The sequence below is a fragment of the Ferrimonas pelagia genome (genome assembly GCF_039543565.1).
Taxonomy (GTDB): domain Bacteria; phylum Pseudomonadota; class Gammaproteobacteria; order Enterobacterales; family Shewanellaceae; genus Ferrimonas; species Ferrimonas pelagia.
In genome coordinates, this window is record NZ_BAABJZ010000103.1 from 1 (window position 1) to 108,282 (window position 108,282).

Genomic DNA, 108,282 nt, shown 5'->3' on the forward strand with positions numbered 1-108,282 from the left:
ATCGATGCAAGCACATGTGGCAACTGATCCGGCGGGTGAAGTACTTCATGAACAACGCCTCACCATTCCCGGGTGGTGGTCATGGATTGCAGATAGTGGAGCACAATTAGGATCAGTTATTTAGTACCGTTTCAATATTTTGTGGTGAATATTGTCTAATCATTTTTCTCTCATATACATGCTGGGACTTAAACCAGAGCTCGAGATAATGACGATTTATCGATGATTATGATTGTATTTTTACGACAAGCTTTGCCAATTTTGTGTCGAGCAGAGAACCGTGGCTTTACTGCATCATCGGCAATAACCGTGGTAAATAATGGCTCGCCACAACACCGAGACAGTTCGCCCCTCAGTGACTAATCCAGTTAATTCAATGCGCTAAATGTATTGCCGCGCTGCTCTCTGGGCGAAGCTGAGAGCCTCTCTGGCGATCGTATACCTCGGCCGGCTCAGGCCGATTGTTCCGCCGCGGCGGTCATTGGGTTAGTCGCCGTCGTCTGATGGCGCATGACTCGGACTCGGGCTTTGATGGAACCATGGCGGCTGAATGTCAGGCTTTGTCTTGGGACAGTTCTGCTCTGAAGGCTTAGAGCCGATGCTGCCAAGCAGTCCCGTATCAGACCGTATGACGCTTCCATACGCCCAGCTCCGGCTGGCATCGCGCCTCACACTCTGCTTAGCTAGAGAGACAACCCTGTAAACAAGGCACCACCATGCTCCGTCTGCCCCACTGTTTTTCGATGCTTCTGCTGCTGAGCCTGTTCGGTTGCGCCAGTGCGCCGGGCAACATCGACTACGACACCGACGTCGACTTCAGCGCCATTGCACAATACCAACTAGCCGCGCCCAGCGAAGAGCAGGATCCCTTGATGGCCAAACGGATCCAAGACACCCTCCAAGCCGAGCTGTCTGCCCGCGGCTGGCAGCAAACCCCAGATGGCGTGCTCCTGCGCTACCGCAGCCAAACCCTGATCAAGCCCAAGAGCTCCAACTTCAGTATCGGGATCGGTGGTGGCAGTTATGGCAGTCGCGGCGGGATCAGCGGCGGCGTATCCATGCCGGTGGGCAGTGATGAGGAGCAAGTGATCCACCTTCGCTTGGATATGGTGCAACAGGGCAGGGTGATCTGGCGCGCCGAAGATGAGATCAAATGGCCGGAGCGCGAAGCGCCAGAAAAGCGCAATGCCCGTCTAAGCGATGCTGTGAGCCAACTGCTGGCCCAGTTCCCGCCCTCAGTGCAATAAAAACAACAAAGGCGGCCGCAGCCGCCTTTTGCTCAGCCGAAAGCCTACAGACTCCAAAGACTGGACAGCTTGTCCACCAGATCGGCGCCGCCCTGCCCCTGCAGATATTCCAAGATCACCGGCGCGAATTGGCTGATACTACTGGCATCGAGCCCCAAGCCACTGAATGCCTGCGCGACCTGCAGCATCGAGCTGCCGCCTTCTCCGCCCAGCATGCCGGCCAGATCGCCCAAGCCACCGCCGTCCCCGGCTAACGCGGAGAGATCCACCCCACTGGCGAGTCCCGCAGCCTCAGGTAACAGCTCGGTCAATTGCCCCCAGTCGCTGCCACCCAGCGAGGATTGCGCCAGGCTCAACAGCGCGCCCGCGCCGCCACTGGCCTGATCTTCGCTCACCCCCAATTGCGATACCAAGGTGCCCACCAAGCCATCACTGACAGGCGCAGTGCTCTCGCTAACCACCTCGGTCACCGCGTCTTTTTCGGGCTCATCGCCACCAAACAGATCCGTTAACCAATTGTCGGCCACAGCATTACCACACAACATCATCCCCGCGATCAGCGCGAGTCCTTGTTTTCTTTGCATCATTACATTCCCCCAATAGGCGTTATTCACGCCCTTGAGTGTAGACAGAGAATGGGGCAACTGACGGCGAGGCGACTCAGCGGATCTCGATCACCCGGCTGGCCTTGCGATATTGAATACGCCAACCGCGCCAACTGGGCAGCTCCCAGCGCTTGGGGCCGCCCTTGCGCGTGCCGCTGTGATACACCAAAGTCACCTGCTTTCGCCCCGGCTGGTATTCCACATCCAGCTTCAGCTCCGCCAGGATCAAATGGTGCGGATAGATCTCATCAAATTGCGCCCGCTCCCACTCGGGGATCCCTTCAAAACGCAGATCCTCCGGCTCGATCAGCGCCAGATCCTCCGCCGTTTCCACCCCGAGGCTGGCCAACTGCTGGCCGAGCCAATCGCTTGCCAACGGTGCCTCGCCCTCGCCCCGACCCAGCGCCAGATACAGCGCCCAAGCCTGTAGATCCGCCTGCAATTGCGGCCCAGCCGGCGCCAGCAGACGCCCCGCCAGGATCTTCTCGATCAGCAGCGTCATCGCCATCGCCCCTTCGGGCTGCGCCTCTCGTCGACCGATAAGGCGCCCGGCGTAGTGCCGCTCCATCACCACAAACCCCAAATGGGCATCTTCGGCCTTTCGCTCAGCCACCGACTCCTCACCCAGCTCCGCCGCCACCAATTGCTTGAGCGTCAGCGGGATCATACAAGTGGCCAGGTTCAAGGTTTGCCGACTGCCCCGCCCCGGCAGGCTGTACTGATCCAGCACCAGCGCCGCCTCGGCGTCCTCAGCGAAGCGGCTTTCCCGCCCGGGCACCACCTCCATCAGACCGTTGCCCAACGCCTCGCGGCGTTTTTGTCGGCGCACGAAGGCCAGATCCGGGATCGCCACGATCATCGCCGCGATCCACTCCGCATAAGGCAGATGGGAGCTGGCACTCAGCTGTGGCAGATCGAGGCCAGAGCGGATCTGGCTGGCCATCTGACGCGCCTCCCGCCGCAAGCTCGGATCGATCCCCAAGGCTTCCGGCGGCGTGCTGCGCACGATCGACACCAAGGTCAAGGCATCGCATGGCTGCGCCACCCAGGCATTGAGCGCTTTTAGCCCTTCCTCAGAGCTAGGCAGCTTCCACAACCGGCCACCGACCGAGAGCGCCGCGGCCAGATCCACCATCGCCTCCCTCGTCGGCTTGCAGGGCATCGCCGTGATCAGATGGGCAAACTGAGTGTCGATCGGCAATGGAAACAGACGCTGACCGTGCTCGGTGATCCGCCCGTGGGGATCGATCGCCCGCATGCTCTCCAGTTTCTGCTGCGCCAGCGCCATCGACTTGGCCGGCAGAGGATCGACGAATTCCAGCTGGGCCAGTCGGTCGCCGCCACACGCCGCCGCCAACATGGGTTCGACCAGCTCCTCTCGCTGCAGCTCCGGCGGGGTCAAGGCCTCCAGCGGGGCAAACTCGCCCCACAGGCGCAGGCACTGGCCCGGCGCCACCCGTCCGGCCCGACCAAGACGCTGGGCCGCCGAGGCTTGTGAGATCCGCGCCAGACCCAACACGGTACGGCCATTGCGTTGGTGGGTGCGTCGCTCCAGTCCGGTGTCGATCACCAAGGTCACGCCCGGAATGGTCAAGGAGGTTTCCGCCACATTGGTCGCTAGGATCACCCGTTGTTTCGGCCCGGTTTGCAACGCCTGACGTTGGGTCGCCTTGGGGACGGAGGCGTGCAGCGGGATCACCACCGCCGCGTCACCCAGTGCCGCCACTAGGGTTTGCTCCGCCTGACTGATCTCCTTGCGCCCCGGCAAAAACACCAGCACATCGCCCTGCGTCTGCGTCAGCGCCGCCGGCACAATGGCCTTGAGCCGTGCCGCCAGATCCCGATCCGACGGCAACGCCCGCCCCTCCGTCGCCACATAGCGTAGCGACACCGGATAGCGACGCCCTTCGGCGTGTAGCCGCTCGCCGCCTAAGTATTCCGCCAGACGCGCGCCATCCACCGTGGCCGAGGTCAGCACCAAGCGATGCGCATCGTGCCGCTTGAGCTGCGCCAGCAGCAGATCCGTGTCCCAGCGCCGCTCATGGAACTCATCGATGATCACCGTATCGAAGCCCGCCAGCTTGTCTTCGCTGAACCAGCGCAGCGCGATCCCCGGCGTGACGAAGGCCACCTGAGTTTGCTCGGTCACGGTGGACTCAAAACGGATGGCGTAGCCGATCCCGTCGTGCTGCTGGGCCAGATAATCCGCCAGCGCGGTACAGGCGATCCGCCGAGGCTCGATCACCAGCACCCGCCCCCGCTCCGCCGCCCACAGCGGCAAGCGGGTCGATTTGCCCGAGCCGGTTTCCGCTTCCACCACCATGTGTGTCGCTTGCAGGCGAGCGAGAAATTCGGTTTTTAATGGATCAATTGGCAGAGATTGCGGCATAACGGGCTCAAGGGCAGGACAGATGGAGCGATCTTAAAGGATCGATAAAAAACGGCAACAATCGGACTAAAGCCCTCCCAAATCAAGCCGATAGCCTGAAACATAAGCATCTTGTTGTCAGGAAGTCCGATGATCGCCAGCCTTGCCCATAACGCCGCCCACCTTGTCGTCCCAGAGGCCCTGTGCCCGCTGGATCATAACGACAAGATGCCGGATCAGGCCAAGCAGATCCTCAAAGCAGCCAGCCCGGTCAAAACCGCTGCCGCCTTTGCTGGCGCCGCTGCCGAGTCCGCCGTCAACCTCTATCTGGGCCGACGCCTGCTGGCCATCGCCTGATCCCTGCCCCATCGCCAGACGCCCCTGACGCCATAGCAGCGCAGCCCGCGGACGAAACGGCCATAAAGCATTGTTACAATTGCTGACGCTCGCTGACGGCAAGGCGTGATAAGATGACCCACACACCTTGATTACGCTGAGCATTCTCTTGTTCATCATCGATTTTTTACTCTGGGCCGCTGACGCCCTGGCCTTTACTGCGGATCTGCTGTGGACCTTATACGCCTCCTGCTGAATATTTTATGGCTACTGACCGGTGGCTTAGTGATGGCGTTGGGCTGGGCTCTGGTGGGGCTCGTTATGGCCATCACCATCATCGGCCTGCCCTTCGCCCGCAGTTGCTTCGTCATCGCTCAACTGAGCCTGATGCCCTTTGGCAAAGACATCGCCAGTCGACGCGTGGTGCATCGCTCGGACGATATGGGCACCGGCGTCATGGGCACGCTGGGCAATGTGATCTGGTTTCTGCTCGCTGGGATCTGGCTGGCACTCGGCCACCTGTTCTGCGCCATTGGCCTGATCGTCACCATCATCGGCATTCCGTTTGCCATCCAGCACGTCAAACTGGCGATGCTGACGGTTGCGCCGATCGGCCAGACCGTGGTGGACGGCTAAGTTTGTTGCGAGGGGCGAGCGCTCGGCCTGCTACCGCCTCTCAATGTCCGGCCAGCTCACGACTAACGCAGCCGCGCCAGCAGGAGAACATCCGTTAACCTTCCCGCCCGAAACACCGATTGCCGGGCAATGCCTTCCTGCTCGAAGCCAAACTTGCGATACAAAGCCAGCGCCGCTTGGTTATCCGGATAAACCTCCAATTCCAAACGCGTCAGATTGAGCCAGTTATCGACCAATTCAATGGCTGCCGCCATCAACGCAGTTCCCACCCCTTTACCCTGCCAATCCTCATGGACGAACATGCCAAGCTGGCCCACATGACGACGACGCGGACTTTGCAGCGCCTCCATGCCGATGTTGCCCACCACCATCCCTTCAGGGCTCTCCGTCATCAACATATGCAGGTGCGCAGGCCAGTTTTCACAGTTTTTCTGCCACCGGTCGACGCTGGGCCACGGCAACTGCAAGGTATTGCTGTAAGCACTCTCGCCTTGGGCGATCTGCTGCATCGCCTTCGCATCAGAGGGTTCGCCGCGACGGATGGTATAAGGTTGAGACAAGGTCGGTTCCTTCGACAACTTAGCGATCATTCGCAGAAAACAAGATATAACAGATTGAAGGGCAATAGAAAATTCATGCATCCACAACCCTTGCCCGCCACTCGGCCCCGTCTAGGCTTAGCGTCTTAAACGCTGCCAAGCGCGCACGAGCTTGTCTTCAAACCGGCCATCCAGATGAGCCAGAACGCCCTGTTTATATCCCTGCCAAAGCACAGCGGCCAAACTGAGCAAGCAGCCCCCCGAAACCAATGCCAGGGCAAGAACATACTGCTGCTCGCTTAGCTTATGCTGACTGGCCCAGATCCCGGCCAACCCAATAAATTGGCTGACCAAAAGCAGTCCAATTTTGAATCGAAAAGCGACTGTGTGCGCTTCAAGATCCGTCTTATCTGGCTTCACCTCCGCCCGGATAAAGCTCGCCTTTTCAAGCTCAAGGACAGCACTTAAGGCGGCGACGGTTTCCGCGGATGCAATCCCTTCTTTTTCAACCCGCTGAATCGTTCTTAAACTGACGTCACATAGGTCCGCCAACTGCTGCTGTGTCCATGCTCGTTGGGTTCGATGATGCTTCAGTACTTCCGTGTCGACCTTCATTTTCATTTCCATGTCGTGCTCCAATTCGATTGATGAGTTCTCAATCTATCTTGGAGGCTTCACGTTTCTTACGAGATCTCTGTGCTGTCGTATGACAGCGATACGCCACCCATATGACAAAGGTTTTTATCACTAGTTTATTCAATCATTTATTAAAACAAGATGCGATACGAAAAAACGCCCCGCTCTACAAGAGCCGGGGCGAACGTTAAGACTTCATGCCGTGGACTTCATTGCTGAATCGGTGGAAATAGACTCAGCTTTTGAGGTATGCCAGCTGGGCTTCAGCAGATAAAGCCCCCGGACGCGCCGTGCGGATCGCCTCCAGCGTTTTGTCCCAGTCAGCACCTGCGGACAGCACTAGCTTGGCCGCCACCAGACCGGTACGGCCGGTGCCGCCACGACAGTGCACGGAGACACGCTCACCGGCCTTCAGCAGGGCGTGAAGCTGCAGCTGCGCCTGCGGCCAGCGGGCATCAAACGCCTCGGCCGGCAGGGACTTGTCCTGTACCGGCAGGTGGAACCATGTCAGCCCCAACGCTTTCACGGTCTCTCCCAGCGCAGCAACACCGAATTCGGCCATCTCTGGCTCGGTCAGGGTGGTCACCACGGCAGTCACTCCCGCCGCTTTGAGGGTTTGGATATCGGCTGCCAGCTCGCCTTCCAGCCCCGGGGCCGGATGCAAAGCCAGTTTGAAGCTGCCAACCTCAGTCAGTACCGGTGAAAAACTCATAATGTCATTCCTAAAAAGTGTTAAACATCGGCTGTGGCCGCGCCATCACGGGGCAGCCACAGCGAGATCAGGGTTGTAAGCGCCAGAAAGGCAACGGAGATCCACAAACACGCCGCCAAGCCCGCCAACTGGAACACCAGACCGGACAGGACGGTGCCGATCAGCCGGCCCATGGCGTTGGCCATGTAGTAGAAGCCGACATCCAGTGACACCCCGTCCTCACCGGCGTAATGCACAATCAAAAACGAGTGCAGGCTGGAGTTCACTGCGAATACGGCACCGAACACCATCAAGCCAAAGACGATGGTGAATTGCGGCTGCCACTGCAGCTGGATACCGACGGCCACGGCCGCGGTCACCAAAGCCAACAGTCCGGCCCACAACAGCGCCGAGCGACCGTCCGGCACCTTATCGGATCGCTTATTCGGCCCGGTAATGCGGGGGGCAATGCCCTGCACAAAGCCGTAGGCGATCACCCAAGCGGCCATAAAGCTGCCAACCGCCGCATGGCTCCAGCCAAAGGTCACCCCGAGGTAGATAGGCACAGCGATCACAAACCAAACGTCGCGAGCACCAAATAGGAACATCCGCGCGGCAGAAAGGAGGTTAATACTGGGGCTTTTCGAGAAGATCTCCGAAAACTTAGGTTTATTCTTGGCCTTACCTAAGTCACTGCCCAGCTTCATCAGGCTCAGCAGTAATACCCAAGCAAGAACCGATGCCATCACCACCATAGCCCCCTGGAAACCCAGGGTGACCAAGAGCACACCACCAAGGAAGAACCCGACCCCTTTCAATGCATTCTTAGAGCCGGTGAGGATGGCAACCCACTTATAAAGGGTGCCGGTCTGTCCCGCAGGCACCAGCATCTTAATAGAGCTCTTAGCGCTCATCTTGTTGAGATCTTTGGCGATGCCCGATAGAGCCTGTGCAGCCATGACATAAGGCACTGAAAGCCAAGCGGACGGTACCGCCAGCATCAACAGGGCAAACACCTGCATCCCCAAACCGACATTCATAGTGCGATTGAGCCCTAAGCGAGCGCCGAGATAGCCGCCGATCAGGTTGGTGATCACGCCGAAGATCTCGTAGAACAAGAACAGGGAGGCGATCGCCAGCGGACTGTAACCGAGCTGATGGAAATGCAGCACGACTAACATGCGCAATGCGCCATCGGTCAGGGTGAAATTCCAATAATTAAAGGTGACCAACAGATACTGTTGCATCTGTTTATCCAACCCTTTGAATTTGGCGAACATGATTCTCTCTCAGATCAACAAACGGGGACCTATGGCCCCCGTAAGATGTTAGCTTACAGCCCTTGGTCGACCACGTATTTGGCCAGCTCGACGGTACGATTCACATAGCCCCACTCGTTGTCGTACCACAGGTACATCTTCAGCTGCGTATCGTTCACCACCATAGTCGACAAGGCATCGACGATGGAGCTGCGCGGATCGGTGCGATAGTCGATGGACACCAGTGGGCGCTCCTCATAGCCCAGCACGCCTTTCAGCTCGCCTTCGGCCGCTTCCTTCATCAGCGCGTTAACCTCCTCAATGGTGGTCGGACGCTCCAACTCAAACACACAGTCGGTCAACGACGCGTTGCACAGCGGCACCCGCACGGCATGACCATTGAGACGCCCTTTCAGCTCAGGGAAGATATGGGTGATCGCCGTGGCCGAACCTGTGGTGGTCGGGATCAAGCTTTCGCCACAAGCGCGAGAGCGGCGCAGATCCTTGTGGGGCGCATCGAGAATGGTCTGGGTGTTGGTGATGCTGTGGATGGTGGTCATCGAGCCGTGCTTAATGCCCAGCTTCTGCTGGATCACCTTCACCGCCGGTGCCAAACAGTTGGTGGTGCAGGACGCAGCGGTAACGATGTCGTGCTCATCCTTGTTGTACCAAGTGTGGTTAACGCCGTAGACCGCATCCAACACGCCTTCCTGTTTCACCGGCGCGGTGACGATCACCTTCTTCACGCCCTGATCCAGATAGGCCTGCAGCTTCTCTTTCTTCTTAAACTTGCCGGACGCTTCAATCACCATCTGACAGCCGGACCAATCGGTGTCTTCCAGCGCCTTGTTGCTGGTGACCAGGATGCGTTGTTCGCCAATCACAATGTGGTCGCCATCGACCGCAACCGCGTGATGCCAGCGGCCGTGCACAGAGTCAAATTCCAGCAAGTGGGCCAACGTCGCGGCATCACCGGCCGGATCGTTGATCAGCACAAAATCAAACTCATTCTTGTCCCAGGCGGCGCGCAGCGCCAACCGGCCCATACGGCCAAAACCATTAATGCCAACAGTTACTTTCATCATCGATCTCTCGTACGTGTCGTATTAAGTTAAATATCGAAGCACTAGGCGGCTTCGCGTTGGGAAAACCAGTGCTGGGTTCGATTGGCAAACGCCACCAGCGAAAGCATAACCGGTACCTCCACCAGAACGCCCACCACTGTCGCCAGTGCCGCTCCGGAATGCAGGCCAAACAGCGCAATGGCCACTGCCACTGCCAATTCAAAGAAGTTCGAGGTGCCGATCATCGCCGCCGGTGCGGCAACGTTGTAGGGCAACTTCACCACCTTGGCTAAACCATAGGTCAAGGCGAAGATCCCATAGGTCTGGAGCAGCAGTGGGACGGCGATCAGCAAGATCAAGCCCGGCCGGGCCAACAGGGTTGGGGCCTGGATCGCAAACAGGATCAGAACCGTGGCGATCAGCCCCAGCATCGACGCGGGCTTTAACCGACGCAGCACGCCATTCAGCGCGGCCTGTCCCCGACGCAACAACCACAATCGCAGCAGCACCCCGGCGACCAGCGGCAGCACCACATACAACACCGTGGCCAACAACAGGGTCTGCCAAGGCACAAACACCTCGGTGACCCCCAACAGCAAGGCGGCGAGGGGCGCAAAAGCAAACACCATGATCAGATCGTTTACCGACACCTGGACCAAGGTGTACGCGGGGTTGCCGCGGGTCAGTTGGCTCCAGACAAACACCATGGCGGTGCACGGAGCGACGCCCAGCAAGATCATGCCCGCGATGATCTCCGACGCACTTTGCGGATCGACCCAATCGGCAAATACAACGCGGAAGAACAACCAGCCGATGGCAGCCATGGAGAAGGGCTTGATCAACCAGTTCACGGCCAAGGTCAGCAGCAAGCCCTTCGGCTGTCGGCCCACCTGTTTGACCGATTGGAAGTCGATCTGCGCCATCATCGGCAAGATCATCACCCAGATCAGCACCGCGATCACGCCGTTGATCCCCGCCACTTCCCAGCCCGCGAGAACGGCAAAGGCGTCCGGCGCCAGTGAGCCCAATCCCACGCCCGCCAGAATGGCTAGGCCGACCCAGAGACTTAACCAACGCTCAAATTGGCCCATGCCAGCCTCCTTAGTTGCAGCAACGCTGCTGACGCACTGGGCGATCGCCCATACTGCTAAGGCGCTGGGCGATCGCCGTCGTAAAGTCAGCGTGCTCCTGCGCTATCCCGTCCAATGCCACCACAAACCAGGCTGGCAACACCGCCAGCGAGTAGTACACCCATTGGCCGGCGCGACGATCCTGCAAGATCCCATCCTGACGCAACCGCGCCAGATGGCGGGAGATCTTGGGCTGACTCTCCGCTAATGCACAGGTCAACTCACACACGCAGCACTCCTGCTCAGCGCGGATCAGCAGCAAGATCTTCAATCGGGTCTCGTCCGCTAGGCTTTTGGTCAAGATCACTGGGCTCATCGCGCTCTCCTCAATGGCTCACACTTCAATATGCGAATAATCATATATGCACATTTTCATATATTCAATGGCAGTTTGATGATCTAGGCTATCCGGTCGATACGCGCGCCCCGGTTATCGCGTCATTATTGTTCGACATAGGCTTGCAGTTCGCCATTGTGCGGCGCACAATAAGCTCATAAAAATCGTCAACCGTTTGTCACTTCCGCCCGCTAAAGTGCGGTCAATACGCTCATGTTTTGTACAGGACGTCATCATGAACACTGAATTATTCACGCAATGGACCCAGCAACTCACTGCCCTGTCTGCGCCCTATCAAGCCTACCAACAGACCCTGATCAGCAGCACCGAACGCCTATTGAAGCTGCAACAGGACACGGCCAACTACTACGGCACGCTGGCAGTTGAGCAGTTGCACAATGTCAGTGCGATAAAGCACTGGGACGATCTGGCCACATTCGGCGAACAATCCGCGGCCGCCGGCAACGCCGTGCTCAATCGGTTTGAAGCGGACTGTGGTCAGTTCACTGAACTGGCGCAAGAATGTCACACTGCCTGGCAGGCCTTAGTCGAGCAGCACAACCCACTGGCCAAGTAACCCACCATTTCAGCGGGAGGAAGGGAATCATTATGAGTACAGGATCCTATCAACAGCTGCTGGACAGCTTGATACACTGCAATGAGCAGCTAATGGAGCTGGCCAAAAAACAGGGCCAACAAACCAGTCAGGCGCTGATGCAAAACAGCGTCGAAGATCTCAGCAAAGCCGTCAACGAGGGTTTGAAAAATCCCACCGGCCTGATCGAGCATCAGGTAAATTGGTGGCAATCCCAGCTGCAGCTGTTTCAGAACACCATGCTCAAACAAGCCGGGCAACAAGTGGCCCCGGTGATCGAGCCCGCCCGAGGCGATCGCCGCTTCCGCGATCCCCAGTGGCAGGAAAATCCCTGGTACGACTACATCAAGCAGTCCTACCTGCTGACGGCCCAGAACCTGCTGGAGAGCATCGATCAGCTCGAAGAGCTGGACGACGACAGCAAAGAGCGGCTGCGGTTCTTTACCCGCCAAGCCGTCAACGCCCTGGCACCCAGCAACTTCATCGGCTCCAACCCTGAGCTGTTGCAACTGACGCTGGAGAGTGGCGGCGATAACCTGGTGCGCGGCATGAAGCAGTTGTTTGCCGATCTGCAGCGCAGCGCCGGCACGCTCAATGTCAGCATGACCGACGAAAGCGTATTCCAACTGGGCAAGGATCTGGCCTCAACCCCTGGCAAGGTGGTGCACACCGCGCCGCTGTTCCAACTGCTGCAATACAGCCCCAGCACCGAGAACGTGCAGAAGCGCCCGATCATGATCGTGCCGCCGTTCGTCAACAAGTACTACATCATGGATCTGCGGCCGGAAAACTCCCTGGTCAAATACTTGGTGGATCAGGGCCACACCGTATTTATGGTGTCTTGGGTCAATCCGGATCTGAGCCACGCCGAGATCGACTTTGAGGACTATGTGGTGGACGGCGTGGTGGCCGCGCTAGACGCGATCGAGGTGGCGACCGGCGAAAAAGAGGTCAACGCCATTGGTTACTGCATCGGTGGCACCGTGCTGACCACGACCCTGGCCTACATGGCGGCGCGTCGGATGAAACAGCGGATCAAGACCGCAACCCTGTTTACCACCATCCTCGACTTTAGCCAGCCAGGCGAGCTGGGCGTCTTTATCAATGACGGTGTGGTCTCCGCCATGGAGCAACAAAACAGCGAAAATGGCGTGATGGATGGCCGCCAACTGGCCGTGGCCTTCTCCTTGTTACGGGAGAACAACCTGTATTGGAACTACTACGTCGATGGCTACCTCAAGGGGAAAACCCCGGTGGCGTTCGATCTGCTGCACTGGAACTGCGATAACACCAACGTCGCAGGCAAAACCCACTCCACCATGTTGCGCCGCTTCTACCTCGACAATGAACTGATCGAGCCCGGCAGCTTCACCGTGCGCGGCACCAAGATCGATCTGGGCAAGATCAGCATCCCGACCTACTTTGTCTCCACCGTCGAGGATCACATCGCGCTGTGGCAAGGCAACTACCAAGGCATGCTCAAACTGGGCGGCGACAAGACCTTTGTGCTGGGCGAATCCGGTCATATCGCCGGGATCATCAACCCACCCGGCGGCAAATACGGCCACTATATCGGCCCCAGTGCCGACTGCAGCCCGGAAGAATGGCTGGAGCAGGCAGAGCACAACGAAGGCTCGTGGTGGCCGACCTGGCAAAGCTGGTTAGTGGAGCAGAACAAAGCCAAACCGGTCGCGGCACGCCAACCGGCCCCAGAGCTGGCGGACGCCCCCGGCGATTACGTCCAGAAACGCTTAAACAGCACCGTAGCCAAAGGCGAGGAGGTGGCATGAGTCTTATCGAAGGTCAAAGTGCGGAGATCAGTAAGATCTTTGGGCCCGCCGAGGTGGCCGCATTCGCCGAGCTGTCGGAGGATCGCAACCCCATCCATCTGGATCCCGAGTTTGCGGCCGAAACGCCGTTTAAAAAGCCCATCGTTCACGGCATATTGCTCTCCAGCCTGCTGTCCGGCTTGCTGGGTCAGAAGTTACCCGGAGATGGCACCATCTACCTGGGGCAAACCTTGAAGTTTGTCCGGCCGATCTTCGTCGGCGACGAGGTCACAGCGCGGGTCACCGTCGCCGAGGTACGCAGTGACAAGCCGATCGTGACGCTGCGCACCGAAGTGCTCAATCACAAAGGCGAGCCCTGCGTGCAAGGCGAAGCCGTCGTGAAGATCTGATCCTACCCCGGCATGCTCTGATGCATGCCAACCCAACCGCTCAAAAGCCAAGTGCGCCTCGTGCGCCTTGGCAAGCCGTGTCCGACGGTTCAGCCCCAAAACGCCCGACCTGTGCTAACGTTTAATCAACCTCGATAAACAAAGGATTGGTTATGAGGTCGATCATTTGTGTACTTCTCTATCTTTTCAGCTCTGCCGTCCAGGCGGAGACGGTTCGGCTCTATAACTGGGCCGACTATCTCGCCCCCTCGGTCATCGAGGCTTTCGAGCAAGAAACCGGTCACCGGGTTGAACAGACCTTCTTCGACGACGAAGAGGTGCGCGATCAAATGCTCTATAGTGGCAAACTGAGTTATTTTGACTTAGTGATGATCGACAACGTCGGAGCGCAGCAAATGGTCCAGGAGGGCTTATTACAACCTTTGACCCTGCCACCATCACTGCAACAACACCTCGCTCCCGCCCGTATTAAGGCCTGTGGCAATCACACGATCCCCTATGCCTGGGGCACGGTTGGCGTGGCCTATCGTGCCCAGCAAGGCAAGCCCAAAACCTGGCGGGAATTTTTTGATCCCTCCTCCCCCCATATCCAGCGCGTCATGCACCTGTCTCCGGATGAAACACTCGGCGTCGCCCTGCTGGCGCTCGGCGCTCCGGCCTACAGTGACGATCCCGAGGCAATTGACCAAGCCGCTGGACTGATCCGCTCTCAACCTGCCCAAACCGGATTTGCCCTCACCCTTGCGGAAGAGCAGGGCGCGCAATTTGACGCCCACTGGGCCTTGGTGTTCAGTAGCGATCTTGGCCCCTTGAGGGAGAGTACCGGTCAACAGGATTGGCAATACACCATCCCAGATGAAGGCAGCCTGATCTGGATCGATTGCCTCGCCGCGCCCGCAGGCCACCCCATCCGTCCGGCGACCCAAGCCTTTATCGAGTTTATCAATCGACCCACCATCGCTGCACAAAACGCCGAGCTGATGGCCTTTGCAACCAGTAACTTGGCAGCACTCCAGCACGCCACCCAACGCTATATCGAGAACACCACGCTGTTTACCCCACCCGAGCTGCTCGAGAGGAGCCACGATTTTGAAGCCATCAGTGATGAGATGCTGGAGTACCGCAACCAGTGGATATTTAATCTCACCCAGACGATGGCCACCGCCCAATGACACTCAAACACCGACTCTACCTACTGTGGGCCCCGGCAATGTTCATTGTGTTTGCGGTCTCGTTGAGTTTGGGCTTGAGGCAGATCCAGCAAGAGCGCCAGATGCAGCAACGCTCGCTTTATCTCGCCCAACTGTCGTTCGCCCAGCAACACCTGAACGACACGGTAGAGCGTGCGCATCGCGCCCTGCGCAACACACTGGAGAGCGCGGCTTTCATTCAGTTTGCCAATAGCATGGATCGCACCGCAAACCGCAAATCGCTGCTCAGGCAGCAGTTCCTCCGCACCTTTCAGCGACAATGGGATCCGGCACTGCCGCTGCGATCACTCCAGATCCTCGATGGCGCTCAGCACCCGCTCATCCAGATCCAAGCCGAGCCGAATGGCAGCTTGAGCTTACCCTTCAATGCCAGCCCGGAGCCGATGGCCAATATCGATGGTCGCGCCCATCGCAGACTGAATGCCGAGCCTCTGATCAAGTTCGACAGCCAATCCGACTCGCTCTTGCTGCAACTTTCATTGGCGTTCCATCCGGCCCTCGATAGCGGCGACAGCAACATTCTCAAGAGCCATTTCTCTCTGCTCCAAGCGGAGATAGCCTTGCCCCTGTCGACACTGGAGCAGATGCTGCCAACCCCGCAGCAGCGAATCATAATGACCCTGCCTGAGTTGACCCCGTTACCTATGCCCGCAGGCACGGTCGATGTCCATTATGACGCCGCGCAGTTACAACTGGTCATGGAAGGCTCGGGGTATCTGCTTCAGTTCGATGCCAAGGCCATGCATACGATCGATCCCTGGCTCCTCAGTTGGGCTCCCTGGGCACTCATTACCATCCTGCTGTCGATCATCGTTATGGCATGGCTGACCCAGCGCTGGCTGGTGGCGCCCATCATTCAACTCACCCATCGTGTCGAGCACGCAGATAAGTCGCCGCAGGCCCTGCAGGCCTTCAGCAGCAACGATGAGATCGGCACCCTGAATCAGGCCTACCTGACGCTGCTCGAAAAACAACACGAACTTACAATGCACGACCCCATCACCGGTTTGTTGAACCGCTTTGGCTTTCAGCAACAGTTGTTCACGAACAGCCAACGCTCTTTGGATTCGGGTGTGCCATACCTGCTCATGCAGATCGTTCTGGGAAAATTCAGCTTTCAAAACGATGCTCACGGCAGCGCCCTGGCCGACGCACTGCTGGGCGACATTGGTAAGCAGCTCACCCGCCTGTGTGAACACCATCAGGTGGCGGAGCCTGGGTTGGCGCGAACAGGTGGAACCGAGTTTGGTTTGGTCTTGTCTGGGGCCCAATGTCAGCAGCTCGCCGAGCCCCTCTGCCGCGAGATCATCGCCTTGTTTGAGTCCGGCTATCGCTTCAAACAGCGTCAATATAACTTGCTCTGCGCCATCGGCATGGCCGAGTTTCCGACCAACGCCACCACGCCCGCCACCCTCAATCAATGCGCTAATATCGCAACGACCCAAGCGCTGGCGCTCGGCTACAGTCATGCTCAGAAGTTCAATAACCAACATGTAAAATCGCGTGAAGAGCACAAGCAGATCGAGTCGGCATTACTGGAAGCGTTGGATTCAGAGCAGTTCGAACTGTATTACATGCCCTATGTTGAGACGCAGCAGAACGGTATTGCCGGTGTTGAGATCTTATTGCGATCAGAGCACCCCGTACTTAAGCAAGCCGGTCCCGGTGTCTTTATCCCCATTGCCGAGCAAACCGGATTGGCCCGTAGGATCGACTTTTGGGTACTGGAGCGCGCCATGACTCAAGTCGCAGCGCTGCAGCGGCTGCATACATCCCAGCTCGTGATCTCCATCAATGTCTCAGCCAGCGTCATGTTGGAAAACGGCTTTAGTCTCCATTGCAGCGCCCTAATGCAACACCACCAAGTCGCCCCAGAGCTCATTGAATTGGAGCTCACCGAAACACAATTAGCGCCGGACAGTGACGTTGCGGCGGCGCGTTTACAAGAGCTACGTGCACTTGGACTGGCGATCGCGCTGGATGATTTTGGCACCGGCTACACCTCGCTTGCCCAGCTCGGCGCATTACCGATCAGCAAACTCAAGGTGGACCAACTCTTTGTCGAGCGCATGGAACATTCTTCGCTGGATGCGGAGTTGATCCGGATGTTGGTAAGGCTGGGGAAAAACTACGGTTACCGCAGCACGCTGGAAGGGGTTGAAACCGTCAGCCAAAGCCGGGTAGCCAAACACCTCGGTTTCGATTACGAGCAGGGCTACCTGCATGCCAAACCAATGAACTGGGAGCAGTTGGTGCAGTTCTTCAGCCACGAACAAAAGGTGGAAGCTTAACCCCACCGATCTTGTTCAACTGCGAGACGGTGCGGTAACCCGCACGCCCGAGACTGAAGCCCCCTTGCCGTTAACGCGCCGTCTTTGCGCCGGCACGAGAGCCTTTGCCTCGCCCTGAAGCGCCATTGCCTTTACCGCCCGCTTGGTCCTTGTTTGGGCCGCCGCGACCGCTCCCCGGCTTACCCGCCGGCTTAGAGTTGCCATGACGGCTGCCCTTGCCCGCGCTCTCGGCGCCCTCGCCTTTGCCTTTAAAGCCCCCTTTCGCGGCTTTTCGAGTCTTTTCGAACTGGCCCAGCCCGGTATGACGCGACAACGCCGGCTTACCCGATCCTTTCTGACCGCCCGGTCGTTGACCGCGCCCTTCGCCGCGACCGGCTGGCGGCACCAGACAGTTGGCGCTGGTGCCGATCAAACGGGTCAGGCCCATATTGGTCAATGCTTCGCGAATGAGCGGCCAGTTTTCCTGATCGTGATAACGCAGCAGCGCCTTGTGCAGACGACGCTGACGTCCGCCCTTGGCCACCGGCACGGTATCGGATTTATGGCTGACTTTACGCAGGGAGTTCTTCTCGGTATGCCACACCGCCGTGGCATTGGCCAGCGGCGATGGGTAGAAGTTTTGCACCTGATCCAGCTTAAAGTCGTTCTGCTTGAGCCACTGGGCCAGATGCACCATATCTTCATCCGTCGTGCCCGGGTGGGCCGAGATGAAGTACGGGATCAAATATTGTTTCTTGCCCGCCTCTTTCGAGTACTTATCAAACAGCGCTTTGAAGCGATCGTAGCTGCCCATGCCCGGCTTCATCATCACCGACAATGGCCCCTCTTCGGTGTGCTCCGGGGCGATCTTCAGATAGCCACCGACATGGTGGGACGCCAGCTCTTTGACGTAGCGCGGATCCTCCACCGCCAAGTCGTAACGTACCCCGGAGGCGATCAGGATCTTCTTGATCCCCGGGATCTTGCGCGCCGCGCGGTACAGATCGATGGTCGGGGTATGATCGGTGTCCATATGGCCACAGATATCCGGATAGATGCAGGACAAGCGGCGACAGGTGGCCTCCGCTTTCGGGCTCTTACAGCGCAGGTGATACATGTTGGCGGTCGGGCCGCCCAAGTCGGAGATCACCCCAGTAAAGCCCGGCACCTTCTGTTTGATCTCCTCGATCTCATTGAGGATCGAGTCCTGGCTGCGGCTCTGAATGATGCGGCCTTCATGCTCGGTGATGGAGCAGAACGAACAGCCGCCGAAGCAGCCGCGCATGATGTTGATCGAGGTTTTGATCATGTCATACGCCGGGATCTTCTTGCCGGTGTACTTCGGGTGCGGCACCCGGGCGTAGGGCAGCGCAAACACCCCGTCCATCTCTTCCGTGTCCAGCGGAATGGCCGGCGGATTGAGCCAGATATGGCGATCGCCATGGCGCTGCATCAGCGCACGGGCGCAGCCAGGATTGGTTTCCAGATGGAAGATCCGCGAAGTGTGGGCATACAGCACCTTATCCACCCGCACCTGATCGTACGCCGGCAGCAGGATGTACTGCTTCTCCCACGGCTTGGGCTTCTTACCTGCATTTGCAGGCTGAATGGTGATGGGCTTGGCGCTCTGATTGACCGGCGCATCATCAAACTTGCTGCCCTTGTCGCAGCCCATGTCGTCCGCGCCATAGGGATTGGGAATAGGGTCGATTTTACCCGGTGTATCCAGGGTGGTGGAATCCAGGCCGCTCCACTCGGGCAGCGCGTCCTTGGTCAGAAAACCGGTGCCTCGCACGTCGGTGATCGACTTAATGTCGTCCCCCGCCGCCAGACGATGGGCCACTTCGATCAGCGGACGCTCGGCGTTGCCGTAAATGAGCATATCCGCCTTGGCATCAAACAGCACAGAGCGACGCACTTTATCTGACCAGTAATCATAGTGGGCGATACGGCGCAGGCTGGCCTCGATGCCACCAATAATGACCGGCACCTCCTTGAAGGCTTCCTTACAACGCTGGGTGTACGCCAGGGTGGCGCGATCCGGCCGCTTACCGTGCACATTGTCCGGCGTGTAGGCATCGTCATGACGCAAACGGCGCTCGGCGGTGTAGTGGTTGATCATCGAGTCCATGTTGCCGGCGGTGACACCGAAAAACAGGTTGGGCTGCCCCAGCGCCATAAAGGCGTCTTTGCTGTGCCAGTCGGGCTGATCGATGATCCCCACTCGAAAGCCCTGTGCCTCGAGCATGCGGCCGATGATCGCCATGCCAAAGCTGGGATGATCGACATAGGCATCCCCGGTCACCAACACGATGTCGCAACTGTCCCAACCCAACTTGGCCATCTCTTTACGAGTGGTGGGCAAAAACGGCGCGGCGCCGAAGCACTCCGCCCAGAATTTGGGATAGTCGAACAGTTTGGTTTCAGGGGTCTGGATCATCACTCTTCCTCACTAGGCGGCTTTTTTAAGGGGCAAAGGCCGCTCGGGCGCGGATTGTAGCAGTTTAGCGGGTTGGACGCGATGATGGTTTTTTGTGCACTTGGGTTCACACTCCACGATCCCGCCTCTTGCCTGAGTGACGCTCAGGCAAAACACTGCTGCAAAAAGGGCGCACAGGGATAAAGCGTGTTCATGAAGCAGCATTTTTCAATCGGGTTCAGTCTAGTCGTCACAGTGGCCGGGTTTCTTGCTATCGCGTTTTTTGTCATGCCACAGGGCCATGCGCTGGGACTCTCCCAGATAGCAACCCAGTCGTTAGCGTTCATCCTACTCGGCGCTCTCATCACACTGTGCTACTGGCTGCGCTTCGGCGCGCAAACCCGCCAGCAAATGGCGTGTGTTCGCCCAAAGGGCGACCGGCGTTTTTATCGCCAGCTATTCTTGCTCACGCTCGCTTTCTGGCTGCTAAAAGATCTCCTGCTGCCATTCCCTGAGTCGGATTTCGCCTGGATCCGCCCCTGGCTCAAGGGCAACCATTTAGGCCTGGTCGTGCTGTATATCGTGGTGGTTGCGCCGATCATCGAAGAATTGATCTTCCGTCAGTTTTTGTTTCAGTCGCTGCAGCGACTGTGGCGCTCCCCCTGGCCGACCATCTGCCTGGCCTCGCTGCCATGGGCGCTGCTGCACAGTCAGTACGGTGCTCTTTTTCTTGGGCTGATCTTTAGCTTCGGCCTCTTGCTCGGTTGGGTTCGCTATCGCAGTCAGTCGCTGCTTCTTCCCATATTGATCCACGCCCTGCTCAACCTGTTGGCCTGCCTGATGTACGCCCTCGGCTGGGGGGTCTATCAAGGGATCGGCGGACTCTGATCGCAAGCGACGGATCTCAGCGGCAAGCTGAGGAGGGAGCTTGGCTCCGCCGTTCCTTGAAACGCCCAGATCCGATAACATGCCGGTCGGACGGACAACTCAGGGATGGAAACCAGAATGGCGCAGGTTGGAACCAATGCACTCATCATCGAAGGCGGCGCGATGCGCGCCGTGTTCTCCTGCGGCGTGCTGGATCACTTTCTCGACGTGGATTTTGATCCCTTCGATAGCCTGTGGGCGGTGTCCGCCGGCACCACCAACCTGGCCTCTTTTCTGGCGCGGATGCGCGGCCGCAATCACGCCATTTATACTGACTACAGCTGCGCAAACCCTTCATCACTCCGGGTCAATTTCTGCGGGGTGGCCACCTGATCGATCTCGATTGGCTGTGGCAGATCACCCTGACGGAGCTGCCCATCGACTGGGACACGTTACGCGCCGAATCACGGCCCTACTTTCTTGGCGTCACCGACACCCACACCGGCCAGGCCCACTATCTGCAACCGGAATTGGCCCAGTTAGCGGAAACCATGAAAGCCAGCAGCGCCATGCCGGTGGCCTATCGAGGGGGCGTCACGCTTGGGGATGATAACTTCGTCGATGGTGGGGTGGCCGACGCCATTCCGGTGGCCGAGGCGATCCGTCGTGGGGCCAAGCGGCTCCTGATACTGCGCAGCCAAACCGCCGACTATCGCAAACGCGCACCGGCTTCGCCCAGGCTACTCAAGCACCTGCTGCGTAAGACCCCGGGCTTGATCGCGCCGATGCTGCAGCGGGCCGAGCAGTACAACGCCACGTTGGATCTGATCCGTCAGCCCCCCAAGGGCGTGGAGATCATCGAGATCTGTCCGCCGCCCTCATTCCAGCTCAAACGCCTCACCCGCAGCGCCGCTCCCTTGCAGCAGGGCTATCAACTGGGGCTGGAAGCGGGCGTCGAGGCGATAACCCGCTGGCACGAGGCGGATAACTTCGCCTAGTGACGCTGCGTAATGGCGCGCGCGGTGATCCGATCGATCCAGCCCGGCGCCAGCAGTTTGACCCAGCGGCCCAGTCGGGCACGCCAGGAGCCCAGCCATAGGCGCTGGCGCCGCTCGATGGCACGGTGCATCAGGACGGCACACTTCTGCGCCGTCATGATCTTACCCTCCTGCATTGGCGAGTCGCCCAGCGGTTGCCCATCGGCGCCTATCGCCCGTCGATGGGTCTCGGTCAGGACAAAATCCGGACACAGCTGCGTCACATCAACGCCACTGCCGAGCAGCTCGATCCGCAATGATTCAAAAAAGCCCACCACCGCGTGTTTGGAGGCGGCATAACCCGAACGCTCCGGCACCCCGGTCAGCCCCGCTACCGAGGCCACTGCCACCAGATGGCCCCGACTTTGTTTCAGCGCCGGCAGCGCGGCCTGCGTCATAAAGACCGCCCCTAAGTAGTTGACCTGCATCAGTCGCTGCAATACGTCACTCTGCTGTAGGGCGTCGAATCGACTCCACATGGTCATACCGGCATTACAGATCAGCACATCAATGCGGCCAAAGTGCGCCAACGCCGCATCGATCACTGATTGACACTGACTGGCCTTTGCCACATCACAGGGGCACACCAGCGCCTCACCCGGCAACGCCTCCGCCAGCGACGTCAGCCGGGCCTGATCCCGCGCGGCGATCACCAGCTTGGCGCCCTGGCCACTCAATTGCTGCGCCAGCGCCCGACCTATCCCTTCAGAAGCCCCGGTCAGGATCACCACTTTTCCTTGCATCATTGCGCCTCCCTGCTGGGCAACGTCACCGCAACGCTGCAACCAAAAAGCGGCGCCCGAAGGCGCCGCACACTGTCTGTTATCAGGTTTCCATCATCGCATCTTGCGCTTCAAGCACCGGATGGTAGGTTTCCAGATCCTTCGGCCGGCCTAAGCCATAGCCCTGGGCGTAGTTCACCCCGATGGTCTTGAGCCGCTGCAGGGTTTCCTGATCCTCGACAAACTCCGCCACGGTCTCGATCCCCATCACCCGACAAACATCGTGGATGGATTTAACGATGGCGTAGTCCTTGGGGTTGTTGGCCAGATTGCGGACAAAGCAGCCGTCGATCTTAACGTAATCCACCGGCAACTGGCGCAGATAGCCGTAAGAGGCAAAGCCGGAGCCAAAATCATCCAGTGCGAAGGCAAAGCCACGACGGCGCAAGGCATGCAGGATCTCCAGCGCGTGATTTTCATTGCCAATGGCGGCGGTTTCCGTCACCTCAAAGCAGACGGTGTGGCTAGGGATCCGATAGGTTTCGCACATCTGATCGATGTAACTCACTAGGCCGTCACTGGATAAGGTGGTGCCCGACAGGTTGATGGAGATCACCTGACTGTCCCAAAGATGGCTGTTGCGCGCCAGCCACTCGAAGGATTTGCGGATCACCGCTCGGTCCACCTGCGGCATCAGATTGAAGCGCTCCGCCGCCGCAATGAATTGGCCCGGCGCCAGAATGCGGCCGCCCTCCTCTTTAATGCGCAGCAAGATCTCACATTTACGCTTATCGCTGCTGCCGTGCACCGGCTCGATCGGCTGATAGAACAGCACCAGATCATCATTAACGATGGCATCATTGATCCGCATCGCCCACAGCGGCGCATTGCGCTGATGCGCCAGATCCTGATCCAGCGAATCAAAGAAGTGGATCTGACTCTCGCCCCCCTTGGCCTTGGTGGCGTGACAGGCGATCTCCGCATCCTTGAAGGTTTCCCGCGGCGTCTGCTCACCGTGGCGCAGAAAGGCCACCCCGATGCTGATCCCCACTTTATAGCTGCCCGAATCCCAATACAGGGTGATCCCCTGCACGCCATCACTGAGGGTCTTGAGCAGCCGGGCCGCTTCCAGCGCCGAGGTGTCCGGCATGATTAAGGCAAACTCGTCCCCGCCGATCCGGGCCAACAGATCACCCGAACGGCAGCACTGCGTCATCTCATGCGCCACATCCCGGAGCATGCGATCACCGGCTTCGTGGCCGCAACTGTCGTTGATAAGTTTAAACCGGTTTAGATCCATGTAACACACCGCGTGCTGGCCCCGGCGTTTCGCCAGATCATCCAGCGTGCGCTCAAACACATGGCGATTAAACAACCCGGTGGTGTGATCCCGTTCGGACTTTTGCTGCAGCTCTTGCTTCATCTGCTCTGAGCGGGTCACATCGCGCAGCACCATCACTGCCCCCAGCGTATTGCCTTCGCCGTCGAGCGTACGTGCCGCATTGTATTCCAAGGTTTGCCAACGCTCACCACGCGGCACAACCACCTTGCCTTCCTGATTGATGCGACCGGATCCCAGCAGCTCCGTCAGCGCGCCATGCAACTCCTGACCGGCGCTGCCCGCCACCAAACTCGATAGGGTACACTGACGCACCGGGCCGTGATCCACCGCCAGAAGACGCTCCGCCACCGGGTTCACCAGCTCGATCCGAGCCTTGTTGTCCACCATTACCACCGCATCGCTGACCGCCCGCAACAGGGTATTCTTTTGCTGGCGGTTATGGTGGCGCTGACGGAACAGCTCGTTGCATAGCTGGGCCAACTCCGCCAACTCCCGATCCCCACCCAGTGGCATCGGCTGGCTCTGTTTATGGTTGGCCAATTGACTGTCTAACTGAATCGAAAAACGCCGCAGCGGGTGCAGCATGGAGCGTTGTGCCAACAAAAAAAACAGCAAGAGCGCAACCAAGATCAGGGTCAGCATCAGCAACTGCAGGTGCAGCATCTTGCTACTGAGATCGTCGGTAAATTGACTGCGATACTGAGGCTTCAGCTCGAGCGGCGGACCAAACAGCGTCGGCAACTGCAACGCCTGAGGGGTGGTCAGCTCGGCTGGGACAATGCGCACCCCATCCATGCGAACGTGGCGAGCGATCAAGGGCTGGATCACCTCTTCGTTGATCGTCTGCACCATCAAGAGTCCGCGCCAGCTTCGATGCTTCAAAGGCAGCGAGATATAGGCTAAGGGCTGATCACGCAGGCTGGCAAAACCGCTGCGCTCGGTCTGAAAGCCCTCATTCGCTAACTGGGGCTCCAGCTCTTTTACCAAGGCCTCCAAGGTGCCATCGCTTTGGCGACTGTTGGGCAACAGAGGTCGCAGCTCGCCATGGTGGTTCACCACCAACACCCAATGCCGGGCCAGATAGCTGCGCAACAACAGGTGATCCTGTACCTCATGGCGCGACAACTCCACCGCCGTACGCACCTCCAGCAACTCGCTGCGGCGTTGCTGCAACAAGCCATCAAACTCGACCTGCAGATTTGCGCGTTCAAGTCCCTGTTGCTGCTGGTTAAACCGGCTAACGCCATCACGAGTCAGACCGTACACCGCCAACGAGACCAACAACAGGACTGGCATCAGCAGGCCAAACACCAATAATATCAAACGACGGGAAAGCTTTATGGCTGGCAACGATCTGAACCCCGTTCTGGCGCCTGTGGGCATCTCAAAATTCCTAACTAGCGACCAATTAAAAAAATATCTTTAAAAAATAAAAGCATACCAGCCTAACCCCACTCCTAGATGTGAGCAAACTGATGGCCAGCTTCCCGATCTCTCCCCATGCTTGTCGGCATTGCCAGGACAAACTTGAGCCCAACCCCGTCACTCAGTTAGACGGCCGCGCCCGCCTGTTGATCATCGGTCAAGCGCCGGGACTGAAGGTACATCAAACTGGGATCCCATGGAACGATCCCAGCGGTCAACGCCTGCGCCAGTGGCTCAACATGCCACCCGAGACTTTCTACGATCCGGCGCACGTCGCTATCCTGCCGATGGGATTTTGCTATCCGGGCCGGGGGCGCCATGGCGATAATCCGCCGGATCCGCGCTGTGCGCCTCTATGGCACGGCCCCATCCTCAACGCCCTGCCCAATATCGAACTCACCTTGCTGATCGGTCAATACGCCCAGCGCCATTACCTAGCGTCATTCTCCACTTTGACAGAGACGGTGCAACGTTGGCAAACCTGGGCCCCCTCACAGCTGCCTTTGCCCCACCCTTCGCCCAGAAACAATCTCTGGCTTCGGCGCAATCCCTGGTTTGAGCGCGAACTGATACCGGCTCTCCAGCGGCGGATCCTGGCGATGGGCCTGTCAGCCTAAGCACGCCCCAGTGTCGATCCAAACTCGCTGCTGGCAGGCCGCACCCGATAGGGTCCCAGAGGCAAACCGAGTCTAACTCCCATTAAAAAACCGGCCATGGGCCGGTTTCTTTAGCAAGACACGGTTTTAACAACAACCGCGCTTAACGATGATAAGGCTTGGACAGCTCATGCACCGCCTTAATAAAGGCGCCGGCATGTTCCGGATCCGCATGCTGGTGGATACCATGCCCCAGATTGAAGACGTGCCCTTCGCCCGGGCCAAACTCACCCAGGATCCGGCTCACCTCCTCTTCGATGCGCGGAACCGGTGCATACAGCATCGAAGGATCCATATTGCCCTGCAGCGCCACTTTGTCGCCAACCCGAGCACGGGCCGCGCGAACATCAACGGTCCAATCCAGACCCACCGCATCACAGCCGGTGGCCGCGATGTCTTCCAACCACTGGCCGCCCCCTTTGGTGAACAGCACCACTGGCACTTTCTGACCGTCATGATCACGGATCAGACCATCGACGATCTTATGCATGTACTGCAGGGAAAACTCGCGATAGGCCGGCCCGGACAGTGCGCCGCCCCAGGTATCGAAGATCTGAACCGCTTGCGCGCCCGCTTTGATCTGGGCGTTCAGATATAGGATCACCGACTGCGCCAACTTATCCAGCAACAAGTGCATCATCGCCGGCTCAGCAAACGCCATCTTTTTGATCTTAGCGAAATCTTTCGAGCTGCCGCCCTCCACCATGTAGGTCGCCAACGTCCAGGGACTGCCGGAGAAGCCGATCAGTGGCACCTCACCTTTGAGCTCACGGCGAATGGTGCGGACTGCATCCATAACGTAGCGCAACTCCCCCTCAGGATCCGGGATCGGCAGAGCTTCAATCGCCCGTTGGCTGTCCGCCAAGGTTTGAAAACGTGGACCTTCGCCGGTTTCGAAGTAGAGCCCCAACCCCATCGCATCCGGGATGGTCAAGATGTCAGAAAACAAAATAGCGGCGTCCAGCGGGAAACGACGCAATGGCTGCAGTGTCACCTCACACGCCAACTCTGGATTCTTACACAGGCTCATAAAGTCGCCCGCTTCGGCGCGCGTTGCCCGATATTCAGGTAGGTAACGGCCGGCCTGGCGCATCATCCATACTGGGGTCACGTCCACCGGTTGGCGCAACAAAGCTCGCAGGTATCGATCGTTTTTTAATTCTGACATTTTGTTTATCCCTAACGCATAACCAGCAACAAATGTGGCGCCATTGTAGCATCGCGGTAGCAAATTTATACGTAGCACGCGTGAGACACGCCACAAATTAACCAAACGCCAAAGCATGCAACCATTGCGATAAATCGTGGCGAACCGACATCAGTCGAAAAAAACTCCCTTGCGCCGCCCCCAATGACCGCGCCCCCGGCGCAATACCCCGCCCCCACTCCGTCTCAGGCTCTCGCTGGCCTGAGTGTCCGGTGCCATTGATGGACAGAAGTAACTCCGCGAACCCGCGTTTCACAGTCATGATCCTCTTATCAGCGAAAAAAACCGTTGATCGATTTGCAATCACAGACTTAAATGGAAGGACGGAGAGACAACAGGGCTTGGAAGAGGACGACGCGATGCTGACAAAATTAGAACATGCAGTGAACGCTTGGGGTGGCGCCAATAAGCTCGTCGATCAGTGGCTGGAGAATCGCCGAGAACTGCTGATCACCTACTGCCAACTGGCCGGGTTGCCCCCATATGACAAAGCCGATGGTGCCCTGCCCAGCGAGGAGCAGATCAAATCCTTCTGCAATCAACTGGTGGATTACGTCTCTGCCGGCCACTTCGAGGTGTACGATCAGGTCGCTTCCGCCTGTGAACGTAATGGCAAAAAAAGCATGGCGTTAGCGGAGACTTTATTACCCCAGATCAGCGCCAGTACTGACATCGCCCTCGACTTCAATGACAAATACACCAATGGTGTGGATGAAGAGACCTTGATGCAACTCGATCAGGAGCTGTCCCAACTGGGCCAGGCAATGGAGGAGCGCTTTGAACTCGAAGACCGCCTGTTAGAAACCCTGCACAGCCACCACAGCGAGGCCGAAGCCAGCTGAACCTCTTCGCCAGATAAAACAGCGCCCCGCTTTAGCGGGGCGCTGTTTTATGTAACGGTTAAAAGCCAGACAGACGCCGACCCGGCCGTCGCCTGAAGCCCAGGCCCTTATGCGCCTGGGCTTCGGCTCAGTTACGCCGGCTGCTGCAAAATAACCTCTTGCGCAGGTTTGGTGTATTGCTCCATCAAATGGAAATTGAGGTAGCGATAGGTATCCGCCGCCTGAGCATCAATGGTCTTAGCGTACGCCAGGTACTCCTCCACCGTCGGCAGTTTCCCGGTAATGGAGGCAACCGCAGCTAACTCCGCCGAGGCCAGGAACACATTGGCACCTGTTCCCAAGCGATTCGGGAAGTTACGTGTGGAGGTCGACACCACGGATGCACCGTCCGCGACCCGAGCCTGGTTGCCCATACACAGGGAACAACCGGGCATCTCGGTACGCGCGCCAACTCGGCCGTAAATGCCGTAATAGCCTTCGTCGATCAGCTGTTGCTGATCCATCTTGGTCGGTGGCGCCACCCACAGGCGGGTCGGCAGGGCCCCTTTGTGCTTATCCAGCAACTTACCGGCCGCACGGAAATGACCGATATTGGTCATGCACGAACCGATAAACACCTCGTCGATCTTCTCACCCTGCACCTCAGACAACAGGCGAGCATCGTCCGGATCGTTTGGTGCACACAGGATCGGCTCCTTGATCTCAGCCAGATCGATCTCGATCACCGCGCTGTATTCCGCATCGGCATCGGCTTCCATCAACTCGGGGTTGGCCAGCCAGGCTTGCATCGCACTGATCCGGCGCTCGATGGTACGGCGATCGCCATAGCCTTCGGCGATCATCCACTTGAGCATCACAATATTGGAGTTCAGGTACTCGGCGATCGGCGCCTCACCCAACTTGATGGTACAACCCGCCGCAGAGCGCTCCGCGGACGCATCAGACAGTTCAAACGCCTGCTCAACCGTCAGTTGCTCAAGCCCTTCGATCTCCAATACGCGACCGGAGAAGATGTTCTTCTTACCGGTTTTTTCCACGGTCAGCAGCCCCTGCTGGATAGCGTAATAAGGGATCGCATGCACCAGATCCCGCAAGGTAATGCCCGGTTGCATCTCGCCTTTGAATCGGACCAGAACCGACTCAGGCATATCCAGTGGCATCACCCCGGTCGCTGCCGCAAACGCCACCAATCCGGACCCAGCCGGGAAGGAGATCCCCAATGGGAAACGGGTGTGAGAATCGCCACCGGTGCCGACGGTATCCGGCAGCAGCATGCGGTTCAGCCAAGAGTGGATCACCCCATCACCGGGACGCAACGACACGCCGCCGCGATTCATAATGAAGTCAGGCAAAGTCGCGTGGGTATTCACATCCACCGGCTTAGGGTAGGCGGCGGTGTGACAGAATGACTGCATGGTCAGATCGGCAGAGAAGCCCAAGCAGGCCAGATCCTTCAACTCATCCCGGGTCATCGGCCCAGTGGTATCCTGGGAGCCAACCGTGGTCATCTTCGGCTCACAGTATTGGTTCGGGCGCACACCAGCAACACCACAGGCCTTGCCGACCATCTTCTGCGCCAGGGTGTAGCCCTTGTCACTCGCCGCCACATCCACCGGACGACGGAAGATCTCAGACGGAGCCAGACCCAGTGCTTCACGGGCTTTGTCGGTCAGTCCGCGCCCGACGATCAGCGGGATCCGCCCGCCAGCCTGCACTTCGTCCAACAGGACATCGGTCTTCAGGCTAAATTCGGCGATCACCTCACCGGCGTCGTTCTTCACTACGCCGTCATAGGGATAAACCGTGATCACATCGCCCATGGCCATCTTCTCGACCGGCATCTCGATCGGCAGTGCGCCAGCGTCTTCCATGGTGTTAAAGAAGATCGGTGCGATCTTGCCGCCAAAACAGAAGCCACCGCCGCGCTTATTCGGCACGCCGGGCAGATCGTCCCCCATAAACCACAACACCGAGTTGGTGGCCGATTTACGCGAGGAGCCCGTCCCAACCACATCACCGACGTAAACCAGTGGGTGGCCTTTCGCGGTCAGGGAGTCGATGGTCGAGATGGGGCCGACTTCGCCATTCACGTCCGGCGTAATGCCTTCACGTGCCGTTTTTAGCATGGCCAAGGCGTGCAGTGGGATATCCGGACGAGACCAGGCATCCGGTGCCGGCGATAGGTCATCCGTGTTGGTTTCGCCCGGTACTTTAAAGACCGTCAGGGTGATGGATTCCGCCAAAGCCGGCTTGGAGGTAAACCATTCGGCATCGGCCCAGGATTGCAGCACGGTCTGTGCATAGGCGTTGCCGCCTTTCGCCAACGCCACCACATCGTGGAAGGCATCGAACATCAGCAGGGTATGGGACAGGGCTTTAACGGCCAATGGGGCCAGGCGGTCATTGCTCAGCTGCGCGATCAGCGGCTCAATGTTGTAGCCGCCCTGCATGGTGCCGAGCAATTCGGTCGCGCGCTCGGCGCTGATCAGCGGGCTCTGCGCCTCGCCCGTGGTCAGTGCGGCCAAAAAGCTCGCCTTAACGTAGGCGGCCTCATCCACACCGGGTGGGATCCGGTTTTCCAGCAGATCCAACAGGGTGGCTTCTTCGCCGGCCGGCGGGTTCTTTAGCAGCTCAACCAACTCGCTGGTTTGCTGCGCATCGAGGGGCTTGGGAACGATCCCTTGAGCGGCGCGCTCTGCGACGTGCTCACGATAGGCTTCTAACACAACTCACTTCCTTCTCTAGCTGGCAAGCTCACGACAAGCTGCACTTCCTGTGAACGGATGGGGTGGTGTGCTGACAGAGGAAAAGAATGAGTTGCTGCTCGCTGGAACCGCTTCACTGCGCCCGATCTCACATCAGAGATCCATCACTGACGCACGCTGCTAGCTCCCCGAAAAGGCGTGTTACCCTTCTTATTCCCTGGAAAGCAGTACCAGTCTATTGTGTGACCTAGACCACATCCTTCGGGGGTGGGGGCAGTATAGCGATCTTGTGCACAGTTTTAAATCAGCAAGCCGGACTACACGACCAAAGGCGAATAGCCCAATAAACAAAACGGACGTCCAGTGACGTCCGCTTTTAATCAATCGTTCGGCAAAGCTCAGTGCATGCTAAGGGGCGATCACCAGCAGATCTTGCACGGTTTCCTGCTCCGCCACGACCGTCACATCCACATAATGCTGATAGATAGCGAAGTCGGTTTCATGGCTCTCAGGTTGATCCAGCCCCGCCAAACAGCTGTAGCCGATGCTGTAACTGCCCTCACCCACAAAGCCAAACTGATACTGATCGTCCTCGCCCACCGTGGCCACCGCGGCCGGCTCCACCAAGGGGCTGCCTGAAGGGTAGCTGGCGCTGCCGATCACATCCCCCATGCCGGTACGATCGAGCGAGCCCACATACAGGTACGCGGCATGGACGATCGGATCGGTGGCAGAGAGATCGTTGATACAGGCGCTGGCCTGAGCCTCAGGCAAGGCGCCGCTGATACTGCCGGCCGCCGCCGTATTCAGCAGGGTCACGGAGTTGGGTTTAATGAACATACCCGCCTGCCCCACCGGATCCACCAGACCTTTATGCAGATCAAACTCCGCGACGAAGTTATTGATCCCGGTATTGATGGTCAGCAATCGATCGCCCTCGGCCAACTTCAACCGACCCGCCGCAGAGGTATCCGGCTTGGTGCCAAAGCAACTGCCTTTGGCATTCACCTGCAACGGCACAGTGCCATCTGGGGTTGTCACGTAGGACAGATCGGCATTGCCCACCTCGCCGTCCAGGGCATAGAGGCACATGCGGTAATCGCCCACCGGCAACTCGAGATCCGTCACCAATGGATGCACGGTCGTGCCGGGATTTTTCAACAGATCCACCCGCTCGGGCGCCCCGTTTTCTGCGGCGAAGTCGATCACGATCGGATCGCCGCCGCTCTCGGGGATCAGCACCACATGATTAAACACCAGCACCACTTCACTGGCCTCCTGAACCGGCGCATCGGATACGCCAAAGTTCAACCGCCCGGTCTGCTCAGCATCATTGCCGTCGCTGCCACAGCCGCCCAGTCCCGCCAATAAGATCGTCGCCATCAATGGGTAACACGTTCTCATCTACACTCCCTATCGAGATCAATTGTTCTGATCACATCGCAGTTGAGTGTAGAACACGGTCAATACCTTGCAGATCTTCCGACAAACGCCAAAGCAAGCCAAACCGCATGCACTCACACAGTAAACGTTCTCGCGCCCCCCTTCGACTGCAGCGCCGCAGCATGACCCCTACTCCAACATCAACTCAGATTGCGCCGGCAGCGCCACATCACGATACGCTTGCAACCGAATACAGCACTGCTCAGCACTCATGGGCTTAGCAAAATAGTAGCCCTGCGCCAGATGGCAGCCATTGGCTTGTAGGTAGGTTAGCTGCTCACGGCTCTCCACCCCCTCCGCCACCACCTCGAGTTGCAGGTTACGCCCCAGATCAATGATGGTACGGACGATCGCCGCCTCCGGCCCCGTAGACGACAAGCCCTGAATAAAACGCCGATCGATCTTAAGCTGATCGACCGCAAACTGACTGAGGTAGGCCAAACTGGAGTAACCGGTACCAAAATCATCAATAGCCACCGACACGCCCAGCTCACGCAACGCTTGCAGCTGGCGGCGCGCCAGGCTGATCTGGCGCATCAACACCCGCTCGGTGATCTCCAGACACAACTGCTGTGGTGCCAGGCCGGAGCCGCGCAGCGTGGCGGCCACATACTCGACAAAATCCGCTTGGCGAAAATGACGAGCGGAAACATTGACCGCTAAGGTAAACCGCCGCCCCAGCCCCCAGCGCGCAAACTGCTCGCACGCCCGCTTCAGCGCCCACCGATCCAACTCAAGGATAAAGCCATTGGCTTCGGCCAAGGCGATAAACTGCTCCGGCACCATCTGCTGTTGTGCCTGAGGCTCGTTGCAACGCAACAAGGCCTCGGCGCCGATGGGCTGCTGCTGCTCGATGTCATACACCAGCTGATACACCATCTGTAATCGATCATGGTGCAGCGCTTGACGCACAATGTGCTCGTTCTCCAATTGATAGGTCGCCTGCGCATCACGCTGATGCGAGTAAAAGCTGCACTGGCCGCGCCCCGCTTCCTTGGCTTGATACATCGCCAGATCCGCGTGCTTGATCAGCCCATCGGGCCGCTGGGCATCCTGAGGGGCACAGGCGATCCCGATGCTGGTCGAGAGATAAAACACCTGCCCTTGCAACTCAAACGGCTCCGCGATCGCCGCCAGCAGGCGCTGCGCCAAGGCCGATAATGCACTGCGCTGCGAATAGTGTGGGATCAGGATCAGGAACTCATCGCCACCAAATCGACCCAGGATCTCCGACTCCCCCAACGCTTCGCGCAGACGATTGGCCGTCTCGATCAGCAAGGTATCCCCCATCGGGTGGCCGTAGGTGTCATTGATGTGCTTAAAGCGATCCAGATCCAGGAACATCAAGGCGACCGGCTCACCCAGCAAACGATTCTCCTCCAGACGCTGCTGTAACTGCTGGGTAAAGTGGCTGCGGTTGGCCAGCCCGGTGAGGGGATCAAAATTAGCCAGTTGGGCCAAGGCCAACTCAGCCTGCTTGCGTGATGAAATATCGGAGAACAACAATACCCAGCGACGCACGCCATCTTGCTGTATCACACTAACGTTCAACAGCGCTGGAAAGCGCTTGCCCGCGCGACCCCGCAGCGTGATCTCCCCCTGCCAGTCCTGCTCGAGTTGCGCCAACTGCGCCAGCGCCATTGGCTGCTCCGGCAACCAAAACTGACTAAAATTGCTCCCCCGTAACGCCGCCAGCGGCAGCGCCAGCATGGAAGCCGCCGCCGGATTACACACATCCACCCGCCATCCGCCATCCAGGATCACCCCGCCCTCTGCCGCATGTTCAAACGCCAGCGCATACAGGGAATGCTCCTGCTCTAAGCGCCGCGAATCGGTGATGTCGGTGTAGATCCCGGTCATCTTCAGCGCCCGGCCGCTGTGATCGCGCACGACCGCCTGCCCAGTCGCCCACAGCCAACGCCAACGTCCCCGGTGATCGGCCTGACGGAAGCGCGCCTCGTAACGATCCGAATGGCCCATCACGTGATCGCGCCACAGCTTGCGCACACGCAGCCGATCATCCGGATGGATCGACAGGGCATCGAGATCCAATGAGGTGCGCATGCCATCCGCGCTAAATAGGCATTGCCTATCCCGCAACTGCAGTTGATTGCTGCTGGCTCCCCACTCCCACGTGTCGGCCCGACTCGCGCTCAGCGCCAGCTTCAGCTTGCGCTGGCTCTGATCCAACTGCTGCAGCGCCTGCAACCGCACCCGACGGCGCCGTAGCAAGGCGCGCAACAGCCACAACAGCGCCAGCGGGATCAGCGCCAACCCCGCCCAATGCACCGGCCGCAACTGCCACCAATGCGCCGCCACGGTAAAATGAACCCGACTCGGCAAGTCATACCGAACCCCCTGCTTGGCGCCATACAGCTCCAGCACATACGCGCCATACGGCAAAGGGCTCAGCATCAGTTGGCCCGGATGAGAAAAGGCCACAGGCTCGCCAGCCACCCCATCGTGGATCAGGCGGTAGCGGAACGGCTTCGGGGTCGGATCCAGCAAGCGGTTGCTGGCAAACTGGAGGCTGATCAAGCGATGATCCGCCGGCACCGTCAGCGCTTCCGCCTCCGGCCGCAAGGCCAGGATAGTGCGGCCATCGTCCAGATGAACATTGAGCGATTCGACGATCGGCCGTTCCCCCCGCCCCACCACTGACATCCGATCCGGATCTAGGATCGTCATGCCGCGCACGCTGCCCACCATCAAGCCTAGGTGTGGATCGGCAAACAACGCGCCCTCATTAAAGTCCGTGATCCCCAGACCATCGTATTGATCCAAGCCGATCACCTCGTCCAACACGGGATCGATCTCATACAGATACGTGTCGCACCCCAGGATCACCTTGCTCTGCCACGGCACGGCAAAGTTCGGGTTGTCACACTGGATCCCCCAATGGCTGCCGATGGGCAGCAGATCCTGCCAGCGACTGTCGTATTGCCAGATCCCACGGCCAAAGCTGCCAAACCAGATCCGCTGGGACGACAGGGGCAGGATCATGCTGATCTCATGGCTGCGCTCCGACTCCGGCAGCAGCGCTAACAGCGAATGGTACTGATCATCTTCATCGAGATAACCCCAGATGTCTTGCCCGCCGAGCCACAACACCCCATCGCCATCGCGCACCACATTGCGCAGACCGCTGACCAGTTGATCCGCCAGCGACAGAGGCTCCAGCCGCTGCTGCCCGGGCCACCAACGGTACGCGTACAGATCGGTGAGCAGCCAAACCGATGCGCCATCAGCCACCAACTGCCAGATCCGGCGATCCCGCATTGCCAACTCACCGGCGGGATCCAGCCTTTCCACCGATTTATCCACCCGATCGAGCCGGTATAACCCATCCGAGCTGCCGATCAACAGATCCCGCTCACCGTGCGCCAACAACGCCCATACCGAGCCGGTCTCCGACAACCCCGGCAGGGTTAACAAACGGTGGGTGCCGAGTGCGCGATCAAACCATTGGATCCCACCGTCCGTACCCAGATAGAGCTCGTCGCCTTCGGCAAAGATCGACCACACCGTATCATTGCTCATAGCCGGGTAGCGCTGGCGGCCAAAGCGATCGAGTACAAACTCCGCCGCGGGTCGGTAGCCCAGCACCCCCTCATAATCGCTCAGCAACCAGAGTCGCCCGCGGCCATCCAGATGCAGCTTCCCCACCAGCTCGGTACGAAACTCCGCTTGCCACGGCTGCTCAACCCGTTCCGGCTCAGCGGCCTGCGCCGGCCAGAACCAGAGCTGGCCCCGACTGAGCAACCAGCGATCGCCGTAGCCGTTGATCGCCAGATCCCACACCAGCTGATCCCAGATCGGCTCTGGCTCCACCTTCTGCCCCAGCAGATCCAGCGCAAACAACCCACCAGTCGAGGCCAACAAGGCTCGCTCGGGCAGATCCTCCGCGATGCTGTACAGCTCCCCCCGCTCCGGCTGCCACAGATCCCGCTGCAACACCTGCCCTTGCGCATCGAGCTGCCATAACTGGTATTGCCCCATCAGCCACAACGTCCCGTTGTCTTGCACCCACACCCGTTTCCAGCGCATCTGCGCCGGCAGGGTATTCAATAGGGTGAGTTCGCTGAGGGAGCCATCCAAGGTAAACAGCTGGCCCTGGCCGCTGACGAACCAGATCTGACCATGCCGATCCTGAAAAAAGTGGCGGGTTGAGATCGGATCGCTCAGGGCCGGCAGGCGCTCGGCAAGCAACTCCATCCGATTTTCCGCGATGTGATACACCGCCAGTTGCTGAGCGGTGCTGATCAACAGACGATGATCCCGCAGCGGCAACAGCGCTAGGATCACCGGATTGGGCAGCAGCCGCTGATCCTCCTGCAGATCGATGCGCCGGATCAGGCGATCGCTGATCCGATAGAGGCCATCCTCGGTGCCGACCCACAGCAGACCATCGGGATCCTCCGCAGCCGCGGTCATGGTCTGATTTAGCAAACCCTGCTCACTGCCAAAGACCCGGTAGACATCGGCGTACGCCATGGCACTGCTCAGCCACAACAAAGCTAACAGGAATCTGATCACGTCAATCCGTTGTACGTTAAGTCCTTTTTGCTTACGTTACGCGAATTTAGGTCAATTTTCATCCATCAAAAAGGCGATCCGAAGATCGCCTTTTCATCCCATCAGTACGCAGATAGGTTTAGCGTTTTTTCTTGGCTTTGGGGTTGGGCAGATCGGTGATGCTGCCCTCATACACCTCGGCCGCCAACCCGATCGACTCATGCAAGGTCGGGTGCGCATGCACGGTCAGGGCCAGATCTTCCGCATCACAGCCCATCTCGATCGCCAGGCCGATCTCACCCAGCAGCTCACCGCCGTTGGTGCCGACCACGGCCCCCCCGATCACCCGGTTGCTGTCCTTATCGAAGATCAGCTTGGTCATGCCATCCGAGCAATCCGAGGCGATCGCACGGCCGCTGGCCGCCCAGGGGAAGGTCGCCGTTTCATAATTAACGCCCTGCGCCTTGGCTTCCTTCTCCGTCAGGCCCACCCAGGACACCTCGGGATCGGTATAGGCGATAGACGGGATCACCTTAGGATCGAAGTAATGCTTCTTGCCCGCGATCACCTCAGCCGCCACATGGCCCTCGTGCACCCCTTTGTGCGCCAGCATTGGCTGACCGACGATATCGCCAATGGCGTAGATATGGGCCACATTGGTGCGCATCTGCTTGTCGGTTTGGATAAAGCCGCGCTCATCCACCGCTACCCCAGCATTCTCCGCCGCCAGCAGCTTGCCATTGGGGGCTCGGCCGATCGCCACCAGCACCGCATCGTATCGCTGCGGCTCAGCCGGGGCTTTCTTGCCTTCCATGGCGACGTAGATCCCGTCCTCCTTGGCCTCGACCGCAGTCACCTTGGTTTCCAACATAAAGTGGAAACGCTTGTTCATGCGGCGCACAAACGGCTTGACCACATCCTTATCGGCCGCGGGGATCACCTGATCCAGCATCTCCACCACCTCGACCTTGGAGCCCAGTGACTCATACACAGTGCCCATCTCCAGGCCGATGATCCCACCGCCCATGATCAGCAGACGCTCGGGGATCGACTTCAGCTCCAGCGCATCGGTGGAGTCCCAGATCCGCGGATCCTCATGGGGAATGAATGGCAGCTCGATGGGGCGGGAGCCCGCCGCGATGATGGCGTTATCAAATTTCACCGTGGTGATCTTGCCATCGTCAGCCACCACCTCAATGCTGTGCGCGCCGGTGAACTGGCCTTTGCCCTGCACGATCTTCACCTTACGCATCTTGGCCATGCCACCGAGCCCACCGGTCAGCTGACCGATCACGCCCTCTTTGTAGCTGCGGATCTTATCCAGATCGATCTCAGGCGCACCGAAGCTGATCCCATGGCTGGAGACCATCTTGGCTTCCTCGATCACCTTCGACATATGCAGCAACGCCTTGGAAGGGATACAACCGACGTTGAGACAGACCCCACCTAGGGTGTTGTAACGTTCGATGATGATGGTTTCCAGGCCAAGATCGGCAGCGCGAAACGCTGCGGAGTAGCCTGCCGGGCCTGCGCCGAGTACGACGACCTGAGTCTTGATCTCGTTGCTCATGTTATTCCTCTGATTATTCTGCATTCCTTTGGGGGCAACGGCATTGTACGCCCACCGGGAGGGAAACAGAAGGTGGATCACAAAGGATCCCCTTCCCGTGACTTACACCAGCCAAATCCACCACTTAACCCGCTCAAACCGACACGCTATCGCGCCGCTGCAGCCCAAGTGTCAGCCCGGCCTTACAGGGTTAACTTACGGATATCGCTCAGGTAGCCCGCCAGGATACTGCTGAAGCGCGCCCCATCGGCACCGTCGATCACCCGGTGATCGTACGACAGCGACAGTGGCAGCATCAGCCGAGGCTCAAACTCACTGCCATTCCAGACCGGCTTCATCTCCGACTTGGACACCCCGAGAATGGCCACCTCCGGCGCATTGACGATGGGGGTAAAGGCGGTGCCGCCGATCCCGCCCAGGCTGGAGATGGTGAAACAGCCACCCTGCATATCCGACGCCATCAGCTTACCGGCGCGGGCCTTCTGCGAGATCGCCATCAACTCTTGCGACAGCTGGTAGATCCCCTTCTTATCAACGTCCCGCACCACAGGCACCACCAAGCCATTGGGCGTATCCACCGCCACGCCCACATGGATGTACTTCTTCAGCACCACGCTCTGGCCATCCTCCGACAGCGACGCGCAGAATTGCGGCAGATCCGCCAGGGTCTTGGCCACGGCTTTGAGGATGAACACCAGCGGGGTGATCTTAAAGCCCAGCTCCTGCTTGGCGACCACCTGATTTTGCGCCTTACGGAACGCTTCCACCTCGGTGATATCCGCCTGATCAAACTGGGTCACGTGCGGGATCATCGCCCAGTTGCGCGCCAGATTGGCACCGGACAATTTCTTGATCTTCGATAACGGCTTCTCTTCGACGTCACCAAACTTACTGAAATCGACCTTGGGCCAGGGGATCAGATCCAGACCACCGCCCGCGCCGCCGACCGCCGCGCGACTGACCGCACCGGACTGCACCTGGGCCAGCGCCGCTTTGACGTAGCCCTCCACATCGACCTTCAGGATCCGCTGCTTGCGGCCCGTGCCCTTCACCCGAGACAGATCCACCCCCAGATCCCGCGCCATTCGGCGGATCAGCGGGGTCGCATAGGCATAAGCGCTGTTCTCAATAAACCCGGTCGCCGCTTCCGTGTGGGCCACGAGATCCGAATCCACCGGCACCGGATGCGGCATCTTGCCCACCGGCTCTGGCTCTGGCTCTGGCGCTGGTACCGGTGCTGCTGGCGCGGCCCCTTCGACCGCGAAACGCATGATCGCCGTGCCAGTCGAGACCGTATCGCCCACCGCCACGTCCACCGACTGCACCACCCCGGCGAACGGCGCTGGCACCTCCATCGAGGCCTTATCACCTTCGACGATCAGCAGCGATTGCTCCTCGCTCACCGAGTCGCCCACCGCCACCAGCAGCTCGGTGATCTCGACGTCATCGCCGCCGATGTCCGGCACCACCACCGTGGCCAGTTGAGCCTCACCCGACGCCGCCACGGACTGACTGGCAGCCGGCTCCGCCGCATCTGCTGCGCTGTCTTCTGCCGCGTCCGCCGCCTCAAACTCCATGATCAGCGCGCCGGTGGCGATCCGATCGCCGATCGCCACCCGGATCGCAGCAACCACACCGGCCTGACTGGCGGGCACCTCCATCGAGGCTTTATCGCCTTCGACGGTGATCAACGACTGCTCTTCCTCAACCCGATCGCCGACCGCAACCAGGATCTCCGTCACTTCAACTTCGTCGGCGCCAATATCCGGTACTTTGATTTCAATAGCCATGATGGTGCAATCCCTTACGCGTACAGTGGGTTGGTTTTATCCGCATCGATCCCGAACTTGGCCATCGCCTCGCTCACAACCGATCCTGTTATCTTGTCTTGCTTGGCCAGCTCCGCCAGGGCGGCGATCACCACATAATGGGCGTTCACCTCAAAATGGCGTCGCAGATTCGCCCGGCTGTCGGAGCGACCAAAGCCATCGGTGCCCAGCACCTTGTAGCTGATCGCGGGCACATAGGCGCGCACCTGCTCGGCGTAGTTCTTCATGTAATCGGTGGCGGCGATCGCCGGTGCGCCACCCAAGATCTGACTGATGTAAGGAGTGCGTGGCGCCTCGGTGGGATGCAACATATTCCAGCGCTCAACATCCTGGCCATCGCGGGTCAGCTCATTGAATGAGGTAACCGAGAACACCTGGGAGCCGATCCCGTAATCGTCGGACAGGATCTGCGCCGCCTGCAGCACCTGGGTCATGATGGTGCCCGAGGAGAGCAACTGCACCTGGCCCTGCTCACCCGGGTAGGTGCACAGCGGGTAGATCCCGCGGCGAATGCCCTCTTCCGCCCCTTCCGGCATCGCCGGCTGGGCGTAGTTTTCGTTCATTAGGGTCAGGTAATAGAACACGTTTTCCTGCGCCGGGCCGTACATCCGCTGGATCCCGTCCTGCATGATCACCGCCACCTCATAGGCGTAGGTGGGGTCATAGCTGATGCAGTTGGGTACCGTATTGGCCAGCACCAGGCTGTGGCCATCCTCGTGCTGCAACCCTTCGCCATTGAGGGTAGTGCGCCCGGCTGTTGCGCCAAGCAGGAAGCCGCGGGCCTGTTGATCCCCCGCCATCCAGGCCATGTCGCCCACCCGCTGGAAGCCGAACATCGAGTAATAGATATAGAAGGGGATCATCGGCAGATCGTTGGTGCTGTAAGAGGTGGCCGCCGCGACCCAAGAGCTCATCGCCCCCAGCTCGTTGATCCCCTCCTGCAGTACCTGACCCGAGGTCGACTCCTTGTAGTAGGACACCACATCCCGATCCTGCGGCGTGTAGTGCTGACCTTTGGGGTTGTAGATCCCGATCTGGCGGAACAGCCCCTCCATACCAAAGGTGCGGGCCTCATCGGCGATGATCGGCACCACGTTCTTGCCGATCCCCTTATCCTTGAGCAGCAGGTTCAAGGCGCGGACAAAGGCCATGGTGGTGGAGATCTCGCGCTTTTGCGCCTCCAGCAGGCCCTTAAAGCTGTCCAGCGTCGGCAGCGTCAATGGCTGGGTAAACTCCGGCAAACGCTGGGGCGTGTAGCCCAACAACGCTTCACGACGACTGTGCAGATAACGATACTCCGGCGAGTCTTGTGCCAGCGTCAGGTAAGGCAGCGCATTGACCTGTTCATCCGAGACCAGATCCGCCAGCCCCAGTCGATCCCGCAGCTGCACCACATGGGTCATGTCCATCTTCTTGACTTGGTGGGCGATGTTCTTGCCCTCCGCCGCTTCGCCCATGCCGTAACCCTTGACCGTCTTGGCCAGGATCACCGTCGGCTTGCCCTTGGTGCTTTTGGCGTTCATGTACGCCGCATACAGCTTGGAAGGCGAATGGCCACCGCGCTGCAGTGCGAAGATCTCATCGTCGGTCATGTCCGCCACCAAGGCCGCCGTCTCCGGGTAGCGACCGAAGAAGTGTTCGCGCACATAGGCGCCGTTCTTCGACTTATAGGTCTGGTAGTCGCCGTCCACGGTTTCGTTCATAAGCTGCAGCAGCTTGCCGGAGGTGTCTTTGGCCAGCAGCTTGTCCCAGCCGTTACCCCAGATCACCTTGACCACATTCCAGCCCGCGCCCTTAAACAACCCCTCCAGCTCCTGGATGATCTTGCCGTTGCCCATCACCGGGCCATCGAGCCGCTGCAGGTTACAGTTGATCAGGAAACACAGGTTATCCAAGCCTTCGCGCGCGGCAAAGGAGATGGCGCCGCGGGACTCCGGCTCATCCATCTCGCCGTCGCCCAGATAGGCATAGACCCGCTGATCCTTGGTGTCCTTCATGCCACGGCCATCCAGATACTTGAGGAAGCGCGCTTGATAGATGGCGCTGATCGGCCCCAGGCCCATGGAGACGGTGGGAAACTGCCAGAAAGTCGGCATCAGCTTGGGGTGCGGATAGGAGGAGATCCCCTCGCCATCCACCTCCTGGCGGAAGTTATCCAGTTGGGCCTCGCTCAGGCGACCTTCGAGGAAGGCGCGGGCGTAGATCCCCGGCGAGATATGGCCTTGGTAGTAGACCAGATCGCCGCCATCCTTGGCATTGGGGGCGCGGAACAGGTGGTTAAAGCCGACCTCATAGAACGCGGCGGCAGACTGATAGGAGGCCATATGACCGCCCAGATCCAGATCCTTCTTGGAGGCGCGCAGCACGATCATGATGGCGTTCCAGCGGATAATGGAGCGAATGCGCCGCTCCAGACTGATGTCGCCCGGATAGGCCGGCTCATGTTGTGGTGCAATAGTGTTGAGGTAGTTTGTGTTGATCCCGGTGGGGAGATCAACGCCATCGAGGCGGGCTTGTTCGATCATCTGTTCAAGCAGGAATTGGGCACGTTCAACGCCGTCCTCCTGCATGACGGAAGCCAGGGCTTCCAACCATTCCTTAGTTTCTTGCGTATCGACGTCGTGACCAATGGGGTTTGACATGACTTAGGACCTTTGTGCTTCTGGCCGCCTCGACAGCGACGCTAGTGATCTGAAACGGTCACAATTGATCGTTTCTCATTCGGCGAAGACTGCGCTGTTGGCGGCTGTCTTCACGGCGCACCTCCAGCGTCACTTCTTCGATGTAAGACAGGTGTTGGTTCGAGGCCGTGCGCGCCGCGTCGGGATCCCGCGCCAGGATCGCGGTGATCAAGGCCTCACGATGGATGTTCGCCGCCTCCGACGAGCCCTCGCGGCGATATAACTGCTCCAAGTTCTCCGCGACGTTGCGTTGCAGCAGGGGCGCCAGACTCAGCACCAGGTGCAGCATGGCGACGTTGTGTGACGCCTCTGCCACTGAGCAGTTGAACTCGACAATCGCCTTAGCTTCCGCCTCCGTGTTGCCCTGCACCTCTTTGATCTGCTCGATCTTACGGCGCATCGAGGCGTGATCCGCATCGGTACCGCGCAGCGCCGCGTAGTAGGCCATCATGCCCTCCGTCGCGTGACGGAACTCGAGCAGGTCATACTGGGACTCGGGGTTGTTCGCCAACAGCTCAACCAGGGGATCCGACAGGCTGTTCCACAGCTGCTGCTTCACATAGGTACCGCCGCCCTGCCGGCGGGTCAGTACCCCCTTGGCTTCCAGCTTCTGAATGGCCTCACGCAACGACGGGCGCGAGACCTCAAACTGAACAGCCAGCTCCCGCTCCGGCGGAAGCTTCTGTCCCGGCTTCAGGCTGCCTTCGAGCACCATCTTTTCTAACTCTTTGACAATGACATCGGACAGCTTGGGCTGACTAATTCTGCGGTAAGCCATAGGGCATTCTTTCCAATATGTTAACGAATAGTGTTAATTGGTATGACCATTGAAAACCTGCCACGAAATGTAGCAGACCTCACATCACCGGATCAACCACCTTGACCACCGTCACATTTATTTATTTAGCGTGAACAGTGGCATTGCCTGATTATGGCAGGTATTTGACGTGATGGTCAGACCAATATGATTAGGGGTGGGCTGAGCCTAAGTTAGGATCGTACTAGGCCAAGACTCCCAAGATGGTCAAAATAGAAACCACGATAAGGAGCAAGATAAGGTTACGTTTAGCCAGTTGCAGCAGCGCCATGGTTGACTGCACACACACCGGCTCCTGCTCCGCATTGGCCGGCAACTCCTCCGCCGCCAGCGCCACCTGGGTGATCACACTGCGCGCCGGCACAAAAGGATCCAGGATCAGCGGGATCAACACCGTCATGGCGCGGGAGAAGTGGCCGGACAGGGCGAAGCCAAGCGCAACGATGCGACAGGGCAACCAATCGAGCAGGTGCAGCAGCGGGCCGATCAGTGGCCGCTTCAGCTGCTGCTGGGCAAAGTGATCGTGATACGCACGCACGGTGCAGTAAAACAGCGCCACCGCCGGCCCCAGCGCGACGAAGTAGAGGGTCACGGCGGCGTAATAGCGGTAGTTCAACCAGGCCGCGATCTGGCCCATATGCACGCCGATAGACAACTCGGATCGATCCTCCGTGCTCTGGCCGCAATCGAGTTGCTCGACATAGTGATAGCAGGCCTGGGTATCGCCACGGCAAGCCGCCACCAGATACTGGCGAAAGCGTTCGCGCAGCGGATTGTGGCCAAACAGCAGCAGACCGATGCCGATCCACACCGCCAGATGCCACACACCAAACCAGGTGCCGATCACGCCTTGGATCACCCAATGCACGCCGAGGGCGGGCAGCAACAGGGCCACCAGCATATAAGGCCACTGTTTCAGCTTTTGTTCATCAAACAACACCTCGCGGTAGCGTGCAAACACGGGTTCAAACTGTAACCGGTCGCCCAACAAACGGGCCCGCTCAATAAAGAGTACCAGCAACAAAGAAAACAGGGCCATATCAATCGTCCATTAATCTGAAGAAATGGTCCCAGTCAAACGCCGGGCCAGGATCGGTTTTACGCGTCGGCGCGATATCGCAGTGGCCAGTGATCCGCGTGCGTGTGATCAAAGGATACTGTCTCATCAGGGCCTGCGTCACCCCAACAAGTGCCTGATACTGCGCATTTTCATACGGGATGTGATCGCAACCTTCCAACTCGATGCCGATCGAATAATCGTTGCAGCTGGAACGCCCGTCGAACGCGCTTACCCCCGCATGCCAGGCCCGTCGATCAAACGGCACAAACTGAATGATCTGGCCATCCCGGCGGATCAACAGGTGCGCCGACACCGCCAAGCCCTGCACCTCACGCAGCGCCGGCGTGTCCGGCTGCACGCACCCCAGAAACAGCTGCTGAATATAGGGCGCGCCAAACAGCCCCGGCGGCAGGGTAATATTGTGGATCACCAATAGGCTGATCGCCGTGCCCTGCGGCCGCGGCCCCTGAAAGGGCGAGAAACAGTGCTGAGCCGAGCGCAGCCAGCGCCCCTGCGGCTCCAGCTGCGGTTGGCAAAATTCGCCCTGCGCCATGGTAATTCCCTCACTTGTTGCAAATAATAAAGCCTACTACAAGCCTCAACCCGTAGCCTGCCCACCGGGCACGCGCAACGCGCCAAGCGCCCACGACCATAACAGGAACCGCATGACGCCATCACCCCGAAGCGGCCAAGGTACCGGCAAAATCATGTTTATGTTGGCCTGGATCGCCCTCGCCAGCCTGCTCTACCTCTATTTTGACCGTCAGCTCAGTCAGCGCCACAACCCCAATCAACAGGTGCAGGGTCAGATCAACCAAGGGATCGTCGAGATCCAGCTGCAGCGCAACCGCCAAGGCCACTATGTCACCAGCGCGCTGATCAACGGCCAGGAGGTGGTGATGCTGGTCGACACCGGCGCCACCGAGATCTCCATCCCCGCCCGCGTCGCCGACCGCCTCGGCCTGGCCCGCGGCCACCGTTTTCCGGTCAACACCGCCAACGGCAGCATCGATGTCTATCAAACTCGGATCGACACCCTCTCCATTGGCGTGCTAACCCTGTATGATCTGTCTGCCAACATAAACCCCGGCCTGGACAGCAACACCATCCTGTTGGGCATGAATGCCCTGAAAGATCTGGAGTTGATCCAGCGCGGGGACACCCTGACCCTGAGAACGTATTAGGTTGAAACACCATGCTGCAAAACGATATCCGTCTGGCGGTTGCCGCCGCCCTTGAAGAAGATCTCGGTGGAGCGAGCCCGGCAACGGGCGATATCACCGCCCAATTGATCCCGGCCGATCGCTACGCCGAAGCCACGGTGATCACCCGCGAAGACGGGGTATTCTGCGGCAAAGCCTGGGTCGAGCAGGTGTTCAACCAGCTCGGCGGCGAAGTGGCCCTGAAGTGGCACGTCGATGACGGCGATCTGGTGGTGGCCAACCAAACCCTGCTTGAGCTGGCCGGCCCCGCCCGCCTGCTGCTGACCGGCGAGCGCACCGCGCTTAATTTCGTCCAGACCCTGTCCGGCGTCGCCAGCCTGACCCAGCAATACGTCGCCCACATCGAAGCCACCGGCTGCCGGCTGCTCGACACCCGCAAGACCGTGCCCGGACTGCGCACCGCGCAGAAGTACGCCGTCACCTGTGGCGGCGGCAAGAACCACCGCATCGGCCTGTACGATGCGTTTCTGATCAAGGAAAACCACATCGCCGCCTGTGGCGGCATCGACGCCGCCGTCAAGGCGGCCCAGGCGCTCAAGCCCGACGCCCCGGTTGAAGTCGAAGTCGAGAGTCTGGATGAACTGGCCCAAGCGCTGGAAGCGGGCGCCGACATCATCATGCTGGATAACTTCGACACCACCATGATGCTGGACGCGGTTAAGCTGCGCGATCAGCTGCGCGCCGCCACCAAGCTCGAGGTGTCCGGCAACGTCACCCTGGCCACCATCGGCGACTTCGCCCGCACCGGCGTCGACTTTATCTCGGTCGGCGCCCTGACCAAGCACGTGCGCGCGCTGGATCTCTCCATGCGTTTTCGCGCCTAACCGCCGCTAAACCGCGCTTAAGCCACATTCGAGCCGGAGTGCAGCGCCCAGCCGCAGCACTCCGGCTATTTTGCCCGCTCTGAAAACCCTGCCTAAATCACGCCCGCCCCCGCCTGCCAACATCAGCGCATGCGCGACCGCGGCGCCGCTCACAAACAAAATTCGCGACCCCACCCAAAACCCGCATTCACCGCCATTTATCTCGCCCCGGCACCAGCCGCCGCCAGCTATCCCAAACATTCCGCCTTTTTCACTATCTTTATCCCCAAGTCATCGCAATCAGGTCCGAAATTGCGCCCCCGCCCCATACCAACGGCGTTGATAAAACAACCATTTGTTGATTTACTGTGAACAACCTCGCTTGCGCACTGGTCTCACTCATCTAGATTTAGAGGGGTGATGGGTCATCGAACGCAGCTTGATGCGCATCACCGCAGCGAGGGTTTAACGGATTATTTACGTACGATGGCGACTTTGGAGAGATGGACCATGAAACGGACACACCAGCAACAGCAAGGCTTTACCTTAATCGAACTGATGATCGTGGTGGCGATCATTGGGATCTTGGCGGCGATCGCACTGCCTGCGTATCAAAATTACACTAAGAAAGCCAAAATGACTGAACTAGTGACGGCAACCGGTACCATGAAAACCGCATATGAAGTTTGCGTTCAAGTTAATGGCGGCACAACAAATTGTACCACCGCAAAAGGTAGCGGCTTAGCTGACACGACATCAAGTGGTGGTGCAATAGACATCAAATTAACAAGTGGAAATTCAAGCGCCCCCAAAATCACAGCTAGTTTAAATACTGCCCTCGGCCCCCTAGCTTCAGGAGTAGCATATGTATTGACAGGAAGCGTTGCATCTGCCGGTACGGTTACTTGGACAGGCTCATGTACTAATGCAGACGATTTCTGTCCAGCTAACTAATAATGGTTGCTTAGCCACTTACGCGAATCTGAAACCTTTCGTTCTCGCTGTGGCTTTAGCAAACCCAATGAGCTTATCTTGACTCAATTTAGCGGTAGTTTTGGCCTTCCCTACATGGATATCTCCTGGTTGGAGATATCCTCTTTGCCCGATGAGCTGAAAAACAAGAAGCTGATAGACAAGCACCGCTGCCTGCCGCTGGCCAAACGCAACAACCGGCTTATTCTCGCCACCGCAGATCCCAACAATGTATTGGCCCTAGAGGAGTTCCAGTTCAATCTGGGCCTGCACGTCGAGCCCATTATTGTGGTGCAGGAGGCGCTGGATCGGATCATCGATCAAGTGTTGGAGGACGATCTCGATCAACTGGAGATCAGCGAAGACGACGAGCAGCGCCTGGCAGGCATTGAGGCGGAAGACACCGACAAACATCTGGATGACAACGCCGCCAAGGGCGCCGACGACGCCCCCATCGTGGTGTTCATCAACAAATTAATGACCGAGGCGATCCGCAAGGGCGCCTCAGACTTGCACTTCGAGCCCTATGAAGATCACTTCCGGGTGCGCTTTCGCATCGATGGCATGCTCTCCACCATCACCCAGCCGCCGCAGGGGCTGGGGCCGCGCATTGCCGCCCGCATCAAGGTGATGGCCAAGCTTAATATTGCCGAGCGCCGCCTGCCGCAGGATGGCCGCATCAAGCTGCGGGTCGGCAGCAAAAAGCTGGTGGATTTTCGCGTCTCGGTGCTGCCCACCCTGTTCGGTGAGAAGGTGGTGATGCGGATCCTCGATTCCTCCGCCGCCAGCCTCAACATCGATATCCTCGGCTTCACGGATGAGCAGAAACAGCTGTATCAGGCCAACCTGCAGCGACCGCAGGGGATGATCCTGGTCACCGGCCCCACCGGCTCCGGCAAGACCGTCTCACTCTACACCGGCCTCAATATCCTCAACACCGAGGAGCGCAATATCTCCACCGCGGAGGATCCGGTCGAGATCAACCTGCCGGGGATCAACCAAGTGCAGATCAACCCCAAGGCGGGGCTGACCTTCGCCGGCGCGCTGCGCTCCTTCCTACGGCAGGATCCCGACATCGTTATGGTGGGGGAGATCCGCGATCTGGAAACCGCCGAGATCGCCGTCAAGGCGGCGCAAACCGGCCATATGGTGATGAGCACCCTGCACACCAACTCATCGCCAGAAACCCTGACCCGCCTGCTCAATATGGGCGTGCCGGCCTACAACATCGCCAGCTCGGTCAGCCTGATCATCGCCCAGCGCCTAGCCCGCAAGCTCTGCCCCAAATGCCGCCAGCCCGAGTCCATTCCGCGCGCAGAGATGCTGCGAGAGGGCTTTAGCGAGCAACAGATCGACAGCGGTTTTGCCAGCTTTAAGCCGGCAGGCTGCGAACATTGCACCAACGGCTACAAGGGCCGGGTTGGCCTGTATGAGATGCTGACCATGACCACCGAGATGGCGGCGCTGATCATGGCCGGCGGCAGCGCGCTGGATCTGGCCGAGCAGGCCCGCAAGGATGGCATGCGCAGTCTACGCCAGTCCGGTCTCAACAAGGTGGTGGAGGGGATCACCTCGCTGGCCGAGATCAACCGGGTGACCAGCCACTGAGCACACACTGAGCGCGCCCGAACCCTGAGCCCAAAACGGAATTTGTCATTATGGCCACCGCATTCAAAGCCCGCAGCAGCGCCGATGAGCGCCAACGCAAAAAATCCCGCCTCCAGAAGCCAACCAAGGCCGAGGTGGTGGATTTTAACTGGCAAGGTCGCAACCAGAAGGGCGACAAGATCAGCGGCGAGCTGCGTGGCGCCAGCGCCATGGCGATCAAGGCCCTGCTGCGCAAGCAGGGGGTGACCCCCACCAAGGTGGTGAAGAAACCCAAGCCACTATTCGCCCGAAAAGCTAAGATCCGCCCCGCCGATATCGCGGTGATCACCCGTCAGATCGCCACCATGCTATTAGCGGGCGTGCCGCTGGTCACCGCACTGGAGATGATCGCCAACGGCCATGAGAATGCGGCGATGCGCAAGCTGCTCGGCGAGATCCTCGAGGAGATCCAATCCGGCACCCCGGTCAATCAGGCGCTGCGACCGCATCGACTCTACTTCGATGAACTGTATTGCGATCTGGTCGCCGCTGGCGAACAGTCCGGCACGTTGGATCAGGTGTTTGACCGCATTGCCACCTACCGCGAGAAATCCGAGGCGCTCAAATCCAAGATCAAAAAGGCGATGTTCTACCCCGCCGCGGTGGTGACCGTGGCGATCGGCGTGACCCTGCTGCTGCTGCTGTTTGTGGTGCCTCAGTTCGAGGCGATCTTCAGCGATTTCGGCGCCGACCTGCCGCTGTTCACCCAGTTTGTGGTCAACCTGTCGCGCTTTGTCCAATCCAGCTGGTACTACTTCTTCGGCGTCGCCACCCTCTTGGTCTGGGCCTTCACCCGCGCCCATCGCAACTCGCAGCAGGTTCGCGATAAGGTCGACGCCGCCATCCTCAAGCTGCCGGTGATCAGCCCCATCCTGCACAAGGGCGCCATGGCCAAGTTTTCCCGCACCCTCGCCACCACCTTCGCCGCCGGGGTGCCACTGGTGGAGGGGCTGGACGCCTCCGCTGGCGCGTCCGGCAACGCGGTGTACCGGCACGGGATCCTCAAGATCAAACAGGAGGTGATCTCCGGCCTGCAGATGAACGTGGCGATGCGCACCGTTAACCTGTTTCCGGATATGCTGATCCAGATGGTGATGATCGGCGAGGAGTCCGGCTCACTGGATGACATGCTCAACAAGGTCGCCAACATCTATGAAATGGAGGTGGATGACGCCGTCGACGGCCTCTCCACCTTGATCGAGCCGATGCTGATGGTGGTGCTGGGCACCTTAGTGGGCGGCTTAGTGGTCGCAATGTACCTGCCCATCTTCCAATTGGGTAACGTGGTCGGCTAGGATCGGGCTATCACTTTTATTTAACGGCGATTTTCATGGCTGTGTGGTTTGAATTGTTTGCGCTGTACTCAGGATTGTTTCCTCTGTTGGTCGGCTGTACCGGCCTGATCGTCGGCAGCTTCCTTAATGTGGTGATCCACCGACTCCCCATCATGATGGAGCGCGAGTGGCGCGCCGAGTGGCAAGACGCCTGCGCCGAGGCCTACCCGGGCAGCAGCCCACAACCCTCGCCGTTGGATGCCTTGCCCGAGCGCTACAACCTGCTGGCGCCGGGCAGCGCCTGCCCGCAATGCCAAACCCCCATCCCGGCCTGGCGCAATATCCCGCTGCTAAGCTTTGCCCTGCAGCGCGGCCAATGCCACCAGTGTCAGGCCAAGATCTCGCTGCGCTACCCCTTCGTCGAGCTGGGCACCGGCCTGCTCAGTCTGCTGCTGGCGCTGCATCTGGGGCCAACCGGCCAGTTTCTCGCCGCCTGGTTGCTGCTGTTTGGCCTGATCGCCCTGACCGGGATCGACTTAGATACCATGCTGCTGCCAGATCAGATCACCCTGCCGCTGCTCTGGCTCGGCCTGTTGCTCAATATCGACGGCCTGTTTGTGTCGCTCAGCGATGCGGTGCTCGGTGCGGCGATCGGCTATCTGTCGCTGTGGACCCTGTTCCAACTGTTTAAGCTGCTCACCGGCAAGGAGGGCATGGGCTACGGCGACTTCAAGCTGCTGGCGCTGTTTGGCGCCTGGTTTGGCTGGCAAGCGCTGCTGCCCACCATACTGATCGCCTCCTTCGGCGGTGCCATTGTCGGCCTCTTGATGATGGCCAGCGGTCGGCTCAAGCAGGGGAACCCCATGCCGTTTGGCCCCTGGATCGCCCTGGGCGGCGTGATCTACCTGCTGTGGGGAACCCAACTGGTGAGCTGGTACCTGAACACTATGCTCGGAGGTATCGCATGAGTGACTTTATCGTCGGCCTGACCGGGGGGATCGGCTCAGGCAAAACCCAGGTGAGCGATCGCTTCGCCGCCAAAGGGATCGCGGTGATCGATACCGATCTGCTTGCCCGTGAGGTAGTGGCCAAAGGCACGGCGGGGCTGGCCGCCATTGTCGACAAACTCGGCCCGGAGATCCTGCAGCCAGACGGCGAGCTGGATCGAGCCAAGCTGCGCACGCGGATCTTCAGCGATGAATCGCTGCGCCAGTGGCTCAATGCGTTAACCCACCCGCTGATCCGCGAGCAGATGGTGCTGCAGTGCGCGCAGGCACAGTCGCCCTACGCCGTGTTAGTGGTTCCCTTACTGGTGGAAAGCGCATTACACTCACAGATGGATCGCATCTTGGTGGTGGATGTGCCGGAGTCGGTACAGATCGCCCGCACCTGTCAACGCGACAGCAACGACGAGGCCCTGGTACGCAGCATCCTCAAACGTCAGGCCAGTCGCCAACAACGCTTGGCGATCGCCGATGATGTGATCGACAACAGCGGGACCCTGGCGCAACTGGATCAACAGCTCGACCGCTTGCATCAGTCCTATCTCAGGCAGGCAGAGGATCGTCATGTGGCTGGTATTTGAACAACCCCTGAATGAGAAGATCCGCAACTATCTGCGGATCGAGTCCGTATGTGCCCAACTGGATGCGCACCAGGGCTTTCCTTACCCCGGCAGCGAATTGGCGTTCTTCCGCTCGCTGTTTGAGCTGGCGGAGCTGCTCGAGCGCGCCGATCTGCGCACCGATGTCGGTAAAGATCTGGAGCGCCAGCGCCAACAGTTGCAGCTGTGGCGGCCCCTGCCCGATGTCGATCAGCAACAGCTGGACGCGTTTGAGCACCAGTTGGATAGCCTGCAACAGCAGCTGCAGCAGATGACACGGCCAACCCAGCTGATAAAATCCGATCGTTTTTTGGCGGCGCTGCGTCAACGTCTGACCATACCCGGCGGCTACGGCAGCTTTGATCTGCCGCAACTGCACTTCTGGCTCGCCAGCGAGCCCGCCAGCAAGACCCAGCAAGCCCAGCGCTGGCGACAACGTTTGACCCCGATCACCGAGGCGGTCGCCCTGTTGCTTAACATGCTGCGGGAGACCGGTCGCTGGCAGGAGCAGATCGCCATGGGCGGCAGCTATCAGGCCAGCTCAGAGCAAGAGCTGGATCTGCTGCGGGTCAAGCTGAAACAAACCTACGGGGTGTACCCCACCATCAGCGCGCATCGCAGCCGCTTTACCATCCATCTAATCAATAACGAAACGGGCAAGGCCGATAACCGCAACCTGCCCCTGCATTTGTGTCTGTCCATGGAGAATCGATGACCCTGAAAGTCCAATGCCCCACCTGCCAAGCCGAAGTCAGCTGGGATAAAGACCACCCCTTCAAACCCTTTTGCAGCGAGCGCTGCAAGCTGATCGATCTGGGCGAGTGGGCCGAAGAGCGCCATGCCATCAAGGGTAAGGTCGAACTGCCGGACGAGTTTGATATCAGCGAACCGGATTTCTTTTTAGACGACACGGAAGAGTAACCCCATGGCCAAGGATGGCAGACTCACCCAAGCGTATCTGGCCGCACTGGCGCTGCTTTGGCTGCTGGCGATGCACTACTATCAGCCCAACGGCGGCGGTGCTGGCCTGGCCTTGGCGTTTAACAGCACCAGTTGGATCGCCATCAGTCTGATCCTCGCGGTTGGCCTGTGGCAACTGCAACAGCAACAAACCCTGCACTACACCCGCACCGATCTCGCCCTGCTCGCCGTCCTGCTCTGCCTGGCTCTGCCGCTGCTTTGGTCCGACGCCCCCTGGCGCCAGACCGGCTATGATCGCTATCTCGGGCTGATCGCCCTGGCCGCACTCATCCTGCTCCATCGCCAATTTGTCTTTAGCAGAGCACAGAAGCAACGATTCTGGGCCCTGCTGAGCGTCGCCGCGCTGATCCAGGCGTTGATCGCCCTGGGCCAGTTTCTGGCGATCCCGCTGTTAGCGGAGATCCCACAGCTCCGGCCCTCAGGCACGTTGCAACAAACCAATGTGATCGCCAGCCTGCTGGCCAGTGGGATCGCGATCAGCGCCTATCAACGCCTCAGCCTAACATTGCCCAATGGGCTGCTCTGGTTGCATCGGGCCGTGATCCTCACGGCGTTCACCGCCCAACTGCTGATCCTATCGCGCACCGGCCTGCTCGGCACCCTACTGGCGCTGCTCGGCTTGGGGTTGCTCTACCGCACGCAGCGCCGTCGGCTGTTGGAGCTCGGTGGTCTGTTTGGCGCAGCGCTCATACTCGCACTGCTACTCCAACATAGCCAAGTCGGCGCAGGCCGCGCCAATATGGCAGAGCCGGGCTATCGAACGGTGCAATACCAACTCTCCGCCGAGCTGTTTCTGCAGGCGCCGCTGACCGGCCATGGCATCGGCCAGTTCCAGTCGCGCTACGCCGAGCACAAAGCCCAGCGGCTGGCGCAGCAGCCGGATCTCACCCAATACTCATCCGCCTCCTCGCACCCCCATAACGAACTGCTATTTTGGGCAGTCGAAGGCGGCGTGTTGCCGCCGCTCGGCCTAGTGCTCTTTGCGCTGGGCTTTACCCTCCTGGTGTGGCGCCGGGGCAGTCTGGCGCAACGCGCCGCGTGGCTGTGCAGCGTGCCTATTTTGCTGCACACCCAAACCGAATACCCGCTCTACCATTCTGCGCCCCATCTGGCCCTGCTGGCGCTGCTGCTGTCCGAGGCCACGCCGGGCACTCGCTTGTCGCGCCATGCCCCTTTGACCCTGCTGCCGAAGCTCACTGCGGTGCTATTGGTGCTGCTGATCACGCCCTTTATGCTGACCAATCTGCACACCACCTATCTCGGTGGCCAGTACTTTGCCGAGGGCAAGGCCGCCCCCCTGACGCGGATCATCAACCCGTTCGGCCAGGAGAAGATCGTCAATATGCTGATGGGCTCGGCGTTACTCAAAGCCGGCCACCCGCAGGCGCTGGCCCAGGCTCAGGCGTTAGCCGAGCACGAGGTGCAGTTGCGTCCCTCCGTCGGCGCCTATCTGCTGCTGTACGATGCGCAGCGTCTCTCGGGCCAAACACAACAGGCGCAAGCCACCTTGGCGCAGGCACGCTATCACTTTCCTAGCGCGCCGCTTCTGCAGCCAAGCGAACCAACACCGCCGACACGATCGGCTGATTGGCCGCCGGCATCGCCAACCCTGTAAGCGTCTGTGGCGACACCCAGCGGATCGGGTTGCCCTCGTTGGCCCGAGCCTGACCCCGGAAGCGGGCGATCCAGAAGATCGCCAGCTCCACCCGCCGCTCGCCATAGTCATGGCTGAGACTCAGCAATGGCTCGGCCTGCTCGATCTCCAGCCCCACCTCCTCTGCCAGCTCCCGCGCCAACGCCTGAGTTGTCTGCTCGCCCGGCTCCACCTTGCCGCCAGGAAACTCCCATAAGCCGCCCTGCTCCTGCGCCGGATCCCGCAGTGCCACCAGGATCTCACCCTTCTCATTGACCACCACGCCGATGGCCACTTGGATCGATTGCATTGTCTCTCCTTAACAAAAAGGGCGACCCCATGGGTCGCCCTTTGTTCATTTCACTCCCGGTTGCCCGGAGTAGGTACGCGGCGCCCTGCCTTAGGACAGCTTACCGTGGCACTGCTTGTATTTCTTGCCGGAGCCGCATGGGCAAGGATCGTTACGACCCACCTTAGGGCCCTGACGTGGCGCTTCTGCCGCAGGGGCCGATGCCCCCATCTGCTGAGCCTGTTGATGCTCGAAGGCGCGCTGGCGAGCCAACTGCTCCTCCTGCTCACGGCGTTTCTCTTCCATCGCATCCACATCGGATTGGGCCTGAACCCGCACCTTGGACAGCAGGGAGATCACATCGGTCTTGAGCGATTCCAGCATGCCCTGGAACAGCTCAAACGACTCGCGCTTGTACTCCTGCTTCGGGTTCTTCTGGGCGTAGCCGCGCAGGTGAATGCCCTGACGCAGGTGATCCATCGCCGCCAGATGCTCCTTCCACAGGTTGTCCAGCGTTTGCAGCATCACTACTTTCTCGAACTGGCGCAGTACCTGCTCGCCCACTTGGGCCTCTTTCTCAACGTAGGCGTCATCCCAGGCTTTCACGATCCGCTCGCGCAGCAACTGCTCGTCCAGATCGTCCTCTTTCTCCAGCCATTCGGCCACAGGCAAGGTCAGCTCAAAGTCGGCCGCCAAACGCGCTTGCAAGCCTGGTACGTCCCACATCTCTTCCAGTGATTGCGGTGGGATGTACTGGGAAACCACGTTATTCAGTACGTCTTCACGTACCACTTCGATGGTCTCCTTGATGTCCTCATCGTCCATCAGATCGTTACGCTGGGCATACACCACCTGGCGCTGATCGTTCGCCACGTCATCGTACTCAAGCAGCTGCTTACGAATATCGAAGTTACGGGCCTCAACCTTACGTTGAGCGTTCTCGATGGCACGATTCACCCAAGGGTGCTCGATCGCTTCACCGCGCTCCATGCCCAGCTTCTTCATCATGCCTGAGACACGATCCGAGGCGAAGATCCGCATCAGGCTGTCTTCCATCGACAGGTAGAAACGAGAAGAACCTGCATCACCCTGACGACCGGAACGGCCACGCAGCTGGTTATCGATCCTGCGGGATTCATGACGCTCGGAGGAGATGATATGCAAACCACCAGAGGTCAGCACGGCGTCATGACGTACCTGCCAGTCGGCCTTGATCTTCGCGATCTGCTCATCGGTTACCTTGTCACCTAAGGCATCGATCTCAGCCTGCCAGCTGCCACCGAGCACGATATCGGTACCACGACCGGCCATGTTGGTCGCGATGGTCACCGCGCCAGAACGTCCTGCCTGGGCGACGATCTCCGCCTCCTGCTCATGGAACTTGGCGTTAAGGACGTTGTGCTTGATCTTCTCTTTGCGCAACAGGTTCGACAGGTACTCGGACGATTCAATCGAGATGGTACCCACCAGCACCGGCTGGCCGCGCTCCATACAGTCACGGATATCGGCGATGATCGCCTCAAACTTCTCTTCCGCGGTCAGGTACACCAGATCGGCCATGTCATTACGGATCATCGGCTTATTGGTTGGAACCACCACGGTATCCAGGTTGTAGATGCTCTGGAATTCAAACGCTTCGGTATCTGCAGTACCGGTCATACCGGCCAGCTTGTTGTAGATCCGGAAGTAGTTCTGGAAGGTGATGGACGCCAGTGTCTGGTTTTCATTCTGAATACGCAGACCCTCTTTCGCCTCCACCGCCTGATGCAGACCTTCAGACCAACGACGGCCCGGCATGGTACGGCCGGTGTGCTCATCGACGATCACCACCTGGCCTTCATCGTCCACGATGTAATCCACATCGCGCTCAAACAGCATGTGCGCGCGCAGACCGGCGTTAACGTGATGCAACAGGGAGATGTTGGCGGCGCTGTAGAGCGAGTCGCCCTCCTGCAGCAGGCCGATCTGGATCAGCAACTGCTCCACCTTCTCCTGGCCACGCTCGGTCAGGTGAACCTGCTTGGCCTTCTCGTCAACGCTGAAGTCGCCCTCACCGATCTCTTCCTCGGTGTCCTCTTTATCCTGACGGATAAGCTTCGGGATCAACGTATTGACGCGGATGTAGGCTTCCGAGCTGTCTTCCGCCGCTCCGGAGATGATCAACGGCGTCCGCGCCTCATCGATGAGGATGGAATCCACCTCATCGATCAGAGCGTAGTTCAGCTCACGCTGTACCCGCTCCTTGGCGGAAAACGCCATGTTGTCGCGCAGGTAATCGAAGCCAAATTCGTTGTTGGTGCCGTAGGTAATGTCAGCAGCGTAGGCGGCTTGCTTGTCCGTATGGGCCATGCCAGACAGGTTGATGCCAACGGTCAGACCGAGGAATTCAAACAGTGAGCGGTTCCACTCGGCATCACGGCGAGCCAGGTAGTCGTTCACGGTGATCACGTGAACCCCTTTGCCGCTCAGTGCGTTAAGGTAGGCAGGCAAGGTGCCGGTCAAGGTCTTACCCTCACCGGTGCGCATCTCGGCTATGCGGCCCGACTGCAGCACCATGCCACCGATCATCTGCACATCGAAGTGACGCATACCAAAGACCCGCTTGGAGGCTTCCCGTACGGTCGCAAACGCTTCCGGTAGGATCGCATCCAAAGACACACCTTCGGCAACACGTTGCTTAAACTCTTCGGTTTTTAGCTTCAGCTGCTCATCGCTCAGCGCTTCCCAGTCCGCTTCCAGCGCATTGATCTGGGTCACTACCTTGCGCAGCTGCTTGAGGGTTCGTTCGTTCTTACTACCAAATACTTTGGTCAGGACTTTTGAAAACATTGCCTTACATCGCTACTGAACACGGCAGGCGCCAGCTTCATGCCGGCGCCTGGAATATGAATACGGATCCTGTCTAACGCTTTGGCTTACGGTAAACGTAGGCCGCAGGATCCACCTGTCTGTCGTTTTTCATGACTTCGTAGTGGACATGAGGCCCGGTTGATCGGCCGGTACTGCCGATCAGCGCAACCACTTCACCTTTATCCACCACCTGGCCCAACTCAACCAGATTTTCCTTATTATGCCCATAACGAGTTTTTAAGCCGTTACCATGATCAATTTCGACCAAATTTCCGTAACCAAACATGGTGCCTGAGTACGAGATCACACCGGCGCCGGTGGCGATCACCTCGCCACCTTCCGGTCCAGCAAAATCCAGACCCCGATGCATGGTACGACGCCCATTGAAGGGATCGTTACGGTAACCGAACGATGAGGACTGCCAGCCGCTGGTCAGCGGTCTGCCGCTCAGATAACGGTCATTATCGATATGGTGATGACGTTCGAGAGTTTCAAGTAGGGGCAGCTGATTATCGACACGATCCAGCCGTTTTAATAACTGATCCATGTCGGCCAACAACAATGCCAACTCGATCTCATCCTGCGCCGGTGCGTCCGCACCACCGAGGCCAACCTCACTCGTGAAATCAAACTGATCCGCCAGCTCGGCTCGCTCTGCCAATGCGACGCCCATCGCCTCGACCCGGTTCATCCGCGCCTGGATCCGTCCCAGCCTTGCGGCCAACACGGATAACTGGGCTTCCGTTTGCTCTCGCAGCTGCTCCAATTCGCCTTGTTGCTGCTGATTGCGCAACTGCGCCTGCGCCAGTTCACCTTGGGCTGCGCCGCTGCTACGACTGCTCATCTGCCAAAGGCCTGCGCCCACCGCCACCAACAGGATCGGCAACGCCAACCAGGAACGGCCAGGCTCAAAACGTCGAACACCGTGCTTTGTACGGAAAAAGACTGTTACACTCATCGCGTTGCTTATCTAATTCTTAGTCGTCAATGAAATCCAAACCGCAAGACATGGCCCAACTGGCCAGCGAACGATTCGCCAAACTGCAAAATCATGCCGGTCAAATGGGCCAGCTACGCCAATGTTTATTGCCGCTGCTGGATCCTGCGGTGCATGACCAGATGAAGATCGCCAATCTGCGAGATGGCAAACTGGTGATTGAGCTTGCTTCGGCCGCGTGGGCGACACGTCTGCAATACCAACGACTGGATCTGATGTCGGCGTTGCGACGCAACGGATTTCCCATGCTTACGACTATCGAGTTTAAAGTCAACCCGAAGCTCTCCCAGATAACGCCGAAAAAAGCGGTCGTGACCAAGCAGTTAAGTAGTAATGCGAGCGATCATTTAGAGAGTCTCGCAAATAACGTAGGCGGCGAACTGGGCGAAAAACTTAAAAAATTGGCCGCCCGAGGGCGGCCAATCAAGAAATGAGGCGTTAAGCCAAACTCGGTGCCAGATAATCCATCGGCACCTCCTGCGGACGGTCGAAGCTCACCAGCTCCCAGGCAGAGGCATCCGCCAATACCGCACGCACCAGCACATTATTGAGCGCGTGGCCGGATTTGTGGGCGCGGAACTCACCCAAGATAGCGTGACCCGCCAGGTAGAGATCACCCACAGCGTCGAGGATCTTGTGCTTCACAAACTCATCGGGATCGCGCAAGCCATCCGGATTAAGGATGCGATACTCATCCAGCACGATGGCGTTCTCCATGGTGCCACCCAGACACAGGTTATTGGCCTGCAAGAACTCAATGTCCTTCATAAAGCCAAAGGTCCGTGCCTTGCTGATCTGGCGACTAAAGGCACTGGCGGAGAAGTCCAGCGCCAATCGCTGAGCGCTACGGCTGATGGCCGGATGATCGAAGTCGATGGAGAAATCCAGACGGAAGCCGTTATGCGGACGGAATTCCGCCCACTTATCACCCTCTTCCACACGCACGGTTTTACGCAGACGCAGATACTTTTTGGACGCGGACTGCTCCGCAATACCGGCGCTTTGCAGCAGGAAAAGGAACGGACTGGCACTGCCATCCATGATCGGGATCTCAGGTGCATCCACTTCGATATAGACGTTATCCACGCCCAAGCTGGCTAATGCCGCCATCAGGTGCTCAATGGTCAGCACCTTGACGCCCTGCGCATTGGCCAGGCCAGAGCACAGGGTGGTTTCTTTGATCAGATCAGCACGCGCAGGGATCTCCACCACGGGATCCAGATCGACCCGGCGGAAGACGATCCCGGTATTCACCGGGGCAGGCTTCATCGCGATCGTCACCTTGTTGCCTGAGTGCAAACCCACTCCGGCAGCTTGGATCGGACGCTGAAGCGTCATCTGTTTACTCATAGAGCACTGCTCCTGCTAACTGATACAACATTAACCAAACGGTCGCTATCCTACCACAAATCGGACACATGGCCAAAGAGTGGCCGGACCAATGGTCCGATCCGCTCAATCGATCTTAGCGACTAAGACGTCGCTTAATCGGCCTGACGACGCAGAAACGCTGGGATATCCAGGTAGTGTTCCTGACTCTGTGGCTGCTTGGCGGGCGCGGCAGCACCCGTTTGCGCCGGCGCTGCCGGACGCGATGGCTCAGCCGTCGCGTTGCCGGTCAGGCTCGGCGCGGAATCCACCGCATACTGGGCCGCATTCGGCACCGCCGGTGCTTCAGGCTTGACCTCAGGCGCGACGTTCGCGCGCGGCTCGGCCGGCTTCGCCACCGGCTTGGACACCAATTGGATATCTGGCTTCTTATCCGCGCCGATCCCGGTCGCGACCACGGTCACCCGCAGCTCATCGCTCATCTCAGGATCGATCACTGCACCCACCACCACGGTGGCATTCTCAGACGCGTAAGCCTTGACGTGGTTACCCACGGTCTCGAACTCTTCGATGCTGATATCCAGGCCCGCGGTAATGTTAACCAGAACACCACGGGCGCCAGACAGATCAATATCCTCCAGCAGTGGGCTGGCGACGGCCGCTTCCGCGGCTTCCTCGGCACGGTCTTCGCCGCGCGCGACACCGGTGCCCATCATGGCGTTACCCATCTCCGACATCACGGTCTTCACATCCGCGAAATCGACGTTGATCAGGCCAGGACGGGTGATCAGCTCAGCAATGCCCTGCACCGCGCCCAGCAACACATTGTTGGCCGCCTTGAAGGCATCCAACAGACTGGTACGACCGCCCAATACCTTCATCAGCTTGTCGTTCGGTACGGTGATCAGCGAATCGACCTGCTTAGACAGCTGCTCGATCCCCTGATCGGCAAAGGCAGAGCGCTTCTTGCCTTCAAAGGAGAATGGCTTGGTTACCACGGCAACCGTCAAAATGCCCTCCTCCTTCGCCACTTCGGCCACAACCGGAGCGGCACCGGTGCCGGTCCCCCCGCCCATGCCTGCGGCAATAAACACCATATCCGAGCCGGTAATGGCGGCACGGATGGTTTCCCGATCTTCCAGCGCCGCTTCGCGACCGATCTCAGGATTCGCACCGGCACCTAGGCCCTTAGTGACGTTCTTGCCCAATTGAATGGTGGTCTGCGCAGACGATTTGCGCAGCGCCTGTGAGTCGGTGTTAGCGCAGATAAAATCCACACCTTCAATGGTTTGCTCAACCATATGCTCAACGGCGTTGCCGCCGCCGCCACCGACCCCGATGACCTTGATGACCGCGTCATCACTGTGACTGTCGACAATCTCGAACATGTTTGTATCTCCGTTCAGCCCGCGTCCAAAAATCTAAAATTCGCCCTTGAACCAGCTTTGCATCCTGCCGAGTAGCTGGCCTAAGCCTTTTTTGGGATCCCGCTCCTGCGCTTTCACTTGCAGTTGCTTCGCCCCGTAATGCAAAAGCCCCACTGCCGTTGCGTAGCTGGGCTCCCGTATGTATTCGTTCAAACCTTTCAGTGCCAATGGCTGCGCCATCCGTACCGGCATGCCGAAGATCTCCTCGGCCACCGTTTCTGCCCCGTCGATCTGGGCAGTGCCGCCGGTCAGTACGATCCCCGCCGCCACCTGATCCTCCAGGCCGCTGGAGCGCAGTGCGTCAGACACCAACTCAAACAGCTCCTGGTAGCGTGGCTCGACGACTTCAGCCAGCGTATGGCGCGACATGCTGCGAGCCGGGCGTCCGCCGACTGACGGCACCTCGATGCTCTCTTCCTGACTCACCAAAGCCGAGCGGGCACAGGCAAAGTCCACCTTGATCTGCTCGGCATGGCTCAGTGGCGTGCGGAAGATCTTGGCGATGTCGCTGGTGACCTGATTGCCCGCCACCGGGATCACCGCACAGTGGCGCAACGCGCCGCCGGAGTAGATGGCGATATCGGTGGTGCCGGCGCCCATATCGACCAGACACACGCCCAGATCCTTCTCGTCCTCGGTCAGCACCGCTTCCGCCGATGCGATGCCTGAGAACACCAGATCATCCACGGCAACGTCACAACGCTCTACGCACTTGGTGATATTGCGCGCCCAGTCGGACGAGCAGGTCACCATATGCACATTGGCTTCCATCCGCATACCGGACATGCCCACCGGCGAGCGGATCCCCTCCAGCTCATCGATAGTAAAGTCCTGCGGCAACACGTGCAGGATCCGACGTTCGGTCGGGATCTTGACCGAACGGGCGGTGTGGATCACGTCGTCCACATCGTCCTGCACCACCTCGGCACCGTCGATCGAGACCATGCCTTTTTCATTCTGACAACTGACGTGATGACCCGAGATACTCAGGTAAACCGACGCCACCTCGCACTCCGCGATGGAGGCCGCCTGGTTCAGCGCCAGCTTGACGCTGCGCACCACGGAATCGAGGTCATTGACCCCGCCTTTGTCCATCCCTCTGGACAGTTGACTGCCCATGCCTACGATGCTGATCTCACCATCCGGCAGCACTTCACCGATCACCGCCGTGGTCTGGGCGGTGCCGATATCCAAGCCCACGATCAGGCTGGTTTCTTGGCTATTGGTCATTGATCCTGTTCCTGCCATCGCACGGCCAGTCCCGTGTCATAACGTAAATCTACCCGCTCGATCGGGGCTTGTTCGCGCTCCAGCTCAGGCCAGAGATCGATAAATCGTTGCGCCCGCGCCAGCGTATCGCTGCGCCCGAGCGCCAGCTCGGTGCCACTGGCCAGACGCAGGGTCCAAGCGTGGCGGGCATTCAAACTCAAAGCTTGCCCTTCAAAGCCGTTTATAGCCAGCAATTCAGACAGTTGCTGCCACATTATCCACACTTTTTGTTCACTTCCGGCCGGTCCGGACAGGTGCGGTAATGTCGCCAGCCCCGCACGAGGCGGCGCCTCGAAGGCTTGGGCCCGATCATTGAGCCAGCCGTGATCGTGCCAACGGGCCACCGGCACCTGCTCCAACAGGTAAACCCGGATCCGATTGGGCCACTCGCGCCGCACCGCGGCACGATCGACCCAGGGCAGCGCCGTTAGGGCTTCGCGGATCACCGCCACATCGGCGGTAAACAGTGACCAATTGCCCAGCTCACGCAAGGCCTGGCGCACCTCATCGTCGTCGGTAAACTGCCGCTCGCCGATCAACGCAAGTTCCTCAATGGGCAAGCTATCGGCGCTGCGGGTGAATTCCACCACCCACCAGCCGCCGCGCAATAACCCAAGCAGCACCAACAGCAAAAAGCCGAGCCCAAACCACAAGCTCCAGCGACGCTCCGGGATCTGAGGCAGAGCCAATTGCATGCCGATCGCCCTCAGTGCGCCTTGGCCAGCACGCGGCAAACCAACTGCTCAAACGACAGTCCCACCGCCTTGGCCGCCTTCGGCACCAGGCTGGTTTCGGTCATGCCCGGGACCGTGTTGACCTCCAGCAGTTGAAACTGGCCGTCGGCGTCCCGCATCACATCGACGCGGCCCCAGCCGGTCGCACCCACGGCACGAAACGCCTGCAGGGCGATCGCCTGCATCGCCTGCTCCTCGTCGGCGGATAAGCCACAAGGGATCAGGTAGCGGGTATCACCGGTGACGTACTTGGCGTCATAGTCGTAAAACTCATGATCGGTTTCCATCTTGATCACCGGCAACGCCTGATCACCGAGGATCGCCACCGTGTATTCCGGGCCGTCGATCCACGCCTCCACCAGCACGGTTTCGTCGTAGTGCAGCGCCGCTTCAATGGCGCTCTGCAGTGCCGCAGGATCGGCCGCCTTAGCCATCCCCACTGACGAGCCTTCATTGGCGGGTTTGACCATGACAGGAGCGCCAAGGCGGGCCATTATAGCGGCCGCGTCTTTATCACAAAACGTTTCTTTTTCAACTACCTCAAATTTCGCGGTCGGCAGCGCCAAACCGGCCCACAACCACTTAGTGCGCACCTTATCCATCGCCACGGCACAGCCCATCACGCGGGATCCTGTGTAGGGGATCTGCATCAGATCCAGCGCCCCCTGGATGCTGCCGTCTTCGCCGCCGCGACCGTGCAGCACGATAAATGCGCTCTCGAAGCCCGCCAATTCCGCCACCGGGCGCTCGGCCGGATCAAACTTGTGCGCGTCCACACCGCTGCGCTGCAACGCAGCCAGCACCGCCGCACCGGAGTTCAGCGACACGGCACGTTCGGCGCTGCTGCCACCAAACAGCACCGCCACCTTGCCAAAGCGCTCCGGCACAAACTCAGTCACGGCCCAGCTCCTTCATCTTCTCCACCGACAGGCCCAGATCCGCCAGTTGGCGCGATACCGCACCAATATTGCCTGCGCCCTGGGTCAACACCACATCGCCGTCCTGCAACTGCGCCGCCAAAATGGCGGGCAGGGCCTCGGGCCCAGGCACATAGACAGGATCCAGACCGCGCTGCCGGATCGAGCGACACAATGCACGGCTGTCAGCACCCGGGATCGGATCCTCTCCGGCGCTGTAAACCTCCATCAGCAACAGCAGATCCACCTCGGCCAACACGGCGCAGAAATCCTCATACAGATCGCGGGTTCGGCTGTAACGATGGGGCTGATATACCATCACCAGGCGGCGATCCGGCCAACTGGCCCGAGCCGCGCGGACGGTGGCCAACACCTCGGTCGGGTGGTGACCATAGTCATCGACCAGACGCACCTGACCCAGGCCGGTGTCAAACTCACCGTACTGCTGGAATCGACGGCCAATGCCCTCAAAGGCCAGCAACGCCTTGAGCAGGACCGCGTCGTCCACGCCCTCTTCCATCGCCACGGCGATGGCCGCCAAGGCGTTTTGCACGTTGTGGCGCCCCGGTAGGTTCAGCGTCAGCGCCAATGGCTCCCGATCCTTGCGGACCAAGGTAAATTGGGTCTGGGTGCCGATCTGGCGGTAGTTTTCGGCGCGAATATCCGCTTCCGGCGAGAATCCATAGGTCACGGTGCGGCGGCTGATCCGCGGCAACACCGCTTGCACGCCGGGATCATCCAGGCACACCACCGCCGTGCCGTAGAACGGCAGGTTATGGAAAAACTCAACGAAGGTGTCGTACAACTTATTGAGATCGCCGCCATAGGTGTCCATGTGATCCGGCTCGATGTTGGTCACCACCGCCAGCATCGGCTGCAGATGCAAGAAGCTGGCGTCCGACTCATCCGCCTCAGCCACCAAGTAGTGGCTTTGCCCCAGCTTGGCATTGGTGCCAGCACTGTTGAGCTTACCGCCGATCACGAAGGTGGGATCCAGCCCGGCTTCGCCAAACAGACTGGCGGTCAGGCTGGTGGTAGTGGTTTTGCCGTGGGTGCCGGCGATGGCAATGCCGTGGCGAAAGCGCATCAGCTCCGCCAACATCTCGGCCCGGCGTACCACAGGGATCCGTGCCGCACGCGCCGCCTGGATCTCCGGGTTCTCTTCGTTGATGGCGGTCGAAACTACCACCACATCCACGCCATCGACCCACTTAGCGTCGTGACCAATGTGGATGACCGCGCCGGCCTGGGCCAGACGCTGAGTGACCGGATTCTGGGCAATGTCGGAGCCGCTGATCTGGTAGCCCTCGTTGGCCAAGACCTCGGCGATCCCGCCCATGCCAGCGCCGCCGATACCGACGAAGTGGATCCGATTAACCCGGCCCATTGCGCCGGCTGGGGTTGGCCCTTGGGCCTGATGCTGAACTGTCATGACTTACTCCGCGCCAGTTGCTCACAGCAACGGGCGACCTGTTCGGTGGCGTCCGGTGCCGCGCTGTTGTGCGCGGCCTTCGCCATCGTTTCAAGCGTGTCCGGCGCCTGCACCAACTGCTGCAGTTGCGTGGCTAAGGCCTGCCGGGAAAATTCCGTCTGGGGGATCAACAGCGCCGCGCCGTCATCCACCAGAGCTTGTGCATTCTTGGTTTGGTGGTCGTCTACCGCATGCGGGAAGGGCACCAAGATCGACGGTCGTCCGGTGATCGCCAGCTCCGCCACCGTTAAGGCGCCGGCGCGGCAGATCACCAGATCGGCCCAGGCGTAGGCCGCTTCCATGTCGTCGATAAAATCGGCCACCTGAACACCGACACCCGGTGCGCTGGCGCGCCAATGCTGCTCAACCTCCGCTTGATTGCCACGCCCAACCTGATGCCAGACGGTAAAACGGGCCTGATCGGCGATGGTGCCCACCGCCCGAGGGACCACCTCATTGAGCACCCGGGCGCCGAGGCTACCGCCCACCACCAACACCTTCAATTGCTTGCCGGCGACCACAGGTTGCTGCTGGCCGACGGCGATCAACTCCTGACGCACCGGGTTGCCAACCCACTGTTCATTGGGCAGCACGCCCTTGAACGCCACCAGCACCTTGCTGGCGAAGCGGGCCAGGATCTTATTGGTCGCGCCCGCCACGGCATTTTGCTCGTGCAAGACCAATGGCGTACGCCGGAGCCAGGCCGCGATCCCGCCAGGGCCTGCGGCATAACCGCCCATCCCCAGCACCACGTCCGGTTTAAATTCTCGCTGGATAGTCAGCGCCTGGCCGATTGCCTTGAAGATCTGCAGCGGTGCCTTGAGCTTGCGCAGCACACCATTGCCACGCACCCCTTTGATATCAATAAAGCGGATCTCGAAGCCGTGCTGAGGCACCAATCGTGCCTCCATCCGCTCTTCGGTTCCCAGCCACAGCACCTCCCAGCCCTGCTCGCGCAGGCGGCGTGCCACGGCCAGCGCCGGAAACACATGGCCTCCGGTGCCGCCCGCCATCACCAACAAACGTTTAGCTTGGCTCATCGGCTTCGCTCCCTGTGTTGCGCGCTCGGGACGCTTTGGGTTTGGCGGATCGCGCCTTGGCGGGCTGCGCTTGCGCAAACCGCCGCTCGTGATCGATCCGGAGCAGCAATGCAGCTGCGGCGGTCATGATCCATAAACTACTGCCACCATAAGACACCAACGGCAACGTCAGCCCCTTGGTCGGCAACACTCCGACGCTGGCGCCCACGTTCACCGCGGTTTGAAAACTGAACCAAATGCCGATGCCATAAGCCAGATAGCCCGCGAAGGCCTGCTCCTGCTTCAGGGCCAGATGGCCGATCCACAGGGCGCGCAACGCCAGGATCAGCAGCAACAGCAACACCGCCATCACCCCGACAAATCCCAGCTCCTCGCCCAGCACCGCAAAGATAAAATCCGTATGGGCCTCAGGCAGGTAATCCAGCTTCTGAATGCTGTTGCCCAGACCCTCCCCAAACCAATCCCCACGACCATAGGCCATCAGCGACTGAGTCAGCTGATAGCCGGTACCGAAAGGATCCGCCCAAGGATCCATAAAAGACTGTACCCGCGCCATCCGATAGCCGGAGGTGGCGATCAGGCCAATAAAGCCGCCGAGCCCCACTAGGATCAACGCGATAAACTGGCCCAAGCGGGCGCCCCCCAGAAACAACATGCCGGTGGTGGTGACAAACATCACCACCACGGTGCCGAAATCCGGCTGCAGGATCAGCAACACGGCGTAGATCCCAAACACCACCAAGGCCTTGATAAAGCCTTTGAAGTTCTCGCGAACCTCCTGCTGCTGCCGCACCAGATAGCCCGCCAAAAACACAAACAGCGCCAGTTTGGCCAGCTCAGCCACCTGGAAGTTAAAGGGGCCCAGCGGGATCCAGCGGGTCGCGCCATTCACGGTGCGTCCCACCCCTAACACCGCGATCAAGGCGAGCAAGGCAAGAAACATCAACACCCAGTCGTAGCGGGCCCACAGTTTCAGGGGCACCTGCAGCACCCCAAAGGCGATGAACAGCGCCCCAATGATGAAGATCAGCTGACGTTTAATGAAATAATAGGGATCGCCAGTTAAGCGCACCGCCTCCGGCATCGATGCCGAGGCCACCATCATAAATCCCAGCGCCATCAGGGTCAGGATCAGCAACAGCAACAGACGATCATACAGCGGACTCTGCGCGTGCGGCGCAGGCAGCAGCGCTCGGCCGATCCGTTGCCAGATCAGACCGATGGAGTGCCAATGTTGCTGCGCCGCTGCTCGCATCAGAGCCCCTTAGCCGCCGTGGCGAAGCGCTCACCGCGCTCGACAAAGTTTCGGAACATGTCGATGCTGGCGCAGGCCGGTGACAGCAGCACCAGATCCCCCGGCTGCGCCTCCTCAGCCGCCAGCGCCACCGCCTGCTCAATCGACACCACCGGCTGGGCCGCCGAATGCAGCGCCGCCAGTGCCGGGCCGTCCTGGCCCAGGGTATAGAGTCGGTGTACCTGCGCCAGTGACGGCGTCAACTCGGTCAGATCGGCGCCCTTGGCGTCGCCACCGGCGATCAGAAACAGCCGGCTAGCGCCGCCACTGAGCCCCGCGATCGCCGCCTGCGTGGCGCCGATATTGGTGGCCTTGGAATCATTGACGTACTTCACCCCATGCTTGACGGCCACCAGCTCACAGCGATGGGCCAGGCCGGTATAGCTGCGCAGCGCCTGCAAACATCCCGCCAGCGGCACCTGCGCCGCCTGAGTCAGCGCCAAGGCGGCCAATGCATTGGCGACATTGTGCTCACCCACCATCGCCAGCTCAACGCTTCGCAACAAGGCCGTCTCGCCTTGGCACAACTGACCGTCGCGCACGCCAAAGTCGGCACCATCGGCGGGATCCAAACCAAAGCTGATCGAACGAGCGCCAGCGGGCGCCAACGTATTGGGATCGGCCCGGTTGCTCACGCACAGGCGGGCCTGAGCGTACAGCGTCAGCTTGGTATCCCGGTAGTGCTCAAAACCGTCATAACGATCCAGATGATCGGCACTGACGTTGAGCACGGTCGCCGCCACACAATCCAGGCTGTGGGTGGTTTCCAGCTGAAAGCTGGACAGCTCCAGCACATAGAGTTGGTGATCCTGGCCAAGCAGATCCAGCGCGGGTGTGCCGATATTGCCGCCGACGCCGACCGACCAGCCCGCCGCCTTGGCCATCTCCCCCACCCAGCTGGTGACGGTTGATTTGCCGTTGGAGCCGGTGATCGCGATCACCGGTGCGTCCGCGTGCCGGGCGAACAGCTCGATATCGCCGATAACCTCGACGCCGGCCTGGATCGCCGCAGCGATCGCCGGCGTCGCCAGGGCGATCCCCGGGCTCACCACTAACTGCTTAGCCTGACACAACACCTCGGCCTTCAGCGGGCCGGTCAACAAAGGCACCTGGGGAAAGTCCCGGGCCAGTTGGTCCGCACCCGGCGGCGCGGCGCGGGTATCCCACACCGACACCGCGATCCCCTGCGCCTGCAAGAAGCGCACGCAGGACAGGCCCGTTAGGCCCAGTCCGAGGATGAAGGTGTTGCCGTGCGTGCTCATATCAGCGCAGCTTCAGGGTCGCCAGACCCGCCAGCACCAGACACAGGGAGATGATCCAGAAACGCACGATCACCCGCGGCTCCGGCCAACCCTTCAGCTCATAATGGTGATGGATCGGCGCCATACGGAAGATCCGCTTTCGGCGTAGCTTAAAGGAGCCCACCTGCAGGATCACCGACAGGGTTTCGACCACGAAGATCCCGCCCATGATCACCAGCAGGAACTCCTGTCGGGTCAACACCGCCATGGCACCTAAGCCCGCGCCCAACGCCAATGAGCCGACATCGCCCATAAAGACCTGCGCCGGATAGGTGTTGAACCACAAAAAGCCCAGCCCAGCGCCCACCATGGCGGTCGCGACAACCCCCATCTCCCCCACGCCCGGCAGGTGCGGGATATGGAGATACTCGGCGAAATTCACATTACCGGACAGGTACGCCACCAGCGCAAAGGCAGACGCCACCATCACGGTCGGCACGATCGCCAAGCCATCCAAGCCATCGGTCAAATTAACCGCGTTGGAGCTGCCGACGATGGTGAAGTAGGCCAGGGCGATGAACATCAGCCCCAACTGCGGCATCACATCCTTAAAGAAGGGCACCACCAGCACCGAGCCCTCCGGCTCGTTGATCCAATACAGCCAGATGGCCACCACCAGCGCGGCGACCGACTGCCAAAAGTACTTCCAGCGGGCGATCAGGCCGGCGGGATCTTTGCGGATCACCTTGCGATAGTCGTCGACATAACCGATGGCACCAAAGCTGGCCAACACAAACAGCATTACCAACACATAGTGGTTGGTCAGATCGCCCCAAAGCAGGACGGACACAAAGATCCCGGCCAGGATCATCACACCGCCCATGGTCGGCGTGCCGCGCTTGGAAAAATGCGACTCCGGCCCATCATTACGCACCACCTGACCGATCTGCATCGTCTGCAGATAGCGGATCAGCTTCGGCCCGCTCCACAAGCAGAACACCAGTGCCGTCAATAGGCTGATGATGGCGCGGAACGTCAGATAAGAAACGACATTAAAGACGCTGTAATACTGTGTTAAGTATTCGGCGAGATAAACCAACATTACGAGCTTTCCCCAAATCGCTCACGCAGCGCGGCCACTGTTTGCTCCATGCGGGCGCTGCGCGAACCTTTAATCAAGATGGTCATGGGCGCATTGATCGCGTCGATCGCCGCTTCCAGCCGGGCCAAGAGCTCCTTTTGCCCCGGAAAATGCTCTGCGCCGACGAACGCGTCGGCGGCAAAGGCGCTTAATGTACCCACTGTCAGCAATCGGTCAATGCCTTTCTCAGAGGCATATTCACCAACCTGACGATGATGCGCTTGTGCCGCCTCACCCAATTCGCCCATATCGGCGAACACCAGGATGGTCACACCAGCCTGCTCCGCCAGCAGATCGATCGCCGCCCGCGTCGAGGCCAGATTGGCGTTATAGCTGTCATCAACCACAGTAAGCTGTTGGTTGATACGATAAAACTGAGTTCGGCCCGGCACCTGAGGCGTCTGCGACAGCCCCTGGGCGATCACGCTAAGCTCGATCTCGGCGGCGCTGGCCAGCGCCGCGGCGGCCAGCGCGTTATCCACCTGATGGCGCCCGGGCACCGGCAGTTCAACCGACACTTTGGCTTGCCCTCGGTTAAGCACAAAACGGTAGCCGCCCAGTGCCCCCCGGGTGATCTCGCTGGCCCACAGATCCGCCACGTCGCGACTGGAGAAGCGCAGCACCGCCTTATCCGCCACGGCCTCGAGCAAACGCGCACTGTGGTCATCATCAAGATTGATCACCGCAATGCCGTCCGGCGCCAGCGACTCAAAGATCTCCGCCTTGGCTCTGGCCACCCCCTCGATCCCACCAAATCCCTCGAGGTGGGCCGGCTGAATGTTGTTGATCAGCGCCACATCCGGCTTGACCAACGAGCTGGTATAGCGGATCTCACCCGCATGGTTGGCCCCCAGCTCCAACACCGCATAACGATGCGCCTCGGTCAGCTCAAGCAGGGTTAACGGCACGCCGATGGTGTTATTGAGATTGCCCTTGGTCGCCAGCGTCGCGCCCTGCAGAGCGAAGATCGCCGCCGCCATCTCTTTCACCGAGGTCTTCCCAACCGAGCCGGTCAAGGCAACGCAATAGGGATCGACGCTGCGGCGCAGCCAGGCCCCAAGCTGGCCCAAGGCCAGCTCGGTGTCCGCCACCAGGATCTGCGGCAGCGCAATGGCCAGCGGTCGGCTAACCAACAACGCACTGGCGCCTGCCTCCAGCGCCGCCTGAGCAAAGTCATGGCCATCGAAGCGCTCGCCGATCAAGGCGACGAACAAGGCGCCCTGACCCAGGGCGCGGGTGTCAGTCGAGATCCGCTCGATCATCACCTCTCCCTCGCCCTGTACGGTTCCACCCAGCGTCGCCGCCAGTTGTGACAAAGTTCGCGCGATCATACCCCAGCTCCAATCAAGCTCTGCGCCAAGGCGCGTTCGTTGTAATCCGTCGTTGCGTCAGCCAACACCTGATAATCCTCATGCCCCTTGCCAGCCAACAGGATCAGATCCCCCGGCGCCGCGTGCTCAAAGGCATAGCGCACCGCCTCGGCCCGATCCTCTAGGATCACCGCCGCATCCGGTCGCTTCAGGCCCGGCAACATATCCTCGACGATCTGATGAAAAGGCTCGCTGCGGGGGTTATCCGCGGTGATCACCACACGATCCGAGAAGTGCTCCGCGCTCTGCGCCATCATCGGCCGCTTACCGCGATCCCGCTCGCCACCACAACCGAACAGACACCACAACTGGCCCTGGCAATGGCGTCGTAAGGCCATCAGGGCTTGTTCCAATGCGTCGGAGGTATGGGCGTAATCCACCACCAGACTGGGTTTCCCCTCGGCGTGATAGCACTCCATGCGACCGGCTGCAGGCTCCAGCTCGGGCACCGCCTGCAGCAAGGCTTCCAGTGTGTGGCCTTTGAGCAGTAAAGCCCCTAAGGCGGCCAAAAGATTGGCTAAATTGAATTTACCGAGCAGCGGGCTTGCCAACACCCCACTGCCGAAGCTGGATTCGATCTGCGCTTGCACCCCGCCATGATGAAAACTGACCTGGGTCGCGCGCAAGACATCGCCACCGCACTCAGCACCATCAATGCTGTAGCCTAAGGTGCGGATCCGCCCCTTCAAATCGCTGTGCCAGCGGGCGCCGTATTCATCGTCTAGGTTCAATACCGCCGCCTGCAACCCCGGCAGATCGAACAGCTGGCGTTTCGCCGCAGCGTAGCTGGTCATATCGCCATGATAGTCGAGGTGATCGCGGCTGAGATTGGTGTACACCGCAATGCGCAGCGGCAACGCCGCGATCCGGTGCTGACTCAAGCCGTGACTGGAGATCTCCAGCGCCACCGCCTGCGCCCCGGCATCGGCCTGCCGCGCCAGTTCGCGCGCCACGGTGATCGCATCGGACGTGGTGTTGCTCGACGGCGTTAATTGACCCCACAGGCCATTGCCCACCGTGCCCATCACACCCGCCGGCTCGCCCATCGCATGCAACAGCTGCGCACACAGCTGCGACACCGTGGTTTTGCCATTGGTACCTGTCACCCCAAGCAAGCAAGGCTCAGCGGCTTGCGGATAAGCGCGCAATGCCAAGGCGGAAAGCTTCTGACTCAGCTGTGACAAGCCGATCTGCACCACCCCCTGCCGATCCGCCAAGCGACCATCTTCCGGCGCATCACAGATCACCGCCACCGCGCCCTTGGCGATCGCCGCATCAATAAACTGGCGTCCGTCGAGCTGATGCCCAACCAAGGCCACAAATACATCCCCAGGCATGACACGTCGGCTATCCAATGCCAAGTTTTGAAACCGGATCCGGGTTTCAGCGTTTACCCAAGGCGCCAGTACGTTATCGAGTGACAACATCGCCGCCTCCTACATTCAATGCCGCCAGCGCAGGGCTCATTGGTCCCGGCTGACTTGGCTCTACGTTCAATAACTGCAGCGCGCCGGCCATCACTTCGGCAAACACCGGAGCGGCGACCGTCCCGCCATAATAACTGTCCCCTTGGGGCTCATTGATCACCACTGCCATCGCCAGACGCGGGTTCTCCGCCGGCGCCAGGCCACCGAACAGGGTGACGTAATCCTCGCCGTAGCCACCGGCAACGGCCTTACGGCTGGTGCCGGTTTTACCGGCAACACGGTAGCCGTCGATGGCGGCGCGCAGCGCTGTGCCACCAGGCTCGGTCACACCGGTTAGCATCCCGATCACCTGCTCAGCGACGGCCTGAGACAATACCCGCTCACCATCGGGCACCTCAGTGCGTTTAAGAATAGACGTGGGCAAGGCAACGCCGCCGGCCCCCAACACCGCGTACATCCGCGCCAATTGCAACGGCGTCGCGGTCATGCCATAACCAAATGCCAACGTCGCTTGCTCATGCTCGGACCAACGGCGGCGATTGGGGACATTACCGGTGTACTCACCGTCCAGGTTGATGCCACTGTAGGCCCCCAAGCCAAAGCCGGCGTAGAAAGAGAGCAACTCACTGACCTCCATCTCAAGCGCCAACTTAGCCATGCCAATGTTGGAGGATTTAACCAGCAAGGTACCGATATCCTGAGTCCCCAAGTTACGCCCATCCCGCACCAAGCCCCCCGCAACCCGCATCCAACCGGGGCTGGTATTGAGTACATCATTGGCCTGCACGATCCCCTTTTCCAGCGCGGCGGCGACCACCAGGGGCTTCATTACTGAGCCCGGCTCATAAGCATCGGTAATGGCCCGATTGCGCATCTGATAAGGTTGAATATTGCGCCGCTGATTGGGGTTGTAGCTCGGGGTATTGGCCATCGCCAGTACTTCACCGGTCGGTACATCGATGATCACCAGCGATCCGGACGTGGCCATGTGCATCGCCGTGGCCCTCTTCAGCGCCTTATACGCCAGGCTTTGCAGGCGCATGTCCAGGCTAAGCACCAGATCATTGGGGTGTTCCCCCTCTTCGATAATGGAGAGGTTCTCCACCACTTCGCCGCGGCGATCCTTGCGCACCCGCATCTTCTCTGGCGAGCCGGTCAGCCAGTCATCGTAGTTGCGCTCCAGCCCCTCGATCCCTTTATCATCGATATTGGTCAAGCCAACCAATTGACCGACGATCTCCCCGGCGGGGTAATAGCGACGCGACTCAGGCTTCAAGGAGATCCCGGGAATGCGCAATTGGCGAATGTATTCCGCCACCGCTGGGGTCACCTGGCGCTTGAGGTAAACGAAACGCTGCTCGCTATTTTTGACCTTACCGATCAAGCGTTCACTATCAAGCTCCAAGACATCGGCCAACGCCTGCCAGCGCCGCTGCTCAGCAAAGCCATTGCCGTCGCGCACCAACTTGGGATCGGCAAAGGCTGCCATCACCGGCACACTGACCGCCAGCATCTCGCCATTACGATCGGTGATCATGCCACGCTGCACGTCACTGGTCGTGGTGCGCAGGGTGCGCATATCACTCTCATAGCGCAACCGATCCGGCGCGATCACCTGGATCCACGCCGCCCGGCTGGCGATCCCAACGAACACCAGCACAATGGCGGCACAGACCAGCTGCAGACGCCAGCGAAAGGGGGTGGGTTTGAGCTTTTGCTTGGCTTGGCGACTCATGGCAGTCTGACCACGCGTTCATCCGATGGCGCAGGGCGCGCCATCTGCAACTGCTTGCGGGCCAACCCCTCGATCCGGCTGTGCTCCGCCAGAGTCTGCTCTTCCAGCAGCAGGTGACGCCAATGCACATCCAGCTGATCGCGCTGCTGCAGCATGCCGTTCCATTGCGCCGTCAGCCGGCGCGACTCATGGGCCGACCAGATCACCGCCAACGACGTCAGCACCACCGCCAAGGCTAACGCCAGCAAGCCTTTATGCTGCCAGAGATCCGCGGCGATCAAACGAACGAGGTTGGGGGTCGGGCTCGCCATACGCGTTACCGTTTCTCTGCCACACGCAGAACCGAGCTGCGGGAGCGGGCATTATCATCCACCTCGCTCTCGCTCGGCTTAAGGGCTTTGCCAATCAAGTTCAATACCTTACTTTTATCCAACTCTTCCTGGCTGATCGGCAAACCGCGCGGCGCCTCTTTGGCCAGGCTCATCTTGCGCATAAACCGCTTCACCATGCGATCTTCCAGCGAGTGAAAGCTGATCACCGACAGGCGACCTTGTGGCGCCAAAACCGAAACGGCGCCCTGCAAGGCGTGCTCGATCTCCTCCAGCTCGCTATTGATGTACATGCGGATCGCCTGGAAACTGCGGGTCGCCGGGTGTTTGCCCATGTCTCGCTTATGCTGCGGCGTCATCTTGTTGATCAGCTCAGCCAGATGCGACGTGCGATCCATCGGCAAGCCTTCCGCGATATGGTCCTTGATCTTGCGGGCGATCGGGCGGGAGAACTTCTCCTCACCAAAGGTTTTGAGCACCCAGGCGATGTCGTTCGCTTCCGCGCGCACCAGCCATTGCGCCGCCGTTTCGCCTTTGGAGTTGTCCATCCGCATATCCAAGGGGCCATCGCGGAGGAAGCTGAAGCCGCGCTCGGCGTCATCCAGCTGCGGCGATGACACGCCTAGATCCAGCAGCACGCCGTCGATCTGCCCGATCAGGCCCAGCTCGGTGACGTAATCCGCCATCCCCGAAAACGGCCCATGCACGATCTGAAAACGGGGATCCTCGCCTTCCAACTGCTTGGCCACCGCGATCGCCTGTGGATCGCGATCGATCCCGATCAAGCGGCCATTTGGCCCCAGCTGAGAAAGGATCAGGCGTGAGTGGCCACCGCGGCCAAACGTGCCGTCGATGTAGATCCCATCCGGCTTCAGATCGAGACCGTTAACCGCTTCATCCAGCAAAACGGTAATGTGTTTAAATTGCTCAGTCATCAGAGTGAAAAGTCCTGTAGCCGGGGGTTATTTTGAATGTCTTCCGAGCCCACCTCTTGATGGGAACGGGCGATCTGTTGCTGCCATAGTGGCTCAGACCAGATCTCGAATTTGTTCAGTTGGCCAACCAACATCAGCGGCTTCTCCAGCTGTGCATATTGGCGCAACGGGGCCGACAGCAAGAGCCGGCCGGCTTTGTCCACTTCCGCTTCGGTGGCATAGCCCAGCAGCAAGCGCTTGAGCGACCGCTCAGCGGGCTGGGTATCTGAGAGCATCAACAGTTTTTGCTCAACCCGCTCCCATTCAGGCAGAGGATAGAGCAGCAGGCAGGGGGATTGAATGTCGACGGTGCACACCATCGCGCCCTCACACTGCGCGCGCAAAGGCTCGCGGTACTTGGTTGGTACCGTTAAACGACCTTTGTTATCAAGCGCGATGGCATGGGCACCACGAAACATAGCGGGCCTTCCCTGTCCTGATGATCCAGTTTGATCCACAAATAACCACTTTTTCCCACAACAATTCAGTTTATGGACAGGACGCAAACCTTGTCAAGCCGCGCCCCAGTAGGTCTGAACCGAGATCAGGTCGACCAGGATGGGTTAAAAAACTCAGCAAATCAGTCATTAACTCATTAGCTCTGGGACACTTTGCTGTCGCCAAAAAGCAAAAACCCGATCCTTTCGGATCGGGTTTCGCCAGAAATAGGTTGGAGTTGGCCGATAAGCCGGGTCCTGTCGTGGACAATCATTCCTCTAGGCCTGAAATCGCTCTCAGGCTCAAGCAACCTACCCGCCCCCAACGCGGGCCACGCCATAAGGGGGCCTATTTGGTCTTGCTCCGGGTGGAGTTTACCGTGCCACGAACCATTACTGGCCGCGCGGTGCGCTCTTACCGCACCCTTTCACCCTTACCTGTGCACTCCCGAAGGAGGCCATCGGCGGTATACTCTCTGCTGCACTGGTCGTAGGCTCACGCCTCCCAGGTGTTACCTGGCACCCTGCCCTATGGAGCCCGGACTTTCCTCCCCTTCGCCCGTCTGCTTTTAATCCGAAGATCTACCGGCACAACGACGAAGCAGCGATTGCCTAGCCAACTCCAAGCCGCGAATTATAGCGCCAGTGCGCGTCACTCACCAGCATTGTCGCCGCCGTTGGCCACAAGGGGCGAAGATTTCACCATCGCATGGTAAAAACCGATTACCAGCCAGCTTCCAAACCATGTTTGTACAGGGCATTTTTCTTCACGCCGTGGATCTGCGCCGCCAGGGCCGCCGCTTTTTTCAACGGCAGCTCGGCACACAGCAGCTCGGTGGTCCGCAACGCCTCGGCCGGCAAGGCATCGGCCTCAGGCCGATGCGGCGCCACCATCACCACCATCTCACCGCGGGTGCGATTGTCATCCTCCATCAACCAGGCCCGCAACTCACCCGCCGGCGCACCTTTGATGGTCTCAAAGCTCTTGGTGATCTCGCGCGCCAGTACCACCTGGCGCTCCGGCCCCATCACTTCGATCAGATCCTTCAAACTATCCAGCACTCGGCGAGGCGACTCATAGAAGATCATGGTTCTGGGCTCTTCCAGCAAGGCGGTCAACACATCGACCCGAGCCTTGGTCTTGGCCGGCAAAAAACCCTCAAAGGTAAAACGATCCGATGGCAAACCAGAGGCACACAGCGCCGTCGTCGCCGCACAAGGCCCAGGCAGGGGCACCACGGGGTAGCCCGCCTCACGCACTTGAGTGACCAGGTGATAACCGGGATCGGAGATCAACGGCGTACCGGCATCGGACACCAAAGCCACGCTCTGCCCGTCCGCCAGACGATTGATCAAACTCTGCGCCCGTTGTCGCTCATTATGGTCGTGCAAGGCCATGGTTTTGGTGCCGATCCCAAAATGGCTGAATAACTTGCCACTATGACGGGTATCCTCACAGGCGATCAACGACACTTGCTCCAGCACTTGCAGCGCTCGTTGAGTGATATCGTTCAGGTTTCCGATCGGGGTCGGCACGATGTACAGCGCGGCGTCAGTGGACATAAGGAGATTTACCTTTATTGGTGCAGCGGTCGACAATTGGTTTACGACAAACAGAGGGTTAAACTAGACCCTTCATTCTAACAGACAGGATTGTGCTGGTGAAAAGTCATTGCTCCTCCTTCCGCCTATCGGCGCGCCACTGGCTCAGCGCGGCCCTGCTGTGCGCCCTGGCTGGCTGTGCCAGTGGCCCAGAACCACAACGCACCTCACCTGAGGTGACGATCCCGCTGGGCCAGGCCAGCAACGCCCCCAGCTATTATCTCGATCAGGCTGATCGTGCCAGCGGTGAGCGTCGCCAAACCTATCTGCTGCTGGCCGCCCGCGCCTATCTGCAACAGGGACAGATGGCGCCGGCCAATGCCTTACTCGACTCCTTGGCTGCCAGCCTGCCCAGCCAAGGCACACTGCAGGTAGAGTACCGCCTGCTGCGCGCACGCCAAGCGCTGGAATCGGCCCAACGTGACGACGTACTGACCTGGCTGGACTGGCCCGGACATTGGGCTTTATCACCGGCGCAATGGCGTGACGCTTATGCCCTCCAGATCCGCCTGCATCAGTCCACCGGTGACGCGATCGCCCAGGCGCACGCACACTATGCCCTGAGCCCCTACCTAGAGCCCGACTATCAGCAGTCCAACTGGGATCAGATCTGGCGTCTGCTGTCCGCCCAGCCGGAAGAGTTGCTGCGCAGCGCCATCGACGGCAGCCCCGACCGAGTTTGGCGGGCCTGGCTTGAGCTAGCCTGGTTGGCGCAACACTACGCCGTACAGCCTGCCACCATGTTGTCTGAGCTGGCCCGCTGGCAGCGAGCCAACCCAAGCCACCCGGCCGCACGCAAGCTACCGGAAGATCTCGAACGGGCGCTCAATGTCCAGCCCTACCGCCCCCAGCAGGTCGCGGTATTGCTGCCCCTCAGCGGCCAGTACGCCAGCCAGGCTCGGGCGATCCAAGACGGACTGCTGGCCAACCTGCTGAGCCAGGACAGCGATCGCCAAGTTCAGTTTTACGACACCCAAGCCATGACGGTGCAGCAGGCGTATCAGCAAGCACTCGAGCAAGGCGCCGAGTTTGTGATCGGGCCGCTGCTGAAGTCCAACCTGGATCAATTACTCACTGTTTATCAGCACGAGGTCCCGCTGCTGGCCTTGAATCAGGATGACAGCCACCAACGCGGAGCCGATCTCTACTTCTTTTCGCTCGATCCCGAGGCAGAAGCGGAGCAGGCGGCAGAGCGCATGCGCTATCAGGGGATCAAGCAACCCATGGTGCTTGCCTCGAATACCGCCACCGGCAAGCGTTTGGCTGAACGCTTTAGCCAGCAATGGCAGTCGCTGACCGAGGATCCGGTGGAGATCCACTACTTCCAAGGCAACGACGACATGCGCCAGAGCGTGCAGCAGGCGATGCATGTGGATCAAAGCAATGCCCGCATCGACGAGATCAAGCGCCTGTTTGGCAACAATACCAAAGCCGATTTCCGCTCTCGCCGTGATATCGACGCGCTGTATCTGGTCACCACCGCCAATGAGGTTCGACTGCTCAAACCCTTTGTCGATGTCAATCTGGCGGTGTTTGCCGATCCCCTGCTGCTCTACGCCAGCAGCCGAGCCCACGGCGAACTGCAAAACGATCAACACGCTGCCGAACTGGAAGGCTTGCGCCTTAGTGACATGCCCTGGCTGTTAAGCGACAATGCCCAGCAGCAACAGGCCGCCGAGCTGTGGCCGGAGCGCTCACTGTCGCTACAACGCCTGTACGCCATGGGGTACGACAGCTGGAGTCTGATCGATCGCTTGGCGCAGATGCAGGTCTTTACCGGTTATCGCATGCGCGGCTTGTCCGGACAATTGACGGTGGATCCCGACGGCAATCTGGAACGCCAATTGGACTGGGCACGCTACCGTCGCGGCGCCCTGCGGCCAGAGTAGATGCGCAGCCGTGGCCTCGAGGCGGAGCAGCACGCCTGCGACTATCTGCAGGCGCAGGGGCTGCGCCTGCTGGAGCGCAACGTACAGTGCCGTTTTGGCGAGATCGATCTGATCATGCGTCACGGCGAACAACTGGTCTTTGTCGAGGTGAAATACCGCCAAAGCCGCGGCTTTGGCGGCGCAGCACAGGCGGTTACGGCGGCCAAACAACACAAGCTCAGAGCCACTGCTTTATGGTATCTGCAGCAACAGGGCTGGGGCGAACGCCCCTGTCGATTTGACGTTCTGGCCATCGATGGGTCTGAACTCAACTGGATTCAAAACGCATTTTAAGAGGATCACGCCACCATGCTGGAGCGTATCAAAGAGAGCTTTACCGAAAGCATTCAAACCAAGATCGATGCGCTGGAATCACTGCCTGAATCATTGGAAAAAGCCTCAATGGCCATGGTTCAGTGCTTGCTGAACGGCAATAAGATCCTGATCTGTGGCAATGGCGGCAGTGCCGGCGCTGCCCAACATTTTGCCGCCGGCTTGCTCAATCGCTTCGAGATCGAACGCCCCGGTCTGCCCGCCATCTCGCTGTCAACCGATACCACCACCATGACCGCCATCGCCAATGACTACAGCTATGAAGAGATCTTCTCCAAGCAGGTTCGGGCGCTCGGCCAGCCCGGTGACATCTTGCTGGCGCTCTCCACCAGTGGTAACTCCGGCAACGTTATCAAGGCCATGGAAGCTGCGGTGAACCGGGACATGACCATCATCGCGCTGACCGGCAAAGACGGCGGCGCCATGGCGGGCCTGCTGAGCGATAACGATACCGAGGTGCGGGTACCAAGCAATCGCACCGCCCGGATCCAAGAGGTGCACATGCTGGCCCTGCATTGCCTATTTGATAGCATCGATCGCACCCTATTTCCGCAAGAGGACTGAGTCATGTGGCGCTTATTCGGGATCCTGTTAGTCGTAACGCAACTTACCGCCTGTGCCGGGATCCTGATGGCCGGGGCGGTCGGCGGTGCCGTGATGGTCAACGATCGCCGCTCCATGGGCAGCCAGATCGACGATCACGCCCTGGAAGTGCGTTTGTCCGCAGCCTTGCGTGAACATGACGATCTGCGCCAGCAGACCCGGATCAGCGCCATCAGCATGAACCAGCAGGTGCTGCTGATAGGCCAAGTGCCCAACGACATGTTGCGCAATAAAGCCATTAAGGTGTTGGAGCAGGTCGAGGGCGTGGGCCTGATGCACGATCAGATCCGTCGCGGCAGCCCGATCGGCTTTAGCGCCATCAGCAATGACAGCTGGATTAGCACCAAGGTGAAATCCCGCATGTTCGGCGATGGGGAGCTCGATGCCATGCGGATCAAGGTGATCACCGAGAATAACGAGGTGTTTCTGCTGGGTCTGGTGACCCAAGAGGAAGCCGAACGGGCGGTGGAGATCGCCCGAACCACCGCTGGCGTGCGCAAGGTGGTCAAGGTGTTCGAGTATCGCTGATAGCTGATCAAAAACGCCCCGCTTAGACTAAGCGGGGCGTTTTTTATGGCGATTCGACTTAACGCGGCATCGCCGGCAAGCCTACGGCGTCGTAGACCTTAGCCAAGGTTGCCGCCGCCTTTTCGCGGGCGCGCTCCGCGCCGGCCTTCATCACCTCGTCAAGATAGGCTTGATCCGCCCGGATCTCGCGGAAGCGCTGCTGCATCGGCTCCAGCATGGCCACCACGGACTCGGCGGTCGCCACCTTCAGATGGCCATACATCTTGCCTTCGAACTCCGCCTCGATCTCCGCAAAGCTCTTACCGCTGGTGGCGGAGTAGATACTCATCAGATTGGACACGCCCGCCTTGTTTTCCAGATCGAACCGGACCACGGCCGGATCATCCGAATCGGTCACCGCCTTCTTGAATTTCTTGGTGATCACCTTGGGATCTTCCAGCAGACCGATGCGGTTGTTGGCGTTGTCATCCGACTTCGACATCTTCTTGGTCGGATCCTGCAGGCTCATCACGCGCGCACCGGTTTGCGGGATATGCGGCTCAGGCACGACAAAGGTGTCGCCATACAGGTTGTTGAAGCGGGTGGCGATATCGCGAGACAGCTCCAAGTGCTGCTTCTGATCGTTGCCCACCGGCACCTCATTGGTCTGATAGAGCAGGATATCGGAAGCCATCAGTACCGGATAGCTGAACAGACCCGCGTTGATGTTGTTGGCGTGGCGGGCCGACTTATCCTTAAACTGGGTCATCCGGTTCAGTTCGCCCATCTGGGTGTAGCAGTTCAGGATCCAGCCCAGTTGGGTGTGCTCCTGCACGTGCGACTGAACAAACACCGTGCTCTTGCGTGGATCGATCCCCACCGCCAGATACAGTGCCAGCGTATCCATACAGGCGTTACGCAGCGCTTCTGGGTCCTGACGTACCGTGATGGCGTGCAGATCAACGATGCAGTACAAGGCATCGTGGCTATCCTGCAGGTTCACCCACTGGCGCAGTGCGCCCATGTAGTTACCTAGAGTCAGGCCGCCCGAAGGTTGGGCGCCACTAAATACAACGGGTTTGCTCATTGGATCTCGATCTCGGTTAACGCCGGCAACAGCGCCAGCAGATGGTCAAAATTATCCAGAGCATGATCCGGATCCAAGGTGCGAATGTCCAGCCCATAGTTATAACCGTAGCTCACACCCACGGTCGAACACCCCGCCGCCCGCCCGGCTTCGATATCGTTTCGCGAGTCACCCACCATTAACAGCTGCTTGGACTGCAGCTGCCACTGCTGCAGAAGAGTGGTCAGCGGCAGCGGATCCGGTTTACGTCGTGGCAAGCTATCGCCACCAAACCAACATTCGATGTATGGCGCGATCCCGCAATCATCCAACAACCCTTGCACGTACTGCGCCGGCTTATTGGTGACCACCGCGATCCGATAGCCCCGTGCTTGCAGCCGCTCAAGCGTAGACCCAACCTTGGGATACAACAGTTCAGGACCCGCTCGATGCTGACCATAATGCCAGTGGAAGCGTACCAGCGTTTCAGCCACCAACGTCTCATCCAACCGGGGGTCAATCGTCACATCCGCGGACAATGCGCGGCGGATCAATACCTCAGCCCCATTCCCTATCCAGCCCAATGCATCCTGCGTCACACAAGGCGTCCGCCCCATATCCACTAATGCTGCAGCGGCCGCCGCAGCTAAGCTGGGGCCGCTGTTAACCAGTGTGCCGTCCAGATCAAACGCAATCGCGCGTACCTCCGGTAAAGCCATCAGTTCGTTACTCCCTGTAACTCTGCCCGCATCTGATCGATCACCGCCCGATAGTCCGGCTGATTGAAGATCGCCGAGCCGGCGACAAACATATCCGCCCCGGCCGCCGCGATCTCGGCAATATTATCCACCTTCACGCCGCCGTCGATCTGCAAGCGGATATCGCGGCCACTGGCCTCAATGCGCTGGCGTACCTGACGGATCTTGTCCAAAGTACCCGGAATAAAGGACTGACCACCAAAGCCGGGATTAACCGACATCAGCAGGATCACATCCAGCTTATCCATCACATGGTCGAGGTAATGCAGCGGGGTTGCGGGGTTGAACACCAAGCCGGCCTGCGCGCCACCGGCCTTGATCAACTGCAAGGTTCGATCAATGTGCTCAGACGCTTCAGGGTGGAAGGTGATGATCGACGCTCCGGCCTTAATAAAGTCTGGGACTAGGCGATCCACCGGCTTCACCATCAGATGCACATCGATCGGCACGGTCAGCCCACGTCTATCCATATCGGCGCGCAGGGCTTGGCACACCAGAGGACCGATGGTCAGATTGGGCACATAATGGTTATCCATAACATCAAAATGCACCACATCGGCGCCCGCATTGAGCACCTGGGACACATCTTCCCCGAGGCGGGCAAAATCAGCGGACAGGATCGAAGGGCAGATCAGAAACTCTTTCATATACCGTTGCTCTTTAGTCGGCGACTTGAGCTTGGTATGTTAATCGCTTTCACTTATCAGACCCAAATGGTCTTTTATGAGCCGTTTGCAATTCCATCCCTGCTGCGATTATGGTGCTCCTACCCCCAGGTCCACCCCGCATTGAAGCATGACGTTCCGGGCTCGAGCCCACCATTGGATAATTAGGGATTGGATGATGAAAAAGATTGTACCTCACGTAGTAGCCGCGTCCGTGTTGGCCGCTTCGAGCTCTGTCGCTGCCATTGAGTTAGGCGCCGATACCGAATTGAGTTTTAACGCGACACTGGCCAGTAACTACCTGTTTCGTGGTGTCAGCCTTTCCGACGATGATTTTGCCGTTCAGGGTGGGGCTGACTTAGCTCACGGCTCAGGCCTGTACGCCGGCATTTGGGCGTCCACCTACGATAACGGTGGCGATACCGAAACCGAGGTTGATTGGTGGGCGGGCTATGGCTTTGATCTCAGCGACAGCCTTTCTTTGGATGTCGGAGTGACCCGCTACTACTACCCGAGCGTCGGTGGCCACACCACCGAATGGTACGCAGGCGCCGCCATTGCGGATGCGACCGTCACCCTATTCTATGATCAGCACATAGAACAATGGTATTTCCAGGGGGGCTACGACTTTACCCTGCCTGCTGACGTTGTCCTCAGCGCCCACGTCGGTTATACCGAGCCCGACGAAGCGTCCGGCTTCTATGATCTGGGATTGACCGCAAGCTATGCCATCAATGATCACATCGAGGTGTTTGGCGGCGCGGTGTACCATGAAGAAGAAAAAGACAATTACGTCGCCGGTGTTAACTTTTACTTCTAACGATTAGCGCCGTTAGCACTTTTGCAACACCGCTGATATAATCGCCTCCAGAGATCGACTCGGGAGGCGATTGTGTTTTTGCGAAACCGCAAACACCTAAAGGGAATGCTGCTGACGGGCGCCGCTGCGCTGCTGGCGTTGTCGGCTTATGGCTGGTTGCAGCAAGAGTGCACAGGTACCTGCCTCCAGGCGGAGGCCAAGCTCAAGTGGCATCAGTGGATCGCCGGCAGTGACAGCGGCCAGATCCACTTCGTTGATCTGCTTGAACTGCTCTATCGGCCGCAAGATAACCGTAGGCCCACTCAGTGATCCGGATCATCGGCTCGATACTGGCCGCCCTGTTTGGGGTGCAGTCCGAAGCCAATCGCCAGCACGACTTCCAACAACGCTCCGCCCTGCCCTACCTGCTGACCGGGCTCGTCGCCCTGCTCCTGTTCGTCCTGAGCCTTGTGCTCGTCGTGCGCTGGGTATTAGCGGCGGTATAAGGCGAACAACTCGTCCACCTTCTTGCGTCCACTGGCCTTCGGGCTGATGGAGCGCGTCACCTTCAAACTTTCCAATTGCGCGGCATGGTACAGCTCCTGCGCCAAAGGCGTGTCATGGTTGCTGATCAACACCGTGGCCCCCTGCTCCTGAGCGATCTCGTGCGCCCCTCGAGCCAATAAGGCCTGATCATCCAGGCTAAATCCGCCGGACGCATAGCTGGTGAAGTTGGCTGTGGTTGATAACGGCAGGTAGGGCGGATCGCAATACACCGCATCTCCGGAGCGCGCTCGAGCCATTGAATCGGCATAGCCTTCACAGAAAAAGGTCGCTTTTTGGGCTTTTTCGGCAAAAAACCATAGCTCCTTTTCCGGGAAATAAGGCTTCTTGTAGGAGCCAAACGGCACATTAAATCCGCCGGACTTGTTGTAGCGGCACAGGCCGTTGTAACCAAACCGGTTCAGATAGAGGAAGAGCACCGCTCGGCCCCAGCGCTCGTGAGTCTGGTTAAACTCGGCGCGGATCCCGTAATAGGTTTCCTTATCGTTGTTCTCGGCGGTAAACCACTTCTTCGCTTCACGAATGTAGCCATCCGGATCCCGCTGCAGGGTCTGGTACAGGCCGATCAGATCCGGGTTGATATCGCTTAGCAGATACTCGGAGAAATCCGTATTCAAAAACACCGAGCCCGCCCCGACAAAGGGCTCGATCAAGCGATCACTCTTAGGCAAGCGCTCAGCGATCTGCTCGACCAGCTTGTACTTGCCGCCCGCCCATTTGAGAAAAGCTCTGGATTTCATTATCTGCCAACCGTTTTCTGCGAAAAGCGGAGATTCTACCCTTGTTGCCGCAGGATCTCAGCCAATAGTTGCTCTTCTGATAGCTCTTTTTGCACTGCAGCCATCGATTTGATGTAAGGCGACAGGCTTTGAATCCCTTCGGGCATCTGTGCCAACGCCGCAGCGGCCGCCTGTCGATCCTCGAAGCCGCCCAGCACCAGAACATACCAAGGCTGCGGCTGCCGATCGATGCGGTAAACCGTCACATCATCATCGATGCCATGGCTGGCCATAAAGCCAGCGATAAGTTTAGGGTAGGAGAAGACCGCCAGCTGCAACACATAGCTGTCAGCGGGACGCTGCAGCAGCGGCTGTTGCGACAAAGGCACACTGATCTCGGTCACCGGCGCCACGGCCACCTCGACCGGCGGCACGGACAGATCGATCTCCGCCTCGGGCAGTGCCACCTCGGCCTGGATCTCCCCAGCCAAAGGAAGATCAGACGCAACGGCCTCCGGCGGCCAGCTCCCGGCCAGATCCGACGCAACGGCCTCCGGTGGCCAGCTCCCGGCCAGATCCAGTGCCGCCCCATCCAGCGCCCACTCTTCCTGCCGGTCGTCCGGATCAGACTCAGGCACGCCCTCAAGCGCAATCGAGCTCACAAACGCCAGCGGCACGATCTCGTCATCAGCGGACACCGGGCCCTCGGCAACATCGGACGCCAGATCCCATGCCTCAGGCTCGGCAGCAGGCTCCAACCAAAGCCAGATCATCAACGCCAAAACCAGCACCGACAAGGCAGCAATGCCGCCCCGATGGGCTGGGCTGATCGCGGCTAAGGGCCGAGCCTCACGCAGCTGCTCCACCAAGCCGACCACGGCGCTGGCACTGCCATCCGACTGACGCAGCTGCCGCTCAAGCGCCTCGTCATTCGCCACCCCTTGCTTGCCACCTTGCAGAGCCAACTGTTCATACAAACGCTGACGCTCTCGCAGTGGCAATGCGCCGATCTCAACCGGCAACAAGCGCGCACTGAAGCTTTCGGGCAGTTCAGCCTGCAAACGCCCAACGAGGCCGTCCTCACACACCAAGATCAAGGTCACGTGCAAGGTCACCGCTTCGCTATCCATCACCAGCGTCAGCAGCTCAGCCAATAAGGTGTCGGCCACCCAGTGGGCGTTATCGATCACCAGCAGCAACCGCCCCGGGATCTCCGGCGCCAGTCGCTCTAGTGTGTCCGGCAGGGGCTCGAGGCTATCAAAAACGGCATGGGGGATAAGCTGATGGATCAACTGCTCGCGCAGGCGAGCGGGATCGCCTGCGGCCGTCGCGGTCAGAAAGGCTTGGTTAAACTCGCCACTGTGCTCGAGCACAGCTTGCGCCAGCACGGTTTTCCCCATGCCACGCGCGCCATGCAGCAAGATCAGATGATCGCCGTACTCGGTCAGGTAGCGCAAACGCTCCAGCAAGCTTCGCTGGCTGGGCAGCAAGGTGGAGGCTGCTGCAGGTTCACTCATAGATCGTGCAGAAAGGTCCGCAGTTGCGCTTCGGTCACATCCGCCGTCACGACCGCACGCCCTAAGGTGCGCGGCAGGATCAGCCGGATCTGGCCATTAAGCGCCTTTTTATCGCGTCGCATATGGGGCAGGTATTGCTCCGCCACCATATTATCTGGCCCCGCCACCGGCAGTTCGAACGCCTGAAGCAGTGCACGGATCCGCGCGATCTCGGCGTCATCCAGCCAACCCAGTTGATGGGACAGCAGTGCAGCCTGCATCATACCGGCGGCCACCGCCTCGCCGTGCAGCCAAACTCCGTAGCCCTGCTCGGCTTCGATAGCGTGGCCAAAGGTATGGCCCAAATTGAGCAAAGCCCGCACCCCTTGCTCTGTCTCGTCTTCGGCTACCACCTCAGCTTTGATCTCACAGCAGCGACGGATCGCGTAGATCAGCGCCTCTGGTTGCTGCGCCTTCAGAGCCTGTTGCTGCGCTTCAAGCCACTGAAAGAACTCGCCGTCCCAGAGGATCCCGTATTTGATCACCTCGGCCATGCCCGCCGCAAATTCGCGCTCGGGTAAGGTCGACAGGGTACGAGTATCCATCAACACCAACTCCGGCTGATGAAATGCGCCGATCATGTTCTTACCCAGCGGGTGATTGACGGCCGTTTTGCCGCCGACCGAGGAGTCGACCTGTGCGAGGAGGGTGGTGGGGATCTGAACGAAGGAGACGCCACGCTGATAACAGGCCGCGGCAAAGCCGACCATATCACCGATCACACCACCGCCCAGCGCCACCAAGGCGCAATCACGCCCCAGATCCAGCGACAGGGCCCGTGAAAAGATGGTATCCAGCGTCGCTAACGTTTTCTCCGCTTCACCATCTGGCAACACCAAGGTGTCGACCAGCTTGCCCGCTTGACGCAGCAGCGTGCAGGTCCGCTCTAAGTACAGCGGTGCCACCACATCATTGGTGATCACCAAGGTGCGATGGGGCTTCAATTGTGCGAGCCATTCCTGTCCCGAATCCAATAGATCCGGTGCAATGATAATGGGGTAGCTGCGCGTCCCCAGCTGTACGTCGATCCGTTCCATGGGTTGCCTACTTCAGCGTTAGAAGCCTAACCGCTCAATGATCTCGTTCGCGACGATCTTGGCGCTTTGCTCGTCGGTGCGCACCACCAGATCTGCGACCTCTTCGTACAGAGGATTACGCTCACCGGCCAGCTTTTCCAGAACCTCACGCGGCTCATCCACCTGCAGCAGAGGGCGACGCTTATCACGCTGGGTGCGAGCGACCTGTTTGTCGATGGTCGTTTCCAAATACACCACGATGCCACGCGCAGACAGGCGATTACGCACCTCTTTGCTGATCACAGAACCACCACCGGTGGCCAACACGATCCCCTGTTTTTCAGTGAGATCGGTGATCACGCGCGCTTCGCGCTTACGGAAACCTTCTTCACCCTCGACATCAAAAACCCAAGCGATATCGGCACCACTACGGGCCTCGATCTCTTGGTCAGAGTCAAAAAATTCCAGGTGAAGCATTTGTGCTAGATGTCTACCAATGGTGCTCTTACCAGCGCCCATGGGACCAATCAGAAAGATATTTCTTTTTTCAGCCATTTCTACAGTCGAGTTAATAAAATACTTAAGCTAGCGACCACCTGAGTGGCGGCGGAAAATTACCCACTTTGACGCTAATTTTGGTGGCAGATTATCGCAGGGAATGGCGCAGCAACGCAATAGAAGGCGGTGCAAAGCACCGCCGTAAATGATGACTTAGAGCTCTTCAGTAACAATTTTCGGGGTCACGAAGATCAATAACTCCTTCTTCTCGGTGAAATCACTGGTGTTGCGGAAGAACCAACCCACCAAGGGAATGTCCCCCAATACCGGCACTTTAGAAACCGTATTGAGCTGCTGTTGCTGAAAGATCCCGCCGAGTACGATGGTCTCGCCGTTGCGGGCCAAAACCTGAGTAGAGATCCGCTGAGTGTCGATCGCCGTGGCCGGTCCCGTGGCCGTTTGCACCGTTTCCCCCCGCGTGTCCTGCGTCACGGTCAGATCCAATACCACCCGATTATCCGGCGTGATCTGCGGCTTGACGGTTAAACCCAGCACCGCTTTTTTGAATTCGACCGAGGTCGCCCCACTGGAGGTGGACTGCACAAAGGGGATCTCGACCCCTTGCTCAATAAAGGCGGTGAACTGATTGGCCGTCGTCAGGCGGGGGCTGGCAATGATCTCCCCCTTGTTTTCCCGCTCCAGCGCGGACAACTCCAGATCCAGCAAGGTGCCATCACCCAACTTGGCCACATGGAACGCAATACTGCCCGCTGGCTCAGCCACCGGAAGGTTCACGTTCAGTCGATCGCCGATCGAGGGGATCGTGCCATTGGCGATCCCCTGCGCTCCCTCAAGGCTGCCAGAGGTGCCACGATCATTTTGTTGATCGGTAACGCCCCAGCGGATCCCGAGCTCTTCGTTGATGTTGTCGCGAATGGTCACCATGCGAGACTCGATCACCACTTGTTTGATCGGAATATCCAGCACTTCCACCAAACGATGGACGTCCTCCAGCCGCTCGGCCGTATCCTGCACGAGCAGGGTATTGGTCCGCTCATCGACCGAAACCGTGCCCCGCTCCGACAGCAGGCTACCGGCATCGCCACTGAGCAAGTTAGCGATATCCGAGGCCTTGGCGTAGTTGATCTGAACGTATTCAGAGAACAGCGGAGCCACCTCTAATTTTTCCTGCTGATCACGCAGCTCCTGATTTTCCTGGGCCGCCAGCTCTTCTCGTGGCGCGACCAGCAAGATGTTGCCCTCGACCCGCTTATCTAGGCCATTGATCTTTAGGATCATGTCCAAGGCCTGATCCCAGGGCACATCATCCAGATTTAACGTTAGGTTGCCGTCAACGGAGTCCGTCGTCACCAGGTTAAACTGATTATGATCGGCGATGATCTGCAGCACGGTGCGGATCGGGATATCCTGAAAATTCATCGACAGCAGCGAGCCGTTGTAGCTCTTATCCAGCGGCTTAGGTCGCTCGGGCGGCGTCAGGGTGAGGATAAACTCCGCCCCTTCCTGCCGGTGTGAGAAATCGAACGCAGCCCCGCCCATGTCCAACCTTATCTGGCTATTATTGCCATCCCGGAAGGTCTCAAACCCCACCACTTGGGTATTAAAATCCTCCACATTCACCACATACAGCAGCTCATCGGCAATTTGGGTGTTGTACAGGGTCACCATCAGATCGGCGCCGAGTCGCTGCAGATCCACCGCCGCTCTGGCTTGGCTCAAGGAGAGGATTAACTCCCCGCTGTCATGGTTGGCGCGATGAAAATCGATCGCCTCAATGGCAGTCACATGACGTGCTTCCTCGCGAGACGCCGTCGCGGCCTGCAAACCTGTGCTGTCATTTAAGATCAGGCGATAAACGCTGCCATCCCGCTCACTTTGGTATGCCACCATCTTGTCTAACTCAATGGTCACCACCAAGGTCTCATCGTCCGAGTGCAATAAGATATCCCCGACCCCACGACTCCCTACCGGAATACGCTCCGTCTGCAGGCCGGAATGGCTGGCAGCAAAGCGCAGTTGCAGTTGAGCGGGATCGCTGGCGATAAGCAGTTGAGGCTCGGCGATCGCCTGCTCAAACCGAAACTCCAATTCAAGCTGCTCGCCAACCTGGCCTTGATAACGCAGATCCGCCAATTCCGCGGCCTGCAATGAGCTCATCCCGCAGGCCACAACAACCCAAAAGCCAACACACCAGAAGTGCCGCAAGCTCGATAACCACTTTCTTCCATGCATGGTTTGCTTCCTTAATGAATTCACTCGATCACCATCGCCAACTGCGTTTCGCGGCTATGCCAACATCCCTTGGCATCCGGGATCCATTCGGCCACCACCAGACCCGTCGCACCGATCGCTTTCACCTGCCCGTGGTACAAACCCAAAAAATCACCCACGCCAACGGTATGGATCGCACCATCGCCAGATTGAAGTAATGCCCACTTTTTTTGTGCGTCTTGCAAGATCCCTTTGAGCGCAAAGCTGTCTATTGCATAGGCTTCCAAAGCCCCTTTGGTGCGGGTCAGATCAGGTCGGGGGCAGTCTTGTGCGGGCGTTTGCTCTTGCTCACTCAAGGACACCTTCTGATACCGAAACGGGCTGCGCAGCGAAGACGCCAAATAGGGCACTCCGACGATCTCCAGAGCCGGAGGGGCCGCCTCGGTAAAGGGCACTGGGGTTGCCTGGACCTCTGCGACATACTGACGCAGATCCGCCATGCCACCGCCACAACCAGCCAACATGACGCTGAACAGTAGAGCATATCGACGCATCATTGCTTACCCCCTTCGACACTGGCCGCCAGCTCAGAGAAGCGGTAAGTCTTCGCCAGGACCGTCATGCCGATCTGCCCTTCATTCGCCACCATGACAAAATCATGCAGACTCACGATCCTGGGCAAACCCGCCACGCCGGCCGAGAAGGCACCAAAATCGTGATAATCACCACTGAGCTTCATTTCGATGGGCAATTCCACGTAAAAATCGCGCTGCAGCTCCGGCTTCCAATTGAGGCTTTGGATCCCCAGATCCGCATCCGTTGCGAGGAAAGTCACCGAATCAAGCAATCGCGGCATCTCATTCGCGGTTGGCAGCATGGTCAGCATCGCATCAAACTGTGCCTGCATCTCCTCCAACAAGGCGTGATGCTTGGGCAGGTTGGCCGCCATGCGGTACTTCCCTTCAAACTCCTGCTTGAGCGTCACCTCTTGCTGCTTCATCTGCTCCCATTGCGACACAGAGTCACTGATCAGCAAGAAGTAGCCTGCCACCATGATGAGGATCGCCACCACCACCGCCAACCCGATCTTGGCCGGCCTGGGCCAACTGCCGAGGGTGTCAAAGTCCAGCTCGTTCAATTGCTGCATGTTCATGGCGCCTGCCCCTCTGCCAGCTCTGCTTCCACCACGGGATCCTCGAGCATCACGGTGACATCCAGCTTAAAGGCATGCTCTCGCGTGGTTTCGCCTGCCGCAGCAACGATCTGGTGCACCTTCGGGGCCGCCAACCATTTCGAGCCCTCAACCTGGCGCATCATATTGGCCAGGTGGTTGTTTGAATCGCAAAAGCCCTGCAGAGAGACCGAGCTTCCCTTGATCTCTAAACGGGTCAAATAGACCCCGGGCACCATCACTTGTGCCAACTCGTTCATAAGCTGTACCGGCAAGTGGCGTTCCTGCTGCAGCGCCTTGATCACATCGATCCGTTTGAGCAGCTTGGCCTTCTTCTCTTTGATCCGCTTGATCTCGGCGATCTGCGCATCCAGCCGAGCGATCTCCTGCTGCAGATAGGCGTTACGTGCCTGTTGGCCTTGCTGCAACTGGCCCAACATGACATTGGTGAGCAGCAACACCAACACACACACACCGGCGACACCACCCAAGATCAACAGATAGTGCTGCCGGGCCCGCGCGCGCTGCGCCTCCCGCCACGGCAAAAGATTTATATGTGCCATGGTTCGAAACTCCTTAAGGCCAAGCCGCAAGCCACCATATAGCTGGTGATATCATCACCCACCTGTTGGCGCAGCGTGTCTGAGGCGATCAACCGGCCCGCAAAGGGATCGGCGATGTAACTCGGGATCCCCAGCTCGCCGCTGAGCATCGACGCCAACCCCTCGATCCGCGAGCTGCCACCGCACAGCAGCAGGCAATCGACCTGTTCATAGGGGGTCGAATTGCTGAAGATCTGGAAGGTACGGCGAACCTGCTGCAGGAATTGCGTCTGGAAAGGCGTGAGTACCTCGAACACATAGTTGCGCGGCAGCTCTCCGGCGATCTTTGCCCGCTCGGCTTCATCAAAACTCATGCCGTAATAGGATTGGATCGCCTGGGTAAACTGCTCTCCGCCAAAGGCCTGCTCGCGGATAAACACGGTTTCACCATCCGCCACCAAGGCGAAGGTCGTCATGCTGGAGCCCAGATCGACCACGGCAACGACTTTGCCTACCCCGGCATTGGGCAGTTGCTCCGCCAACAGCTTATAGCTGCGGCCCAAGGCGTAGCCTTCAACATCAATGACCCGGCTCTGCAGTCCGGCCGCTTCCAGCGCTTCGACCCGAGCATCGACATTGTCAGAGCGGCACGCTGCCAACAAGATATCGACTTTCTTGGTCTCTTCATTGGTGTGGATCGGCTCAAAATCGATATTGACGTCATCCAGCGGGTAAGGGATCAAACTGTCGGCCTCGATCTCGATCTGAGCCTCCAGCTCCTCTTCCGACAGTCCCGAGTCCATGTGGATCACCTTGGTCATGACCGTCGAGCCCGATACCGATGCCGCGCCAAACTTGGCGCCTTTGGGCAGCTGCTCTTTGATCGAGCGCATCGCTGCGGCCACGGCTTCGGGATCGCGGATCTCCCGCTCAACCACGGCGCCTTTAGCTAACGGCACCTTTGCGACGCCTTCTAATCGGTAACCCTCAGGCGCCTCGGTAAGCAGGACCGCTTTCACCTCCTGCGTGCCGATATCCACACCCACCAGACTTGGATTTTTTTGCTTAAACCAATCTGCCAGCATCTTCCCTGCCTGTGCATATTTTCCCCACCTCCTAGAATGAACCAATTAGAGGCAATTAGACAACCACTTAGCTACATAATATTTACAACACAAAGTCACCCCGCTGCCTTTTTGGGCATTGGGATGCAAGGTATACTTATCCGCTGTTCGCCTATATCGAGGAATGCAACTGAGTGAAGTGGTTTAAACGTCTCCTGGCCACCTTTGGCATCTTATCCGTTCTGGGACTGGCAACCCTGTTCGGCTTATACGCATGGATCGCCCCGACCCTGCCGGGCGTGGAAACGCTCAAGACGGTGCAGTTGCAGACCCCGATGCGGGTCTACAGCGCCGACGGTCAGCTGATCTCCCAATTCGGCGAAAAACGCCGGATCCCCGTGCGTTACGAAGAGGTGCCGCAACCACTGATCGATGCCTTCCTCGCCACGGAAGACGCGCGCTTCTTTGAACATTATGGGGTGGATCCCATCGGGATCGTTCGCGCCGCCGTCGTGGTCGCGACCACAGGCAGTAAGGCCCAGGGGGCCAGCACCATCACCATGCAGGTCGCGCGTAACTTCTTCCTGACCCGCGACAAAACCTACATTCGTAAGATCAAAGAGATCTTCCTCGCCATTGAGATCGAGCGCGTTCTCAATAAAGAGGAGATCCTCGAGCTCTACCTGAACCGCAGCTTCCTGGGCAACCGCGCCTACGGGATCGGCGCCGCAGCGCAGGTATACTACGGCAAGGTATTGAGTGAGCTGACCCTGCCCGAGATGGCAATGATCGCCGGTTTGCCGCAATCTCCGTCCGTCGCCAACCCGATCCGTAACCCAGAGCGCGCCAAAAATCGTCGCAATGTGGTTCTGCTGCGGATGCGTGAGACCGGCTTTATCACTGACGCGGAATATCGCGAAGCCCGTCAGGCGCCGGTGACCGCGCGCTATCATGGTGCCGAGATCGATCTTTACGCCCCTTACCTGGCCGAAATGGCCCGTGATCACATGGTGGCCACCTACGGTGAGGAGGAAGCCTACACCCGCGGCTTTAATGTCTATACCACCGCCACCGCCGCCACCCAGCGTGCGGCGCAGCGCGCATTGCTAGACAACCTGTTTGCCTATGATACCCGTCATGGCTATCGGGGCCCGGTTGCCGTCCTGTGGCAGCGCCCCACCGACCAACCTCTGTCTGAGTTGGATGGCCCCGATGGGATCGCAGCGGATCTTATCGAGCAGGAGCAGGATCTGACCTGGGATCACGAGACTATCGTCAGTCACCTACGCCAGGTTCGACGCTTCCGCGATCTCCACCCGGCCGTGGTTATTGCGGTCGCAGATAAGACGGCGCAAGTGCTGACGGCCCAAGGGGAGCAGATCGAGCTGCCCTGGTCTGGACTGAACTGGGCGCGAGAATACATCAGCGACACCCGCCAAGGCAGCGCGCCGCGCAAATCAGCCGATGTGGTGCGCGAGGGTGAGCAGATCTGGATCCGAGAGTTTGAGGATAATTGGTGGCTGGCCCAGGTGCCGGATGTCAGCAGTGCCTTTGTCGCCCTGGATCCAACCAGTGGCGCCATCGAGGCCTTGGTGGGCGGCTATGACTTTGGTCAGAGCCAGTACAACCGAGCCACCCAGGCAAAACGTCAGCTGGGCTCCAACATTAAGCCCTTCCTCTACTCGGCTGGGTTAGATCACGGTTACACCCTGGCGTCCTTGATCAACAACGCGCCGATCACCCAATGGGATCGCAGTCAGGGAACGGCCTGGCGTCCACGTAACTCACCGGATGTGTACACCGGCCCGACCCGTGCCCGGCAGGGCCTGGCTCAGTCGATCAACGTGATGGCGGTGCGGATGATCCGCGAGGTGGGGGTCAATAACTTTATCGATCATGCGGTAAGGTTCGGCTTTGACCGCGGCGATCTGCCGGCCAACGAATCCTTGTCTTTGGGTTCAGCGTCCGCAACCCCATTGGAGAACGCCCGCGGTTTCGCCGTATTCGCCAATGGCGGCTATCTGATCGAGCCCTACTTCCTGGATCGGATCGAGGATCATAGCGGGCGGGTGGTGTTCCAGCATCAAGCCAAGATCGTCTGTCCCGAGTGCGAGCAAGCCTTGGCACAGGCTGAGCAACCCACGTCGGCAGCGCCGCTGATCGAGCAATGCCCTTGGCCGCAAGAGCTGCTAGCGCCTAGGGTGATCAGCGAGCAGAATGCCTTCCTGATCAACCAGACCTTGCAGTCCGTGATCTGGGGCGGCGGCAACTGGAGTGAGGGCACCGGCTGGAACGGCACTGCCTGGCGCGCCGCCAGACTGCTCAAACGCCGCGACATCGGCGGTAAGACCGGCACCACCAACGACGCACGAGATACCTGGTTCTCCGGTTATGCGCCGGGCCTGGTGGCCAGCGCCTGGGTCGGTTTCGACGATCACAACCGGGTACTCGGACGCACCAGCTGGAACGCCCACGGGCCGCAGGATCAGATCACCGCGGGTGAGTCCGGCGCCAAAACCGCAGGTCCCGCCTGGAACCAGTTCATGCAGATCGTACTGGAAGGGGTGCCGGAACGCCGCTACAGCGTGCCTGAGGGCATTGTGACGGCCCGGATCGATCTGGAAACCGGCAAGCTCTCCACTCGCTCCGATTCCAGCAGTCGCTTTGAGTACTTTATCGATGGTACCGCGCCGACGGAGATCGCCGACAGCGTCCCGGAGGAGAGTGAGATCTTCGAGCAAGAGATGACCGAAGAGTTGTTCTAAGCCGTCCCCGTCAAATACTGCGCCGCCCCCGACTAGGGGCGGCGTTTTTTTTGGCGCGGTAACGTGTTGCGATCCCACTGGCAGTGCCGGTCGTGCCATTGGCTAGGCAGGTTAACGCCAGCGTAGCCAGGCTGAACGCCAACATTTCCATGAGGCGACGTGCTCCGGGCAATGGCCCCTCAGCGCTGGATAAGGCAGAGCCCGAGCGCTCAATGAAGGCATGCAAAAAGCCCCGAACGCAGATCCGCTCGGGGCTAATCGGACGCTAAGGAGCAGCGCAACTTGGCTTAGTTAAAGTTGTAGGACATCGCCACTTCATCACACGCGTGCTTACGCGGACACAGCTCGCAATCCTTCATCACCTTCTCTGGCAGGATCTCCTTGCTGATCTCATCAAAGCCCATCTTGCCGAAGAAGCCTGGAACGCGAGTCAGCACAATGACCTTCTCCAACTCCAGCTCGCGGCCACGCTGCAGCATGTAATCGACCAAGGCACGGCCCTGGCCTTGACCATGATGGTTCGGATCGATACCAACACTGCGCATCTCCGCCAGCCCGGTCTCGTAGATGTAGAGCGAGGCACACCCCACCACCTTGCCGTCTTGCTCCGCCACGGAGAAGTCGAGCACATCCTGTAGGATCTCGTCGCGAGAGCGCGGCAGCGTCTCGCCCAGCTCCGCCCAGTAGTTGTTGATCTTGTGGATCGACGCGACATCGGACAGACGGGCCGAGCGAACCGCCAATAGCTCCGCTTTGTGAGCGTTGAGTCGCTGCTGCGACACATCCAGTGCATGGCGCACCTGCTTGGGCGCGGTACCCCCCATGATGTCCTGATCGGCGATCTCCTGCGTCGGTGCCATCTTCTGTTGGCCCAGCGCCCGCTCGATCTGCTCCAGCGACGTGCCCCCTTTCGCCACCCGCTTGGCCAGGCAAGCATCAATGGTCAGGTGCTGATACACATCGGACTGGATCTGATCCGAGAACACCTGCAATTCGGCCAGAGTGAAGTCTTCCAGTGCTTTACCCGCCTCAATGGCGGTCAGTACCACTTCACCCACCACATGGTGCGCCTCACGGAATGGCATCCCTTTCGCCACCAGATAATCCGCCAGCTCGGTGGCGTTGGCGTAGCCCTGCTGCGCCGCCGCCAACGTACGCTGCTTGTTGACCTTGACGCCTTCCAGCACCAGGGCGGACATATCCAGACACATCAGCCAGCTGTCAATGGCGTCAAACAGGCCCTCCTTGTCCTCCTGCATGTCCTTGTTGTAGGCCATCGGCAGCGCTTTCATGGTGGTCAGGATGCCGGTCAATGCCCCATAAACCCGACCCGTCTTGCCCCGGATCAACTCCAGTGCATCAGGGTTCTTCTTCTGTGGCATCAGGGAGGATCCCGAGGTCACCGCGTCCGCCAGTTCAATAAAGCCCGCTTCGCCGGAGTTATAGAAGATCAGATCCTCCGCCATCCGCGACAGGTGCATCATGGAGATCGCCGCCGCACTACACAGCTCGACCACATGATCCCGATCCGACACCGAATCCAAGCTGTTGTTGCTGGCGCCACGGAAGCCCAGTGCTTGAGCCAAGGCCTGACGATCCACCGGATAGGCGGTTCCGGCCAGCGCACCACTACCAAGCGGACAGGTATCGAGCCGGTTCAGCCCGTCTTTCACCCGCAGCAGATCCCGCTCCATCATCTCGACATAAGCCATGGCCCAGTGGCCGAAGGTGATGGGCTGGGCCCGCTGCAGATGGGTGTAACCCGGCAGCACGGTATGGGCCTCACGCTGAGCCAACTCCAGCAGTTGCTGCTGCACCTTGACCAGCGCCTCGATGATGAACTCGCCCTGATCCTTGCACCACAGCTTGAGATCGGTGGCGACCTGATCGTTACGGGAGCGGCCGGTGTGCAGCTTCTTGCCCAGATCGCCGACCTTGTCGATCAGCGCCGACTCCACAAAGCTGTGGATGTCCTCAGCATCGGAGCTGAGGATCTGCTCATCCGTCACCGTCTCAGCCAGATCATGCAGCGCCTTCACCAGGCTGCCATGTTCCAGATCGTCGAGCACTCCCACCTGCTTCAGGGCACCGGCCCAAGCAATGGAGCCAGTAATGTCCTGCTGCACCAAGCGATAGTCCACCGGCAACGAGTCGTTGAACAACTTAAAGCGACTGTCCGCGGCGCCGCTAAACCGACCGCCCCATAAGGCCATGATTATTTCTCCTCGCTCTGATCGGCCGCATGCATCGCGGCGATCCGACTGGACAGGCTGAACAAACGGATAAAGCCTTCCGCGTGCTTCTGGTTGTATACCTCATCTTCCTCGAAGGTCGAGAACGCTTCGGAGTAAAGGCTGTTCGGGCTCTTACGCTTCACCACGGTGGCGTGGCCTTTGTACAGCTTCACCACGATCTCACCGGTTACCAGCTTAGCCAGGCTCTCAGAGGCGGCCAGCAGGGCTTCACACAACGGGGTAAACCAGCGACCGTCGTAGATCACGTGGGAGAACTCTAGCCCGAGCTGTTCACGGAATTTGAACGAAGACTTGTCCAATACCATGGTTTCCAGGCCACGCAGCGCCGCATTGATCACGGTACCACCCGGGGTTTCGTAACAGCCGCGGGACTTCATGCCCACCAAACGGTTCTCGACGATGTCGATCCGGCCCACGCCGTTGTTGGCCGCAATATCATTGAGGTAAGCCAGCGCATTGTACGGCGTCATGGCTTCGCCATCGACGGCGGTAAGGACGCCCTGCTCAAAGTTCAGCGTCACGTACTGGGCTTCATTCGGTGCCTGCTCCGGTGATTTGGTCCAGGTCCATACCTGCTCGGTTGGCTCGCAGTAGGGATCTTCCAGCTCACCGCCCTCATGGGAGATATGCCAGGCGTTGGCATCACGGCTGTAGATCTTCTCCGCGCTCGCGGTGGTCGGGATATTTTTCTCAGCCAAGTAGTTGAGCAGATCGGTCCGCGACTTCATGCTCCACTCACGCCAAGGGGCGATCACGGCCAACTGGGGTGCCAGGGCGGCATAGGTGGATTCGAACCGGACCTGATCGTTGCCCTTGCCGGTACAACCGTGGGATACCGCGTCTGCGCCGACCTTCAGCGCCAGCTCCACCTGGGCCTTGGCGATGATGGGGCGGGCCATGGAGGTGCCCAGCAGGTAGGTGCCTTCATACAAGGCACCGGTCTTGAGGATCGGGTTGACGTAGTCCGCCACGAACGCCTCTTTCAGATCGATGACGTAACAGCTGGAAGCACCAGAGGCGATCGCCTTCTCTTCGACGCCTTCCAACTCTTCCGGATCCTGGCCGACATCGGCCACAAAAGCGACCACCTCGCAGTCGTGCTGCTCCTTGAGCCAAGGGATGATGGCCGAAGTATCCAGACCGCCAGAGTATGCCAGTACCACTTTCTTAATTTGAGTCATTGTCGTTGTCCTTCTTGATCTGAATTCTTATTGAGTGAGCAATTGCAGTAACACGGCGTTCTGGGCGTGCATGCGGTTTTCCGCCTGATCCAGAATGACCGAGCCCGGTCCGTCCATCACTTGTGAGGTGATCTCCACTTCCCGGTGCGCCGGCTGACAGTGCAGCACGTACTTCGCGCCACTTTGCGCCATCAGCGCGCTGTTGATCTGATAAGGCTGGAACTTGGCCTTGATGGCCGAGATCGGCGTGTCATCGCCCATGGAGATCCAGGTATCGGCGTACAAGGCATCACAACCCTCCAACGCCGCAGTGTCCGTCGACAGCACTAAGGTGCCGCCATGCTCAGCGGCGATGGCCTTGGCCTCCACCACCATATTGCCGTCAGGGAAATGCCCCGGTGGACACACCACCACCATGTCAGCCCCCAACTTGGCGGCCGCAAACATCAAAGAGTGGGTCACATTGTTGCCGTCGCCGACGTAACCCAGCTTCACCTGACTTAAGTCACCGCAATGCTCTTTGAGGGTCATGAAATCGGCCAGCGCCTGACAGGGGTGGTACAGATCGCACAGCGAGTTCACCACAGGTACCGTCGCATGCTCACGCAGTTCGATCAGGGTATTGTGATCAAACACCCGCGCGACGATGGCGTCGCACCAGCGCGACAGGTTCATGGCAAAATCCTGCACCGACTCACGCTGGCCCAGCGCACCGTTTTGTTGATCCAGGTAGACCGCATGGCCACCCAGCTTATTAATGCCGATATCGAAGCTGACCCGAGTCCGCAGGCTCGGCTTTTCAAACAGAGTGACCACAGACTTGCCTTTAAGGGCGTCCGCAACCGGCGCATAGTCCTGCTTAATGGCAATGGCTTGATCGATGATCGCCAGGATCTGTGCCTGCGTCAGATCTTTGAGTGTCAGTAAATGCTTCATCTCTTTATCCCTTAAGGTTGAACGGCGGTGCCGACCGGCTCGCCGTCCAGCAACGCCGCCAATTGCTCTGGACTCCGCCAACTGGCGATCCGCACACAGTTATTAATGCTCTTGGCCGCCGCCAAGGCCGCCTCCACTTTGACCTTCATGCCCCCTGCAATGACGCCCAGTGCCACCTGCTGCTCAAATCCGGCTTGATCTAGACTGGCGATCAACTGACCTTTGCCATCGAGCACCCCGGAGACGTCCGACAACAAGGTCAACTCCGCGCCCAGCAACTGGCAGATCGCCGTGGCCGCCTGATCCGCATTGACGTTAAGCAACTGGCCGGTTTCATCCACCGCAATGGAGCTGATGATCGGCAGCATGCCCGCCGACAGCAACGCGTCGGGCAAGGTCGACGCCTTGGCCACCACCTCACCGACGCAGCCCAGCGACGGGTCCAACACCTGCGCCTGCACCATGCCACCGTCCGCCAATGACAAGCCGACCGGTACCAACCCGACCTTGCAGGCCGCAGCCACCAGCGCTGTGTTCGCCGTGCCAGCTAGGGCGCCGGCCACCACAGGGATCTGCTCGGCAGGCGTGATCCTAAGGCCCTGCTTCTTATCCGAAGTGAAACCGTTCGCTTGCAGTTGCTGCTCCACCACGATGCCGCCACCATGGACCAGCAACAACTGCCATCCGCCCTGCTGCAGCCCCTGCAAGGTCTCGAATAGCCGTGCGATCCCGGTCTCGCAGGCCAACAGGGCGCCGCCCACCTTGATCACCATGGTCTTCATAATGCACCCTCGATACCAAACCGAATAAGTATGCACTGCAGCGCCTGGCTGGCGGCCCCTTTCATCAGGTTGTCGATGGCACTGGCCACCACCAGTACCTGACGCTCGCTGTCCAGCTTCCAACCCAGTAGGCAACGGTCGGAGCCCGCCACGTCGTCGATCTTGGGCCATTGACCGGCGGGCAGCTGATACACCTTGCTGCTGGCGTCATAACAAGCATACGCCGCAGCCACATCAGCCTCCGTCGTGCCCGGTGCCACCGGCACCGTAACAGTGGCCAGGATCCCGCGCTTGAAGGCCCCTAAGTGCGGGGTGAACACCACGGGGTGATCCAACTGGGTTTCGATCTCCGGCTGGTGCCGATGGCCCAACACACCATAAGGTGTCAGACTGACATTACAGAAACTGGAGATCAGTGAGGCCTTGCGACCGGCACCGGAAACGCCGCTCACGGCATTGATCACAGGAACCCCTTGCTCGCTGATCAACCCTTTCTGTTTCAAAGGCTTTAATGCCAACAGTGAGGCCGTCGGATAACAACCGGGTACGGCGATCAGCGCCGCTTGCGCCAGCGACGCCTGAGCCCACTCTGCCAAGCCATAGACCGCATCCGTCAGGAGTTGAGGCGCAGGGTGGTCAAAGCCATAAAACTGAGGAAAAACAGCGGCATCGGCAAAGCGGTGACCACCCGACAGGTCAAACACCTTGCAGCCATGCTCAAGCAAAGTCGGCGCCAACTGGGCACTGACGTGGTGCTCCGTCGCCAGACAAACCGCATCGGCATCAATGGCGGCCAGAGCGGCATCTGTCAATGGCAACAAGGGCTGATCAACCTGCCCCATAAGCTCTGGATAGAGTGAGGAGAGGGCTTTGCCTTTGTCGGCACTGCCGGCTGAGACGTACAGGCCAGAGAGGCAGAGCTCGTTATGTTGTGCTATCAATTTGGCCAAGATGGCGCCGGTATAGCCGGAGCCTCCAATTACTGCGACCTTAATCATGGTTCTGCTCCTTGCAGTCATAAGTCGTCATTCAGGGATCATACGAAGTTTGGGATCAGAGATACCGCGGCCTGGCGGCCAAGAGAATGGGAGTTATCGTCGTCGATACGCTAAAGGCAGGTTATTCATGATGATCGCTTTCTTTACTGCTCCTTGAGAATGAACCCAGATTACCTTAAGCAATTTATTATGCAACCCCAGTGCATAACTATATTTCCGTATCCGATTCACGAATATCGCAAGCCGCGTTCAACTCCCGGGCGATGGAGTCGGCCATGGTTATTTACCTCTGGACAGCGTGAATTCATCTCACTGTCCTTGACGCATGGTTGATTGCCCCTCAGGATCAACCGGTTAAGCATACTTTTCAGGGAGACAGATCGATGGCCGACATGTACGCCCAACTCAAGGCGAACGTCCATCTGCTGGGGGCGATCCTCGGTGATACCATTCAAGGCGAGCAGGGAGAGGAATTTCTCAGCCGCATCGAAGCGGTGCGTAAACTATCAAAAGCATCGCGTAACGGTGATGACGCCGCTCGTGGCCAGATGCTGGCGCTGCTGGCCGAGATGCCGGATGAGCAGTTAGTGCCGTTCGCTAGCTCATTTAACCAATTCCTCAATCTGGTGAACATCGCCGAACAGCACCACTCCATCTCGCGCAACTGCGATGAGCTGGTGTGCGTTCCCGATCCGGTCGAATTGCTGCTGGGTCGCTTGCTCAATGGCAAAGCCGAGCTGAAACCCGATCAATTGTTGGCCGAGCTAGAGAAGCTGGAGATCGATCTGGTCCTGACGGCACACCCGACCGAGATCACCCGCCGCACCCTGATCAAGAAGTATGCAAACCTGATCGACTGTCTTAGCGAACGGGAAAATCCCCAGCTGTCGAAGCTGGAAAGCAAGCGAAACACCTTGAAGATCCGTCAATTGGTGTCCCAGATCTGGCATACCAATGAGATCCGCAATCAGCGTCCAACCCCGGTCGATGAGGCAAAATGGGGCATGGCCACCGTTGAAGCCAGCTTGTGGCAGGCGGTGCCCGAGTTCCTGCGTCAGCTGAGCGAGCAGGTGCAAGAGCACACCGGCCAATTGCTGCCACCGCACATTGCGCCGGTGAAGTTTTCCAGCTGGATGGGCGGCGATCGCGATGGCAACCCGAATGTGACGGCCAAGGTGTCGCAAGAGGTGCTACTGCGCAACCGTCTGACCGCTGCCCGCCTCTATTTGGACGACGTAAGCCAACTGCACAGTGAGCTGTCCGTCAGTCGCTGCGATGACGCCTTACGCGCCGCCGTCGGTGAGGTACGTGAACCCTATCGGATCCTGCTGCGCCAGCTGCACGCCAAACTGCAACGCACCCACGATTACTTGGAGCAGCGCCTCGACGGCCACCACCCCGAGATCGAAAGCGATGCGCTGATCTGGCAAAAGGCCGATCTGTTGGCACCGCTAGAGCTGATTTACAACAGCTTGATGAACAGCGGCATGCACCTGATCGCCAACGGCCGTTTGCTCGACACCCTACGTCGGGTTCATTGCTTCGGCTGCACTCTGGTGAAAGTCGATATTCGCCAATCGTCCGATCGCCACGCCGATGCCATCGCCGAGATCACCCGTTATCTCGGCCTGGGTGACTATAACCATTGGAACGAAGCGGAGAAGCAGGCCTTCCTGCTGCGTGAGCTGAGCAATCGCCGTCCGCTGGTGCCTTCCCAATGGCAACCGTCTGCCAACACGCAGGAAGTGCTCGACACCTGTCGTTTAGTCGGCGAGCAAACTCAGGAAGCCCTTTCTTCCTACGTGATCTCCATGGCCGCAGCTGCCTCCGATGTGCTGGCCGTGGCATTGTTGCTCAAAGAGTCTGATTGCAACTTTGCCATGCCGATCGTGCCACTGTTCGAAACCCTGAGCGATCTCGACAACGCCGCCGATGTGATGCAAAGCCTGTTCACCATCGACTGGTACTTGGGCTACTGCCGCGGCAACCAGCAGGTAATGATTGGTTACTCGGACTCTGCTAAGGATGCCGGCGTAATGGCGGCCTCCTGGGCTCAGTATCGGGCACAGGAAGCTCTGGTGGATATCTGTAACAGTGCCGATGTTGCGCTGACCCTGTTCCATGGCCGTGGTGGTTCTATCGGTCGTGGCGGCGGTCCCGCCCACGAAGCGATCCTGTCTCAGCCTCCGGGCTCGGTAGACAGCCGTCTTCGCGTCACCGAGCAGGGTGAGATGATCCGCTTTAAGTTTGGCGTGCCCAAGGTGGCCGTTCAAAGTCTGGCGCTCTACACCTCTGCTGTACTGGAAGCGACCTTACTGCCGCCGCCGGTGCCGAAGCCAGAGTGGCGGGCCCTGATGGATGAGATCGGCGAGACGTCCGTGCTCGCATATCGCCAGATCGTCAACGAAGAGCCGGACTTTGTCCCTTACTTCCGTGCCGCGACGCCAGAGCAGGAGTTATCAGCTCTGCCACTGGGCAGCCGCCCAGCTAAGCGTAAGGCCGATGGCGGCGTCGAATCCCTGCGTGCTATCCCATGGATCTTCGCCTGGACCCAAAACCGCATGAATCTGCCAGCTTGGTTAGGCGCTGGCGAAGGCTTGCAGCAAGCTGTCGATAACGGCCATCAAGAAACCATGCGGGAGATGTTCCAGCAGTGGCCACTGTTCAGCACGCGCCTGTCGATGCTGGAGATGGTCTATGCCAAAGCAGAGCCAAATCTTGCCCGCTACTACGAGCAGATCTTAGTGCCGGAGACTTTGCACCACTTAGGCGATTCACTGCGCGAGCGACTGCAGACTGGGATCGACTGCATCCTGGATCTGACTCAGGAGCAAAGCCTGATGGAGCTGACGCCTTGGAACAAAGAGTCGGTCGAATTGCGCCACCCTTACATCGACCCGCTAAACTTCCTGCAGGCGGAGTTACTGCGCCGCTGTCGTAAAGAGAATGACAGCCCTGAGCTACAGCAAGCGCTGATGATCACCATTGCCGGGATCGCTGCCGGTCTACGAAACACGGGATAAACGTATGAAGAAGTCGGTTTGGGTTGGGCTTGCGGCACTGCTGCTGGGCGGCTGTGCCACCAGTTACTCGGTCAGTGAATCAGAGCTGGAAGGCCACCTCAACCGGCAACTTCGTTCAGAGCAAAAGATAGAGGGAAGCGGCCTGCTCGGTGCCGAGCTGACGTTTTCTGATATCCAGGTCGAGATCGGTCAAGAGACCGATCGCGTCTCAGTGGCTGCGCACTCGAGGATCAAGGTCAACACTCCCTTGATCCCGTTGCGTGCAGGTTTGGAGCTGCAGTTTAAGGCCACGCCTTGGTACGATAATACCGATCACAGCATCTATCTGCGCGATCTGGAGCTGGCTAACATCGAAGCCAGCCCCAAAGAGCTTGAGCAGATGCTGCTCCCCCTCAGTCGCGAAGCGATGCAATGGGTCCAGCTCTATCTAGAGAATCAGCCGATCTACAAGCTGGAAGAGCAGGGTTGGCAACAAGATATTCTCCGCAAATTTGGTAAAGAGATCCGGATCCGTCCGGGCAAACTTGAGTTTGTCCTCGAGCCCTAACTGATCCTCGTCAATACTGCCCTTGAGCGACCCGCTTGAGATAACCATAGTCCGCCATCACCGGTAGACCAAGCAGATAACGCCGCACCATATCCAGCGCCACCGTCGCCGCCAAGACTCGGATCTGATTGCGTTCTCGAGCCCCTAAACGCAACAACTGAACCTCCACACCGCCCTGGTGCGCCAGTGCAAACGCCACGGTGCCCACCGGCTTATCTTCCGTGCCGCCCTCCGGACCGGCGATCCCACTGACGCTGATGGCCAGATCCGTCCCTGCGCGCTCACGCGCCCCTCGCGCCATCTCCGCCGCAGTCTCCAGCGACACCGCGCCATGACACACCAGCGTCCGCTCAGACACATTCAACTCACGCTGTTTGGCCACATTGCTATAGGTGATCCACCCACCGTGCAGATAGGCTGAGCTGCCCGGGAAGTCCACCAATTGGCTTGCCACCATCCCCCCAGTGCAGGACTCTGCAGTCACAAGTGTAAGTAACCGTTCACTTAGTTGCTGGTGCACTGCCTCTGCAACACTGACCACATTCTCCCCCACTAACGCATCGCCGATCTCACCTCGAATACGCGCCAACAAAGCCTGCCAGGCATCCGCTTGCACCGGCCCACGTCGCATCAGCTTGAGCTCAATGTAGGGCAGCGACGCGCGATAACCCAGATCCACATACTCAGGCAAGGCAATGGACTGCAACAAATGAGCGAGCTGGGACTCACCTTGTCCGATCGTCAACAGGCGGTGCAACGGCATAGCCGCAGCGATCCCGTAGTCCCGCACCAACCAAGGCAAGATCTCATCCAACAGCATCTTCTTCAGCTCAGACGGAACACCCGGAGTAAACACAAACCAGGTGCCTTGCCAGCGCACACGAAAGCCGCAAGCGGTACCGACCGGGTTATCGATCATCACCGCGCCTGCCGGCAACATCGCCTGTTTACGATTAACGTTCGCCATCGGCCGGCCCCGACGTTCAAAAAACGCCGTCATCGTCGTCAGCCAGCCTTGATGCAGCTCCAGTTCAATTCCCATCGCTGCAGCGATCGCCGCGCCACTGAGATCGTCCTCGGTCGGGCCCAAGCCGCCATTGACCAGCACTACATCTGCCCGCCCCGCTGCGGCCGCAAAGGCCGCCGTCAGATCGTCCATCCGATCGCCCACAGTAACGCGAGAGTGGATCTCCACCCCATGCTCCAGCAAGCGCTGCGCCACCCAAGCCGCATTGGTATCGACGATTTGGCCCGACAACACCTCTTCACCGGTGCAGATCATTTCAATATGCATACAGATCTCCCTTAGTGTCCCTACACTATGCCACCCGCTTCCCCCCAGGCAAGCCATAGACAGCTCTTCACGCCAGATAGCATAAACCCAGCCGTCGGGCTGGGTTTATACCAATTGCACTAAAAGTTTGATCTAATAGTGCTTTGATTAGTGACCCGAGCATCGACGATGCATACTTCCAGCGATTTCAAGCAACTTGCCAAGAAAGTCAGCGATTCGAGGATGAGAACG

At 59.2% G+C, this 108,282-nt stretch carries 94 protein-coding genes, 1 other RNA gene and 1 pseudogene; 34 read left to right on the forward strand and 62 right to left on the reverse strand.

Annotated elements, in window-relative coordinates; translation table 11 throughout:
* The first annotated feature begins 716 nt into the window (after window positions 1-716).
* Window positions 717-1,247, forward strand: a complete 531-nt coding sequence (locus tag ABEA08_RS19160; RefSeq protein WP_345337022.1) for a DUF4136 domain-containing protein — start codon at window positions 717-719, stop codon at window positions 1,245-1,247.
* Between the two features lie 44 nt (window positions 1,248-1,291).
* Here ABEA08_RS19160 and ABEA08_RS19165 read toward each other — a convergent pair whose 3' ends face one another.
* Together ABEA08_RS19165 and ABEA08_RS19170 are read right to left on the reverse strand one after the other, a co-directional pair.
* The gene (locus ABEA08_RS19165) at window positions 1,292-1,831 is read right to left on the reverse strand and encodes a DUF2780 domain-containing protein (RefSeq protein ID WP_345337023.1); all 540 of its coding nucleotides are present in this window, start codon (window positions 1,829-1,831) and stop codon (window positions 1,292-1,294) included.
* A 76-nt stretch (window positions 1,832-1,907) separates the two neighbouring features.
* Complete coding sequence (locus tag ABEA08_RS19170) at window positions 1,908-4,241, reverse strand: helicase-related protein (protein WP_345337024.1); 2,334 nt, start codon at window positions 4,239-4,241, stop codon at window positions 1,908-1,910.
* Window positions 4,242-4,370: 129 nt separating this feature from the next.
* Here ABEA08_RS19170 and ABEA08_RS19175 point away from each other — a divergent pair, with 129 nt between their 5' ends.
* Together ABEA08_RS19175 and ABEA08_RS19180 are read left to right on the forward strand one after the other, a co-directional pair.
* Window positions 4,371-4,577 carry a hypothetical protein gene (locus ABEA08_RS19175; RefSeq protein ID WP_345337025.1) on the forward strand — a complete coding sequence of 69 codons (207 nt, stop codon included), beginning with the start codon at window positions 4,371-4,373 and terminating at the stop codon, window positions 4,575-4,577.
* A gap of 210 nt (window positions 4,578-4,787) precedes the next feature.
* Window positions 4,788-5,192 carry a YccF domain-containing protein gene (locus ABEA08_RS19180; protein WP_345337026.1) on the forward strand — a complete coding sequence of 135 codons (405 nt, stop codon included), beginning with the start codon at window positions 4,788-4,790 and terminating at the stop codon, window positions 5,190-5,192.
* A 62-nt stretch (window positions 5,193-5,254) separates the two neighbouring features.
* Here ABEA08_RS19180 and ABEA08_RS19185 read toward each other — a convergent pair whose 3' ends face one another.
* The 7 genes from ABEA08_RS19185 to ABEA08_RS19215 all read right to left on the reverse strand — a co-directional run bounded on the left by ABEA08_RS19185 (window position 5,255) and on the right by ABEA08_RS19215 (window position 10,827).
* Window positions 5,255-5,752: a GNAT family N-acetyltransferase gene (locus ABEA08_RS19185; protein WP_345337027.1), complete on the reverse strand. Its 498-nt coding sequence runs from the start codon at window positions 5,750-5,752 to the stop codon at window positions 5,255-5,257.
* A gap of 117 nt (window positions 5,753-5,869) precedes the next feature.
* A complete protein-coding gene (locus tag ABEA08_RS19190) occupies window positions 5,870-6,358 on the reverse strand; it encodes a helix-turn-helix transcriptional regulator (protein ID WP_345337028.1) in 489 nt (162 codons plus the stop codon).
* 244 nt (window positions 6,359-6,602) lie between these two features.
* Complete coding sequence (locus ABEA08_RS19195) at window positions 6,603-7,079, reverse strand: phosphatase domain-containing protein (protein WP_345337029.1); 477 nt, start codon at window positions 7,077-7,079, stop codon at window positions 6,603-6,605.
* 20 nt (window positions 7,080-7,099) lie between these two features.
* Window positions 7,100-8,338 (reverse strand): organoarsenical effux MFS transporter ArsJ, encoded by a 1,239-nt coding sequence (arsJ, locus tag ABEA08_RS19200; RefSeq protein ID WP_345337030.1) that lies wholly within the window; start codon window positions 8,336-8,338, stop codon window positions 7,100-7,102.
* A 53-nt stretch (window positions 8,339-8,391) separates the two neighbouring features.
* Complete coding sequence (locus tag ABEA08_RS19205) at window positions 8,392-9,399, reverse strand: ArsJ-associated glyceraldehyde-3-phosphate dehydrogenase (protein WP_345337031.1); 1,008 nt, start codon at window positions 9,397-9,399, stop codon at window positions 8,392-8,394.
* Window positions 9,400-9,443: 44 nt separating this feature from the next.
* Window positions 9,444-10,472 carry an ACR3 family arsenite efflux transporter gene (arsB, locus tag ABEA08_RS19210; RefSeq protein ID WP_345337032.1) on the reverse strand — a complete coding sequence of 343 codons (1,029 nt, stop codon included), beginning with the start codon at window positions 10,470-10,472 and terminating at the stop codon, window positions 9,444-9,446.
* Between the two features lie 10 nt (window positions 10,473-10,482).
* Window positions 10,483-10,827, reverse strand: a complete 345-nt coding sequence (locus ABEA08_RS19215) for a metalloregulator ArsR/SmtB family transcription factor (RefSeq protein WP_345337033.1) — start codon at window positions 10,825-10,827, stop codon at window positions 10,483-10,485.
* Window positions 10,828-11,083: 256 nt separating this feature from the next.
* On the opposite strand from ABEA08_RS19215, the gene ABEA08_RS19220 reads away from it, so the two are divergent.
* The 5 genes from ABEA08_RS19220 to ABEA08_RS19240 all read left to right on the forward strand — a co-directional run bounded on the left by ABEA08_RS19220 (window position 11,084) and on the right by ABEA08_RS19240 (window position 17,124).
* Entirely contained in the window at window positions 11,084-11,425 is a 342-nt protein-coding gene (locus tag ABEA08_RS19220; protein ID WP_345337034.1) for a hypothetical protein, read from the forward strand.
* A 32-nt stretch (window positions 11,426-11,457) separates the two neighbouring features.
* Window positions 11,458-13,233 carry a class I poly(R)-hydroxyalkanoic acid synthase gene (gene phaC / locus ABEA08_RS19225; protein ID WP_345337035.1) on the forward strand — a complete coding sequence of 592 codons (1,776 nt, stop codon included), beginning with the start codon at window positions 11,458-11,460 and terminating at the stop codon, window positions 13,231-13,233.
* Window positions 13,230-13,622 carry a MaoC family dehydratase gene (locus ABEA08_RS19230; RefSeq protein WP_345337037.1) on the forward strand — a complete coding sequence of 131 codons (393 nt, stop codon included), beginning with the start codon at window positions 13,230-13,232 and terminating at the stop codon, window positions 13,620-13,622. The genes phaC and ABEA08_RS19230 overlap by 4 nt, the downstream gene beginning before the upstream one ends.
* 152 nt (window positions 13,623-13,774) lie before the next feature.
* Window positions 13,775-14,794, forward strand: coding sequence for a polyamine ABC transporter substrate-binding protein (locus tag ABEA08_RS19235; RefSeq protein ID WP_345337038.1), 1,020 nt, complete (start codon window positions 13,775-13,777; stop codon window positions 14,792-14,794).
* The gene (locus ABEA08_RS19240) at window positions 14,791-17,124 is read left to right on the forward strand and encodes a putative bifunctional diguanylate cyclase/phosphodiesterase (RefSeq protein WP_345337039.1); all 2,334 of its coding nucleotides are present in this window, start codon (window positions 14,791-14,793) and stop codon (window positions 17,122-17,124) included. The genes ABEA08_RS19235 and ABEA08_RS19240 overlap by 4 nt, the downstream gene beginning before the upstream one ends.
* A gap of 70 nt (window positions 17,125-17,194) precedes the next feature.
* Here the strand turns inward: ABEA08_RS19240 and ABEA08_RS19245 are convergent, their stop codons facing one another.
* The gene (locus ABEA08_RS19245) at window positions 17,195-19,543 is read right to left on the reverse strand and encodes a YgiQ family radical SAM protein (protein WP_345337040.1); all 2,349 of its coding nucleotides are present in this window, start codon (window positions 19,541-19,543) and stop codon (window positions 17,195-17,197) included.
* A 192-nt stretch (window positions 19,544-19,735) separates the two neighbouring features.
* Between ABEA08_RS19245 and ABEA08_RS19250 the strand changes: the two genes are divergently transcribed.
* The 3 genes from ABEA08_RS19250 to ABEA08_RS19260 all read left to right on the forward strand — a co-directional run bounded on the left by ABEA08_RS19250 (window position 19,736) and on the right by ABEA08_RS19260 (window position 21,387).
* Window positions 19,736-20,410, forward strand: a complete 675-nt coding sequence (locus ABEA08_RS19250; protein WP_345337041.1) for a CPBP family intramembrane glutamic endopeptidase — start codon at window positions 19,736-19,738, stop codon at window positions 20,408-20,410.
* A gap of 117 nt (window positions 20,411-20,527) precedes the next feature.
* Window positions 20,528-20,782, forward strand: a complete 255-nt coding sequence (locus ABEA08_RS19255; RefSeq protein WP_345337042.1) for a patatin-like phospholipase family protein — start codon at window positions 20,528-20,530, stop codon at window positions 20,780-20,782.
* 44 nt (window positions 20,783-20,826) lie between these two features.
* Window positions 20,827-21,387, forward strand: coding sequence for a patatin-like phospholipase family protein (locus ABEA08_RS19260; protein WP_345337116.1), 561 nt, complete (start codon window positions 20,827-20,829; stop codon window positions 21,385-21,387).
* Here the strand turns inward: ABEA08_RS19260 and ABEA08_RS19265 are convergent.
* Both ABEA08_RS19265 and ABEA08_RS19270 read right to left on the reverse strand, forming a co-directional pair.
* Window positions 21,384-22,169 (reverse strand): SDR family oxidoreductase, encoded by a 786-nt coding sequence (locus ABEA08_RS19265; protein ID WP_425557390.1) that lies wholly within the window; start codon window positions 22,167-22,169, stop codon window positions 21,384-21,386. The genes ABEA08_RS19260 and ABEA08_RS19265 overlap by 4 nt on opposite strands.
* Before the next feature lie 82 nt (window positions 22,170-22,251).
* On the reverse strand, window positions 22,252-24,840 hold the full coding sequence (locus tag ABEA08_RS19270; protein ID WP_345337044.1) for a putative bifunctional diguanylate cyclase/phosphodiesterase: 2,589 nt from the start codon (window positions 24,838-24,840) through the stop codon (window positions 22,252-22,254).
* A gap of 125 nt (window positions 24,841-24,965) precedes the next feature.
* Between ABEA08_RS19270 and ABEA08_RS19275 the strand changes: the two genes are divergently transcribed.
* Complete coding sequence (locus ABEA08_RS19275) at window positions 24,966-25,532, forward strand: uracil-DNA glycosylase family protein (RefSeq protein ID WP_345337045.1); 567 nt, start codon at window positions 24,966-24,968, stop codon at window positions 25,530-25,532.
* A gap of 142 nt (window positions 25,533-25,674) precedes the next feature.
* Here ABEA08_RS19275 and hemE read toward each other — a convergent pair whose 3' ends face one another.
* Both hemE and ABEA08_RS19285 read right to left on the reverse strand, forming a co-directional pair.
* A complete protein-coding gene (hemE, locus tag ABEA08_RS19280) occupies window positions 25,675-26,739 on the reverse strand; it encodes a uroporphyrinogen decarboxylase (RefSeq protein WP_345337046.1) in 1,065 nt (354 codons plus the stop codon).
* Window positions 26,740-26,836: 97 nt separating this feature from the next.
* Window positions 26,837-27,034, reverse strand: a complete 198-nt coding sequence (locus tag ABEA08_RS19285; protein WP_345337047.1) for a hypothetical protein — start codon at window positions 27,032-27,034, stop codon at window positions 26,837-26,839.
* 103 nt (window positions 27,035-27,137) lie between these two features.
* Between ABEA08_RS19285 and rsd the strand changes: the two genes are divergently transcribed.
* Window positions 27,138-27,620 carry a sigma D regulator gene (gene rsd / locus ABEA08_RS19290; protein WP_345337048.1) on the forward strand — a complete coding sequence of 161 codons (483 nt, stop codon included), beginning with the start codon at window positions 27,138-27,140 and terminating at the stop codon, window positions 27,618-27,620.
* Between the two features lie 131 nt (window positions 27,621-27,751).
* On the opposite strand, the gene acnB is transcribed toward rsd, so the two are convergent.
* From acnB to ampD, 9 genes are all read right to left on the reverse strand, one after another.
* Window positions 27,752-30,346 carry a bifunctional aconitate hydratase 2/2-methylisocitrate dehydratase gene (acnB, locus tag ABEA08_RS19295; RefSeq protein WP_345337049.1) on the reverse strand — a complete coding sequence of 865 codons (2,595 nt, stop codon included), beginning with the start codon at window positions 30,344-30,346 and terminating at the stop codon, window positions 27,752-27,754.
* Between the two features lie 387 nt (window positions 30,347-30,733).
* On the reverse strand, window positions 30,734-31,729 hold the full coding sequence (locus ABEA08_RS19300) for a DUF4382 domain-containing protein (protein WP_345337050.1): 996 nt from the start codon (window positions 31,727-31,729) through the stop codon (window positions 30,734-30,736).
* A 168-nt stretch (window positions 31,730-31,897) separates the two neighbouring features.
* Complete coding sequence (locus tag ABEA08_RS19305) at window positions 31,898-36,304, reverse strand: EAL domain-containing protein (protein WP_345337051.1); 4,407 nt, start codon at window positions 36,302-36,304, stop codon at window positions 31,898-31,900.
* Window positions 36,305-36,422: 118 nt separating this feature from the next.
* Window positions 36,423-37,853, reverse strand: coding sequence for a dihydrolipoyl dehydrogenase (gene lpdA, locus ABEA08_RS19310; RefSeq protein WP_345337052.1), 1,431 nt, complete (start codon window positions 37,851-37,853; stop codon window positions 36,423-36,425).
* Between the two features lie 182 nt (window positions 37,854-38,035).
* Window positions 38,036-39,643, reverse strand: coding sequence for a pyruvate dehydrogenase complex dihydrolipoyllysine-residue acetyltransferase (aceF, locus tag ABEA08_RS19315; protein ID WP_345337053.1), 1,608 nt, complete (start codon window positions 39,641-39,643; stop codon window positions 38,036-38,038).
* Between the two features lie 14 nt (window positions 39,644-39,657).
* On the reverse strand, window positions 39,658-42,324 hold the full coding sequence (gene aceE, locus ABEA08_RS19320; protein ID WP_345337054.1) for a pyruvate dehydrogenase (acetyl-transferring), homodimeric type: 2,667 nt from the start codon (window positions 42,322-42,324) through the stop codon (window positions 39,658-39,660).
* A gap of 58 nt (window positions 42,325-42,382) precedes the next feature.
* Window positions 42,383-43,141 (reverse strand): pyruvate dehydrogenase complex transcriptional repressor PdhR, encoded by a 759-nt coding sequence (gene pdhR, locus ABEA08_RS19325; protein ID WP_345337055.1) that lies wholly within the window; start codon window positions 43,139-43,141, stop codon window positions 42,383-42,385.
* Window positions 43,142-43,364: 223 nt separating this feature from the next.
* Window positions 43,365-44,219: a beta-lactamase regulator AmpE gene (gene ampE, locus ABEA08_RS19330; protein ID WP_345337056.1), complete on the reverse strand. Its 855-nt coding sequence runs from the start codon at window positions 44,217-44,219 to the stop codon at window positions 43,365-43,367.
* Between the two features lies 1 nt (window position 44,220).
* On the reverse strand, window positions 44,221-44,793 hold the full coding sequence (ampD, locus tag ABEA08_RS19335) for a 1,6-anhydro-N-acetylmuramyl-L-alanine amidase AmpD (protein ID WP_345337057.1): 573 nt from the start codon (window positions 44,791-44,793) through the stop codon (window positions 44,221-44,223).
* Between the two features lie 112 nt (window positions 44,794-44,905).
* Here ampD and ABEA08_RS19340 point away from each other — a divergent pair, with 112 nt between their 5' ends.
* The 10 genes and pseudogenes from ABEA08_RS19340 (at window position 44,906) to ABEA08_RS19385 (ending at window position 54,358) form a co-directional block, all read left to right on the forward strand.
* Window positions 44,906-45,424 carry a retropepsin-like aspartic protease family protein gene (locus tag ABEA08_RS19340; protein ID WP_345337058.1) on the forward strand — a complete coding sequence of 173 codons (519 nt, stop codon included), beginning with the start codon at window positions 44,906-44,908 and terminating at the stop codon, window positions 45,422-45,424.
* Between the two features lie 11 nt (window positions 45,425-45,435).
* Window positions 45,436-46,287 carry a carboxylating nicotinate-nucleotide diphosphorylase gene (gene nadC, locus ABEA08_RS19345; RefSeq protein ID WP_345337059.1) on the forward strand — a complete coding sequence of 284 codons (852 nt, stop codon included), beginning with the start codon at window positions 45,436-45,438 and terminating at the stop codon, window positions 46,285-46,287.
* Between the two features lie 489 nt (window positions 46,288-46,776).
* On the forward strand, window positions 46,777-47,220 hold the full coding sequence (locus ABEA08_RS19350; protein WP_345337060.1) for a pilin: 444 nt from the start codon (window positions 46,777-46,779) through the stop codon (window positions 47,218-47,220).
* A gap of 42 nt (window positions 47,221-47,262) precedes the next feature.
* Window positions 47,263-48,846, forward strand: a pseudogene (gene pilB / locus ABEA08_RS19355) (type IV-A pilus assembly ATPase PilB); the annotation flags it as partial.
* Between the two features lie 50 nt (window positions 48,847-48,896).
* Window positions 48,897-50,180: a type II secretion system F family protein gene (locus ABEA08_RS19360; protein ID WP_345337061.1), complete on the forward strand. Its 1,284-nt coding sequence runs from the start codon at window positions 48,897-48,899 to the stop codon at window positions 50,178-50,180.
* 35 nt (window positions 50,181-50,215) lie between these two features.
* Window positions 50,216-51,127: a prepilin peptidase gene (locus ABEA08_RS19365; RefSeq protein WP_345337062.1), complete on the forward strand. Its 912-nt coding sequence runs from the start codon at window positions 50,216-50,218 to the stop codon at window positions 51,125-51,127.
* Window positions 51,124-51,744 (forward strand): dephospho-CoA kinase, encoded by a 621-nt coding sequence (coaE, locus tag ABEA08_RS19370; protein WP_345337063.1) that lies wholly within the window; start codon window positions 51,124-51,126, stop codon window positions 51,742-51,744. Before ABEA08_RS19365 ends, coaE begins: the two co-directional genes overlap by 4 nt.
* The gene (locus ABEA08_RS19375; protein WP_345337064.1) at window positions 51,728-52,477 is read left to right on the forward strand and encodes a cell division protein ZapD; all 750 of its coding nucleotides are present in this window, start codon (window positions 51,728-51,730) and stop codon (window positions 52,475-52,477) included. The genes coaE and ABEA08_RS19375 overlap by 17 nt, the downstream gene beginning before the upstream one ends.
* Window positions 52,474-52,683 carry a DNA gyrase inhibitor YacG gene (yacG, locus tag ABEA08_RS19380; protein ID WP_345337065.1) on the forward strand — a complete coding sequence of 70 codons (210 nt, stop codon included), beginning with the start codon at window positions 52,474-52,476 and terminating at the stop codon, window positions 52,681-52,683. The genes ABEA08_RS19375 and yacG overlap by 4 nt, the downstream gene beginning before the upstream one ends.
* 4 nt (window positions 52,684-52,687) lie before the next feature.
* Entirely contained in the window at window positions 52,688-54,358 is a 1,671-nt protein-coding gene (locus tag ABEA08_RS19385) for a PglL family O-oligosaccharyltransferase (protein ID WP_345337066.1), read from the forward strand.
* On the opposite strand, the gene mutT is transcribed toward ABEA08_RS19385, so the two are convergent.
* From mutT to ABEA08_RS19400, 3 genes are all read right to left on the reverse strand, one after another.
* Window positions 54,276-54,686, reverse strand: coding sequence for an 8-oxo-dGTP diphosphatase MutT (gene mutT / locus ABEA08_RS19390; protein WP_345337067.1), 411 nt, complete (start codon window positions 54,684-54,686; stop codon window positions 54,276-54,278). The two genes, ABEA08_RS19385 and mutT, sit on opposite strands and share 83 nt — an antisense overlap.
* 90 nt (window positions 54,687-54,776) lie before the next feature.
* A complete protein-coding gene (gene secA, locus ABEA08_RS19395) occupies window positions 54,777-57,494 on the reverse strand; it encodes a preprotein translocase subunit SecA (protein ID WP_345337068.1) in 2,718 nt (905 codons plus the stop codon).
* 73 nt (window positions 57,495-57,567) lie between these two features.
* Complete coding sequence (locus tag ABEA08_RS19400; protein WP_345337069.1) at window positions 57,568-58,473, reverse strand: M23 family metallopeptidase; 906 nt, start codon at window positions 58,471-58,473, stop codon at window positions 57,568-57,570.
* Between the two features lie 29 nt (window positions 58,474-58,502).
* Here ABEA08_RS19400 and ABEA08_RS19405 point away from each other — a divergent pair, with 29 nt between their 5' ends.
* On the forward strand, window positions 58,503-58,946 hold the full coding sequence (locus tag ABEA08_RS19405) for a DUF721 domain-containing protein (protein WP_345337070.1): 444 nt from the start codon (window positions 58,503-58,505) through the stop codon (window positions 58,944-58,946).
* 4 nt (window positions 58,947-58,950) lie between these two features.
* Here ABEA08_RS19405 and lpxC read toward each other — a convergent pair whose 3' ends face one another.
* The 18 genes from lpxC to rsmI all read right to left on the reverse strand — a co-directional run bounded on the left by lpxC (window position 58,951) and on the right by rsmI (window position 78,210).
* Window positions 58,951-59,862, reverse strand: a complete 912-nt coding sequence (lpxC, locus tag ABEA08_RS19410; RefSeq protein ID WP_345337071.1) for a UDP-3-O-acyl-N-acetylglucosamine deacetylase — start codon at window positions 59,860-59,862, stop codon at window positions 58,951-58,953.
* A 134-nt stretch (window positions 59,863-59,996) separates the two neighbouring features.
* The gene (ftsZ, locus tag ABEA08_RS19415) at window positions 59,997-61,229 is read right to left on the reverse strand and encodes a cell division protein FtsZ (protein WP_345337072.1); all 1,233 of its coding nucleotides are present in this window, start codon (window positions 61,227-61,229) and stop codon (window positions 59,997-59,999) included.
* Window positions 61,230-61,262: 33 nt separating this feature from the next.
* On the reverse strand, window positions 61,263-62,498 hold the full coding sequence (gene ftsA, locus ABEA08_RS19420) for a cell division protein FtsA (protein WP_345337073.1): 1,236 nt from the start codon (window positions 62,496-62,498) through the stop codon (window positions 61,263-61,265).
* The gene (locus ABEA08_RS19425; RefSeq protein ID WP_345337074.1) at window positions 62,495-63,232 is read right to left on the reverse strand and encodes a cell division protein FtsQ/DivIB; all 738 of its coding nucleotides are present in this window, start codon (window positions 63,230-63,232) and stop codon (window positions 62,495-62,497) included. Before ABEA08_RS19425 ends, ftsA begins: the two co-directional genes overlap by 4 nt.
* 11 nt (window positions 63,233-63,243) lie before the next feature.
* Window positions 63,244-64,170, reverse strand: coding sequence for a D-alanine--D-alanine ligase (locus ABEA08_RS19430; RefSeq protein ID WP_345337075.1), 927 nt, complete (start codon window positions 64,168-64,170; stop codon window positions 63,244-63,246).
* A complete protein-coding gene (gene murC / locus ABEA08_RS19435; protein ID WP_345337076.1) occupies window positions 64,163-65,620 on the reverse strand; it encodes a UDP-N-acetylmuramate--L-alanine ligase in 1,458 nt (485 codons plus the stop codon). Before murC ends, ABEA08_RS19430 begins: the two co-directional genes overlap by 8 nt.
* Window positions 65,617-66,699, reverse strand: coding sequence for an undecaprenyldiphospho-muramoylpentapeptide beta-N-acetylglucosaminyltransferase (gene murG / locus ABEA08_RS19440; RefSeq protein WP_345337077.1), 1,083 nt, complete (start codon window positions 66,697-66,699; stop codon window positions 65,617-65,619). The genes murC and murG overlap by 4 nt, the downstream gene beginning before the upstream one ends.
* A complete protein-coding gene (gene ftsW, locus ABEA08_RS19445; protein WP_345337078.1) occupies window positions 66,686-67,954 on the reverse strand; it encodes a cell division protein FtsW in 1,269 nt (422 codons plus the stop codon). Before ftsW ends, murG begins: the two co-directional genes overlap by 14 nt.
* The gene (gene murD / locus ABEA08_RS19450) at window positions 67,954-69,255 is read right to left on the reverse strand and encodes a UDP-N-acetylmuramoyl-L-alanine--D-glutamate ligase (protein ID WP_345337079.1); all 1,302 of its coding nucleotides are present in this window, start codon (window positions 69,253-69,255) and stop codon (window positions 67,954-67,956) included. The genes ftsW and murD overlap by 1 nt, the downstream gene beginning before the upstream one ends.
* Before the next feature lies 1 nt (window position 69,256).
* On the reverse strand, window positions 69,257-70,336 hold the full coding sequence (gene mraY, locus ABEA08_RS19455; protein ID WP_345337080.1) for a phospho-N-acetylmuramoyl-pentapeptide-transferase: 1,080 nt from the start codon (window positions 70,334-70,336) through the stop codon (window positions 69,257-69,259).
* Window positions 70,336-71,706: a UDP-N-acetylmuramoyl-tripeptide--D-alanyl-D-alanine ligase gene (locus ABEA08_RS19460; protein WP_345337081.1), complete on the reverse strand. Its 1,371-nt coding sequence runs from the start codon at window positions 71,704-71,706 to the stop codon at window positions 70,336-70,338. The genes mraY and ABEA08_RS19460 overlap by 1 nt, the downstream gene beginning before the upstream one ends.
* The gene (gene murE / locus ABEA08_RS19465; protein WP_345337082.1) at window positions 71,703-73,172 is read right to left on the reverse strand and encodes a UDP-N-acetylmuramoyl-L-alanyl-D-glutamate--2,6-diaminopimelate ligase; all 1,470 of its coding nucleotides are present in this window, start codon (window positions 73,170-73,172) and stop codon (window positions 71,703-71,705) included. The genes ABEA08_RS19460 and murE overlap by 4 nt, the downstream gene beginning before the upstream one ends.
* Entirely contained in the window at window positions 73,156-74,907 is a 1,752-nt protein-coding gene (locus ABEA08_RS19470) for a peptidoglycan D,D-transpeptidase FtsI family protein (protein WP_345337083.1), read from the reverse strand. The genes murE and ABEA08_RS19470 overlap by 17 nt, the downstream gene beginning before the upstream one ends.
* Window positions 74,904-75,218, reverse strand: coding sequence for a cell division protein FtsL (ftsL, locus tag ABEA08_RS19475; RefSeq protein ID WP_345337084.1), 315 nt, complete (start codon window positions 75,216-75,218; stop codon window positions 74,904-74,906). The genes ABEA08_RS19470 and ftsL overlap by 4 nt, the downstream gene beginning before the upstream one ends.
* 5 nt (window positions 75,219-75,223) lie before the next feature.
* Complete coding sequence (rsmH, locus tag ABEA08_RS19480) at window positions 75,224-76,171, reverse strand: 16S rRNA (cytosine(1402)-N(4))-methyltransferase RsmH (RefSeq protein ID WP_345337085.1); 948 nt, start codon at window positions 76,169-76,171, stop codon at window positions 75,224-75,226.
* Entirely contained in the window at window positions 76,171-76,629 is a 459-nt protein-coding gene (gene mraZ / locus ABEA08_RS19485) for a division/cell wall cluster transcriptional repressor MraZ (protein WP_345337086.1), read from the reverse strand. Before mraZ ends, rsmH begins: the two co-directional genes overlap by 1 nt.
* Window positions 76,630-76,878: 249 nt before the next feature.
* Window positions 76,879-77,271: RNase P RNA component class A (gene rnpB, locus ABEA08_RS19490), an RNA gene on the reverse strand.
* Between the two features lie 99 nt (window positions 77,272-77,370).
* A complete protein-coding gene (gene rsmI / locus ABEA08_RS19495; RefSeq protein WP_345337087.1) occupies window positions 77,371-78,210 on the reverse strand; it encodes a 16S rRNA (cytidine(1402)-2'-O)-methyltransferase in 840 nt (279 codons plus the stop codon).
* A 98-nt stretch (window positions 78,211-78,308) separates the two neighbouring features.
* Between rsmI and ABEA08_RS19500 the strand changes: the two genes are divergently transcribed.
* From ABEA08_RS19500 to dolP, 4 genes are read left to right on the forward strand one after another with little or no spacing between them, the layout of a single operon-like run.
* Window positions 78,309-80,138, forward strand: a complete 1,830-nt coding sequence (locus ABEA08_RS19500) for a penicillin-binding protein activator (RefSeq protein ID WP_345337088.1) — start codon at window positions 78,309-78,311, stop codon at window positions 80,136-80,138.
* Entirely contained in the window at window positions 80,139-80,471 is a 333-nt protein-coding gene (locus ABEA08_RS19505) for a YraN family protein (protein WP_345337089.1), read from the forward strand.
* Window positions 80,472-80,486: 15 nt separating this feature from the next.
* Window positions 80,487-81,074 carry a phosphoheptose isomerase gene (locus tag ABEA08_RS19510; protein ID WP_345337090.1) on the forward strand — a complete coding sequence of 196 codons (588 nt, stop codon included), beginning with the start codon at window positions 80,487-80,489 and terminating at the stop codon, window positions 81,072-81,074.
* Window positions 81,075-81,077: 3 nt separating this feature from the next.
* A complete protein-coding gene (gene dolP, locus ABEA08_RS19515) occupies window positions 81,078-81,641 on the forward strand; it encodes a division/outer membrane stress-associated lipid-binding lipoprotein (protein ID WP_345337091.1) in 564 nt (187 codons plus the stop codon).
* Window positions 81,642-81,699: 58 nt separating this feature from the next.
* Here the strand turns inward: dolP and trpS are convergent, their stop codons facing one another.
* Genes trpS through rpe form a run of 3 tightly spaced genes read right to left on the reverse strand, consistent with a single transcriptional unit; the run spans window position 81,700 to window position 84,091 of the window.
* Window positions 81,700-82,707, reverse strand: a complete 1,008-nt coding sequence (trpS, locus tag ABEA08_RS19520; RefSeq protein ID WP_345337092.1) for a tryptophan--tRNA ligase — start codon at window positions 82,705-82,707, stop codon at window positions 81,700-81,702.
* Window positions 82,704-83,405, reverse strand: a complete 702-nt coding sequence (locus ABEA08_RS19525; RefSeq protein ID WP_345337093.1) for a phosphoglycolate phosphatase — start codon at window positions 83,403-83,405, stop codon at window positions 82,704-82,706. Before ABEA08_RS19525 ends, trpS begins: the two co-directional genes overlap by 4 nt.
* A complete protein-coding gene (gene rpe, locus ABEA08_RS19530) occupies window positions 83,405-84,091 on the reverse strand; it encodes a ribulose-phosphate 3-epimerase (protein WP_345337094.1) in 687 nt (228 codons plus the stop codon). The genes ABEA08_RS19525 and rpe overlap by 1 nt, the downstream gene beginning before the upstream one ends.
* Window positions 84,092-84,287: 196 nt before the next feature.
* Between rpe and ABEA08_RS19535 the strand changes: the two genes are divergently transcribed.
* The 3 genes from ABEA08_RS19535 to ABEA08_RS19545 all read left to right on the forward strand — a co-directional run bounded on the left by ABEA08_RS19535 (window position 84,288) and on the right by ABEA08_RS19545 (window position 85,414).
* Window positions 84,288-84,929, forward strand: coding sequence for a TorF family putative porin (locus ABEA08_RS19535; protein ID WP_345337095.1), 642 nt, complete (start codon window positions 84,288-84,290; stop codon window positions 84,927-84,929).
* Between the two features lie 72 nt (window positions 84,930-85,001).
* Entirely contained in the window at window positions 85,002-85,238 is a 237-nt protein-coding gene (locus ABEA08_RS19540; RefSeq protein ID WP_345337096.1) for a hypothetical protein, read from the forward strand.
* Window positions 85,235-85,414, forward strand: coding sequence for a DUF2970 domain-containing protein (locus tag ABEA08_RS19545; protein WP_345337097.1), 180 nt, complete (start codon window positions 85,235-85,237; stop codon window positions 85,412-85,414). Before ABEA08_RS19540 ends, ABEA08_RS19545 begins: the two co-directional genes overlap by 4 nt.
* Here the strand turns inward: ABEA08_RS19545 and ABEA08_RS19550 are convergent.
* The 9 genes from ABEA08_RS19550 to ABEA08_RS19590 all read right to left on the reverse strand — a co-directional run bounded on the left by ABEA08_RS19550 (window position 85,400) and on the right by ABEA08_RS19590 (window position 94,291).
* Window positions 85,400-86,212 (reverse strand): Dam family site-specific DNA-(adenine-N6)-methyltransferase, encoded by an 813-nt coding sequence (locus ABEA08_RS19550; protein ID WP_345337098.1) that lies wholly within the window; start codon window positions 86,210-86,212, stop codon window positions 85,400-85,402. The genes ABEA08_RS19545 and ABEA08_RS19550 overlap by 15 nt on opposite strands.
* Window positions 86,213-86,247: 35 nt before the next feature.
* A complete protein-coding gene (locus ABEA08_RS19555) occupies window positions 86,248-87,708 on the reverse strand; it encodes an AAA family ATPase (RefSeq protein WP_345337099.1) in 1,461 nt (486 codons plus the stop codon).
* On the reverse strand, window positions 87,705-88,784 hold the full coding sequence (aroB, locus tag ABEA08_RS19560) for a 3-dehydroquinate synthase (RefSeq protein WP_345337100.1): 1,080 nt from the start codon (window positions 88,782-88,784) through the stop codon (window positions 87,705-87,707). Before aroB ends, ABEA08_RS19555 begins: the two co-directional genes overlap by 4 nt.
* An 18-nt stretch (window positions 88,785-88,802) precedes the next feature.
* The gene (gene aroK / locus ABEA08_RS19565) at window positions 88,803-89,318 is read right to left on the reverse strand and encodes a shikimate kinase AroK (RefSeq protein WP_345337101.1); all 516 of its coding nucleotides are present in this window, start codon (window positions 89,316-89,318) and stop codon (window positions 88,803-88,805) included.
* A 156-nt stretch (window positions 89,319-89,474) separates the two neighbouring features.
* Window positions 89,475-91,514: a type IV pilus secretin PilQ gene (locus ABEA08_RS19570; RefSeq protein WP_345337102.1), complete on the reverse strand. Its 2,040-nt coding sequence runs from the start codon at window positions 91,512-91,514 to the stop codon at window positions 89,475-89,477.
* Between the two features lie 20 nt (window positions 91,515-91,534).
* Entirely contained in the window at window positions 91,535-92,050 is a 516-nt protein-coding gene (locus ABEA08_RS19575) for a pilus assembly protein PilP (protein WP_345337103.1), read from the reverse strand.
* Window positions 92,047-92,640, reverse strand: coding sequence for a type IV pilus inner membrane component PilO (locus ABEA08_RS19580; RefSeq protein ID WP_345337104.1), 594 nt, complete (start codon window positions 92,638-92,640; stop codon window positions 92,047-92,049). The genes ABEA08_RS19575 and ABEA08_RS19580 overlap by 4 nt, the downstream gene beginning before the upstream one ends.
* Window positions 92,641-92,642: 2 nt before the next feature.
* Window positions 92,643-93,227, reverse strand: coding sequence for a PilN domain-containing protein (locus tag ABEA08_RS19585; RefSeq protein ID WP_345337105.1), 585 nt, complete (start codon window positions 93,225-93,227; stop codon window positions 92,643-92,645).
* Window positions 93,215-94,291 carry a pilus assembly protein PilM gene (locus tag ABEA08_RS19590; RefSeq protein ID WP_345337106.1) on the reverse strand — a complete coding sequence of 359 codons (1,077 nt, stop codon included), beginning with the start codon at window positions 94,289-94,291 and terminating at the stop codon, window positions 93,215-93,217. The genes ABEA08_RS19585 and ABEA08_RS19590 overlap by 13 nt, the downstream gene beginning before the upstream one ends.
* Before the next feature lie 173 nt (window positions 94,292-94,464).
* Here ABEA08_RS19590 and ABEA08_RS19595 point away from each other — a divergent pair, with 173 nt between their 5' ends.
* On the forward strand, window positions 94,465-97,035 hold the full coding sequence (locus tag ABEA08_RS19595; RefSeq protein WP_345337107.1) for a penicillin-binding protein 1A: 2,571 nt from the start codon (window positions 94,465-94,467) through the stop codon (window positions 97,033-97,035).
* Window positions 97,036-97,322: 287 nt separating this feature from the next.
* Here the strand turns inward: ABEA08_RS19595 and argH are convergent, their stop codons facing one another.
* Genes argH through argC form a run of 5 tightly spaced genes read right to left on the reverse strand, consistent with a single transcriptional unit; the run spans window position 97,323 to window position 103,187 of the window.
* On the reverse strand, window positions 97,323-99,248 hold the full coding sequence (gene argH / locus ABEA08_RS19600; RefSeq protein ID WP_345337108.1) for an argininosuccinate lyase: 1,926 nt from the start codon (window positions 99,246-99,248) through the stop codon (window positions 97,323-97,325).
* A 2-nt stretch (window positions 99,249-99,250) separates the two neighbouring features.
* Window positions 99,251-100,471, reverse strand: a complete 1,221-nt coding sequence (locus tag ABEA08_RS19605; protein ID WP_345337109.1) for an argininosuccinate synthase — start codon at window positions 100,469-100,471, stop codon at window positions 99,251-99,253.
* Window positions 100,472-100,498: 27 nt separating this feature from the next.
* Window positions 100,499-101,407 (reverse strand): ornithine carbamoyltransferase, encoded by a 909-nt coding sequence (locus tag ABEA08_RS19610; RefSeq protein ID WP_345337110.1) that lies wholly within the window; start codon window positions 101,405-101,407, stop codon window positions 100,499-100,501.
* An 11-nt stretch (window positions 101,408-101,418) separates the two neighbouring features.
* The gene (gene argB, locus ABEA08_RS19615) at window positions 101,419-102,189 is read right to left on the reverse strand and encodes an acetylglutamate kinase (protein ID WP_345337111.1); all 771 of its coding nucleotides are present in this window, start codon (window positions 102,187-102,189) and stop codon (window positions 101,419-101,421) included.
* Window positions 102,186-103,187: an N-acetyl-gamma-glutamyl-phosphate reductase gene (gene argC / locus ABEA08_RS19620; protein WP_345337112.1), complete on the reverse strand. Its 1,002-nt coding sequence runs from the start codon at window positions 103,185-103,187 to the stop codon at window positions 102,186-102,188. The genes argB and argC overlap by 4 nt, the downstream gene beginning before the upstream one ends.
* 383 nt (window positions 103,188-103,570) lie before the next feature.
* Between argC and ppc the strand changes: the two genes are divergently transcribed.
* Both ppc and ABEA08_RS19630 read left to right on the forward strand, forming a co-directional pair.
* Entirely contained in the window at window positions 103,571-106,210 is a 2,640-nt protein-coding gene (gene ppc / locus ABEA08_RS19625; RefSeq protein WP_345337113.1) for a phosphoenolpyruvate carboxylase, read from the forward strand.
* A gap of 4 nt (window positions 106,211-106,214) precedes the next feature.
* Window positions 106,215-106,757: a DUF1439 domain-containing protein gene (locus tag ABEA08_RS19630; RefSeq protein ID WP_345337114.1), complete on the forward strand. Its 543-nt coding sequence runs from the start codon at window positions 106,215-106,217 to the stop codon at window positions 106,755-106,757.
* 10 nt (window positions 106,758-106,767) lie between these two features.
* On the opposite strand, the gene ABEA08_RS19635 is transcribed toward ABEA08_RS19630, so the two are convergent.
* The gene (locus ABEA08_RS19635; protein WP_345337115.1) at window positions 106,768-108,051 is read right to left on the reverse strand and encodes a CinA family nicotinamide mononucleotide deamidase-related protein; all 1,284 of its coding nucleotides are present in this window, start codon (window positions 108,049-108,051) and stop codon (window positions 106,768-106,770) included.
* Window positions 108,052-108,282 lie beyond the last annotated feature (231 nt).

Bases quoted from the DNA above. Each gene is read 5' to 3' on its own strand.
- ABEA08_RS19160 (WP_345337022.1), top strand. From the start codon at position 717: ATGCTCCGTCTGCCCCACTGTTTTTCGATGCTTCTGCTGCTGAGCCTG.
- ABEA08_RS19165 (WP_345337023.1), bottom strand. From the start codon at position 1,831: ATGCAAAGAAAACAAGGACTCGCGCTGATCGCGGGGATGATGTTGTGT.
- ABEA08_RS19170 (WP_345337024.1), bottom strand. From the start codon at position 4,241: ATGCCGCAATCTCTGCCAATTGATCCATTAAAAACCGAATTTCTCGCT.
- ABEA08_RS19175 (WP_345337025.1), top strand. From the start codon at position 4,371: ATGATCGCCAGCCTTGCCCATAACGCCGCCCACCTTGTCGTCCCAGAG.
- ABEA08_RS19190 (WP_345337028.1), bottom strand. From the start codon at position 6,358: ATGGAAATGAAAATGAAGGTCGACACGGAAGTACTGAAGCATCATCGA.
- ABEA08_RS19195 (WP_345337029.1), bottom strand. From the start codon at position 7,079: ATGAGTTTTTCACCGGTACTGACTGAGGTTGGCAGCTTCAAACTGGCT.
- arsJ (WP_345337030.1), bottom strand. From the start codon at position 8,338: ATGTTCGCCAAATTCAAAGGGTTGGATAAACAGATGCAACAGTATCTG.
- ABEA08_RS19205 (WP_345337031.1), bottom strand. From the start codon at position 9,399: ATGAAAGTAACTGTTGGCATTAATGGTTTTGGCCGTATGGGCCGGTTG.
- arsB (WP_345337032.1), bottom strand. From the start codon at position 10,472: ATGGGCCAATTTGAGCGTTGGTTAAGTCTCTGGGTCGGCCTAGCCATT.
- ABEA08_RS19215 (WP_345337033.1), bottom strand. From the start codon at position 10,827: ATGAGCCCAGTGATCTTGACCAAAAGCCTAGCGGACGAGACCCGATTG.
- ABEA08_RS19220 (WP_345337034.1), top strand. From the start codon at position 11,084: ATGAACACTGAATTATTCACGCAATGGACCCAGCAACTCACTGCCCTG.
- phaC (WP_345337035.1), top strand. From the start codon at position 11,458: ATGAGTACAGGATCCTATCAACAGCTGCTGGACAGCTTGATACACTGC.
- ABEA08_RS19230 (WP_345337037.1), top strand. From the start codon at position 13,230: ATGAGTCTTATCGAAGGTCAAAGTGCGGAGATCAGTAAGATCTTTGGG.
- ABEA08_RS19235 (WP_345337038.1), top strand. From the start codon at position 13,775: ATGAGGTCGATCATTTGTGTACTTCTCTATCTTTTCAGCTCTGCCGTC.
- ABEA08_RS19240 (WP_345337039.1), top strand. From the start codon at position 14,791: ATGACACTCAAACACCGACTCTACCTACTGTGGGCCCCGGCAATGTTC.
- ABEA08_RS19245 (WP_345337040.1), bottom strand. From the start codon at position 19,543: ATGATCCAGACCCCTGAAACCAAACTGTTCGACTATCCCAAATTCTGG.
- ABEA08_RS19250 (WP_345337041.1), top strand. From the start codon at position 19,736: ATGAAGCAGCATTTTTCAATCGGGTTCAGTCTAGTCGTCACAGTGGCC.
- ABEA08_RS19255 (WP_345337042.1), top strand. From the start codon at position 20,528: ATGGCGCAGGTTGGAACCAATGCACTCATCATCGAAGGCGGCGCGATG.
- ABEA08_RS19265 (WP_425557390.1), bottom strand. From the start codon at position 22,169: ATGCAAGGAAAAGTGGTGATCCTGACCGGGGCTTCTGAAGGGATAGGT.
- ABEA08_RS19275 (WP_345337045.1), top strand. From the start codon at position 24,966: ATGGCCAGCTTCCCGATCTCTCCCCATGCTTGTCGGCATTGCCAGGAC.
- hemE (WP_345337046.1), bottom strand. From the start codon at position 26,739: ATGTCAGAATTAAAAAACGATCGATACCTGCGAGCTTTGTTGCGCCAA.
- rsd (WP_345337048.1), top strand. From the start codon at position 27,138: ATGCTGACAAAATTAGAACATGCAGTGAACGCTTGGGGTGGCGCCAAT.
- ABEA08_RS19300 (WP_345337050.1), bottom strand. From the start codon at position 31,729: ATGAGAACGTGTTACCCATTGATGGCGACGATCTTATTGGCGGGACTG.
- lpdA (WP_345337052.1), bottom strand. From the start codon at position 37,853: ATGAGCAACGAGATCAAGACTCAGGTCGTCGTACTCGGCGCAGGCCCG.
- aceF (WP_345337053.1), bottom strand. From the start codon at position 39,643: ATGGCTATTGAAATCAAAGTACCGGATATTGGCGCCGACGAAGTTGAA.
- aceE (WP_345337054.1), bottom strand. From the start codon at position 42,324: ATGTCAAACCCCATTGGTCACGACGTCGATACGCAAGAAACTAAGGAA.
- pdhR (WP_345337055.1), bottom strand. From the start codon at position 43,141: ATGGCTTACCGCAGAATTAGTCAGCCCAAGCTGTCCGATGTCATTGTC.
- ampE (WP_345337056.1), bottom strand. From the start codon at position 44,219: ATGGCCCTGTTTTCTTTGTTGCTGGTACTCTTTATTGAGCGGGCCCGT.
- ampD (WP_345337057.1), bottom strand. From the start codon at position 44,793: ATGGCGCAGGGCGAATTTTGCCAACCGCAGCTGGAGCCGCAGGGGCGC.
- ABEA08_RS19340 (WP_345337058.1), top strand. From the start codon at position 44,906: ATGACGCCATCACCCCGAAGCGGCCAAGGTACCGGCAAAATCATGTTT.
- nadC (WP_345337059.1), top strand. From the start codon at position 45,436: ATGCTGCAAAACGATATCCGTCTGGCGGTTGCCGCCGCCCTTGAAGAA.
- ABEA08_RS19350 (WP_345337060.1), top strand. From the start codon at position 46,777: ATGAAACGGACACACCAGCAACAGCAAGGCTTTACCTTAATCGAACTG.
- ABEA08_RS19360 (WP_345337061.1), top strand. From the start codon at position 48,897: ATGGCCACCGCATTCAAAGCCCGCAGCAGCGCCGATGAGCGCCAACGC.
- ABEA08_RS19365 (WP_345337062.1), top strand. From the start codon at position 50,216: ATGGCTGTGTGGTTTGAATTGTTTGCGCTGTACTCAGGATTGTTTCCT.
- coaE (WP_345337063.1), top strand. From the start codon at position 51,124: ATGAGTGACTTTATCGTCGGCCTGACCGGGGGGATCGGCTCAGGCAAA.
- ABEA08_RS19375 (WP_345337064.1), top strand. From the start codon at position 51,728: ATGTGGCTGGTATTTGAACAACCCCTGAATGAGAAGATCCGCAACTAT.
- yacG (WP_345337065.1), top strand. From the start codon at position 52,474: ATGACCCTGAAAGTCCAATGCCCCACCTGCCAAGCCGAAGTCAGCTGG.
- ABEA08_RS19385 (WP_345337066.1), top strand. From the start codon at position 52,688: ATGGCCAAGGATGGCAGACTCACCCAAGCGTATCTGGCCGCACTGGCG.
- mutT (WP_345337067.1), bottom strand. From the start codon at position 54,686: ATGCAATCGATCCAAGTGGCCATCGGCGTGGTGGTCAATGAGAAGGGT.
- secA (WP_345337068.1), bottom strand. From the start codon at position 57,494: ATGTTTTCAAAAGTCCTGACCAAAGTATTTGGTAGTAAGAACGAACGA.
- ABEA08_RS19400 (WP_345337069.1), bottom strand. From the start codon at position 58,473: ATGAGTGTAACAGTCTTTTTCCGTACAAAGCACGGTGTTCGACGTTTT.
- ABEA08_RS19405 (WP_345337070.1), top strand. From the start codon at position 58,503: ATGAAATCCAAACCGCAAGACATGGCCCAACTGGCCAGCGAACGATTC.
- lpxC (WP_345337071.1), bottom strand. From the start codon at position 59,862: ATGAGTAAACAGATGACGCTTCAGCGTCCGATCCAAGCTGCCGGAGTG.
- ftsZ (WP_345337072.1), bottom strand. From the start codon at position 61,229: ATGTTCGAGATTGTCGACAGTCACAGTGATGACGCGGTCATCAAGGTC.
- ftsA (WP_345337073.1), bottom strand. From the start codon at position 62,498: ATGACCAATAGCCAAGAAACCAGCCTGATCGTGGGCTTGGATATCGGC.
- ABEA08_RS19425 (WP_345337074.1), bottom strand. From the start codon at position 63,232: ATGCAATTGGCTCTGCCTCAGATCCCGGAGCGTCGCTGGAGCTTGTGG.
- murC (WP_345337076.1), bottom strand. From the start codon at position 65,620: ATGACAGTTCAGCATCAGGCCCAAGGGCCAACCCCAGCCGGCGCAATG.
- murG (WP_345337077.1), bottom strand. From the start codon at position 66,699: ATGAGCCAAGCTAAACGTTTGTTGGTGATGGCGGGCGGCACCGGAGGC.
- ftsW (WP_345337078.1), bottom strand. From the start codon at position 67,954: ATGCGAGCAGCGGCGCAGCAACATTGGCACTCCATCGGTCTGATCTGG.
- murD (WP_345337079.1), bottom strand. From the start codon at position 69,255: ATGAGCACGCACGGCAACACCTTCATCCTCGGACTGGGCCTAACGGGC.
- mraY (WP_345337080.1), bottom strand. From the start codon at position 70,336: ATGTTGGTTTATCTCGCCGAATACTTAACACAGTATTACAGCGTCTTT.
- ABEA08_RS19460 (WP_345337081.1), bottom strand. From the start codon at position 71,706: ATGATCGCGCGAACTTTGTCACAACTGGCGGCGACGCTGGGTGGAACC.
- murE (WP_345337082.1), bottom strand. From the start codon at position 73,172: ATGTTGTCACTCGATAACGTACTGGCGCCTTGGGTAAACGCTGAAACC.
- ABEA08_RS19470 (WP_345337083.1), bottom strand. From the start codon at position 74,907: ATGAGTCGCCAAGCCAAGCAAAAGCTCAAACCCACCCCCTTTCGCTGG.
- ftsL (WP_345337084.1), bottom strand. From the start codon at position 75,218: ATGGCGAGCCCGACCCCCAACCTCGTTCGTTTGATCGCCGCGGATCTC.
- rsmH (WP_345337085.1), bottom strand. From the start codon at position 76,171: ATGACTGAGCAATTTAAACACATTACCGTTTTGCTGGATGAAGCGGTT.
- mraZ (WP_345337086.1), bottom strand. From the start codon at position 76,629: ATGTTTCGTGGTGCCCATGCCATCGCGCTTGATAACAAAGGTCGTTTA.
- rsmI (WP_345337087.1), bottom strand. From the start codon at position 78,210: ATGTCCACTGACGCCGCGCTGTACATCGTGCCGACCCCGATCGGAAAC.
- ABEA08_RS19505 (WP_345337089.1), top strand. From the start codon at position 80,139: ATGCGCAGCCGTGGCCTCGAGGCGGAGCAGCACGCCTGCGACTATCTG.
- ABEA08_RS19510 (WP_345337090.1), top strand. From the start codon at position 80,487: ATGCTGGAGCGTATCAAAGAGAGCTTTACCGAAAGCATTCAAACCAAG.
- dolP (WP_345337091.1), top strand. From the start codon at position 81,078: ATGTGGCGCTTATTCGGGATCCTGTTAGTCGTAACGCAACTTACCGCC.
- trpS (WP_345337092.1), bottom strand. From the start codon at position 82,707: ATGAGCAAACCCGTTGTATTTAGTGGCGCCCAACCTTCGGGCGGCCTG.
- ABEA08_RS19525 (WP_345337093.1), bottom strand. From the start codon at position 83,405: ATGGCTTTACCGGAGGTACGCGCGATTGCGTTTGATCTGGACGGCACA.
- rpe (WP_345337094.1), bottom strand. From the start codon at position 84,091: ATGAAAGAGTTTCTGATCTGCCCTTCGATCCTGTCCGCTGATTTTGCC.
- ABEA08_RS19535 (WP_345337095.1), top strand. From the start codon at position 84,288: ATGAAAAAGATTGTACCTCACGTAGTAGCCGCGTCCGTGTTGGCCGCT.
- ABEA08_RS19550 (WP_345337098.1), bottom strand. From the start codon at position 86,212: ATGAAATCCAGAGCTTTTCTCAAATGGGCGGGCGGCAAGTACAAGCTG.
- ABEA08_RS19555 (WP_345337099.1), bottom strand. From the start codon at position 87,708: ATGAGTGAACCTGCAGCAGCCTCCACCTTGCTGCCCAGCCAGCGAAGC.
- aroB (WP_345337100.1), bottom strand. From the start codon at position 88,784: ATGGAACGGATCGACGTACAGCTGGGGACGCGCAGCTACCCCATTATC.
- aroK (WP_345337101.1), bottom strand. From the start codon at position 89,318: ATGGCTGAAAAAAGAAATATCTTTCTGATTGGTCCCATGGGCGCTGGT.
- ABEA08_RS19570 (WP_345337102.1), bottom strand. From the start codon at position 91,514: ATGCATGGAAGAAAGTGGTTATCGAGCTTGCGGCACTTCTGGTGTGTT.
- ABEA08_RS19575 (WP_345337103.1), bottom strand. From the start codon at position 92,050: ATGATGCGTCGATATGCTCTACTGTTCAGCGTCATGTTGGCTGGTTGT.
- ABEA08_RS19580 (WP_345337104.1), bottom strand. From the start codon at position 92,640: ATGCAGCAATTGAACGAGCTGGACTTTGACACCCTCGGCAGTTGGCCC.
- ABEA08_RS19585 (WP_345337105.1), bottom strand. From the start codon at position 93,227: ATGGCACATATAAATCTTTTGCCGTGGCGGGAGGCGCAGCGCGCGCGG.
- ABEA08_RS19590 (WP_345337106.1), bottom strand. From the start codon at position 94,291: ATGCTGGCAGATTGGTTTAAGCAAAAAAATCCAAGTCTGGTGGGTGTG.
- argH (WP_345337108.1), bottom strand. From the start codon at position 99,248: ATGGCCTTATGGGGCGGTCGGTTTAGCGGCGCCGCGGACAGTCGCTTT.
- ABEA08_RS19605 (WP_345337109.1), bottom strand. From the start codon at position 100,471: ATGACTCAAATTAAGAAAGTGGTACTGGCATACTCTGGCGGTCTGGAT.
- ABEA08_RS19610 (WP_345337110.1), bottom strand. From the start codon at position 101,407: ATGAAGCATTTACTGACACTCAAAGATCTGACGCAGGCACAGATCCTG.
- argB (WP_345337111.1), bottom strand. From the start codon at position 102,189: ATGAAGACCATGGTGATCAAGGTGGGCGGCGCCCTGTTGGCCTGCGAG.
- argC (WP_345337112.1), bottom strand. From the start codon at position 103,187: ATGATTAAGGTCGCAGTAATTGGAGGCTCCGGCTATACCGGCGCCATC.
- ppc (WP_345337113.1), top strand. From the start codon at position 103,571: ATGGCCGACATGTACGCCCAACTCAAGGCGAACGTCCATCTGCTGGGG.
- ABEA08_RS19630 (WP_345337114.1), top strand. From the start codon at position 106,215: ATGAAGAAGTCGGTTTGGGTTGGGCTTGCGGCACTGCTGCTGGGCGGC.
- ABEA08_RS19635 (WP_345337115.1), bottom strand. From the start codon at position 108,051: ATGCATATTGAAATGATCTGCACCGGTGAAGAGGTGTTGTCGGGCCAA.